The following is a 112,547-nucleotide window of genomic DNA, read 5'->3' on the forward strand; positions in this document are numbered from 1 at the left end:
GTTCTGTGCTGCATAGGCAGGGTCAACACCTGCAAAGCCGTACTGGTCGTACAGCTGGCGCTTCTTCGGGTCCGAAAGCACCTCGTTTGCTTCGTTTACTTCCTTGAACTTTTCCTCGGCGTTCTTATCGCCGGGGTTATAGTCCGGGTGGTATTTCATTGCAAGCTTGCGGTATGCCTTTTTGATCTCGGCATCGGTCGCAGTCTTGGATACCCCCAGCACTTCGTAGTAATCACGCTTTTCCTGTGCCATATCCACTCACCTCTCCGGGAACGTTTGATCCGGGAAACGCCCCGGTTGGTTCCTCGCTCTATAACCAGCAAGAGCCGCTCCGGCAAAACCGGAGCGGCTTTTGCTATTCCACGCGTGCGTCCGCCGGTTTGGCCGGGCACACACTGCTGTGTTTTTTATCAGACTTCCTTGAAGTCGGCATCCACAACGCCGTCATCACCCGGCTTCTGCTGGTTGTTTGCACCTGCGTCGGGGCCGGGCTGTGCACCGGCGGCCTGCTGTGCGGCAGCGGCTGCCTGATACATCTTCTCGAACACCTGGCTCAGGGCTTCCTGCTTTGCCTTGATGTCGTCCACGTTGCCGGACTGAACAGCGGTCTTCAGGTCGGCCAGCTTGCTCTCGGCCTCGCTCTTCACGTCGGCGGGCAGCTTGTCGCCGTTCTCCTTCAGCATCTTCTCGGTCTGGAACACCATCTGGTCGGCACCGTTGCGGATATCGACCTCTTCACGCTTCTTCTTATCGTCGGCAGCAAACTGCTCAGCTTCCTTCACAGCCTTGTCGATGTCCTCCTTGGACATGTTGGTAGAAGCGGTAATGGTGATGTTCTGCTCCTTGCCGGTGCCCAGATCCTTTGCGCTGACCTTCACGATGCCGTTTGCATCGATATCGAAGGTAACTTCGATCTGAGGCACACCACGGGGAGCCGGAGCGATGCCGTCCAGATGGAAGACACCCAGGCTCTTGTTGTCGCGTGCGAACTCACGCTCGCCCTGCAGAACGTTGACCTCAACAGAGGGCTGGTTGTCTGCAGCGGTGGAGAACACCTGACTCTTGTGGGTGGGGATGGTGGTATTGCGGTCGATGATCTTGGTGCACACGCCGCCCAGAGTTTCAATGCCCAGGCTCAGCGGGGTGACATCCAGCAGCAGCAGGCCCTTCACATCGCCCTGCAGCACGCCGCCCTGAATAGCAGCGCCCACAGCCACGCACTCATCGGGGTTGATGCCCTTGAAGGGCTCGCAGTTCAGTTCCTTCTTGACTGCATCGTAGACAGCGGGGATACGGGTGGAACCACCGACCATCAGAACCTTCTTCAGGTCAGAGGGACGCAGGCCTGCATCCTGCAGAGCCTTGCGGACGGGGCCCATGGTGCGATCGACCAGATCAGCGGTCAGCTCATTGAACTTTGCGCGGGTCAGGGTCATATCCAAGTGCTTGGGGCCGGTAGCATCGGCAGTGATGAAGGGCAGGTTGATCTGGCTGCTCATTGCGCTGGACAGCTCGATCTTTGCCTTCTCGGCAGCTTCCTTCAAACGCTGCGCAGCCATCTTGTCCTTGCGCAGGTCGATGCCGTTCTCGGTCTGGAAGGCATCTGCCATCCAGTTGATGATGCGCTCATCGAAGTCATCGCCGCCCAGATGGGTATCACCGTTGGTGGCCAGGACCTCGGTAACGCCGTCGCCCATCTCGATGATGGACACATCGAAGGTACCGCCGCCCAGATCGTAGACCATGATCTTCTGGTCTTCTTCCTTATCGATGCCATATGCCAGAGAAGCGGCAGTAGGCTCGTTGATGATACGCTTGACGTTCAGGCCTGCAATGGTGCCTGCGTCCTTGGTAGCCTGACGCTGGCTGTCGTTGAAGTATGCAGGAACGGTAATGACAGCCTCGGTAACAGGCTCGCCCAGATAAGCCTCGGCATCAGCCTTCAGCTTCTGCAGGATCATAGCGCTGACCTGCTGGGGAGTGTACTCCTTGCCGTTCAGGGTCACCTTGTGGTCGGTGCCCATGAAGCGCTTGATGGAAGCAACGGTGTTCTCAGGGTTGGTGATGGCCTGACGCTTTGCGACCTGACCCACCAGACGATCGCCGGTCTTGGTAAAGCCGACCACAGACGGGGTGGTGCGTGCACCCTCAGAGTTTGCGATAACAACGGGCTCGCCGCCCTCCATGACAGCCACGCAGCTGTTGGTAGTACCAAGGTCGATACCAATGATCTTACTCATAATGAAAACTCCTCTCGAAAGAACAAATCTTATTGTTTATGTGATGCTCAAATGTTTGTAAGCGGATGTTATATTCAAAACCCTTTCGGGTTTCTGCTTTGTTATTCGGCCACTACAACGGTCGCATGGCGGACGATCTTATCGCCCAGCTTGTAGCCCTTCTGGTAGACCGTGATGACGGTGCCGCTCTCCTGTCCGTCCGGGGCGGGGATCTGCTGCACTGCATTCATGAAGTTGGGATCAAAGGGCTTGCCCAGCGCCTCGATCTCCTCCACATGGAGGGCATCCAGCGCCTTGGCGGCCTTGTCCAGCGTCATGGTCACGCCCTTTTTGTAGTTCTCGTCGGTGGTGGGGGCGTTGGCTGCCATCTCCAGCGTATCCAGAATGGGAATGATCTGGTTCACCGCAAAGGAAATGCCATCGTTGAACTTCTGGTCGGCTTCGCGGGTGGAGCGCTTGCGGTAGTTCTCGTACTCCGCTGCCATGCGCAGCAGCTGGTCTTTGGCCTGTGCAGCGTTGGCTTCGGCCGCGTCCAGCTTTGCCTTTACGGCTTCCAGCTCGCGGGCCTTCTTGTTGAACCAGCCGCCATCCTTCTTCTTGTCATCCTTCGGGTCGGCAGCTTCGGCAGCAGGTTCCTGTTCGGGTGCTGCCTGCTGGGCCTTTTCCTCGGGAGCCGTTTCGGGCTGCTCCGCTTCCTGAGCCGGAGCCGTCTTTTTTGCTTCTTCGCTCATTCCAGATCCTCCTTATAGATCGCAGTCCGCCGGGGTACGGCAGCCTGTGGGGTGTCTTTTCGTTTGCCGCTCATGCCCTCGCCCAGCTGGTCTGCAAAGTAATGCAGCAGCGGCATCAGCTTCTGGAAGGGCATCCGGGTGGGGCCGATCAATGCAATGGAGCCCCACAGGCCTCCGCCCACCAGATACCGGTCGCTCACGATGCACAGACCCGGGATCTGCGGTTCCAGATCCTCGCCCAGCAGCACGCTCTCACTGCGTTCTGCCGGAGGTGCGATCAGGCCAGCGGCCTGCTCCTCGTCGTTCAGCAGTGTGAGGATGTCGCCCACCTTGCCGTCCAGCTGGGGCCAGTCCAGCAGATACTGCTCGCCGCCCAGAAATACGTGGGGCTTGACGGAATCCTGCAGGATGGCAGCCGCTGCACTGATAACGGGCACCAGCTCCGGGTCGATCTGGCTGCACAGCTCTGCCAGCAGCCGGGTGGAAAGATCCACCGGCGCTACAAAGGTAAGGTTGCGGTTCAGCAGTGCGGCAAGTGCTGCCGCATTCTCGCGGGAAAGACCGGTGCGCACCCGTGCCACACGGGTACGAACGTAACCGGCCGTGGTAACGGCCAGCACAGCCGCTGCGCTGCGGCCCACCTGAACCACTTCATAGTGGGCGATGCACAGGTCTTCGGCGCACGGGGTGCTGATGGCGGCGGTGCAGCCGCTGATGGCGGCCAGCGCCTTGGCGGCACCTGCGGCCAGCTTTTCCGGCTCATGGTCGAGGCTTGCGAACACCGCATCCACCCGGGCGCGGCTCACACGATCCAGCGGCTGATCGTCGGTCAGCAGATTATCAAGGTAGTAACGGTAGCCCTTGGCACTGGGCACACGGCCCGCGCTGGTGTGGGGCTGCTCCAGCAGGCCCAGCTTTGTCAGCGCCGCCATCTCATTGCGAAGCGTTGCGCTGGAAACTGCCATGTCAAAGTAGTTTGCCAGCACGCTGCTGCCAACGGGCTCGCCTTCGAGACCATACAGCGCCACGATCGCCTGCAAGACTCGCTGCTTGCGTGCATCCATCGTCATAGCGCCTGCCTCCTTTTTGCGTTCGCTTTGTTTGTTTAGCACTCCTTGTTCCTGAGTGCTAAGACCATTATAGCCAATTTTCCGGTGCTGTCAAGCCCCTTGGAAAAATGTTTTAAAAGATTCATAATTCTGTCATAAACGAAGAAAGCGCCCTCCTTATTATAAGGAAAGCGCTCCGGCATGTTCTTTACTCTTCCATCTGCCTTGCCAGAAATGCCGCTGCCACATTCACGGCCTTGAGCTGGGCGGCATCCGGCGTGGCCGTGCGGTCTTCGGTCAGCAGGGCCACCACGCCGGTCACATCGCCCGCCGCAATGATGGGTGCGGCACACAGCACTGCTCGGGGCGAGCCTTCGCAGGGCAGGATGCACTTTTCGGCAATGCCCTCGCTCTGGTACAGCCTGCGGCCATCCATCAGCTTTTCCAGCGGCTGGCTGATGCTGCGGTCGGCCAGCTCCCGCCGGCCGCTGCCGCTCACCGTAAGGATGCGGTCGCGGTCGGCCACCAGTGCGGTCAGCGCAAAGCTTTTGCTGAGCACCTCGGTATACTGGGCCGCTACTGCGTTCATCTCGCCAATGGGCGAATACTTTTTAAAGATCACCTCGCCGTCGCCCGTGGTGAAGATCTCCAGCGGGTCGCCGCGGCGGATGCGCTGGGTGCGGCGGATCTCCTTGGGGATCACCACCCGGCCCAGCTCGTCGATGCGGCGCACGATTCCTGTTGCTTTCATGTTTTTGCTCCTCCGTTTCCTTAAAAATGCCTGCAGCACTAGTATCTGTCAGACCGGGCCATTTATACCTGCTGCCCCCGCGCAAAAAGACCTGCACGGAAAGCTGCCTCTTCGTTGCGTTTCCGGCAGGGTTCTGCTACAATGATACAAAAAGCCATTTTCATAAGCACAGCACCCCGCTTATGAAGACAGATCCTAAAATTCTACTGAGAAAGGCAGGTGTCCGGATGCCGAACATCCTCATTCTGGGCGGCGGTGCCGCCGGTCTTGCAGCCGCGCTGGCGGCGGCACAAAGTGCCCCAGCTGCACAGGTCATTGTGCTGGAGCGCAACCCGAAGCCGGGCAAAAAGCTGCTTGCCACCGGCAATGGCCGCTGCAATCTGGATAACACCGGCATTGCACCGGAGCTGTATTTCACTGCCGACCCGGCAGCACTTCGTCCGCTGCTGGATGCCGTAAATACCGCCGACCCGCTGCGCTGGTTCCGTGCGCTGGGGCTTTACACCCGCACCGACGAGGCGGGCCGGGTGTATCCGTACTCCAATCAGGCGGCGGACGTGCTGGCCCTGCTGGAGCACCACCTTGCGCAGCACCATGTGCAGCTGCGCACCGGCTGCACCGTGCGCACCCTGAACCAGAGCCGCAGCGGCTACGCCGTGCAGTTCGAGACGGCAGAGGGCTCTGCCGAAACGCTGCGCGCCGATGCCGTCATCTGCGCCATGGGCGGCGAGGCAGGGCCGCAGTTCGGCACCGACGGCTTTGGCACCCGGTTCGCCGCCCAGTGCGGCGGCAGGGTGGAGCCGCTGTACCCCTGCCTGACCGCCCTGCAGTGCGCAAAGCCCCGCAAAGCGCTGGCTGGCATCCGTGCCAAGGCAGCAGCATCCCTGCTGGACGGTGCCCGTGTGCTTGCCTACGAGAACGGCGAGGTACAGTTCACCGATTACGGCCTTTCCGGCATCTGCATCATGCAGCTGTCCGGCCTGCTGGCCCCGGGCCGCGGCCCCAAGGCTCCTGCTGTGGAGCTGGACCTCTTCCCGGCAGTGGACGAAACCGCACTTGCCAGCCTGTTTGCGGCCCACGCCGCCCAGACGGCAGGGGGCAGCGCCGCTGACTTCTGGCTGGGCCTGCTGAACCAGAAGCTGGGCCGTACTGTGTGGTCTGCCGCCGGGCTGCAGGACAGCGACGCGCCTGCCGTGCTCACCGCCGCACAGTGGCAGAAGCTGGCCCACACCGCCAAGCACTGGCGCTTTGAGGGGCTGACCCCCTGCAGCTGGAAGCAGGCCCAGACCACCGGCGGCGGGCTGGCCCTGCGGGAGGTGGATCAGCACTTCCAGTTCAAGGGCTGTCCGGGCCTTTACTTTGTGGGCGAAACGCTGGACTGCGCAGGCAGCTGCGGCGGTTTTAACCTGCACTGGGCGTTCGGCTCCGGCCTTGTGGCCGGGCGCAGCGCTGCAGGCCATGCTGCAGCAGGCCGTGCTCTGCCAAAAGCCTCCGCGCCCGCAAAGAGCAGGAAAAAGCCGCACAGGTAAAAATGAGCTTTAAATTTTCAACAAAAGCTTGACATCTTGTGCAGATCGCATTATCATAAAGACAATAAAAGTTTGTTCAGAGGATCGAGCAGAACAAGCAAGGGGAGAGTCGAAAGGCCCTTTTGTTTGTCCTGCTCTTTTTCTTTTATTCGGCAAACGGAGCGATCAGGAGGTTTTTATGCTGGATGTAGCAATTATCGGCTGCGGTGTCATTGGTGCGGCAGCCGCCTATGAGCTGTCCCATTACCCGCTGCAGACCGCCATTTTCGAGGCTGAAAATGACGTGGCAGACTGCACCACCAAGGCCAACAGTGCCATTCTGCACGCTGGCTACGACCCCGAACCGGGCACCCGGATGGCGCGGCTCAACGTGGAGGGGTCCGCACTGGCCAAGGAGATCTGCGCCCGGCTGGATGTGCCGTACCTGCAGTGCGGCAGTCTGGTGCTGGCCCTCAGCCCGGAAGAGCTGCCCCACCTGCAGAAACTGTATGAGAACGGCATCGCCAACGGCGTGCCGGGCATCCGGCTGCTTTCCGCAGAGGAAACGCTTGCCATGGAACCGAATCTGGCCCCCACTGTCGTTGGCGCGCTGTATGCGCCCAGCGCCGCCATCGTCAGCCCGTGGGAGTTTGCACTGGCCATGGCAGAAGTAGCCGTGCGCAACGGCGTGGAGCTGCACCGCAGCTGCCCTGTGACCCGCATCGAAAAGACCGCCGGCGGCTGGGCGCTGACCACCCCCTCCGGAATTGTGGAAACGCGCTATATCATCAATGCGGCAGGCATCTCGGCGCAGGCCGTGCACGATATGGCCGCACCCCACAAATTTACCATCCAGCCCACCCGGGGCGAATACTACCTGCTGGATAAATCCGAGGGCAGCCGTGTGCACCACGTCATCTTCCAGTGCCCCAACGAAAACGGCAAGGGCGTTCTGGTGGCCCCCACCGTCCACGGCAACCTGATCGTCGGCCCGAACGCCGACCCCGTGGAAGGGGACGATACCGCCTGCACCGCCGCCGGGCTGGCCTTCGTCAGCGCCGCAGCGCGCCGCAGCGTGCCGAACATCCGCTTCAGCGAGTCCATCCGCAACTTTGCGGGCGTCCGTGCCAATGTGGACACGGGCGACTTCGTTATCGGCGAAGCAGAAGGCGCACCCGGCTTCATCGATCTGGCGGGTATGAAATCGCCTGGCCTTTCCAGTGCACCGGCCGTTGCCAGAGAAGCCGTCAAAATTCTGGAAGCTCACGGCGATCTGCCCGCCCCCAAGGCGGATTACAAGGATGGCCGCACCCGGGTGCGCTTCAAGGAGCTTCCGCCCGAAGAAAAAGCCCGGCTCATTGCAAAGGAACCCGCCTATGGCCGCGTGATCTGCCGCTGTGAGACGATCACCGAGGGCGAAATTCTGGACGCTCTGCACGAAGAGATCCCCGCCACCACCATTGACGGTGTCAAGCGCCGCTGCGGTGCCGGTATGGGCCGCTGTCAGGGCGGCTTTTGCGGGCCGCGGGTGCTGGAGCTAATCAGCAAAACGCTGGGCATCAGTCCGCTGGACGTGCTGCAGGATAAGGCCGGCACCAACGTCTTACTGTGCGAAACCAAGCAGGAGGGAGAGCACCATGATTGATCTGGTCATCGTCGGCGGCGGCCCTGCAGGCCTTGCCGCAGCTTACAGCGCATGGCAGCATGGTCTGCGCGATATCCTTATCTTAGAGCGCGACAACGAGCTGGGCGGCATCCTGAACCAGTGCATCCACAACGGCTTCGGCCTGCACCGCTTTGGCGAGCAGCTCACCGGCCCGGAATACGCAGGCCGCTGCATTGAACTGCTGCGCTCCACCGGTGTCCGGGTGGAGCTGGGCACGATGGTGCTGGACGTCACCCCGGACAAAAAGATCCACTGCGTCAGCCGGGAAAAGGGCTATCAGATTTTGGAAGCCAGAAGCATCATCCTCTGCATGGGCTGCCGGGAGCGCACCCGCGGTGCCATTGGCATTCCGGGCAGCCGCCCTGCCGGTATCTACACCGCCGGTGCGGCCCAGCGCTATGTCAACATGGAGGGCTATCTGGTAGGCAAGCGGGTGCTCATCCTCGGCAGCGGCGACATCGGCCTGATCATGGCCCGCCGCATGACGCTGGAAGGTGCCAAAGTACTGGCCTGCGTGGAGGTCATGCCGTATTCCGGCGGCCTGACCCGCAACATCGTGCAGTGCCTGCAGGACTTCGACATCCCCCTGTATCTGTCCCATACCATCGTGGATATTCAGGGCAAGGCCCGCGTGGAAAAGGCCACCGTTGCCAAGGTGGACGAAAACCGCCGCCCCATCCCGGGCACCGAGATGGAATTTGATGTGGACACCATCCTGCTCAGCGTTGGCCTGATCCCGGAAAATGAGCTGACCCGGCAGGCGGGCATCCCCATGGACCCCCACACCAAGGGCGCAGTGGTCTACGAGAATATGGAGACCGGCATCCCCGGCGTGTTCGCCTGCGGCAATGTGGTGCATGTGCATGATCTGGTGGACTTCGTTTCGGGCGAAAGCGACCTGGCCGGTGCTTCTGCGGCGGCCTATGTTTTGAAGGGCGAAGCCGCCGATGCCGCCGCACTCGATCTTATCCCGGGCAATGGCTTGGGCTACACCGTGCCGCAGCGGGTGCGCCCCGCTGATGTGGACAGGAGCGTGAACATTTCCTTCCGTGTGCGGCAGAACTACGGCCCCAGCCAGATCACCGTGACCTGCGGCGGCAGGCAGCTGGCCCGGTTCAAGCGCCAGCGCATGGCTCCCGGCGAGATGGAACACATCGCCCTGCCCAAAGTCCTGCTGGAAAAAGCAGACGGCCCGCTGACCGTTGCGGTAGAGGAGGTTATTGCAGAATGAGCAGCATCAAAGAAGTCATTTGCATCTGCTGTCCCTGCGGCTGCCACTTGCAGGTGGACCCGGAAAATGATTATAATGTAACTGGAAACGCCTGCCCCAACGGTGCCGCCTACGGCAGGGAAGAGCTGACCCATCCCACCCGCATCATCACCAGCACGGTGCGGGTGGAGGGCGGGCTGTACCCGCGCTGCCCGGTAAAGACTGCGCAGGCCGTGCCCAAAGAGAAGATGACCGAGGTCATGGCTGCGCTGGATCGCGTCACTCTGCACGCCCCCGTCCGCACCGGGCAGGTGGTGCTGGCAGATGTGTGCGGCACCGGCGTGGACGTTGTGGCGACGCGAAATCTGTGATACACACTCCTGAAACGATACGGAGGTAGCAAAAGCATGAGTACAAAATATGTTCTGGCGTTGGATCAGGGAACCACCAGCAGCCGTGCCATCCTGTTCGACAATGAGCAGAATATCATTGCGGTGCAGCAGCGCGAGTTTGAGCAGATCTATCCGCAGCAGGGCTGGGTGGAGCACAACCCCATGGAGATCTGGTCCACCCAGTATGGAGTCATGAACGAGGTGGTGGCCCAAAGCGGTGTCGATGCCCACGATATCGCCGCCATTGGCATCACCAACCAGCGGGAGACCACCATCCTGTGGGAAAAGGCCACCGGCCGCCCCATCTACAATGCCATCGTCTGGCAGTGCCGCCGCACGGCACCGCTGGTGGATGAACTGCTGCAGCAGCCCGGCATGGCAGACTACATCCGGGAGAATACCGGCCTGATGCCTGATGCCTATTTCTCCGCAACGAAGATCAAGTGGATCCTGGACAATGTGCCCGGTGCGCGGGAGCGGGCCGAGGCAGGGGAGATCCTGTTCGGCACTGTGGACACATGGCTGGTCTGGAAGCTGACCGGCGGCAGAGTGCATGTCACCGACCGCACCAACGCCAGCCGCACCATGCTGTATAACATCCGCACGCTGGACTGGGACGACACCCTGCTCAAAGCGCTGGATATCCCGCGCTGCATCCTGCCCCGCGTGACGGATTCCAGCGAGGTCTACGGCACCACCGACCTGTGCGGTGTGCAGATCCCGGTGGCCGGCATTGCCGGTGACCAGCAGGCTGCGCTGTTCGGACAGAGCTGCTTTGGCAAGGGGGAGGCCAAGAACACCTACGGCACCGGTTGCTTTTTGCTGATGAACACCGGCGACACCATCTGCCGCAGCCGGAACGGCCTGATCTCTACCATCGCCATCAGCCTGAACGGTAAGGTGGAGTACGCGCTGGAGGGCAGCGTCTTTGTGGGCGGTGCCGTCATCCAGTGGGTGCGCGACGGCCTGCGCATGATCCAGGAGAGCCGCGATGCGGAATACTACGCCCAGAAGGTGCCGGATAACGGCGGCATTTACATTGTGCCGGCCTTTACTGGTCTGGGTGCACCGTACTGGGATATGTACGCCCGCGGTGCCATTGTGGGCATCACCCGCGGCACCACCCAGAACCATATCATCCGCGCGGCGGAAGAATCCATCGCCTACCAGAGCGCAGACCTCGTGGCTGCTATGGAAAAGGACACCGGCGTGCCCATCACCTCGCTGAAGGTGGACGGCGGCGCCTCCCGTGACCAGTTCCTGATGCAGTTCCAGGCCGACATCCTGAACAAGACCGTGCTGCGCCCTGCCATCCGGGAGACGACCGCTCTGGGCGCTGCCTATCTGGCGGGCCTTGCCACCGGCGTATGGAAGGACCGGGACGAGATCCGCAGCCTGTGGCACTGCAACATGACCTTTGCCCCGCAGATGGACGAGGCTGAGCGCACCCGTCTGCTCTCCGGCTGGCACAAGGCTGTGGGCCGCAGCTGCGACTGGGCAGAGCATTGATAGTTTTCGCCCAACTTTATGGTTCACGCACAAAATATTTTTTAATTGTTTATTTTCTATTGACATTTTGTTACAAAACGCTATACTAGAAGCATCCCAAGAGAAGTGAGATGGGGATGCACTGTATCGTCCAGATGCAGTGTGTCCCCATTTTTATTACGGAAAAATCAGATTCAAAAAGGAGGTCCCCCATATGAACGAGAAAAAACTTTCAAGGCCGCTGATCAGTCTCATCGTCAGCATCGCGCTCATCATCGTAGGCATTGCCGGTTCTTTCATTTTACAGACGAACTCCGGCAAAACGACCATCCGGAACGTTACCATTGAATCCGAATCCGGTCATACCCTTGCGATGGATGTTTATATTCCGGAAAACGCCACCGCTGAAACGCCTGCGCCCGCTATTTTTGTACAGCATGGCGGAAACAACAACAAAGAAGAAATGCAGCACTACTGCATTGAGCTCGCCCGCCGCGGCTATGTTGCGATCGGCGTGGATATGTACGGCATGGGCGAAAGCGAACCTCTGCCGGACTCCGAATGGCTCACCCAGGGTCGCGGCCTTTATGATGCGGTACGCTACGGCGTGACTCTGCCCTACGTTGATACCGACCGAGTTTCGCTGCTGGGCTACTCCCGCGGTGGCAAGGCAGCTGGCGAAGCACTGCAGTGCGATAATGACAGTCTGAATGTTGTCAAGGCCATTTTCCTGATCCACAGCGATCCCATCGTGCGTAACAGCGAGGGCTACACCGATGTTTACGGTGCCCGAGATGTCGCAGTTCTCGCAGACAAGAACGACGAGTTCTTCTTCTCGGAAAAAGCTAATGATAACGGTACCTATTCCAACGACGCCAACAAGTATGCAGCCAACCTTTCCAGCCCGGCAGAATATGTGATCAACAACAGTGCACAGTCCTTCCTGTATTTCGGTATCGACCCCGCAACCACCAGTGAACAGCGCGTGGCAGAGACCGTTTATGAGCAGGATTACGGCGGAAAGACCGGAAGCCGCCAGATCTTTGTTTCTAACGAGACGCATATGGCTGGTTGGTGGTCCCCGCTGGTCATGAACCGTGTGTTGACCTTCTTTAACCGTGTTATGCCCACTGGCACTGCTCTGAGCGCCAGCAGCTACACCTATACCATCTGGAACATCTTCAAGATCATCGCCCTGTCCGGTCTGCTGCTGTTTGCCGGGTCTCTGATGGTTTGGCTGGTCAACTCCGTCAAGACATTCCAGTGTGCCGACAATGGCGAGCAGGACCTTCGCCCAGTTGGCGATAAGAACGCAGTTGCATGGTTCTGGGGCATCCAGATCATCAGTGCCGTCCTGTCCATCCTCATGATTCGATTCCTGAACAAGCAGGGACTGGCATCTTACCGTGATGCACTTTTCCACTCGGCCAACCCTGCGTACCACGGCCTGATCTCTCTGCTGTGCGGCGCACTGACTCTTGTTCTGTGCACGGTGTGGTACATGGCCTACGGCAAAAAACACGGTTTCTCCTTCCGGAATACCGGCATCGCTATTTCCGGGCATGCACTCCTCAAATCCATCGGCGCGGCCCTGCTTGCAGTCTTTGCCCTGATCCTGATGGTTTTTGCCGTCGACTATTTTGTGGATGTGAACTTCCTGATCGTTTACTGGGGCTTTATGAAGTTTGGAGCCAACCGCATCCCGGGTATGCTCCTTGTTGTACCCATGTATCTCGTGTACTACATTGTCATGTCCATCAGCGTCAACAGTTTTAACTTTAGCACGGCGCTCGGCAAAAACAAGCTGCTTTCTAACCTTCTGATCAGCTTTATCGCATCGGTTCCCACTCTGTTCATCCTCTGCTACGTTTACGGCATCTTCAAGGCTACCGGCTCGAACCCGATGTTCGGCGGTCTGGCTTCTGCCGCAACCGCAGTGTATGCGCTGCCCGGCTTCATCTTTGTTGCGATCCTGATTTGTCGTCTCCTGTACCAGCACACAGGCAATCCCTACCTTGGCGGCATCTTCTGCGGCGTTCTTGCAGCTGTCAGCGAGTGGGGCATCTGCGAGATTCGCGTGCACACCCCCGGAACACAGTACGCTGGCACTGCTCTGGTCTACGCGCTGATCGCGATCGGCTTTGTAGTTACCATAGCATGCGCTGTACTGCTGAAGAAAAATAATGCAGCCGTGCAGGCACATAAATAATGCCTCTTTAATCCTCTTTACAAACCCCTCAATTTTTTATAAACTTGGTTTACGCATGGTGCGGCCCTTTTAGAGTTTTCTGAAAGGGCCGTATCTTCTGATTGCTCCCTATCTCTGTAAATCTGGCTCGAAAGGAGTCTTACCCAATGCATCCTCTTGCCGAAACCCTGCTGGACGAACCGGTGATCGCCGCTGTGAAAACGGACGAAGCCCTGACTGCTGCGCTGGCTTCGCCCTGCAGCGCCGTTTTTCTGCTGGCGAGCACCCTGCTCACCGTAGACGGTCTGGTGCACCGCATACATGATGCCGGAAAACTGGCCGTGGTTCACATCGACCTTGTGGACGGCCTTTCGTCGCGGGAAATCGCGGTGGACTCCCTCAACGCCCTGTGCCACCCGGACGGCATCATCTCCACCCGCCCGACCCTGATCCGCCGGGCGCGCCACCGCGGCCTGCTGACCGTCCAGCGGGCATTCATCCTGGATTCCCTCTCGCTGACCAGCCTGTCCGGTCAGCTGGAGCAGGGCAAGCCGGATTTTGTCGAGATCCTTCCCGGCATCATGCCCCGGGTCATCGCCGAGATCAGCGCCCGCACACAGGTGCCTGTCATTGCAGGCGGCCTGCTGCGGGACAAAGCCGACGTCATGGCCGCCATGCGCGCAGGTGCCGCCGCAGTTTCCACCTCTGCGCCCTCCCTGTGGGATATCTGAGCCAGAACAAGATCCCAGCTGAAGTACGAAAAGCATAATGGTATCCTGGTGTTTTATTGGATATGCCCGCCCACCGATGGAGCCGGATCTCCACGGTGAGCGGGCATTTTTTCGTTTTCATTCGATTTGAGTGAATCTATTCAGCCTGCGGATTAACTCGATAATTTAAAGCAATCCTACAAGTCGCACTCCCCTTAAAGTCTTTCTGCTTCCTGCATCTTAGCATCATACCGGATGGCAGAGATCGGCACGAAGCCTTCGATCATATCCAGTTTGCTGTTGACAAGGTCATCATACACATCTTTGGTGGGCAACGTAATGGAAGGCTCCAGCTGTTCATTTGCAATTACGCTTTCCACCAGTGCTTGTTTGTTTTTCAGTTTCTGCGCCATATCGGGCAGGAAGTGATAATTTTCAATCATGCGCAGAATGATGTTTGCCATAAAATTGCCGCGGATGCTGCTCAACTCGATATAAATCACTCCGGCATCCTCCACGGAAATTTGTGCGATGCTCATCAGGTAATCAGCCAGAGTCGTTTGCGTATCGTTCAAAATTCCCTGACTTGCCATCCTGCGTTGCAGGATATTCATTTTTCGATAGTCCTGAATTATACCGGTTTTTATCAGTACATTCCACTACTTTATGCAGTCACATGGGTGGCATTCTCTTTCACCGAATTGATCGTATCCATCAGTTCACTCCCTGTTTTGCCATCAAACAGGCGGGTAAACAGGATGGGTTGGTCAAAGGGTGGTTTCATCAGCACCGCTTTGCTTTCCACATAACCGTTCTGCTCGATGTAATGAATGACCTTCTGCACGAACGCGATCTGCTTTGCATTCAGCGATTCGTCGTTGATGAACTTGGAAAATGCCTGCATGGCAGCATCGTGGTCCAGCTTTGCCACTTTACGCACCAGCAGACCAAAGGGTGTATCCCGAAACTCCCGTGCATAGTCCTCTTTGCTGCCCAGCTCACAGGTAAAGATATGTTCCAGCTCGGTATAGTCGCCCCGGGAAAGCGGAATGTTCTGGGTCAGCTTGTGGATAGCCAGCGTATCGCTGCGGTGCTCCATGATGTAGCGGTTCACACGTTCCCGGTACTCGCCGAAATCGTAGCCGGAATCCAGCGTTTTTCCCTCGGTCTGTTCCAGTACCGGGTCGGCAAGGGCCGTGTAGACAGGCTTTTGCCCTTCTACACCGTCCACCAGAAACTTGATAAGCTCCCGCAGTTCCTGCCGCATTTCCTCAAAGCGGAGAAGATCATGCGAGGTCAAAAATTCGTCTGTCTGCACCTCCCGGATGAGGGGCAGTTTTGTCTGCACCTGCGGGATGGTAGCCTTCCCTTCCAGCATTGCCGCCGTATTGCGCAGCTGTTTCTGGGCGCGGCTCAGCCCCGGCAGACCTTCCAGTTCGCAGAGCAACAAGCCATACACAAAGTTATCGAACCGCTTGGCGGCTTCATCTTTGTCGTCCAGCGAGATGAGCGGTGCCACCTCTTTCATCAGAGTACCCTTGTCCGTTTCGGTCAGGCTGACAAAGGCTTCCGGCTTCTGATAGTGTTCCACGGCCTGTCGGTGCAGCCGCACGGATACCAGCTCCGGGTTCAGCGCTCCCACTTCGGCACGGCAGGTCTCCGTTAAGATCTTGCGCCAGTTCTGGTAGTTTTCGTCCGCATAGGCTCCATCCTGCAGCGCGGCGGCAATGCGCACCTGCTTGCAGAAAATGCTCTCGGACAGGCTTTTGGTGTCCGCGCTCTCGTAGCCGTTGGGTTTCTGACGGAAAAATTCAAAGTTGCCGCAGTAGTCGAAGATCAGAAACCGCCGTTTGCCCGTATATTCGCCGTCGATGGCATCCACGCAGGCAAGGGACGGGCAGAGCCGCGTACCACGGCCTATCATCTGCCAGAACTTCGTTTTGCTGCGCACTTTTTTGAAGAATACCAGATTCACGCACTCCGGCACATCGATGCCCGTGTCCATCATATCCACCGAGACCGCAATAAACGGCGGCTTGTCCGGCTGTTTGAAGTCGTCAATGATGGACTGTGCATAGGCGTCGTCGCAGACCACCCGCTGGATGAATCCCGGGTACTGGGTCTCCAGCTGCGGGTAGAGCTTGCCAAAACGTTCCCGGATAAACTCCGCGTGGCGCTTGTTCTGGGCAAAGATGATGGTTTTGCCGATGCGGTCGCCGCCTGCCGTCTGGATGCCCCGTTCCATCAGGTCTTGCAGCACCGTGTCCACGGTGTTGGCGTTGAAGATGAACTTGTTCAGCTTTTCGGACGGGATGAAGGTGGGCAGGGTATCGTCCTCGGCAAAATCGTCCTCGTAGCGGGCCTTATCCTCCGGTGAAAGCTGGTCGTAGTGGATGCCCTCTTCTGTGAATTTCGTCTTGACCTCGTAGTTGTAGTAAGGCACCAGCACATGGTCGGTGTAGACCGCCGTGTCGTAATCGTAGGCGTAGGTGGGGATGCCGTGCTCCATCTCGAAAAAGTCGTAGGTGTTGCGGTCCACGTCGGTTTTCGGGGTGGCGGTCAGCCCCACCAGAATCGCATCGAAATAATCAAAAATGGCGCGGTATTTCTTGAAAATGCTGCGGTGGCTCTCGTCCACGATGATAAGGTCAAAGTGGGCGGGCGAAAACAACGGCACGCCGTCCTTGGTCTTGGCGTTGTCGATGGCGTTGAGCATGGTGGGATAGGTGGAAAACACGATGCGCGCGGCCTTATCGTCCTTAGAGGAGCACAGATTGCACAGCGACTGGTCGGGCAGATACTTTTTGAAGTCGTCCTTCGCCTGCTTGACCAGCGCGGTGCGGTCCGCCAGAAAGAGCACGTTGGTCACATGACCGCCCCGGCTCAGCACATCGGTCAGGCTGGATGCGGTGCGGGTCTTGCCCGTGCCAGTAGCCATGACCAGCAGATTGCGCCGGAAGCCCTGCGTAATATGGGCGCAGACTGCCCGGATGGCGTTTTTCTGATAGTAGCGGTCGGTGATTTTATCGTCAATTTCGATGGTGTCCAGCGGCTTTTTCTCGGTGCGGCGGTTCATCAGCTTCTGCAAGTCGTCCTTGCAGAACACCCCGCTCACAGCACGCTGCGGGCCGCTCTGCTCATCCCAGAAATAGGTGGTGTAGCCGTTGGTGGTAAACAGCATCGGACGGCGGCCAAACTTCTGCTCCAGACAGTCTGCATAAAGCTGAGCCTGCTTGCGCCCGATGTTGGGGTCTTTGGTGCTGCGCTTGGCTTCAATGACCGCCAGCGGCAAGCCGTCCTTGCCCATCAGCACATAGTCCGCATAGCCCTTCTGCCCCAGCACGCCGTTCATGTTGTCCACTTCGTACTCGGTGCGCACATCGGCGTCCGGCCCGGTGAATTTCCAGCCCATGGCCTTGAGGTCGATGTCGATGATCTTCCGCCGAGTTTCGGCCTCGGTCAGGTCTGCGGCGGTAAAACTGCGGCTCTGCTGGTTCTGCTGTTTGCTGGCTGTGTATGCCGCCGAAAGGCTCTCCACCTGCTTGCGCAGCGCTTCCAGCTCGGCATCCTTCTGGGTCAGCAGGCTTTCCTGCTCCCGGATCTTCTTTTCGTCCAGCTCCACTTTCTCGCCGGGGATGGCTGTTTCATCAAAGGAGCGCTCCACATAGTCCGTGCCGTAGCAGTAATCCACCCACTGGATGAAATCGAACAGCCCCCGCAGGCTGAACACTGCATCCGCCGCCGACACACTATGCCCCGTATGTACCGCCAGATTGCCCGCCTTCACGATGCTGGGCAGCACGCTCCACACATTGCGGTCCACTGCGAACCGGAAGCTCGGCTCATGCAGCAGGGATTGCAGGTTGTCCTTGTAGGGCATCGTGATGGTTTTGTCTGCCGCATACACCCACTTCACCGCCAGCTCCAACGCCTTCCGGCATCCCACCGCGCACATTGCCGGGGAGGTGGAGAACACTTTCTCGGCCTCGATGGCAGAATTGGCGAAGAGGGAATATTCGGGTCGGGTGGAGAGATAGGAGAAGTTGGACATAAAATCAGCTCCTTTATGTAGGATGATTATTGGCAGTATTTCAGTAATTCTGGAAATTTATCACTGGCATCACGAATCATCCAGCGCTTAAATGCAGCAAAGGGAGCATTCCACTTTAATTTCATCATAATGGACAGCTCTAAATCTTTTTTGTCTTCCCCGTCAGCTGCATTGTAATCCGTTACACATTCTTCGAATGCATTCAGTTCTTTTGACAGCTGCTTTCGGATGATTTTGGCCTCTTCGATTTTCTGTGCAGTCGAGCCATAATATACTTCGTTAAGGAGTGCCACCGTGTTTCGGGTTTCAACGTCGTCTTCTAATGCAGTAATTTCTAATTTATCTGGCATAAACGGTTCACTATGCCGACGAAATGCAATTTTCTTATCAACTGCAACTTTTGTACAATCCAGAATCGGTGTGAACTTATCGTTTTTTATATTGTTGCAATGATTGCAAGATAAAAACAGATTTTCCCAATCGAACATCAAATCTCGGTTTCCACGATGTGGAACGAGATGTTCTATTTGGAGATTGTCCAAATCTTTCTTCTCACAAAGGTAGCATTTATGTGCAAACATCAATCCAAGTGCTTTATTCACTTCGTTGGTATTATACTTTCCGCTACCTTTGCGTTTTTCTCGTTTCAAGGATTCGATTGCTACATGGGCTTCGGAGCTGTCAGGTCGTTCGAATTTGACCATTAAAGCACCTTCTTCCCCTCAATCTTGGAAAGGACATCTTCCGCATCTTTCAATTCCATTCGTAAGTCTGCGCGTTCTGCGCGTTCGTCATCGGAAAGGTCCGTCCGCCCATAAAGCTCCTGATATCGCTTTGCTTTCTTTTGTAACTCATCAGAAAAAGCTGTTGCATCCAGATAGCCTTCTGCAATATCATCAACGGAATAGGAAGAAAAATCTGTAAAACGAACCTGCTTTTCTAAATCATAAATGCAGGCATTGCTGATGGAGTTCAGGATATAGGCGGAATGTGTTGTAATGATAAACTGGATGCGTGGGAAGAACTCTGTCAGGAAGGGCAGGATTTTCCTCTGAAGTTCCACATGAAGATGCGTTTCCAGCTCATCAATCAGCACAATGCCTTCCACATCGTACTGGCTCAGTTCGCCTTTCAGCAACCAGTTGCGGTCCATACGGAGGATTAGGTCTGCGACAATACCGATGATTGCAGAATAGCCATCAGAAAGTTCATCCAAACTATATGGATTTCGACCTTTCTGTTCAATTAGAAAATTATAGTTTTTATAGTCATATATCAATCGGATGCTGTCATCGCTCAACAATACTTTTAGCGCATTTTCGAAGCGGGAAAACCATTCCGCGATTTTCTTCTCGACACTTAAATCATTTTCATTCTTTGCATATGCCTGTTGAGTTTTGAGATGAACCATATATTTCAGCAAAATATTTTCTGGTGTATCATCCAAACTGTATTGATTTTCTAGTTTTACATCTTGAACTCCCTTTGCGCGATGAATCACTGTCTTTCTGTCTGCCGGAAAGTAAGCAGTTACAAATTCTCCCTGACTATATAAACGGTCTAAGCCTACTACATTTGAAACGTCTACTTCTACTCCAGAATTATACTCTGCAAATGTTTCGGCAACAATTTTTTCAAGTTCAGAAAGCTTATCATTCGATTTATAGGATCTCCGAATACACAATTTCTGATAGACCCCATCATCGATTGCCTGCAGATAATCTTTCATCGCCTGCAATACCGAAGTTTTACCGGAGCCATTTTTACCAGTCAGGATAAGATGCTGACGCTTTTCAGGGTTCAGTTTGATTTCAATGTCTTTTAGATGTCGAACCTCATTGATGTGGACACTTGTAATAAAATGTTCCATAATATCACCTCTGACCGTTGCATAATTGCTTAAATGTCTGCCACATTACAGCATACGCTTCTGCTCCAACCAGTTCTTTTAGCAGTTGCTCCCGAAGCTCAGGTTTCAGCTTTTGAATCGAGTTCTTTGCCTTGATTGCATCAAACTTTGCATTATTGTAGTCTCTTTCTTCTTCAAAAGTCATCATCGTATGCTCCTTTCGTGGTAAAATGTTCTGTTTAACGTTATTATACCGCTAAACTCCACCATTGCACACCCTTTTACCCAAAATATTCCTGCATCAGCGCCTTTTTCATCAATTCCAACTTTTCAAGGCTCTGCTGTACAGTCTGCTTCTGCTGGTCTACACGCTCCACAAAAGCGGCGAACTGATTTTGAAACGGAATTGAAGGAACAATAAACTCTTCTTTGCCCAGCGCACTTGCCGTTACGGCCATTTTCACGCCACTTCCATTAGCTTGTGCTTCATGTTGCTTTAGCTTTTCTTGTAGTAAGAAGTCAAAGAAAACTCGGTTGTAAATAGAATCCTTCACACGAATTTTCATAATGGATGGGTGCATAATGCCTAACGGCGCATTTAAGGGGACAATATAGGTTTCGCCTATTGTTCCTCGACAACTAACAATAATATCGCCACCATGAATTGAAAATCGTTTAAGTTCTTCATATTTCGGTTTGTCTATATACCGAGTTTCGACATCCATAGTTTTGCGAATAGCATGCTTTTGTTCATATACCATGCAGTAACCATTTTCTTTGGAAACAAAGTTTTCATTTTTCAAACTACTGCCAAAAGGCCCAATGAACATTTCTTCAACATTTTGGCTCAGCGGTTCTTTATTAAATGCCTGTTCATCCCCAAACATCTCCACAAACCGTGCCTTTGCCAGCTCGTCCAGTTTGGCAAGCTGCTGCTTACGGAGAGAAATCAACTGCTCTAGCTTCTTGAATTTTTCTGCAATTTCTTTTTGCTGGTTTACTTCAGGTAACGGGATTTCAATATTTTCAACGATGGATTTAGAAATTTCTTTAAAAGTTGCGCCACGTCCCAATGAATTGAGATAGTCTGTTTTTGATTTCAAGAAAAAATAGAGGTATTCATTATAAACCGCATCTGAGCAAATAAGGTTCTTAAATCCTTGATTGCAACACATTTCACAACCGGCAATTGCGGTTTTGCCAATCGGCGCGCGAGAAGATAAAATGACTGTTCCTGTCGGCAGATAAGACAATCCTGTTTTTTCTTTTCCCTCTTCAGTAATGTGCCGAACTGAATCCATAATGTAAAAAGTATCTTCGTTCAATTCAGCAGGTGTTATCCATTTGATGTTGCCATCCCAGTAGGACGTAACAGATGTTTTTGGTGTCGAACCAGATACAATAGTACAAACCTCTCCCAACTTCGCCATCACACCATCTCCTCCAACTCTGCCAAACCTTTGGTGATCTCCATTTCCAGCTCATGCAGGTCGGCAAGGATCTCCGTGGTCGAGGGGTACTCCACCGGCACATACTCGGTCTCCTTGTACTTATTGATGGATAAATCGTACCCATTGGCGGCAATTTCTTCTTTGGGCACAAAGAAACTCTGCTCGGTGCGCTTGCGGTCAGTTTCGGCGTTGAGGTTCTGGAACCGGGCGATGATGTCCGGGATGTCGTTTTCCTTCACCTCGGTGCGCTTGTCGTCCAGCGAGAAACCGTCGGCTTTCATATCGTAGAACCACACCTTATCGGTGCCGCCCGCGCCGGTCTTGGTAAACACCAGCACCGCCGTGGACACGCCTGCGTAGGGCTTGAACACGCCGGAGGGCATAGAAATGACCGCCCGCAGCTGGTGGTTTTCAATCAGTTCTTTTCGGATGCTCTGGTGCGCTTTGCTGGAACCGAACAAAACGCCGTCCGGCACGATGCAGGCGCAGCGTCCGCCGGTTTTGAGCATCCGCAGGAAGAGCGCAAGGAACAGAAGTTCCGTCTTTTTGGTGTTGGTGACGGCTTTCAGGTCATCGTTGATGCTCTCGGCATCCACAGTGCCCTTGAACGGCGGGTTCGCAAGGCAGACCGTGTACTTGCTGCAAATGGAGTTTTGCTTGGAAACGCTGTCTTTGTAGTCGATATCCGGGTTGGTGATGGAGTGGAGCATCAGGTTCATGGCCGAAATGCGCAGCATGGTGCGGTCCATGTCAAAGCCTGCAAACATCGGCCCGGCAAAATGCTGCCACTGTTCCGGAGTCATATCGTCCCCATAGTGCTTGCGAACATATTTTGCGCTGGACACCAGAAAGCCCGCTGTGCCGCAGGCGGGGTCGCAGATGAAGTCGTCCGGCGTGGGCTGCACCAGCTCCACCATCATGTCGCGGATGTGTTTGGGCGTGCGGAACTGGCCGTTCTGCCCTGCGGTTGCCAGCTTGCCCAGCATATACTCGTACAGGTCGCCCTGCATATCAAGGTCGGCAATGTCGTGGGTGTAAAGATCCTCCAACCCGGTGATGATCTTTTGCAGCACCTGCGGCGTGGGGATCAGGAACATGGCATCGTCCATATACCGCGCAAAGGCGGTGTTGCCCTCATCCGGGCGGGTGGGGTCGTCTGCGATCTCCACCAGCTCGCCGTTTGCGTCAAAGTCCGGCAGACGGCCATACTTCATCTTTTTGATGGCAGGGAACACCCGCTGCTGCATGGTCAGGAAAATTTCGCGGGAATCTTTATCCTTGAAGCGGCTCCACCGCATAGACTGTCCTGCTTCGCTGGCCGGGAAGATATGCTCCATCTTTTCGCCCGCCATGTTCTCAAAATCTTCGGTGGCAAGCTCTTTCTCGTCCAGTGACCGGATGAACATGAGATAGGTCAGCTGTTCAATGACGGTCAGCGGATTGGTGATGCCGCCTGCCCAGATGTCCGTCCAGATCTTGTCTACCTTATTTTTAATGGCTCCTGTTACCATGCGTTCCTCCTGAATGTTTGCCAATCGCAAACGCTTTGCATCTCGAATTTTTGGTGATAATATCACAATTTTATTATAGCAGTGTACGATTATATTTTCAATGTAGAGCGTTTAGCAGACGTGCTTTCTTGATCGCAAGGCAAGAAATTAGTGGAACGTTAAAACAGCAATTTGCGATATGCAATTCAACGCTGTTGCTGTTACATGAAGAAGTTGAATTGCTATAAAACGGTAAAGTGAATTTTACCTGCTTTGCCGTTTTTTCTTTACATCTGGACTCCAACATGCTTTTGTGCTATTCAGCGATTCCATCGCGCAGCCTGCGCTCTGCTTACCAACTGATGATCTCCGGCGGTGATGTGAAAGCCGTGCAAGGCACAACGGGCCACGCCAGTGCCAATCTGCTGGTCAACACCTATGCGCACATCCAGCAGGATTCCCGCAAGAAGCTGGGTAAAAGGTTCGAGGAAGGCTTCTACAAGTCAGGAACAACACTTGTGCAGGCTGCCCCGATTGAAGCAGAACCGACCATCTCCGTGTCGGCACTGTTGGAGCTTCTGAAGGACACAGACCCTGCCGTAAAAGCGCAGCTTCGCCTGGCTCTGCTGACCTGAATTGCAAAAAATAGCACGAATTGCAGAGTAATTCACAGACTTACTCCATCTGACACGAAAAATGCGGACCGTGCAGAAACCGTGCAGCTTGAGAACAAAAAGAAAATCCCACGAGAAATCTTACGATTTCTCGTGGGATTTTGGTGCGCTCGAGGGAACTCGAATCCCTGGCCCTCTGATTAAAAGTCAGATGCTCTACCGGCTGAGCTACGAGCGCATATTTCCGCAGTGAACATACTGCCGAATAATATTACCACAACTTGCGCAAAAATGCAAGGGTTCCCGGGCAAAAAGGCGCAAAAAGCTCCTGCATCGGTGTGGGCTTCCGCTTTTCATCCGCGCAGCAGATCGAAGATGCTCCGGTGTCGGCAGCGGAAGGGGCTTCATCCCGATAACTTCCTCTTTACAAACCCGGCAAGAATCGTTACAATCAAATCAAATCCGTCTGCAGTGCGCTGCGTTTTACTGCCCGGCAGTGTGCGCCCCGCCGCGCTGCACCCGCAAACTTTTTCCCGGCTTTGGCATTCTGCCGGGCCGCGCCGATACGTTTTTTGCAGGAGGTTTTTCCTATGAAGATCACTCGCCGTACTGTTCTTCGCCTGACCGGTGCCGCTGCCGCTTCGCTGGCGCTTTCCAGCTGCAGTGCTTCCGGCAGTGCCATTCTGGGCAGCAATTTTTCCAGCTGGCTCCAGCAGACACTGGGCATCAGTTCTTCCGGCGCAGCTTCTTCTGCTGCATCCTCGGAGGACATGGTTGCTTCCTCGCTGGCAGCAGGCGAGCAGCCCGCTGCCAGTCTTGCCGCACTGCCCGCTTACGATGCCGACCCGCTGACCGGTGAGGCCAAGCGCAGCAATGGCCGTATCGTGGGCGTGATGGTCAACAACATCTCCAACACCTCCCGTCAGAACGCCCGTCCGCAGCGCGGTCTTTCCTCTGCCGATCTGCTGATCGAGTGCAAGGTGGAGGGCGGCATCACCCGCTTCTGCGCGGTGTTCCACGATGCCGACTCCATCCCGGAGATCGGCCCGCTGCGCTCTGGCCGCGACCAGTTCCTGCAGCTGCTGATGCCCTATCAGGCGCTGTACTACCACGACGGTGAGAGCGCCGCCTGCACCAAATTCATCAACGTATACAACTATTCCGGCCTGAACATCGGCGGCAAGAGCTACTTTAATACTCCCACCCATCCGCATGTGGCTCACCGCGACAGCCGGGGCCGGGATGTGGCCTATGAACACACCGAGTTCACCTCCGGCAAGGAGATCCGGCAGGCCGCTTCCAACGCGGGCATCGGGCTGAAGTACGATTACGACACCACCTTCTTCCGCTTTGCGGACTACCGCACCGGCGAGGAGAACGCCATGCAGGGTGCAGCATCCGGCAGGACGGTCAGCATCACCCACTCGGACCACTACAAGACCAGCTTCCGCTATGATCCGCAGTCCCGCACCTATAAAATGCAGATGTACAGCCGCATCTCCGGCAAGTTTGAAAACACCGTGGACGAGCTGAACGCAAAGCAGCTGAGCTTTGACAGCCTGCTGGTCTGCTTTGCTCCCATCGAGCGCTATTCCGGCGACTCCGGCGATGTGCAGCAGGTAAGCTACATCTCCGGCGGCGATGCCTATTATTTCAGCCGCGGCGCTGTACAGCATGGCCGCTGGGAAAAGGCTTCGCCTGAGCATCCGCTGCTGGTCTACGACAAGACCGGTGCGCAGATGCTTTTCAACCGCGGCAAGACCTATCTTGCCATCGTGGACGACGACGAGTGGTCCAACTTCAGCTATCAGTAACGAGGGAACCGCATGAAACGCATCTGGAATCTGGCCCTTGGCACGGCGGTGCTGTGCACAGCCCTGCTATGCGGGTGTGCGCTATCCGGCCCCACTGCCCCGGACAGTGCAGCGCCCACCGACCCGCTGACCGGGCAGGAGCTGCAGTATCCCGGCGAACGCACCGCCGCCGTGGTGATCGACAACGCCGCTTCCAGCACCACACAGTGGGGCATTGGCAGCGCATCGGTGGTGCTGGAAGCCCTGACCGAGAGCGGCCAGCCCACCAGCCTGTGCTTGGCTTATCCTTCGGTATCGGCCATGCCAACCGTCGGCCCAGTGACCCTTGGGCAGGACCTTTACTGGCGGCTGCTCAGCGGGCAGGAAGTACTGCCCATCCAGCGGGGTGCAGGGCAGTTTGCCCGCAACTATCTGGATTATTATAACCTGCGGGCCGTGGACGCGCTGGAAGTGGGCCGCAATGCCTTTTCCTGCGATGATGTCTGGAGCGGTGCGCCGCTGTGGCATACCAGCGGCGGGGAGGTCGCTTCCGTGCTGGGCAGCCTGAACCTTTCCGGCGCATTGGGCGACCACGGCAGCAGCGCTTCCTCCTCGGCCAGCACTGCCGAGGACAGCTCTGCCATTTCCGCTCTGCCCGCCCTGCTGCCGCAGGCCAAAGAGCCCCGCCTGCCGGAGCCAGGTTCCCGGGATGCCGAACAGGTGCAGATCAACTTTGCGCCCCAAAGCACCACCGGCTTTGCCTACGATGCGGCCAGCGGCACCTACGGGATGCTCCGTGCAGACGGCACCGCCCAGCTGGATGCCAACACCGGCGCGCAGGCGCAATTCGACAATCTGCTGGTCCTTTACTCCGCTTCCAGCCTGCGGGACGACGGCACCACGCTGGACTACGACCTGTCCCTTGGCGGCGGTGTCTGGCTGAACGGCAGCCAGCTGTGGCACATCACATGGACGCAGGGCACAGACTCCACCTTTGCCTTTTACGATGCCGACGGCAGGCCGCTGACCATCCGCACCGGACGCAGCTACATTGCGCTGGTCTCCAGCGTGACCGGGCAGGAGCTGACGGTATTGGATTCCGCCGGGCAGAATGTGCTGAATTGACAAAACAAAAAAAGACCATCTGAGGCATTTTTAACTGCATCTCAGATGGTCTTTTATTACGTTCAGGAACTCCTTCCGTCATCGCTGACGCGATGCCACTGCTCCTCTCTTTGTCACCTGCGGTGACATTTCTCCCCGGCGCGGGGAGAATCTGTCCCGGCCGGGGGAAGTCTTTCTCATGGAGGGAGGCTTTGGCAATACGGCCAAGTTTTCCTTTTCGCCAGATGCTCCCTCTCCGAGGGAGCTGTCGAGCGTATGCGAGACTGAAGGAGTTACAGATCCACCACGCTGCCGACCTCGGCAGGAGAGGTGGGCACCACGCCCAGCACGGCGTGGTCAGTGCTGCGGTTAACCGTAAAGGTCACGCTGCGGCCCGCCGCGAAATCCGGGTGATAGGTCAGCTCCAGCGTCTGCCAGTTGTCTGGCACTGCGCAGAAGCAGTGCAGCAGCGCGCCGCGGCCCGCCGTCAGGTTCAGGGTGAACACCGAAGCATCCGCCGCGTTCTCGCCGTAGAGCGGCGCAGCAAAGCTGCCGCAGCGCACCGGCTTGCCATCGCACACAGCGGTAACGCCGGTGCCCATACTGTACAGGTCGCCAAGCGTGCACACCTCACGGCTCTGCAGATAGCTTGCGCCCACCGGCAGGGTGGATGCGGAGAGGTTCTCCACCGAGAGGTACACCAGCACATTGCCCATTTCCTGCGCAGGGGCATAGCCCAGCAGCTCCACGGCAGCTTTGCCGTCCAGCAGGGCAGGTTCGCCTGCAAGACGCGGCTGCTGTGCCGCTGCAGGTACGCCGGTGAGCAGCGCTGCCGCAAGGCTGACCGCACCGGAGCCGGCACATTTCAGGAATGACCGGCGGGAAATGGACTGGGACATGGAACTTCCTCCTAAAATAATCGTTCCCTTATACAATAAAGGATTGCGCCGCTTCTGTCAAGGGATGGGCCGAAACTGTAACCGAATCCTTATTCAAAGGCCTCGTTTTCCTCGGTCTCAGCCTGACCGCGCAGGGTATCGGCATAGCCAAAGGGCACGATGTCGATGGCTTCCACCAGACGGTCCCGCATCCACAGCTGCACATCGGTCTGCACGGTGTAGCCGCAGCCGGGGTCTGCCATCCACTGCTCCGGGCGGCGGGTGGGCACGGCGCGCTGGCTGAGCATGCTCATGATCACACCGCCATGGGTCACACAGGCTGCTTCGGTCACATCCATGCGGATCATATACTCAAACAGCTTCATCAGGCTTTCGGCGCAGCGGGCGTGGAACTGGTCGGTAGGCTCTGCGCCTTCGGGCACATAGCCGGAGCCGGGGGTGATCCACTTTTTAAAGTCCTCGTCGTGCACCAGCTCCTTGACCGGCTTGTTCTCAAACTTGCCAAAGCCGGCCTCCCGCAGGTCGTGCACGGTAAAGGTGTGCTTTGCATCCGGGAACAGGATGTTGGCTGTTTCCACCGCGCGCAGCAGCGGGGAGGAGAACACGGTATCCACCTGCGGATACTCGAACCGCTCTTTCAGCTCATTGAGCTGAGCGCGGCCCTCGTCGCACAGAGGGATGTCGGTGCCGCTGCCGATGTACAGGCCCTGCAGGTTGCCTGCAGTCATGCCGTGGCGGATGAGATGAAGCTTGAACGTTTTCATGGATAGTGCCTCTCTTTATCGCTGTGCGGCGGCACGGGAACGGGCGGCAAAACCCGCTGCGGAGAAAAAATCTGGCAGAAAAACGTGTCGTCTGCCAGATTTTTGCTCTTTGGCGGCAGCCGCGGCCCCGCGCACGCCACAAAATGTATGCGTTAATACCTATAGTTTAGCATAGATATGGTGTCCAGAGCAAGTCTTTTGACAAAAATGACGAAAATCAACGAAAAATATCGTCACTTTTCTTGCTTTACAAAAGGTTTTCCGTTGTGTATAATCAACCTGCTGTAAACCAAAAACAAGGATGTCCCCCTATATCGAACTTTGAGGAGCCAAAAATCATGGAATTCAACCGTATCATCAAGCTGCTGCGCAAGGAACGCGGCATCACCCAGAAGCAGGCCGCCGAGGATCTTGGCGTCTCGCAGGCGCTGCTGTCCCACTACGAAAAAGGCATCCGCGAATGCGGCCTGGACTTTGTGGTGCGCGTGGCAGACTATTATAATGTTTCCTGCGATTATCTTCTGGGCCGCAGTGCAGAGCGCAACGGCATGATGCTCTCGGCAGAAGACCTTCCGAACCCGGACAAGATGAAGGACAACATCTACCACGGCAGCGTGCTGCCCACCATGAACAAAAAGCTGATCTCCAACGGCCTGAACGTGCTGTACGCCAAGATCGGCCAGTGCCACAGCAAGGCCCTTACCACCGAGGTGAGCGCCTACCTGATGATGGCCGTAGCCAAAATGTTCCGCCTGCTGTACTCGGCCGAGCCCCACAACGCCGCCAGTATGTTCAGCATCGATCCCATCCGCTGGCGCGGCTGCTCCGATGCCGTGATGCGCATGTCCGAAGCCAACGTGGAAGCCCTGCTGGACGGACAGGATGTGAACGGCGGCGAGGGCGTAAAGGACCCGGCCTGCCTGACCATGACCACAGAAAGCCTGACCCGTGAGTTCCCGCTTTATACGCCCAGCCTGTTAAATCTGGTCAAAACCAGCGAAACACATGTGAAGGGCCTTACCCACGAAGGGTGATATTCCTGTGAAAAAGCTGTAAATTCAGCCCCCAAACCCTTGCATCTTTCGGGCAGAAAGGGTATAAACAGAATAGAACATTCTGGAATACGGTTTTTCCTATCAAAAGGAGGATTTATTTTATGTCCAACTCCATTTCCCGCCGTACCTTCCTCAAGTGCACTGGCGCATCCGTTGCTGCTCTGGGCGCAGCAAGCCTGCTGGGCGGCTGCCAGCAGAATGGCAGCGCCACCATCGTGGATGTCAAGGTCGGTGATAAGGTCAGCAACTGGAACGGCCTTGGCGTTCAGCTGACCAGCCTGTTCAACATTGATACCGCACCTGCACAGGCCGGTTACGAATACATTGCTGTTCTGGTCACCGTGGTCAACCGCACCAAGAACCAGACCTTCAACATCGGCGCACAGAATCTGGCCGAGATCAATGCTGCTTATCCCGTGCCCCCGCAGGAGAACGTGGATGCAAACTTCCACGCACTGGCAGCAGCTTCTACCGATTTCTCTGCTTCCTGCGACGGCCAGAGCGTGGAGTGCGGTGCCAACATCTCGCTGTACAACTCCAACTCTCAGACCTTCTCGGATTCCACCAATCTGCCCCCGCAGGGTACCGGCTATCTGCAGCTGATGCTGATGGTCCCCAAGGGCTGGCAGCAGCTGAGCGTTACTTACATGCCCACCTTTGCAGCGGATAAGACCATGACCTTCGTCATGACCGCTGCAGACGTGACCCGCGCCTGATACGCGGCCCGCACAGGACGAAATTTCGTCGCAAAACAACGTCACAGCTCAAAATTTCATCATTTTATTTTGCCAAAAGGCATTGACATCCGGCCCGGTTTCGCCTATCTTATAGGTAATGCCGCAAGGCCGTACTGATCTGCTTTTTAAAGGAGGAACGAACATGTCCTATACATTCTCCCGCCGTGACTTTATGAAATATACCGCTCTTACCGCTGTTGCCATTGCAGGCTCCGGCATGCTGACCGGCTGCTCCAACCCGAACCGTCCTACCGGTACTGTTGGCAGCAAGCTGTCTCCGGGCAGCAACATCTGTGATGCCACGCTGAAGAGCGCCACCTATAATCGTACTACGCTCACTTGCGAGTTTGAGATCTATACCAAGGTGAGCCTGCAGGTCAACCAGCAGCATTTCCAGGTAAATGTTACCGATGCTGACAATAAGCTGCATACTTATTATCAGGGTGTCTCCGGTGTCACGATTGATTTGGTAGGTGGTTCCAACGCCAGTGTCGATGCGAAGACTACTGTGACTCCTACGCTGAAGGTTTCCGGTATTGAGAACCTTACCAGCGCATCCAAGGTTCAGGTGCTGTACATTCCGAAGATGTACGCAAACGGTAGCATCACTGATTCCTACAGTGATGTCTACGGCACTTGGGACATCACCGATGCCATCAAGGTTACGATTGTGGACTGATTTTACTTTTGCATTAAAGACCCGCACCCTGTGGTGCGGGTCTTTTTGCGTATGCGGGCCATTTGTATCCAAGTTTTGGGCGATATCGTGTAAAATGCACAAAGTTTTTTAGTGGATTTATGCCTTGTGCACAGGTTTCTTTTCCGGTACAATAGGGTTATAAAAATGTGCAGGAGCATCGCAGCGATGCGGTGCTTTTTGCATTTGAGGGGCAACCCGGAAAACCTGAAAAGGAGTGCTGTTTCGATGATCAATATGGTAAAGCTTCCCACCAAAAAAAGTAACCTGTTCCTGCGCGTAGCAAAGGGCCACTTTGCTACCAGCCACAGCCATATCAACTATTACATCGATGTCACCACCCAGAAGTCCCGCCTTTCCGAGGCCAAGGCCGTGGCAAAGGAGCTGGTGGCCGCTTACCAGCACAGCACCATTGTGGACACCGTGCTCTGTCTGGACGGCACGCAGGTGATCGGCACCTGCCTTGCCAACGAGCTGACCAAGGACGGCTTTGCCAACATGAACGCCCACCAGACCATTTATGTGATCACCCCGGAGTACACCACCGGCAGCCAGATCATCCTGCGCGACAATCTGGCCCCCATGGTCAAGGGCAAGCATGTGCTCATTCTGTCCGCTTCCATCACCACCGGCTACACCGTGCAGGCCGCTGTGGAGGCCGTGAACTACTACGGCGGCACCGTGGCAGGCCTTTCCGCTATTTTTGCCACCACCCATGAGTGCATGGGCTATGAGGTCACCTCCATCTTTGACCCCGCCAGCCTGCCGGACTACGCCAGCTTTGACAGCCGCGACTGCCCCCTGTGCAAGGCTGGCCAGCACATCGATGCGCTGGTGAACAGCTTTGGCTATTCGGCGCTGTAACCCCTTTCAGTCTGCTCACTTTGTTCGCATCCAGCTCCCCCAAAAGGGGGAGCTTTCTTTGTGCTTCCCGTAAAATGCAAAAAGCTCTCCCTTTCGGGAGAGCTGGCATCGCACAGCGATAACTGAGAGGGTTATTTTTTCGGGAACACAAAGGGCTCGTGCAGGTACACCGCCACCAGATATGCCGTCATGAAGCACCAGATGATGGGCTCGCACAGGATGACCGCATTGTACTGGAATTTCGGGATGAACACCAGCACAAAGATCACCTTGCCCACCAGCTCGATCACGCTGGAGAACAGCGGCAGCACCTTCTGGCCAAGGCTCTGCAGCGCGTAGCGGGTGCACAGCAGCACGCCCAGCACCGCATAGAACGGTGCGTTCCACAGCAGGTACCGCGCACCGTTTTCCAGCACAATGGGTTCCGAAGAGCCGGAGATCAGCTGCACCATCCACTGAGCACCAAAGCTCATCAGCACCACGGCGGCGACCATCACCACCACCGAGTACAGATACATCTGCCGCATTCCCCTGCGCACACGGTCGGGCTGGTTTGCGCCGCGGTTCTGGGAAACGAAGGTGGAACCAGCGTTCGCCATGGAGATGAGCGGCATATCCGTAAAGGCAAACAGCTTGCGGGCAGCGGTGTGCCCCGCAATGGTCAGGGTGCCAAGCCCGTTGATGCCGTACTGCAGCACCACCGAACCCGCAGACACGATGCTGCTCATCAGGCCCATGGAGATGCTCTGGCTGAACAGCTCCCAGTAGAGATGACTGCCCACGGCGAAATGCTTTTTCTCCGGGATGAGGATGCACACCCTTGCCAGCACGTACAGAACGCACAGCACCACCGAGATGCCCTGTGCAATGACCGTTGCCACCGCTGCGCCCCGCACGCCCATGCCAACCCCGGCAATGAACCACAGGTCCAGCCCCACGTTCAGCACCGAGCTGATGAGCAGGAACACCAGCGGCATCACGCTGTTGCCAATGGCGCGCAGCAGGCCTGCGCACAGGTTATACATAAACATGACCACAACGCCAAGGTCGATCACGATGATATAGCTGTAGGCATCTTCCAGAATTTCTGCCGGGGTATCCAGCAGCTGCAGCAGGGCATGCAGGCCGAAAAAGCCTGCCGTTGTAATGACCAGCGAGGCGATCAGGCCAATGACGACCGACCCCACCACCGTGCGCTTGAGCAGGTCTTCGTCCTGCGCGCCGTAGGAGCGCGCTGCAACGATGGCAAGGCCATTGCCGATACCGATGCCAAAGCCGACTAAAAGCTCGTAGATCGAGCCGCAGGAGCCAATGGCGGCAAGGGCTGTATCGCCCAGCACATTGCCCACGATCATGGTATCCACCGTGTTGTAGAGCTGCTGGAACAGGTTGGAAACCAGAATGGGCAGCATGAAGAGCAGCAGGCTTTTTAAAATAGGCCCGTGCATCAGGTCTACGTTCATGTTGAAGACGCTTTTCTTTTGGGGCTGCGCGTGGGTCATAGGGTTCCTCCAAAGTTCTATTTTTACCGCAAAACAACCCTCTCAGTCTCGCTGACGCTCGCCAGCTCCCCCGAAGGGGGGGGGAGCTTTTATGCTGCGTAAAAGAAACAGCAAAACCTCCCCCTTTCGGGGGAGGTGGCAATGCGAAGCATTGACGGAGAGGGTTATCTCCAATTTTTTACAGTTCCTGCGTCTCGAAGCCGTTTCCGGTAAGCACCTGCACACTGGTAAAGCCTGCAGCCTTGATGGCGGCGGCAGCTTCGTCAAAGCCGTAGGTCAGGCTGTTGATATCATGAGAATCAGAAGTGATGATGACCTTGCCGCCCATCTTCTGCCACTCGCCCAGCAGCCACGGGCCGGGGTAGAAGTCCTTGCGGTAGCCGCGGTACACGCCGCCGGTGTTCACTTCCAGCAGGCAGTCGTTTGCCTTTGCGGCCTGCAGGGCCTTGAGGGCAGCGGCCTTGTAGCGGGGCGACTCTTCGTCGAAGAACTCGCCGTTGGCATTCAGCTTCTTGATGAGGTCGATGTGGGCCAGAATATCCGGCTTGAGGGCAGCTACCTTTTCCACCTCGGCAAAGTAGGCTTCCACAGCGGCCAGCGGGTCTGCGTCAAAATCATCGTTGATGCAGTCCCACAGGTCCTGCGGGCGGAAATCGATCTCGTAATACTTGCCGGTGTTCTTGCCGTACAGGTGGTGTGCGCTGCCGATCCAGTAATCGTAGCCGGTGCGCTTATCCTCGCTCAGGATATCCCACTCGATGCCGCACAGGATATCCACCTTGCCCCTGTATTCGGCCTTGAGCTTTGCGATGGTGGCCTTGTACTGGGCGGTGCGGCTGGGGCTCATGCAGTATTCGCGGTCGCGCTGGGTGTAGCTATGGCCGGTGAAGCCCAGCGTGGTCAAGCCCTGCGCACACGCAGCACTTGCCATATCCTGCAAGGTATTTTTGCCATCGCACATGGTGGAGTGGCAATGGACACTGGACTTCTTATAATCTGCCATAGATAATTCACTGCATCCTTTCCTGTTTGACCTTGTGGTCAATGACGTGACGTTTTTCCAGTTCACGGGTCACATCCTCCACCGTGATGCCGGCGCTGACCATCAGCACCAGAACATGGTAGGCAAGATCGCTGATCTCGTAAACGGTCTCTTCCTTATCCTCTTTTTCGCCCGCAATGATGACCTCGGTGCACTCTTCGCCCACCTTTTTCAGGATCTTCTCCTTGCCCTTCTCGAACAGGTAGGTGGTGTAGCTGCCCTCCTTGGGGCTATCCTTGCGGCCCTTGATGAGCTGGTACAGGCCCTGCCAGCTGAACTGCTTCAGCTCCGGCGAGACGTATACTTCGTTGAAGAAGCAGCTCTCGGCGCCGGTGTGGCAGGCGGGGCCGGATTTGACCACTTCCACCACCAGTGCATCTGCATCGCAGTCGGCGGTGATGGACACCACCCGCTGCACATTGCCGCTGGTCTCGCCCTTGCGCCAGATCTCCTGACGGCTGCGGCTCCAGAACACAGTGCGGCCCTCGGCAATGGTGAGCGCCAGCGTCTCGGCATTCATGTAAGCGAGGGTGAGCACCTCTTTGGTGTAGTGGTCCTGCACGATGGCAGGGATCAGGCCCTTTTCATCAAATTTCAGATTCATAACGGTTCTCCCTCCCCGGATGGGGATATTACTAGTTTAGCGTATTCGGTGCGCAAACGCAAGAGTTTGCGGGTTGTTTTTGCGGAAATCCAGTTTCGCGTTACGGCTTCTCCCCGCGCCGGGGAGAAATACCCCGGCGTTACAGCCGCATCTCCACACCGTTTGCGTTGAGGTATTTTTTCAGATCCCGGATGGTCAGCAGCTTCTGGTGGAAGATGCCCGCCGCAAGGCCTGCGTCGATGCCCTTGTGGTGGAACAGCTCCAGAAAGTCTTCCTTTTTGCCTGCGCCGCCGCTGGCAATGATGGGCACGTTCACCCGCGCCGCAACTGCATCCAGCATCTCAAGGTCGAAGCCGCTGCGCACGCCGTCGGTGTCGATGCTGTTCAGGCAGATCTCGCCCGCGCCGTGGTCCACGCACCAGCTGATCCAGTCCAGTGCATCCCGGCCGGTGTCCTCGCGCCCGCCCTTGGCGAACACCCGGAACTGGCCGTTCACCCGCTTCACATCGGCAGAGAGCACCACGCACTGGTTGCCGTAGCGCTGTGCTGCCGCCGGGATAAGGTCAGGGTTTTTGAGTGCGCCCGAGTTGACGCTGACCTTGTCCGCGCCGCACTTGAGCACCCGGTCAAAGTCTTCCAGCGTGTTGATGCCGCCGCCCACCGTGAGCGGGATAAAAATTTCGCTGGCGACGCGGGTCAGGATATCCGTAAACAGTGCCCGGCCCTCGAAGCTGGCGGTGATATCGTAGAACACCAGCTCGTCGGCACCGGCAGCGTTATACATGCGGGCCATTTCCACCGGGTCGGCCACATCCCGGATGCCTTCAAAGTTCGTGCCCTTGACCACGCGGCCATTGCGCACATCAAGGCAGGGAATAATGCGTTTGGTGATCATGTCGTTTCCCCTCCGTTCACTCCTGCACCAGCTGCACGCAGCGCGCAAGGTCCAGTGCGCCGGTGTACAGGCTCTTGCCTAAAATGGCAGCGGCAGTGCCCATTTTTTTCAGTTCCAGAAGCTCTGCTTCGGACGAGATGCCGCCGCTGGCCGTAAAAGCCACGCCGGGCACCTCTTTGGCAAGCGTGCGGTACAGGCCGAGGTTCGTGCCCTGCATGGCACCGTCGCAGGCAATATCCGTGTAGATGATGGCGGTGCATCCGGCATCTGCCAGCCGCTTGCAGAAGTCCACGCCCGGCTCGGCGCTCACTTCCTTCCAGCCATGGATGGCCACATAGCCGTCCTTTGCGTCCACGCCCACGGCAATTTTATCGCCGTATTTTTTCAGCATCCGGGCGGTAAAGGCAAAATCCGTCACCGCCACGCTGCCCAGAATGCAGCGGCCCACGCCGAGGGAGAGGTATGTTTCAATGCGCTCCTCGGTACGGATGCCGCCGCCCACCTCAATGTATAAGCCGCCCTGTTTTGCCAGCGCGGCAATGGTATCGTAGTTGGAAAGGGTGCCGTCCTTTGCGCCGTCCAGATCGACGACGTGCAGATTTTTGGCCCCCGCTGCAAGGAACTCCCGCGCCTGTGCACAGGGATCCTCGCCGTAGACGGTCATGCGGCTGTAGTCGCCCTGCGTCAGGCGCACCACCTTGCCGCCCCGCAGGTCAATGGCTGGAAATAATTGCATCGTTGTTTCTCCTTTAGCGTCCTCGCCCTCTCCGTCCACTCGCACTGCTCGTGTCCACCTCTCCCAAAGGGAGAGGCCTTGGCAGTACGGCAAAGTTTCCGGTTTTGCCAAGGGCTCCCCCTTTGGGGGAGCTGGCGCGTTAGCGCCTGAGAGGGCGAGCCCGCTTACAATTCGCTGAACGCCTTCAAAATTCGTAGTCCAGTATCCCCGCTCTTTTCCGGGTGGAACTGGGTGCCGTACACTCTGCCCGCCCGCACCGCGCCGGTGACGGGAATGGAATAGTCGCTCACAGCCAGTGTACTCTCCGTACAGTTCTTGCCGTAGTAGCTGTGGACGTAATAGACGTATTCTCCCTCACGGATGTACTTGAACAGCGGGTCGTCCTTTACAATGTGCAAGGCGTTCCAGCCGATCTGCGGCACCTTGAGCGTTTTGTCCGCAAGGTCGGGCTCCAGCGGGCAGACTTCGCCCTTCACAAAGCCAAGGCCTTCGTGCTCACCGTACTCGTAGCTCTTTTCAAACAGCAGCTGCATGCCAAGGCAGATGCCCAGCAGCGGCTTCCTTTCGGCTTCTTCTTTCATGACCGGTACAAGGCCCGTCGCCTCCAGCTTGGCCATGGCATCGGCAAAAGCGCCCACGCCCGGCAGGATCAGCCGGTCGGCTTTGCGGATGGTGTCCGCGTCGGCGGTGACGACCGCTTCCAGCCCCAGCTGCTTCAGGCTGGACTTCAGGCTGAACAGGTTGCCCACGCCATAATCGATAATTGCGATCATACCAGCAGTCCTTTCGTGGAAGGAATTTCGTCCTTGTGGGCTTCGTCGATCTTCACGGCCGCGCCCAGTGCATGGCCTGCGCCCTTGAAGCAGGCCTCGAGGATGTGGTGTGTATTTTCTCCCGCAAATTGTACAAAGTGGATCGTGGCGGGCACGCTGCGGGCAAAGCCCAGCCAGAATTCCTTGGCGCACTCCACGTCAAAATCGCCCACTTTTTCGGTGTTGCAACGGACGTCCCAGTTCAGGGTGCAGCGGCCCGAAAGATCGACGGCGCACAGGATCAGCGCTTCATCCATGGGCAGATAAAAGCTGCCGTAGCGCTGGATACCGCGCATATCGCCCAGCGCCCGTGCAAAGGCCTGACCCAGTGCAATGCCCACATCCTCGGTGGTGTGGTGGTAGTCCACCTGCACATCGCCGTGGCAGGTGAGCACCAGATCGAACCGGCCATGGCGGGCGAACAACTCCAGCATGTGGTTCAGAAAGCCGCACCCGGTGTCTACCTCGTAGCGGCCGGTGCCGTCCAGATCAAGGGTAAGGTCGATCTGGGTCTCATTGGTGTTGCGTTCCAGCGAGATCATTCGGTTCGGCATGGTTCATTCCTCCATGATCTTATCCAGCGTTTCCATAAACGTCTGCATCTGTTCCGGCGTGCCAATGGTGATGCGCAGCCAGTTCTGGATGCGGGGCGCGTCGAAATGGCGCACCAGAATGCCGTTTTTCTTCAACTCTTTGTAGAGTGTCTCGCCGTCTTTCCTGTTGGTACTTGCAAACAGGAAGTTGGAGCGGCTGTCCAGCACGGCAAATCCGCGCTGTTCCAACTGTTGTTTTGTCCATGCGCGGGTGTCCACGATGGCGGCGCGGGTCCTGTCGAAATAAGCGGTATCTTCCAGCGCGGCCTGCCCGGCCTTCAGGGTCAGGCGGTTGATGTTGTAGGGGTTCAGGCTGAACTTGACCCGGTTCAGGTCGGCAATGAGCTTTGCATTGCCCATGGCAAGACCCAGACGCGCACCGGCCAGCTGCCGGGACTTGGAAAAGGTCTGCACCACCAGCAGGTTCTCGTACTGGTCGATGAGGGGCACGCAGCTCTCGCCGCCAAAGTCCACATAGGCCTCGTCCACAATGACCACATTGTTCGGGTTCGCTTTCAGGATGCCCTCAATCTCTGCCCGCGGCAGTGCAATGCCGGTGGGGGCGTTGGGGTTTGCAAGGACGATGGTCTGGTTCAGGCCGTAGTAGTCCTTCGGGTCAAGGGTGAAATCCTCTTTCAGCGGGATGATGTGGCTGGGAATATGCATCAGCCCACACCACACGCCGTAGCAGCCGTAGGTGATGTCGGCATAGGCCAGCGGGTGGTCTGCGTCGCAGAAGGCACGCAGGGCAAAGAAGAGGTTCTCATCGCTGCCGTTGCCGGGCATGATCTGCTCCGGCTGCAAACCGAAGTGGGCTGCGGCCGCCTTGAGCAGGTCGGCACAGGCGGGGTCGGAGTAAAGGCGCAGCTTTTCCACCTCGTGCTCACTCACAGCGGCGATCACCGCCGGGGAGGGCAGATAGGGGCTTTCGTTGGTGTTCAGTTTGATGTACTGCTGATCCTGCGGCTGCTCACCCGGGGTGTAGGGGGTGACAGCGGCCAGCGTGGGAGAAAGAAAACGACTCATATAAAAACCCTCTCAGTCAAAGCCTTACGGCTTTGCCAGCTCCCCCGAAGGGGGAGCTTTTTTGCATCTTACGGTTCCCTCTCATGAAGCTCCCCCTTCGGGGGAGCTGGCGCGCAAGCGCCTGAGAGGGTCACTTTTCATACCGGATGGTCACGCTGCGGGCGTGGGCGTGCAGGCCCTCGCGCTCGGCAAAATCGGCGATGCGGGGGGCTACTTCGCCCAGCGCTTCCCGGGTGTAGTAGAGGAAGCTGGACTTCTTTACAAAGTCGTCTACGCCCAAGGGGCTTGAGAAGCGGGCGGTGCCGCTGGTGGGCAGGGTGTGGTTGGGGCCTGCAAAGTAATCGCCCAGCGCTTCCGGCACGTTGCGGCCAAGGAAGATGCTGCCTGCGTTTTTGATCTCGTTCAGCACGCCGAAGGGGTCCTCCACGCACACTTCCAGATGTTCCGGTGCAATGATGTTGCAGGCTTCAATGGCCTTGTGCAGGTCGGTGCAGAGGATGATCTTGCCGTTGTCGTCCACGCTGGCGCGGGCGATGGCGGCACGGGGCAGCTGCGGGATCTGCACCTCCAGCTCCGCCTGCACGGCCTTGGCCAGCTCCGGGCTGTCGGTGACGAGGACCGGGCTTGCCAGTTTGTCGTGCTCGGCCTGACTCAGCAGGTCCGCCGCCACCCATGCAGGGTTGCAGCCGCCGTCGGCCAGCACCAGAATTTCGCTGGGGCCGGCGATCATATCGATGCCCACCTTGCCGAACACCTTGCGCTTGGCGGTGGCAACGTAGATGTTGCCGGGGCCAACGATCTTATCCACCGCGGGGATGCTCTGGGTGCCGTAGGCGAGAGCCGCCACAGCCTGTGCGCCGCCGGTCTTGAAGATCCTGGTCACGCCTGCGGTGGCAGCGGCGGCAAGGATGACCGGGTTCACCCTGCCGTCCTTTCCGGCGGGGGTGGTCATGACGATTTCGGACACGCCTGCCACCTTTGCCGGGATCACGTCCATGAGCACGGTGGAGGGATAGGCCGCCGTGCCGCCGGGCACATAGACACCGGCCTTTTCAATGGGGGTATATTTCTGGCCCAGCACGATGCCGGGCTTGTCGTTCACCACAAAATTCTTGTGCACCTGCTGGCGGTGGAAGCTCTCGATGTTGGCGGCGGCTTCGCGCAGCGTTTCGAGGAAGTAGGGGTCCATGTTCGCAAAGGCTTCGTCGATCTCCTCCTGCGTCACCTGCAGGGCATCGATCTTCGCGCCGTCAAATTTCAGCGCATAATCCTTCAGGGCATCGTCGCCCCGGGCGCGCACATCGGCAATGATGCCGTCCACCACATCCTCCACGTTTTTTTCCGCGCGGATATCGCGGTTCAAAATCTCTTCGGGCTTCAGCTCGTCAAAGTTATACAGCTTGATCATTTTGCTTCCTCCTTGTTCTGCAGTTCCGCCCGCAGCTTTTCCAGCATGGTGTCCATTTCGGCGTGCTTGAACTGGTAGCTGGCCTTGTTGGCAATGAACCGGGCCGAGATGGGCATGAACTCGGTGACCACCTTCAGGCCGTTCTCCCGCAGGGTGGTGCCGGTCTCCACGATATCCACGATGACGTCCGAAAGGCCCAGAATGGGGGCCAGCTCAATGGAGCCGTTCAGCTTGATGATATCGATGTCCCGCCCCATGGATGCGTAGTAGCTCTTTGCAATGTTGACGAATTTGGTGGCCACCCGCACCGGGCGGCTGGGGTCGTCTTGGTAATCGGCCGGAGCGGCAACGCACATGCGGCATTTGCCAAGGCCGGTGTCCAGCAGCTCGTACACATCGGCAGAAGCCTCTGTGAGGATGTCCTTGCCCACGATGCCCACATCGGCGGCGCCGTGCTCTACATAGATGGCAACGTCGCTGGGCTTGACGAGGAAGTAGCGGATGCCGGCCTCCGGGTTTTCCACCACCAGCTTGCGGGTAGCGTTGTAGTCCTCCGGGCAGCCGTAGCCGATGCCCGCCAGCAGGTTATACACCTTATCGCCCAGACGGCCCTTGGGCAGAGCCACGTTCAGCATCACCCTGTCGGTGCTGTTCTTCTGCACCGGCGGCAACGGGGCGCTCAGGCGGTCCAGCTCGTCCAGATAGACCGCAAAGCCGATGGCACCGGCACCGGGGGTGAACTTCTGCATCAGCAGGTCGTAGCGGCCGCCCTTGAGCAGGGGGCGGGGCAGGGCTTTCAGGTAGCCCTGAAACACAAGGCCGTTGTAGTATTCCATCTCACCGGCCAGCGTCATGTCCAGCCGGATCACGCCGCCCGCCTTTTCCAGCGGCACAGCCAGCGCTTCCAGCTCGGCCACCGCTGCGCGCATGGCATCGTTTTTGCACAGGGCTGCAGCCTTTTCCATCGTTTCGGCATAGGCACCGGAAAGATCCAGCACGCTGCACAGGGTATCGGCGGCATCGGCAAGACCGGCGGCTCCGGCTGCAGCCCGCAGCTCGTGGGCGTTTTTCTCCCGCAGCTTTTCCAGCAGCTTTGCGCGGGCGGCATCCGGCACGCCCAGCGCGTCGAACAGGCCGAACAGGTAGCCCATGTGGCTCACTTCCAGCACCCACTCGGCCCCCAGCGCATCCAGCGACCGTGCCGCCAGACACACCGCCTGCTGCACCTGTGCTTCGCCCACCGCACCCAGCATCTCAAGGCCCATCTGGCTGATTTCTTTAAAGGTGTGGCTCTCGGCGGAAGGGCGGTAGACGTTCTCGTGATAGTAGTAGCACAGGGTCTCGCCGGGGGCGGGCTGCGCCGTCTTGGCAATGGAGAGGGTCACGTCCGGCTTGAGGGCCAGCAGACGGCCATCCAGATCGGTAAAGGTGATGACCTGCTCGGACGACAAAAAGCTGCGGTTCTCCTGATACAGGCCGTACTCCTCAAACCGGCCCATATGATACTTGCGGCAGCCCGCCGCTTCGTACAAGGCGCGCAGCGCAAAGGAGGCGCGCTCCTTGGGCTGCAGGTTTGCAATGCTGAATTCCATTGTCGGTTCCCCCATTTCTTACTTGAGTTTATTTTACTTTATCTAGGTAAAGTTGTAAAGTAGGAAAGTGACGGTGTTTTCAACTCAATGATACGATTTTTCTGTGCGTTTGTACAGGGAAAAGAAGAAAAGGAGCCGTTGCATGGCGCAACAGCTCCTTTTCAGCACGCATATTTACCCAAGCAGCTCCAGCACACTGGCCTTCGGGCGGGCACCCACGGCCTGACGCACCAGCTTGCCCTGCTCAAACACCAGCAGGGTGGGGATGCTCATCACGCCGAACTGGCCGGCCAGCTCCGGCTGCTCGTCCACGTTCACCTTGCCCACCTTCACATCGGTGCGCTCCTCGGCCACCTCGTCCACAACGGGACTGAGCATGCGACAGGGGCCGCACCAGCTGGCCCAGAAGTCCAGCAGGACAGGCTTTGCGCTCTGCAGTACCTCCTGCTCAAAATTTTCCTTCGTGATCGTAACAACTGCCATATTTTTACCTCCTGAAGGGTGTTTGTAATTTCACTGACAGCATCAGTATACCCCGTCGGAGTGTGTTTTTCCGTGACCGGGTCACACAGGGGCGCAAAAAAGCCCGAAGCAGGAAGAAAGAATACTGCTCCGGGCAGGGAAACGCTTATTTCAGTGTTCTGTCAGCAGGGTATCAGACACCGGCCACGCAGTTCTTGCCGGCGATGTAGCCGTAGTAGACGCACAGGCTGTGGCTGATGCCGCGCATGCAGATGGGGTATTCCACTGCGTAGCGGCTGCCCTGCACATTGCCGCAGACATACAGGCCCTTGATGATGTCGCGCTTGGGGCTGGCGGGGTCCTCCTCGGTGAAGGTGTGGCAGTTCTCGTCGCTCTCCAGGCCGCCCACGCACACCAGCATGGAAGTGGTGCCCCACTGGCATGCATAGTACGGGGGATTCTCCAGCGCGAACATCCGGCTTGCGGGCTTGCCGAAGTCATCGTCGGAACCGGCCTTGGCCAGCTCGTTGTAGCGCTCGACGGAAGCCAGTGCATTATCCAGTGCATCGCCCTCAAAGCCGCACTGGGTCAGCAGGTCTTCCAGTGTATCGGCCTTGAACTGGTAAGCCTCGGCCTTTGCGCTGATCTTGGTGTACTGACGGTCGGTGTAGTTGGGGTTGGACTCATCCTCATCCTCGGGGATGATGTAGCACAGGCCGCCGTGGTTTGCGGGCATGTAGGGCACCTCTTCGCCCCACTTGGAGTCGTACAGCTGGAAGGAGGTGCACTCGGGCTGCAGCTCGATCTGGTTTTCCAGCTGCTGGCCGGGGATGCACTCGTTCATGAAACGGTCGCCGCGCTTGTTGATCTGCAGGAAGGGGGTCACGCCCATGCCGCTGCCCATGTGGTGGGTCATCGGTGCGTGGAAATCCTGCACCTTTGCGCCGATCCATGCGCCCATGCGCAGGCCGTCGCCGGTCTCCACGGTCTTGCCCTCCACGTCAACGCCCAGCATACCCATGGCACCCATGTTGGCGATCTTCTTCTCCACGATCTCGGGAGCAAAATGCTTCATGATCTTCTCGTCGCCGGAGTTGTCGCCGGTAGCCAGGATCACGCCCTTGGAAGCGTTGAGCTGGATGTACTTGTTGTCATTCTGTGCGTCGCGGATGATCACGCCGGTCACGCGGCCGTCGCTGTCCTTCAGCAGCTTGGTGCCGAAGCAGCCGAAGAAGGTCTGTGCACCGTTCTCAACGGCCTTGTTCAGGTTGGCTTCCACTATAAAGCCCTGCTGATCCTTGCGGGAAGAGCGGAACTCCATGCTGGAAGGGAAGGTGGGGAACTCTTCGTTGCGGTAATCGTAGTGCTCGGGCTGAGGCCATGCCAGCGGCACCAGAATACCCTTGTCGAACTGCTCCTGGGTCACGGCCTCACGGGTGGAGTCGCAGATGGTCAGCTCGGGGTAAGCCTCGATGAACCAGTCCATGACCTCGTGTGCATGGGAAGCCCACTTTTTCAGGATGGAGCGCTTGTTGCGGTAGGTGCACTCGCGCATCAGGCGGTCGACCACAACATCCTCGTCCACGATGTTCTCACGGCCCCAGCGCTTGTTCAGGCTGCCGTTCAGCAGGGCATACTCGCCGCTGCGGCAGTTGAAGGAAGAGCTCTTTTCCACGATGGCAACTTTTGCGCCCTCCTCGGCAGCCGCACGGGCAGCGCAGACGCCGGACAGACCGGCGCCGATGATGACCACATCAAAGTCCTGGGTCTCACTGGCCTGCACGTCCGGCTCTTCGCCCAGCCAGTCATCGCCGGTATCCCCGGCGGTATCTGCAGCAGGCTCTTCGGAAGCAACGCCCATAGCCTGCTCGATGCAGCTGGCGGCAGCCTTCTTGACCGCGTTGGTGGTGACGGTGGCGCCGGAGATGTTGTCGATCTCGGTACCCTGTGCGGCCATGATGGCCTCCTGCAGGGTGGGTGCGGCCACGCCGCCGATGCTTTCGGTCTCGTTGGAGGCATCGATGACCACCTCGGTGATGGCGGTCTCGCTGAAGGTCATGGTCACCTTCACCTCACCGATGCCGGTGGCCGTGCCGGTGTAGGTACCGGCGGTGTAGATGGCATCGCCGGTAGCGGCGGTGCTGGAAGAAGCTGCGGAGTTGCAGGCAGCCAGTGCACCGGCGGTGACACCGCTCATGGCGGCAGCGGCGGCGACCTTCAAAAAGCCTTTGCGGGAGATCTTTTCCATTTGGATTTCCTCTTTCTTCTCATCAATTTCTCTTCGTCTCTGCGGGAGTTTTTCCCGCGCTGCACTTAGTATAAAATATAACGAAGTAAAAGGGAAACAAAAAAATTTTGCCACCCTGATAAAAAGTGTTTATAACTGTCTCCCGCCATGTTATACTGAGAGCAGACGGAGCTTTCCCTGCACAGAAAGGAGCTTTTTTCGGATGAACGACCACCAGCTGCTGTGTTTTCTCACCGTGAGCCGGACCCTGAATTTTACCACAGCCGCCCGGGAGCTGTACTGCACCCAGCCCGCCCTCAGCTACCAGATCCGCAGTCTGGAAAAGGAGCTGGATCTGGCCCTGTTTGAGCGCAGCACCACCCGCGTGGCGCTGACCGAAGCAGGCCGGGCCTTTGTGCCGCAGGCGGAGGGGATCTATCGCAGCATCCTGAACGCCCGCACCGCACTGAAGGGCTTTGCCCGGCGGCGCACACTGACCCTGCGCCTGCCGCCGGTGCTGCTGCAGCGGGATCCCATTTATCCCATCCTGATGGCACGGCTGCACGCCGCACTGCCGAGATATAAGTTTGCGGTGGACACTCGGCCCGTGTCACGCAACCCCCACGAAATGCTCTGCAGCGAGGCAGACGCAGCCCTCTATCTGCCCTTTGGGCCGCTGCAGCCGGAGATCGAGCGCACCCCCATCCTGCACAACACCTTTTACCTGATCGTATCGCCGGAGCACCCGCTCACAGGGCGCAGCACTCTGGCGCTGGCCGATCTTGCCGGGCAGCAGCTGTTTTATGAGCCGCTGTATCAGGAAATGGTGGATCTTGCCGTTGTTCAGCCCGGCCTGCCGTTTTCCGCACCAAGCTGGCACATGGTGGAAAACTACGAGTGTGTTTACAACGATCTGCTTGCCGGGCGCGGCATGTTTTTGTGCCCGATGAAATACCCGGCCTTTCCGGCGGCATGGTACCTGCCGCTGCAGCTGCCGTTGCCGGACACCTGTCTGCTGACCCTGCGGGACGACCCGCGTCCCGAGATCCAACGGTTGCGGGAGGTATTCACCGCTGTATACGCCAGCCGTGCAAAGCTGCTGGGAGAGGCGTAAAAAGCAGCGCCGGAACGGCAAAATCGTTCCGGCGCTGCTTGTTTCAGAAGAGATCAGGCTTCTTCCGGCACATCATCAAAACCGATGAACCAGAGGATCGCAAAGGTGGCCACAAAGGCGATCGCGGCAGAGATCAGTGCGTTGATCACGTTCATGGGATTTTCACCGACATACAGGCCGATGGCTGCCAGACCGGCACCACCGCCGCCAAAACGGCGCACACCGGTCAAACCGGCATACAGGCCGCCCAGACCACCGCCGATGGTGGTGGCGATGAGAGGCTTACGCAGACGGACGTTGACGCCGAACAGAGCAGGCTCCGTCACGCCCAGCAGAGCGGTCACACCGCCGGAAACGGCCAGCTGACGGAAGTTCTTGTTTTTGGTCTTGATGGCAACGCAGAGGGCTGCGGCACCCTGTGCAATGTTGGAAGGCAGATTACCGGGGCCGATGACCGTCTCATAGCCCAGCATAGACAGAGAGTTGACATAAGCGGGCAGCAGGCTGTAGTGCATACCGGTCATGACCAGGAACGGCATAAAGGCACCGATGACGGTGGGCAGTGCCCAGGGGCAGACCTTTTCAATGGCCAGCAGGACGTTGACCAGACCATCGCCGATGATGCTGCCCAGAGGGCCAAGCACGCACAGGGAGATGGGAGCCATGATGAGGATGGTGAGCACCGGCCGCAGGATGAACTTGACCACAGAGGGCACGACCTTATTGACAAATCGTTCCACGTATGGCAGTACCAGCGTGATAAGGAAGATGGGGATGACTGAGGAAGAATAGGTTACCATCTTCACCGGCAGACCCAGCACATGGACCACATCGGCATCGGCTTTCAGGGCGATGAAGTTCGGGTGCAGCAGGATGGCCCCCAGCAGCATGGCCATCTGCGGGTTGCAGCCGAACTTTTTGGCCGCGGAGTTGGCCAGGAAGATCGGCAGGAAGTAATAGGAAGAGTCTGCGATGAAGTTGAGGAAATAGTACAGATTTCCGCTCTTGTCGATCCAGCCGAAGAGGGTCAGCACAGACAGCAGAGCCTTGATCATACCGGCACCGGCGATCAACGGCATCAGCGGGGTGAACACACCGGCCAGCGTGTCCAGAATGATGCTGACCCTGCTCTTCTTTTCCTCGGCCGGGGCGGCAGGCTGTTTGACTTCCTTACCGCCGAAGTCGCCCAGTTTCATCAGTTCATCGTACACGGCAGCTACTTCGTTGCCGATGATGACCTGATACTGGCCGCCTTTGTTCACGACACCCACCACGCCGGGTACGGCTTTGACCTTGGCCTCGTCCACGCCGTCCATTGACTTGAGGTTGAACCGCAGGCGGGTGACACAGTGGGTCAGAAATGTAACATTTTCTGCGCCGCCGACCTGTTCCAGCACCTGCTGGGCAGTTTTCTTTGCATCCATTTGTTTTGCCTCCTTCAATATCCTAAAAAATGCATTGCTTACAGGGCGGTGTCTGCGCCGTTGCTTGCAATGACTTTTTTGTACCATGCAAACGACTTTTTCTTTTTGCGGGCCAACGTGCCGCTGCCGTCATCCTTCTTGTCTACGTAAATGAAGCCGTACCGTTTGCGCATCTCGCCGGTGCCCACCGAAATAATGTCGATGGGACCCCAGCAGGTGTAGCCGATCACCGGAACGTCATCCAGCTCAATGGCCTGCCGCAGCGCATCAATGTGACTGCCCAGAAAACGGATGCGGTAATCGTCCTGAATGCTGCCATCCGGCTCTACGGTGTCGATGGCACCCAGACCATTTTCCACAACGAACAGCGGCAGTTCATACCGGTCATACAGCTCATTCAGTGCGATGCGCAGGCCGTCCGGATCGATGGGCCAATCCCAGTCGGTACGCTGGAGATACGGATTGCTGCGTTCTACACAGCAATCCGTATCTTCCGTTGCACGGGCAACTGAAGAAAAATAATAGCTGAATGCGATGTAATCCACAGTTCCTGCGGCCAGCAGCTCGGCATCGCCCGGCTGCATCTCTACCGAAGTGCCCATGCGCCGCAGCTGTGCCGTGCACAGGCTGGTGTAGTGTCCGCGGCACATCACATCGGTGTAATAATAGTTCGGCATCATCTGGAATCTCTGTGCCAGCACATCCTTGGGTGCGCAGGTGCGCGGGTAGGTGGTGGGATACTGGATCATGCAGCCGATTTTATTTTCCGGGTCGACCGCATGCCCGATCTGCACGGCCTTTGCACTGGCAAGGAACATGTTGTGGCTGACCAGCGCTTTGACAGCGTTGTGCTCCTCGCCTTCGGCAAAGAGCACGCCTGCCTGATGGTATGGCTCGCTCTGGTTCATGGTCTCGTTGATCTCATTGAAGGTCATCCAGTACCGGACCTTTCCCTTGTAACGCCGGAACACCGTTTCACAGTACCGGGCAAAGAAATCGATCAGGGCTCGGTTACGCCAGGAACCATAGTGCTGCACCAGATACAGCGGCGTTTCGTAATGCGAAAGCGTGACCACCGGTTCGATCCCGTAGCGGTGCAGCTCGTCGAACACACGGTCATAGAAAGCAAGCCCGGCCTCGTTCGGCTGCAATTCATCGCCCTGCGGAAAGATGCGCGGCCAGTTGATGGACATTCGGAAGCACTTGAAGCCCATCTCGGCAAACAACGCGATGTCCTCTTTGTAATGGTGGTAAAAATCCACGGCTTCATGGCTAGGGTAGTAGTTGCCCTCCATGACCTGTGTATGAATCTCGCGCGGGACGCCGTGGCGTGCACCTTTTTCCACGTCGGCAATGCTCAGGCCCTTGCCATCCGTCTGGTAGGCACCTTCGTACTGGTTGGCGGCGGTCGCACCGCCCCACAGGAACTTTTTTGGCATCTCCATAAGCTTGAAAACCTCCTTGCAGGTATAGAATACTTGCAGGGAGGTTTTTGTGCAATATTTTTTAAACTTATTGGTACAGTGTTAATTTTTCTGTTTCTTTTTGCACGATCAAAAACGGAACAGTGTTTCATTCCGCATTTTCTTTGTGCAGATTCAACAAAATAGGATTGGTGGAGGTGCGGTGCTGTTCCAGCTCTCGGGCGCGTTCCAGCTTGTAGGTATAATTCTTCTGGTAGTTCTGCCGGAAGTACTCGGAATACAAGATGTCCAGTAGAAGGGTCATGGACAGATGGGAAGCATAGTCCCCAAGATTCTGATAGATGCTTTCTTTGGTGGAAAGGGTCAGCTTGCAATCCGCATAACAGGTCAGGCTGTTTTCGCCAAAGCTGGTCAGCGCAAGGATGGGTGTTCCGGAGCGTTTGCACTGCCGGGCAATCTCCAGCATCTGCGCCGTTTCGCCGGAATAGGAAATGATCATGGCAAGGTCCCTCTCGGACAGACAGCAGGCCTGATACCGCTGGTAGTTCAGATTGTTGAAAATGACCACCCGCTTGCCGATCTTGAGCATCTTTTCTCGGAAGGATTCGGCCTGATTGATGGCCGTCCCGGCGGAAAAAATGTGGATTTCCTCGTGATATTTGAGCAGGAGCACCGCTTTGTGCAGGTCTTCGTACCGGAGAAGCTGCATAGTGTCCTTGACGGCTTCTTCGTACAGCTCGCCGATGTTCTGCGCCACCCGCATGGGGCTGTCGTTTTCAGCAAAGGGAAAATTGAAATCCACCTTGCCCTGTTGCTGGTCGAGATATTCCAGTTCACGCACAAAATTTTGCTTGAAGTCATCAAAGCCGGTAAAACCCAGCTTTTTGCAAAGGCGCAGGACGGTCGGCGGAGAGGTGTAGGTCACTTCTGCCAGACTGCGGGTGGAATATTTGGCAATTTCCATCCCATGCGCCAAAATATAGGCGGCCAGCGTTTTTTCCCCTTCCGAAAGTTTTTCCTGAAACGCAAGTTTGTCCACGATCAGCATTGCGATTCTCCCTTCCGCTTTTTCTGTAAGCATATCATATCCTGCAGTATTTGGCAAAAAAATTTGCGGCATGCAAAAACGCCGCCGCGTCAGCAAATGACGCGGCGGCGCAGATACAGTGGGAGAAGCGCTTATTTGCCCAGCATTTCGTGGGCAGTCTTGCAGATGGTGGCAGCATCCAGACCGTAGAACTTCAGCAGATCCCATGCCGGGCCGGAGCAGCCGAACACGTCCTGCACGCCTACGCGGCGCACCGGAGTGGGCAGCTTTTCGCTCAGCACGGCGCAGACGGCCTCGCCCAGACCGCCGATGACGTTGTGCTCCTCGGCGGTGATGACCTTGCCGCACTCCTTTGCAGCCTTGAGGACGATCTCCTCATCCAGAGGCTTGATGGTGTGGATGTTGATGACCCGGGCATGGATGCCCTCAGCGGCCAGCTGCTCCGCAGCCATGCGGGCTTCGTTGACCATCAGGCCGGTGGCGATGATGGCAATGTCGCTGCCCTCAGTGATCTGCTCGCCCTTGCCGATCTCGAAGTGATAGTTCTCGGCGTCGTGGAACACAGGCACAGCCAAACGGCCAAAGCGCAGATAGACGGGGCCTTCCATTGCGTAGGCAGCACGCACAGCGGCGCGGGCCTCCACATCGTCGGCGGGGCAGATCACGGTCATGCCGGGGATGCTGCGCATGAGGGCAAAGTCCTCGCAGCACTGATGGGAAGCGCCGTCCTCGCCCACCGAGATGCCGCCGTGGGTGGCACCGATTTTCACGTTCAGGTGGGGATAGCCAATGGAGTTGCGCACCTGCTCAAAGGCACGGCCGGCGGCGAACATGGCAAAGCTGGAAACAAAGGGCACGTAGCCCATGGTGGACAGGCCCGCAGCCACGCCCATCATGTTGCCCTCGGCAATGCCGCAGTCAAAATGACGATCCGGGTAAGCCTTGCGGAACATACCGGTCTTGGTGGCAGCAGCAAGGTCTGCGTCCAGCACCACCAGATCCTCGTGGCCTTCGGCGGCCAGCTCCTTCAGGGTGTTGCCGTAGCTTTCACGGGTAGCAATCTTCTTCACATCTGCCATCTTAGTTTTCCTCCTGCTCCAGCGCGGCGTATGCGGCGTTCAGTTCCTCAATTGCGATCTTGTACTCGTCATCGTTGGGGCCCTTGCCGTGCCAGTCCACAGAGTTGGTCATATAGGAAACGCCCTTGCCCTTTGTGGTGTCCATGATGATGCAGGTGGGCTTTGCAGTCTCTGCATGGAATGCCTGCATGGCGGCTTCGATCTGGTCGTAGTCGTGGCCGTCGATGGTGACAACATTGAAGTTGAAGGCCTTCAGCTTCTCTTCCAGCGGGGCGCTGTTCATCACGGTCTCGGTGGTGCCGTCGATCTGCAGATGGTTGCGGTCCAGCACAACGCACAGGTTGGAAAGGCCGTAGTGTGCGGCAAACATGAAGGCTTCCCAGCACTCGCCCTCTTCCACCTCGCCGTCGCCCACGATGGTGTAGACGTTGATGGGCTTGCCGGCGTGCTTGGCACCCAGTGCCATGCCGCAGGCGGCAGAGATGCCCTGACCCAGACTGCCGGTGGACATATCCACGCCCGGGGTCTCGTTCATGTTGGGGTGGCCCTGCAGATAGCTGCCGATCTTACGCAGGGTCTTAAGGTCTTCCACCGGGAAATAGCCGCGCTCTGCCAGCGCTGCATACAGTGCCGGTGCTGCATGGCCCTTGGACAGCACCAGACGGTCGCGGTCGGCCATCTTGGGGTCCTTCGGGTCAATGTTCATTTCCACGAAATAGAGGTAGCTCAGCAGCTCGGCGATATCCAGACTGCCGCCCGGATGGCCGCACTTTGCGCTGTGCGTGCCCTCGATCACGCCCATGCGGATGTGGCAGGCGTGCTTGGCCAGAGTAAGTTTTTCTGCATTTGTCATGATGGTCCTCCCGTATGAACCTCAGATTTGCACATGTTCAAAAAAGCCTTTCGTCAGCGCCGGTGCAGTCCTGCTGCCCGCAGCGCGCTCTTTTTCAAGTTTATATTAGCTATTCTATGCAAAAAGGTCAAGCTTCTTCATGCAAAATGTACACACACGGGGAAATATTCATGGAAATTTGCCGCTTTTTGGTCAAATTGCAGGCTTTTTGCCGTATCTTGACAAAGCCAGAGGCATCTGCTATATTTTTCACAGATTCCGGTACGAAGCCGGGTGTGCGGACAGAAGCCCGTGTTCTCCATCCTGATGGAGCATTTTATCCACCGCTGCGCTTACGCAGCGATGCAGCGCAAAGCCCACGGGGGGCCTTTGCGTTCTGCCATCTTATTTTTGCTGCTATAGACACCACGAAGGGGTCTGCCGTTGGCTTGTAAGCCGGGCAGACCCCTTTTTTTGTCTGGCCAAAGGAGGAAGCTTTTTATGAAAACGAACCCCCATTCCACCACCCGCAGCCTCGTGCTGGCTGCACTGTTCCTTGCACTGGCCTTTGTGCTGCCCATGATCACCGGCCATGTGCCGCAGGTGGGCAACATGCTGTGCCCGATGCACTTTCCCATTCTGCTGTGCGGCTTTGTGCTGGGCGCCCCATGGGGCCTTGCCGTGGGCTTCATTGCTCCGCTGGTGCGGTCGGTGCTGTTCGGCATGCCGCCCATGTTCCCCATCGCCATTGCCATGGCCTTTGAGCTGGCCGCCTACGGCCTTGTGTCCGGCGTGCTCTGGCACAAGGTGAAGCACACCGTGCCCATGATGTACGCTTCTCTTGTCACCGCCATGGTGGCAGGCCGTTTGGCCTGGGGTGCAGTACGCTTTGTGCTGGCCGGCCTGACCGGTTCCAGTTTCCCGTTCAGCGCGTTTTTGTCCGGTGCGCTGCTCACCGCCGTGCCGGGCATCATGGCTCAGCTGGTGCTCATCCCACTGATTCTGATTGCTCTGCAGAAGGCAAAGTTTATGGATTGACTTACTATTTAGGCTGCCCTCCGCTTTGCTCTGGGCATAAACAGCGGAAATTTTATTTTTATTATTACAGAAGAGCAGCGGCTGCGGCCGCTGCTCTTCTGTTTTTTCACGGGAGGGGCCGTAATGAAAACGCCCTGCTGCCCGTTACATCTTTTCCCGTAAAAAGCGAAGGGGCTGTTGCCAAGAACTCCCTCAGTCACGGCTTCGCCGCGCCAGCTCCCTCACGGAGGGAGCCTGACATGACGGTAAGCTGTGAAGCCTCCCTCATTGAGGGAGGTGGCATCGCGTAAGCGATGTCGGAAGGAGTTTGGCAACAGCCCTTTTCTATATTTTTAAATTTTTCAGTTCTTCTTACCAGTTAAAAACTCCGGCAGGGACTTGCCCTGCTTGCGCCACTGATGGTACTCGGCGGTGGCAGCGAACTCCACGTCACCGGCAGAGTTCAGGGCAGTCTCAACAGAGTCCTGCACCACGCCGATGATGAAGCCGACACCCACCATCTGCATGGCGACATCGTTGGAGATGCCGAACAGGGAGCAGGCCATGGGGATCAGCAGCAGGGAACCGCCGGCCACGCCGGAAGCACCGCAGGCACCCAGAGCGCTCATAGCGCTCAGCACGATGGCTGCAGGCAGAGACACCTGAATGCCCAAGGTGTTAGCAGCGGCCAGCGTCATGATGGTGATGGTGATGGCGGCACCGTCCATGTTGATGGTGGCGCCCAGCGGAATGGAGACGGAGTACATATCCTTGTCCAGACCCAGCTTTTCGCACAGGGCCATGTTCACGGGGATGTTGGCGGCGGAGCTGCGGGTGAAGAAGGCGGTCAGGCCGGACTCACGCAGGCAGCGGAACACCAGCGGATAGGGGTTGCAGCCCAGATAGATAAACATGATGAAGGGGGAGACGATGAGGGCCATGAACAGCATGGTGCCCACCAGCAGGGCCAGCAGCTTGCCGTACTGGGTAAAGATGGCAAGGCCGTTGCCGGAAACATTGGTGTAGACCAGGCCCATGATGCCGAAGGGTGCCAGATTGATGATCCAGCGCACGATCTGGGAGACCGCATCGGCGGTGTTTGCCATAAAGGTCTTGGTGGTGTCAGAGCCGATCTTCTTCATGGCCACGCCGAACATGCAGGCCCAGAACAGGATGCCGATGTAGTTGCCGCTCATGATAGCACTGACGGGGTTTGCCACAAAGTTGGTGAGCAGAGTGCCCATCACTTCGCCCAGACCCTGCGGCACCACGTCCGACTGGGCAGCGTCTGCCAGCACGACCGTGACCGGGAACATAAAGCTGGTCGCCACTGCGATGGCCGCAGCCAGAAAGGTGGTGAGCATGTACAGCCAGATGACCGTGCCGAAGCGGCGGTCCAGCTTGGAAGAGCCCTGTGCCAGAGCACTTGCCACGATCACGAACACCAGCACCGGGGCGATGCCCTTCAGTGCGCCAACGAACAGGCTGCCCAGTTCACCCACCCAGCCTGCACCGGGGGCCACCAGAGCCAGCACCGCACCGATGAACAGGCCGATCAGAATGCGAACGATCAGGCTGATGCCGTTGTAGCGGGCAACTGCCTTATTCAACGTTTTCATATAGACACTCCTCTTTCCTATTGTACGCCAATGGCGTACAGCTTCCTGTCTCTTACACAAGGACGGGTGTTATTATAGCACATACGGCAGAGAAATGAAAGCGTTTTCAGACATTTTTCGTTCACAAATTTGCATTCAGGTCGGTGCCCATGGGGTTTTTCCGTCGATCTGTATTTGTAGTGAGGACAGATTTAACCGTTCGCGGCTTCGTTCTCTCCGTCACCGTCGAGCGGCGCAGGGCGGAGCGAGCGGGGGCAAACAAAAAAGCCTGCGTGCGCAGTCCTGCATGGCAGGCTCTGCATCCGCAGACCGGGGCTCTTTGGGGGTGTATTCTGTTTCAACCCAGCGGCTGGGTGGGGGCAAGCTTCTGGTAGGCAAAGCGGGGCGAGCCGTCTGCCACATGGATGACACCGCAGCGGGTAAAGCCGTTCTTTTCCAGCAGATGCTGCATGATCTTGTTGTCGGCGTGGGTGTCGGCACGCAGGCTCTGGCAGTGCTCCATGCTCCAGTCCAGCACGGCCTTGCCCACGCCCTTGTGCTTTCCGGCCGATGCCAGACGGTGCACCGTGCCATAGGGCAGGGTATCGTCCAGCCACTGGCCGTCCTCAATGGCGGCGTAGGTGGGGTCTGCCCCCAGAATAAAGGCAAACACGGCCTCGATCTGGCCGTTGACCACATAGAGGAACAACCGGTTCGAGTCGATATCCTCCTCCAGCAGTTCCTGCGGCGGGAAATTATCCCCCCACTGGGTCGGGTTGCCAGATGCCTTCATGACTGCACGTGCATGGGCGTAGATCTTCAGGATCTGGGGCAGATCCCCTCTCACTGCTCCACGAAACATTCATTCCACCTCGTCTTTTCTGCGCTGCGCTCGGTCCGGCACAGCACTTTGAGAATTGTCCTTATTGTACTACAAATTACCATAAAAATCCAGTTCCCGCACCAAAGTACCTTAAAATGCTCCAAAACGGCAAAAAGCAGGGGCTGCTGCACTTTCGGCTAAAACGATGTGCAGTAGTCCCTGCTTTTAGAGTAAGTACCTTATGCGCTGGCGCGGCCATGGCCGGTGCGCACCAGCCGGTATTCCCGCGGGCTGAGACCATACCGCTCGTGGAACAGGCGGTAGAAATAGCTGGTGTTCTCGTAGCCCACCAGAGAAATGATCTGCTGGATGTTCATGTCGCTGCGGCGCAGCATGCGGGCAGCGGTCTCCATACGGTGCTTTTGCAGCAATTCCTTATAGGTGCGTCCGGTCTGGGCACGCACGCACTCGCTGACATATGCCAGCGAAACGCCGTACTCCCGTGCCACGTTGGAAAGGCTTGCTTCGCGGTAATTTTGGGTGATCTCTTTGAGTGCCGCCTGCACCAGTGCTTCGCGGCTGACCGTCTCGCTGCGTGCTTCCAGCGGAAAATGCTTCATCTGTGTCATTTTGATCTTCCTCCATAAAGGTGCGGCGGGCGGGGACTGGGGGAAGCCGGACACCCGCCGCACAGAGATCGCAGGCCCTTTGCCGGCCCTTACACTTCTGATACGAACCGGCCTGCCGGAATATTGCAGAAAGCTAAAAAACTTTTATTATTTTTCGTTGTAGGAGTCAGACCCCTCTCAGTCACGCCTAACGGCGTGCCAGCTCCCCCGAAGGGGGAGCTTTATCGGCACGAACCGGTAGATGCTTAAAAGCTCCCCCTTCGGGGGAGCTGGCGAACGCAGTGAGCCTGAGAGGGTTTTCGTCTTACAGAAAAAGACCGCTTCCGCACCGGGCAGAAACGGCCTTTTTCAGGAGAAATAAAGAAAACACGAACCCTCAAAAATGAGGAAGGGAAATGCTCAGAACATGCTCTCGTCCTTATAGCGGCCGGTGCGCACGAACTGCACCCACTCGGCCACATTCACGGCGTGGTCGCCGATGCGCTCCAGATACTTAATGACCATCAGCAGGTCCAGCGCTGCATCCACCTTGCCGGGGTCTTCGGCGATCTCCTGCGCCAGCTGATGCTTGATGGCATTGAAGTCGTAATCCACCGCGTCGTCTGCGGCGATCACCCTGCGGGCGGCATTTTCGTCCTCTGCCGTCAGGGCATCGAGGGCATCCAGGATCATCTGGTGGGCCTTTTTGCCCATGGCAATGGCCTGACTTACCGCCGGGTCGCCCTCTTTGCGGACGGTGACAAGGTGGGGGATGATCTCGGCGATGTCGGCGGCATGGTCGCCGATGCGCTCAATATCCGTGACCACCTTCATGGCAGTGGAGATGCGGCGCAGATCGCCTGCCACCGGCTGCTGACGCAGCAGCAACGTCATGCAGCGGTGCTCGATATCCCGCTCCATATTGTTGATGCGGGCATCCTCCTTCACGATGGCCGCAGCCGCATCGGCATCAGCAACGCAGAGCGCTTCCAGAGCGTTCTCCACGGCATCGGCAGAGTTGCGGCCCATTTCGGTCAGCGAATTTTTCAGCGATTCCAGATCGGTGTCGTACTGTTTACGGATACTCATAGCTGTTTCCTCCTTTAACCGAACCGACCGGAAATGTAGTCCTCGGTGCGTTTATCCTGCGGTGCGCTGAAGATCTGCGCCGTGGGGCCCACTTCCACCAGCTCGCCCAGCAGGAAGAAGGCGGTGCGGTCACTGATACGGGCCGCCTGCTGCATGTTGTGGGTAACGATGACCACCGTGTAGTTCTTCTTCAGCTCACTCATCAGCTCCTCCACCTTCATGGTGGAGCCGGGGTCCAATGCGCTGGTGGGCTCGTCCATCAGCAGCACTTCGGGCTTCACCGCCAGTGCGCGTGCGATGCACAGACGCTGCTGCTGTCCGCCGGAAAGGCCCAGCGCGCTCTTTTTCAGGCGGTCCTTCACCTCGTCCCACAGGGCCGCGCCCCGCAGGCTGCTTTCCACCAGCTCGTCCAGCTCAGCCTTATTGCGCACGCCGTGCAGCTTGGGGCCGTAGGTGATGTTGTCGTAAATGCTCATGGGGAAAGGATTGGCCTTCTGGAACACCATGCCCACCCGGCGGCGCAGGTCGGTGAGCTGCATTTCCCGGGCAAAGATGTCCTCGCCCTTGAGCCGCACATCGCCCTCGATGCGCACATTCGGCACAAGGTCGTTCATGCGGTTGAGGGTCTTTAAAAAGGTGGACTTTCCGCAGCCGGAAGGGCCGATGAGCGCGGTGATCTCCCGCTCGCCCACGTCCAGCGAGATGCCTTTCAGCGCCTTGAAGTCGCCGTACCAGAGGTTCAGGTCTTTTGCCGATATCACCGGCATGTTCGTGTTTTCCATAGAGTACCTCATTGTTGAATTTCAACAGGAAGTTTACCGTTTCGACCCTTCCCGTGAAAAGGTAGATTTGAAAAATCCGCAGATTTTTCAAATCTACGAAATTAAAAATAATTTTTCCGCGATTCATGGCCAGAGCGAATGCGGAGGCCATTTTGAACAGTAAAATCAAATTTTACTGTTTCTGTTTCAGCTTAGTCTTTGCCAGCCGCGCCGCAAGGTTGATGGCCAGTACCAGCACCAGCAGCACCGCACCGATGCCCCATGCGGAAGCAAAATCGCCGTCCTCAAAGGCACGCAGGTACAGCAGCACCGACAGGGTGGCACCGTTGGAGGTGTAGGCTTTGGCCACGCCCTTGGCAATGACCTCTGCGGCACCGGCGGTGAAAAGCAGGGCGGCACTTTCGCCCACGATGCGGCCCACAGCCAGAATGCAGCCGGTCACGATGCCGTCGATGCTGCAGGGCAGCACGATGGTGCGGATGATGTGCCACTTGCCTGCACCCAAGCCCATGGCGCCCTCCCGGTAGCCCTGCGGCACCGTCTTGAGGGATTCCTGCGTGGTTCGGATGATGGTGGGCAGGTTCATGACCACCAGCGTGAGTGAACCGGACAGCAGACAGGTCTGGAAGCCCAGCGCCTGACTGAACACCAGCATGCCCACCAGACCGTAGATGATGCTGGGGATGCCCGCCAGCGTTTCGTTGGTGAACTCGATGACCTCGATGAGCCGCCGGTTGGAGGCATACTCGGTCAGGTAGACCGCCGCGCCCACGCCCAGAGGCAGTACGATCAGTAATGTCAGCACAATGACATACAGTGTGTTGAGGATGGCAGGCAGGATGCCGTCGGTCTTTTTCAGCACACTGGCAGTGGTAGAAAGGAACTTCCAGCTGATGTGGGGGATGCCCCGCACCAGCACCATGCCTATGATACCGGCCACCAGAACCATCACCAGAACGGCACTGGCCCAGACTAGTGCGGTCATGACCCGGTTCCACATCTGACGGGAAGGCGAAAGGCCCTTATTCATCGCGGCTTCCTCCCTTCAGCACAACGTTCAGCACAACATTGATGATCATGATAAAGACGAACAGCACCAGCGCGATGCTGAACAGCGCCTGCCGCTGCAGACCGCCGGCATAGCTCATCTCCTTGGCGATGGCGGTGGTCAGGAATGTGACGCTGCGGAAGGGACTATCCGGCATGTTGGGGCTGTTGCCTGCCACCATCATCACCGCCATGGCCTCGCCGATGGCACGGCCGATGCCCAGCACAATGCCTGCGGCAATGCCGCTTTTGGCTGCCGGAATGCTGATCTTGAACCATGTTTCGGTGTCGGTGGCACCCAGTGCCAGACTGCCCTGCTCATACTCCGGCGGCACGGCGTTCAGTGCCGTGACCGACACGGACACGATGCTGGGCAAAATCATGATGGAAAGCACCACGATAGCGCTCAGCAGGCAGGCACCGGAAGCCTTGCCGAAGGTCTTTGCCACGGCAGGCACCAGCACCTGCATGCCCAGCAGGCCGAACACCACGCTGGGGATGCCGGACAGCAGCTCGATGGCAGTAACCACCACGGTGCGCAGCTTGGGGTCGGCGGCCTTGGAGAGGAACACCGCCGTCAGCAGGCCGATGGGCACACCGATGATGGCAGCGCCCAGCGTGCCGTAGATGCTGGAAAGGATGAACGGCAGGATGCCGAACAGCGGCTGGGCTGCCGTGGAGGCCCACTTTGTGCCGAACAGAAATTGGAACAGACCGATCTTGTGGATGGCCGGCACGCCGGAGATCACCATGTACACCGAGATGAGCACCACGCAGCCCACCGCCAGCATACCGCACAGGAAGAAGATGAAGTTCATCACCGCTTCCAGCCATTCGGCGGGGGTGCGGGGCAGCCGCACCCGGCTCAGATAGGATTTTTTGTTCATAGCTGAAATCCTTTATAAAAGCCGCGTCGGCCCGCAGAAACGACAGCCCGACGCGGCAGTACTCTTGTTCAGATGCGGGGCAGGCGGTTCACCGGGGAGCTTTCCCAGACAAACCACCCGGTAATTACTCGTTCACCGGCACAGCACCTGCGGTGCGGATGAGGTCGGCAGCGTCCTTGCTGGTGGCAAAGTCCACAAAGGCCTGTGCCTGCTCCGACAGGGTCACGCTCTTGTTGGTGACGAACACGAAGGGACGCTGGATCTTGTAGCTGCCGTCCTTGACGGTGTCCTCGCTGCACTCCACACCCTCCACGGTGACCATGGCGACGGTGTCGCCCACAGCGGACAGGGAAGCGTAGCCGACGGCCAGAGGATTGGCCTCCACAGCGCTGATGACAGCGCCGGTAGCGGTCAGCTCCTGTGCGTACTTGCAGCTGTCCTTCACGTCCACGATGCTCTCAAAGCCATCGCGGGTGCCGGAACCAGCCTCGCGGCCCACCAGAACGATCTCGCCGTCGTCGCCGCCCACATCCTTCCAGTTGGTGATCTCGCCGGTGAACATCTGCTTCAGCTGGTCCACGGTCAAGTCTGCCACCTTGCTGGCCTTGTTGACAACGATGGCGATGCCGTCCAGAGCCACGGTGGTGCCGTCCACGTCGTTCTTCTCGTCGTCCTTCAGGGCGCGGGAGGACAGGCCGATGTCCAGCGTCTTATCGGCAGCACCGGTGATGCCTGCGCCGGAACCGGTGGGGTCGTAGCTGACGGTGACACCCGGCTCCACCTCGGCAAAGCCCTCGGTCAGGGCTGCGATGACGTTCTTCATAGAGGTAGAACCGCCAGTAGCCACATTGCCGGACAGGGTGCCTGCAGCGGTCTCAGCAGCGGCAGAAGAAGAGGTGGACTCCGCAGCAGAGGATGCCACAGTGGAAGAGGCTGCGCCGTCGCAGGCGGTCAGAGCCATAGCCGCAGCAGCAGCGCCGCAGACAGTGATAAACGAACGACGAGTGATCTTTTTCATAACTCTTTTCCTCCAATAAATGCCGGAATGCATTGCCGGCCGATGTTTTCTTGTTTCTCTGTGTTTTCCTTGGGAACGGCCTTATTGTACCGCACCGCCGTGTGCGCTGCGACCATGTACGCGCAAAATGGAGGTAAAGCTTTTGCACAGGCTCCGGCGGCTGTGTCAAGCCTGCGTAAAGCCGGCATGAAAAGCCTGTACTCAAATTTTACAAGCAGGATAACTATGCCGAAAATACCATTTTCCGGCTGGGCAAAGTGACAAAAAGAGGGCTGCTCATGATATGGTGAGCAGCCCTCTTTAAAAAGGTTTCCTTCAATCAGCCAACAGGCTTTGTATTCGTCACTACGATCCGATTTTCCACTCTTGTCAGGTAAAGCATACCTTTTGCATTGTCGACATTAATGGTCAATTCTACCGGTGCGCCATCCAGGAATGCACCACTCGACTCATTGTTATCAAATTGCAGCTCCAGCTGGGTAACATTTTCTTTCTTATACGGGCCAAAAGCATTGGATGCCTGAAGCTTTCCACTGGTCGGCTTCAGCGTTTTCAGCTGGTTTTCCTTCACCTTCGCGGTAAACATTCCTTCATAAGGATATTCCACAAAGCCCTTACCGCTGCTGCTGTATGTCAGTTTCACCGTCGCAGTGATGCTGCCATTGCTTCCACTTCCGAGAACTGTGCCACCGACATTCCCCTTCGCATCGTACACTGCAACGATAAATGCACCAACGCGCACCTCGTTTTGTGCCGGTCCGCTGCAGCCGCAGCTGCTGCGCTCTTCATAAAGGTACGCCGGGTCATTTTTTCTGCCATAATATTGCCCTCCTCTAAAAGCGTTTTTCTGTGCTTTTAGCGTACCACTTTTTGGGAGTCTGTCAACAAAAATATGACAAAAAGGCGCTCTGTACACATAATTTGCACAGAGCGCCTTCTGCTCAGCAGTATTTTGTTCCGTCCGGGCAGTAGAACTGCACGTACTTCTGCCACTCGGTCTCGCTGATGGTGCGGCGGTAGCAGTCCACCAGAGCATCCACGGCCTGCCGGTCCGCAAAGGTACCGGCACCCGGGCAGTCCAGCACCAGAATGCGGAACCATGCATCAAACAGGTGCTCGGTGAAGCCGGTGTCCCGCGCGCCGCACCGGGAGTAAAAGCCCAGCCGCCGCACAGCCATAGCTTCGTCCTCCGCCTTATCCGGGCATTCGGCCTCAATGAGGATGGCCTGCGCACCGCGCTCGTGCTGCGGCAGGTCGGCCAGCAGCTGCGCGCCCAGCCCTGCAGAACGGTATTCCGGCAGCACGGCAAAGTAATCCAGCTGGCTCACCCTGCTGCCTGCCGGGCGCACCATGAGCAGGTACGCCGCCAGTGTTTCGCCGTCGAACACGCCCCATGTGTGGGCTGTGCCGTCCGCTTCGCTGTTCAGGATCATGCTCAGGGGCTTTAGCTCCGTGGGCGGAAAGTCCCGCCGCATTTCGTCCAGATAGACCCGCGTCAGTTCTTTTTCGTTCAGTTTCCGCCAGCTGTACACTTTGCTCATGGTTTTTCCTCCCGTATCTGCCTTTTGAACCAGTATAGCACACTCCGCGCGGGAACGCAAAAAGCCGCCGGGAGCGGCAGGCTCTGCCCTTCTCCCGGCGGCTTTTATGGGAATGCAGGAGCAACCAGTCTCCCGCACAAACTCCGTTCAGAATGCTGTGTGCGTTACAGCATCTTCTTCAGCTCGTCGTACACGAACTGAACCTTGGTGCCGATGATCACCTGGCAAGCGTTCTTGCTGGGGCGGATGACACCGGCAGCACCAGCGGCCTTGACAGCCTTCTCGTCCACCTTGGCGTTATCCTTGACCTCAAAGCGCAGACGGGTCGCGCAGTAACCAACTTCCTTCACGTTCTCCTTGCCGCCGACAGCAGCCAGAACAGCGGAAGCGACTTCGGTGTAGTTGTTGTTTGCCAGAACGACCTTCTTCTCGGCCTCTTCGTCCTCGTCCTCACGGCCGGGGGTCTTCAGGTCGAACTTGGTGATAGCAAAGTAGAACACTGCGTAGAACACCACGAAGGCTGCGATGCCCAGAGGAATGATCATCCAGGTCTTGGCAGCTGCGGGCAGGGATGCAGAGAACACCAGGTCGGTAGCGCCTGCAGAGAAGCAGAAGCCGGCACGGAAACCGGAGTAGTAGGTGATGATGGTGAAGATGCCGTACAGAGCAGCGTACACAACGTACAGCGGGAAGCACAGGAACATGAAGCCGAACTCGAAGGGCTCGGTAACGCCGCAGACGAATGCGCAGATTGCAGCAGACAGAACCAGGCCGATGGCGGCCTTCTTGTTCTTAGCGGTCTTGACCATAGCCAGAGCAGCGCCCAGGACACCGAACATCATGCAGGGGAAGAAGCCGGACATGTACATACCAAGGCTCCAGCCCACATCAGCAGAGGTCTCGCCAGCCCAGAAGTGGCTCAGGTCGCCCAGACCGATGGTGTCGAACCAGAACACGTTGTTCAGAGCGTGGTGCAGACCGGTGGGGATGAGCAGACGGTTCAGGAAGGCGTAGATGCCGGCGCCGATGCCGTCCATGCCAGCGATGCCGTTGCCGATTGCGACCAGAGCGTCGAAGATGACGGGCCAGACGAACAGCAGAACAACGGACACCAGAATGGAGATCAGACCGGTAGCGATTGCAACGAAGCGCTTGCCGGAGAAGAATGCCAGCCAGTCAGGCAGCTGGATATCCTTGAACTTGTTGTAGCAGGCAGCGCCCACAACAGCGGCCAGAATGCCGATGAAGGAGTTGCCGGCGACCTTCTGGAAGGCGATGTAGGTAGCAGTGCCTTCTTCCAGGTGACGGACCATGCCGACCACACCGGGGTTCAGCAGCTGCTGCATCATCAGGAAGCTGACCAGACCGGCCAGACCTGCGGTGCCGTCGTTGTCTGCAAGGCCGACAGCGGCACCAATGGCAAACAGCCATGCCATGTTATCGATCAGAGCGCCGCCTGCCTTGACCAGCAGGAAGCCAACGGTGTAAGCTGCACCGGAGGTTGCAGCACCGGGAACGCCCATAACGCCCGGAGCAAGGGCATAACCGAGGCCCATCAGGATACCGCAGATCGGCAGGACCGCGACGGGGAGCATCAAAGCTTTGCCCAGTTTCTGGAGATACTTCATCATAAAGCACATTCCTCCTTAAGAAATGTTTGTGTTTACAGACGCCTCTGGTTGCAGGCCGTCCATAATTCCGTAATAGAATAGTAACATATTTCCGCAAAAAAAGAAAGTCCCTTTCGCCTTTTTTCTATCAAAATGCATCAAAAGTCCTCATTTGGCAGTTTTTCAGTCGATAATTTTTAGTTTTTCCGCACAAGGGTCGTCTTTGTGTTGAAAATTCTTTTCTTTTTACGTACATTTTGCCCAAAGGCTTGCATCCCACAGCCGAATCGGGTACTATACTATTATAAAGAACATGCGCCCTCTCAGGCCGCTTCGCGTCCAACTCTCCCAAAGGGAGAGCCCTTGGCAAAACCGCAAACTTTGCATGGACTGCCAAAGCCTCCCACTTTGGGGGAGGTGGCATTGCGCAAGCAATGACGGAGAGGGCGAGGATGCAAAATAAAAGGAGACAGCATTATGGAATGGACTGATATCCGCCTGACCGTGGCCAAGGCCGACGCCGACAACGCCGAAGCCGTTGCCACCATGATCGCCGAGGGCGGCATCTATATCGAAGACTACAGCGACATCGAGCAGCAGGTGGCCGAGATCGCCCATGTGGATCTGATCGAGCAGGAGCTGCTGGACAAGCCCCGCGATACCGTTATCATCCATATGTATCTGGAGCCGGGCGCTTCCCCCGTGGAGACGCTGGCCCTCATTGCCGCCCGCATGGAAGCTGCAAACATCGCCTACACCGTGGAGACCGAGGGCGTGGAGCAGGAGGACTGGCAGAACGGCTGGCGCAAGTATTACCACCCCCTGGAGATCGGCAAACGGCTGGCCGTGGTGCCCTCGTGGCAGCAGTACGACACTGACCGGGTGAAGCTGATCCTTGACCCGGGCCTTGCCTTCGGCACCGGCGGCCACGAGACCACCAGCCTGTGCATGGAAGCGCTGGACGAGCGGGTGACCGGCGGCGAGCGGGTGCTGGACATCGGCACCGGCAGCGGCATCCTTGCCATTGCGGCGCTGAAGCTGGGCGCTGCCGTGGCCGAGGGCGTGGACATCGACCCTGTGGCCGTGCGCACCGCAGGCGAGAACGCCGCGTTGAACGGCGTGCAGGACAAGCTGACCGTGCTGGTGGGCGACCTTTCCGATAAGGCCAGCGGCAAATACGATATCATCACCGCCAACATCGTGGCCAACGCCATTCTCAGTCTGGCACCGGCCGTGCCGGGCCTGATGGCGGAGGGTGCCACCTTTATTGCCAGCGGCATCATCGACAGCCGCAAGGACGAAGTGCTCGCCGGGCTGGAAAAGGCCGGCCTTGCCGTTGTGGAAGTGAAGGAGAAGCGCGGCTGGGAGTGCATCGTCTGCAAGAAAGCGTAAGGAGATTTTATGCCGCACCGTTATTTTACCACCGAGATCTCTGACGGCACCGCCACCCTGCGCGGGGCCGATGCCCACCATCTTGCCCGTGTGATGCGCGCAAGGCTGGGCGATACTGTCATTCTATGCGACGGCAACGCCGTGGAATACACCGCCACCATCACCGGCTTTGGCGATGAGTGTGTGGAGTTCCGGGTGGAGCCGGGCTATCCCAGCGCCGCCGAACCCAGCGTGGAGGTCACTCTGCTGGCTGGTTATCCCAAACAGGACAAGCTGGAGCAGATCATCAAGCACGGCGTGGAGCTGGGCGCAGCCCACATCGTGCCCTTCTTCAGCCGGTACTGCGTGGCTGCCCCCAAAAAAGAGGAGCAGAAGAACGAGCGCTACAACCGTATTGCGGCGGAAGCCGCCAAGCAGTGCGGCCGGGGCGTTCTGCCGGATGTGGCCCTGCCGCTGGCAAACTTCGGGGCCGTGTGCCGCACCTTTGCACAGTACGACCTTGTGCTGTTCTGCTACGAGTGCGGCGGCGCGCCCCTGCGCGACCTGCTGGCCGCAGCAAAGCCCGCCGATGGTGAAAAGCTGAAAATCGCCATCGTGACCGGAGCCGAGGGCGGCTTTGCCGCCGAGGAAGCCGAGATGGCCGCAAAGGCCGGTGCCAGAACGGTGGGCCTTGGCCCCCGCATCCTGCGGTGCGAGACCGCCCCGCTGGCCGTGCTTGCTTCGGTAATGACCCTGACGGGGAATCTGGAATAATGCTTTGTGCTGCCCGGCAGCGCCTGCGGGCCTTCCGGACAGCAACAAGGGGCCGCTCCCGGAAAGGAGCGGCCCCTTGTTTTTTTATTGTTCCGCTGTGCAGACGCAGGGCAGATCAGTCAATGAGACCCTTGTCCTTTGCATCCTGCCAGGTAAGGCAGACGCGCAGCTTGCTGACCGGGAAGCACGGATGGAACTTGTTGTTGTCCTCGTCGAACTTCATCAGCTCCTGCTCCACCATCCAGTGTGCAGCCTTCTGGGCATCGGTATCGTCGGCGTCAATGTCCGCATACAGGTCCTCATCGGTCATGTTCTGCGGCTCCGGCTTGCCTGCACGCTCCCAGACCAGCTCTGCCAGCTCGATGCGGTCAGACGGCAGGGGGAGGCCCTGCATGTTCATCAGACGGTAGATGCCGGTGCCGGTCTCATAGGCACCCAGGATTACAGCGCCGCCGATGATGACACCGGGCAGGACGGGGTCCACAGGGTCTACCGGGTCCACAGGATCCACAGGGTCTACCGGGTCCACAGGGTCTACCGGGTCCACGGGGTCCACGATTTCGTACACGGCTCTGACCGTCACGTTGCCTGCGGGCATATCAAAGGTCGCCTTGGTCTGGTCCTCCTCATTGGGGAATTTCAGCAGGTCATTCTGTACAACGCCGTCCACCATCACGGTCCAGCCTGCGAACTCCAGTCCATCGCCGTCATGCGCGGTCAGGGTGACCGGGGTGCCTTTGGCGATCTCGTCATTGGGGGTAAGCTCGATGACATCGTCCTCGTCCTTGATCGTTGCCGTGGCACCCTCGGCGGTCAGGGTGTAGCCGGGTGCCCGGTTGGTCAGGTAATAATAGTGGTGTACCTTTTTATACGCCACACGGTAGCTCTCGTTCTGGCCCACAAGGTTCAGCTTGTTTGCATTGCCTGCGACCGTGAGCTGACGGCCTTCTTTCGGGTCGGCAACCTTGATGGTGGCGGGGGTGGTAAAGGTATCGCTGATGGTGATCTTCTTGCCGGAAGCGAGGTAAATATCGCTGTCGTTCCCCTCAAACTCGGCGCTCTTCAGCTCTGCGGAGGCGTTTTCGCCCTTACCGAGATAAATGCCGTATTTGCTGTTTTGGATCGTGCAGTTCTCAACGACCAGCTTGCCGCCGTCCCCATATCTATAATGATAATACGACCCTGCCGGTTCGCCCGAAGAAATGGCAGCATTGTCACCCATGCACTCCACAGTGGCACCATTGACGCTCAATGTGCCGCCGTTCCATACCTTCAGTGCAGGGGACATGCATCCAGGATACTGGTTGGTGTTGGTATAAGTACCGCCGAAAAGGTTGGCGGTGGCATTAGTCACAAACACATCGCAGTAGGTTCCGGTGACATCGGCATTTGTGACGTTCAGCGTTGCATTATTGGCGACGCGCAGCGTCGGACGGTCTTTGTATACCTGGGCGTCCGGATTGCGGGAGTAAGAGCCGCCGACGACATTGACCACACTGTTGTCGATGGCGTTCAGGACCCAGCCCGCGCCGGAGGCTTTCACATAATTGAAGGACGAGTTGGTGGAATTCTGGATCCAAAACGTCGCGCTGTCGCTATAGCTGCAGTCGTAGGTGCCGCCGTTGACGGTCACATTGGCTCCATCTGTTTCAATAGCACGCGTGATGGCTTTCATGGTGAGATTGTCAAACGTCCAGCTGCCGCCGCACAGATAGCATGCGGGCCTGCTGCCACACTGCCAGTTATAGGTGCCGCCGTGAAGCACTGCGGTGCCCGTGAAGCTGTTTTCGGCATAGAAGCAGCGGCTGTAGGCGAGGCCCTCTGCCGTCTTGATGGTCTGCCCCTCAGCGTTGACGGTCACGCTCTTGGCTCTGCGGACTGTAATAAAGGCCGCACTACCCTTAGCAAAGGTCGTTTCTCCGGTGACGTTGATGACCACATCGTCGTTCTCAGCGTCGATCACGATCCCGTCCGCATAGGTACCGCTTATGGAATAAACGTTGCCATTCGCTTTAATGAAATCATTGTTGATGATGATGTCGCCGCCGGTCAGGGGGCAGGCCGCTGCCACCTCTCCGGAGGGCTCTGCAGGCGCATCGGAATTTTCCTGTGCGCTCACATTGCCTTCAAATTCTGTACTTCCCTCCAGAGCAAATGCGCTCACGGGAAGGACAGAGGTCATCATGCAGCCTGCAAGTACCGCACTGATGAGCCGTGTGCCAAACTTCTTCATAAAGATAACTCCTCTCTCGTTTTTTTCGTGCATGCAGGCTTTTTTCGCCTGCCCGCACGTTTTAAACATTTAAAGTATAGCATTTCTGCAGCAAGGCGCAATCTTCATTCTGTACGAACCTTTTGGATACCCCCCCCCCGTTTTTTCGTGCGTTCTGTAAAAAAATGGAAGAGAAAATGCTTTCGCAGCCGCAGAAAAAACAGCCCGGAACGATCTGTGGGTCGTTCCGGGCTGCTGTGTCAAAAATGGTTTGGAGCGTCAGAGCTCCAGCAGGGCTTTCTTCACATTCAAAAGGTTCTGCGGGCTCACCGAGAAGCTGCGCAGGCCCAGCTGCAGATACTGCACCGTGTTGGCCGGGTTGCCCACCGCAAGGCCGCAGATGGTCACCGGCACATTGCGCACCTTTGCGGCATCCAGCACCATAGTGATGAGCTTTTTCATGGCCTTGCTGGCCGGGCGGTAGTAGTGCTCCGCGCTGGCAAGCTCCCGGTCGGCGGCGTGGGTATACTGGGTCAGGTCGTTGGTGCCGACCACAAGAAAATCGACCCCATGCTCTACAAATTCCTCAGCGGTCAGGCAGGCAGCGGGTACGCTGAGCATCACGCCGAACTTTGTATCTTCGTTGAACGCCACGCCGCGCTCCCGCAGGTGTTCGCGGCAGCGCTCCACCACACGCATGGCTGCGTCCCAGTCCTCCACATTCGTCACCATGGGGAACATCACCCGCAGCGGGCCGCGGTCGGCGGCGCGCAGCAGCGCACAGAGCTGCGTCTCGAACTGGTGGGGCTGGCGCAGACTGTTGCGGATGCCCCGCAGGCCAAGCTTGGAAGACTGCAGGCCCTGATAGGCGTCGGAAATGGTGCGGTCTGAGCCAAAGTCGAAGGTGCGCACCGTTACCGGGCAGCCCTTGGCGGCAGCAAGACAGGAGCAGTAGAAGAAATACTGTTCCTGCTCGTCCAGAATGCGGCCCGGCAGCATCATGTAGCCGGTGCGCAGCAGGCCCACGCCCTGTGCACCGGACTGCATGGCCGTGTCGATGTCCTCCGGCCCAAAGCAGTTGGCCAGCAGCTCAAAGGGCTGGCCGTCCTTTGTCCTGTTGGGCAGAGCATGCAGCTGCCCCATCTCTTCGTTCTCCCGCTGCAGCTCGCAGATGCGGGTCTCGGCCTGCTGGCGGGCGGCAGCGTCCGGGTCCAGCGTGCACTGGCCCCCGGTGGCGTCCAGAATCACGGTGCGGCCGTCGCAGTCGTCCAGAAAATCCCGGCCCACCTGCACGATGCCCGGGATATTCATTGCCCGGGCAATGATGGCCGCGTGGCTCTGGCCGCTGCCCTCTGCCGTGATGATGCCTAAAATCATGCCGGAGGGCACGCTGAACAGGTCGGTGGGCATCAGCCGCTCTGCCGCAAGGATCACCGGGTGATCCAGCGCCAGCCACATGCGGGGGCGGTTGGTGATGATGTTGATGACCCGGCGGCTTGCGTCGAGAATATCCACGCTGCGCAGCTGCATGTAGGGGTTATCCTTCATGTTGGCCAGCTGGTCGGCGTAGCGCTGGCCCACCTGATTCATGGCCGCTGCCGCACCAATGCCTGCATTGATGCAGAAGCGCACCTCGTTCATCATGCCCTCGTCGTCCAGCATCATGCTCTGGAACTGGAAGATGGCCTGCTCGCTGGGTGCGGCACGGTCTGCCATGGATTCCAGCTCGTCCTGCGCCGTGCGGATGGCATCGGTGAGCAGCTGCAGCTCCCGGGACGGTTTAAAGGGGCCCACGGTCGTGGTCTCCACATGGTGCTCCAGACGGCTCACCTGCCCCAGCACAAGGCCGGGAGAAGCGCAGGAACCTTTATACACTTTCATGTTCGGTCACCTCCGGCAAAAGCTCGGCTTCCGGCGTGGTCAGGGTGCGCCAGACCAGCGCCTGCAAAAAGGTATTGGGCAGCAGCGCGGCCAGTGCGGCCCGCGCCGCATCGGCACTGCCCTCAAACAGCGGTGCAAAGCTCTGCATCCGTGCCTGATCGCACTTTGCAAGGAATGCATCGCACAAAGTATGGGTGGTGTAGTAATGGGCCGGGTCCACACCGGCATCTTCCGCGGCGGCTTCCAGCGGGGCAAGGTCGGCATCCTTCATCTTGGCCAGCAGCAGGGCCGCATCCGCCGTCAGGGTGACGGGGTATTTCTCCCGCACGGCCTTTTGCACCCGCTCAAATTTTGCGTGGAACGCAGCAGCGTCCGCGCAGCTCTGGGCATCACAGGAGACAGCATAGGCACACCCCCGCAGATATCCCATAGCGCGGCGGGTATCATAGTAGCCCAGCTCGATGTTGCGGCGGGCGGTGTCGGGGTCAAAGTGCAGGATATCGCCCAGCTCCCAGTAGCTGCGCACCATCACGGTGGGCAGGCCGGTGAGGTTGGGGCGGGTGATGCCCACGCCTTCCAGATCGACGCACACCAGTTCATCCGCGCCCATGCGTTTGGCAAGACCGGTGGGCATGTTGTCGCTGTAGCCGCCATCCAGAAACTTGACCCCGTCGATCGCCCGCGCACGCAGCGCCGGGAAGCAGGCAGCGGAGGCCATCAGGTAGTCCTTGACCTTTCCTGCCGGGATCTCGTCCAGCGTCAGCTCCCGGGGCTTTAAGCCCCGCTGCTCCACCGTGACAAGGCCGAAGCGGATGGGAGCCGCGCGCAGGGCATCCTCGTCCAGCACCCGCTCCACGATCTCTTCCAGCGGGGTCACATCCATGCCGCCGGCTTTCACCACGCTGCGCAGGAACTGGTGCAGGGCCGAAAGGTCGGCATCCTCCTCCGGCAGCTCCATCACATCCTTGCTGCGGATGGCCAGCCACATATCGCGGGCCGTCTCGTACTGGTCCAGCACGAACATGGCACCGTTCAGGCTGCCAACGCTGGTGCCGGTAATGATCTGCGGGTGCCAGTCCAGCTCCATCAGCGCGCGCCACACACCCACCTGATAGCTGCCCCTGGCTCCGCCGCCCGCCAGCACCAGAGCTTTGCACGGCGCTCTGCGATCATCCATTGCATCCGCCTCCTTTGATCGTTTCCGGTTTTGTTCAGATTATAGCATATTTCCAGAGAAATTTCTTCCGTTTTTTGTAAATTGATGCCTTTCTCCCGGCAAAGAAACATGGTATACTTGTCAGGATCTCAAAAGGAGGCATTCTCATGCACTGCAAGCAATGGATCTTTGATATGGACGGCACCCTGACCGACAGCATGACCGTGGTGTGGGAGGGTGCCCCCGACGCACTGCTGCGCCGCTATGGCCGCACCCCGCGGGGGGATCTGCGCGCCACACTGCTGAACATGGGAATGCAGGAGGGCGCACAGTATCTGATCCGGGAGTACGGCCTGCCGCTGACCGAGGAAAGCTATTTTTCCGTGATGCGCGAGGTGATCGCCGAATTGTACGAGACCGTGGAGCTGAAACCCGGCGTGCGCACGATGCTGGCAAAGCTGCAGGCCGAGGGCGCACGCATGTGCATCTGCTCCAACACCTGGGCCGAACAGTGCCGCACCGTGCTTACCCGGCTTGGCATCGCGCAGTATTTCTCCTTCATCGTGGAAGCGCGGGGTGTGCTGCACAAAAGCCACCCGGAGGTGTTCTTTGAGTGCATGAGCCGTCTGGGCGGTGCAGACCCCGCCGCCTGCGCCGTGTGCGAGGATGCCGTATACGCCGCCGCCACCGCCCACAAGGCCGGGTATTACGTCATTGGCATTGCAGACCGCACCTCTGCCGCCGACGAGCCGGAGATGCGCCGCATCTGCAGCCAGTTCGTGCCCCGGTGGGATGCGCTGGACTGGACACGTGTGTAAGAAAAAAGGGCCGCAGCGTGCGGTTCTTTTCTTTATCTGATCCTTCTTTGCTCTTGCATTTTGTTCGCAAGAAGAGTATGATATTATAAATAGGACTGCCCCAAGGGGGAAGTGTCCTCATTTGTGAGAATACACTCTGTGATTTTTAATATAAAGGTATAATATCCGTAAAGAGGAGACCTTCCGTCATGAACAACCCACTCGTCAGCATTATCGTGCCTGTGTACAACGTGCAGAATAGTGTTGCCCGCTGTCTGGAGAGCATTTGTGCCCAGACATGGAAGAATATCGAGGTCATTCTGGTCAACGACGGGTCCCGGGACGAAAGCTTTTCCATCTGTGAGCAATTCCGTGAAAAGGACCCCCGCATCGTTCTGGTGGACAAATCCAATTCCGGTGTGTCGGAGACCCGCAACTGCGGCATGTCCCTTGCAAGGGGCAAGTATGTGCAGTTTGTGGACAGCGACGATTATCTCGACCCTGATTTTACCGAGCGGCTGGTGACTGCTGCCGAAGCGAACAACGCCGATCTGGTCATTGCACCTTACTGGATGGTGATTCCCGCCAACTCTTCCAAGGCCACGCAGGCACTGGAAAACCTGCAGGAGAACCTTGGCATCGATGCCGAGAAAAAGCCTGATGATATCCGTGAATACGGCTTCCTGCCCGAGGGCATCTACGACCGCGATACCTTTGCCCTGCGCCTGATGGAGAAGCCCGCATCCTTCTTCTACAGCGTGCTGTGGAACAAGCTCTACCGCCGGGATATTCTGGCAGACCATCATCTTCAGTTCACCAGCGAGGTGCGCTGGGCCGAAGATCTGGTTTTCAATCTGGAATACATTTTGTACGCCAATGTTTTCGTATCCATTTCCAAAGCGGGCTACCACTATGTGCAGAACCCCCAGAGCATCTGCCACACCCAGATCAATCTGGCTTCCATCGTGCAGAACAAACTGCAGGTGTTCCGCTATTACAAGGAGCTGTACACAAAGCTGGGCCTGTACGATCAGGTGCAGCCGCAGCTGTATAAATTCCTGACCGCGTTCTCCGAGAACGCCTATCCCTCCGGTTCTCCCCAGAAGATCATCATGGACATGGCCAACCACTGGGGCTTTGGTGTTCTGGATGCTTCCGACAAGGAAAAGAAACACAAAACCGAACCCGATGCCTGATCTCCGGGCACAAAAAAAGAGCCGTGAAAGCGGCTCTTTTTTGTTTGCCATTTTACCGGTCGATCCAGCTGCGGAAGGCTTCGCGCACTGCACCCTCCCGTCCGCGCGGGATGGGAATGCGCGCACCGCTGCACATCTGCAGCTCGCCCGCTGTCAGCAGCTGTGCCGCCGCCAGATTGACCACATAGGAGCGGTGCGGCTGCAAAAAACGCCCGTCTTCCAGCAGCGGCTTTGCTACCTCGGCAAAGGACACCCGCAGCGAAAGGGACACCACATCCTCGCCGCTGAGCAGATGGAAGTGCACCACATGGTGGGTGCACTCCAGATATTCGATCTGCGCATAGGCCAGCGCCCGCAGGCCTTCGGCGGTGGCAACGGTCATTGCCGGGCCGTACTCCGGCTCGGTGGCGCGGGCAAGCAGGGCCGAAAGCTCCTGCTGGTGCACCGGCAGAAGCAGATACTGCATGGCATCCACCCGGAAAGCACTGTAGGCGTGGGCCGGTGTGCGGGCCGCAAAGGCCAGCGGAGCCCTGCGGCCCCGGCGGCGCAGCTCCGCAGCCGCCGAAAGCCCTGCCGGGGCCGCTACAGCGCCCAGCTCGATGAGATACAGGTCAAACCGTTCTCCCTCGGTGTCCCGGCGCAGCAGCGCATCTGCATCCGGCAGCTGCTGCACGATGCACGCATCCTGCCGCCGGGCAAAATATTCCATGCACTGGCGTTCCAGCCCGCTGCGCAAGGCTGCGTCCGGGCTGCATACCGCAATGTGAAATACCATCTCACATTCTCCTTTCCGCCAGCCGCCCGCCTTGATTTTTGCGCAGGGCTGGAGTATGATAAATAAAACTTTGCTGCATCGAAAAAAGAAAAAACGGAGGGACCCGCCATGCCGCAGCCGCTTGTCAGCGTTATTGTGCCCGCCTATAACGCGGCGGGCTTCATCTCCCGCTGTGTGGAGAGCATCACATCCCAGAGCTACCCGGAGCTTGAGATTCTTCTGCTGAACGACGGCTCCACCGACGACACCCTTGCTGTCTGCCGGAAGCTTGCTGCCGCCGACAGCCGCATCCGTGTGGTGGACAAGCCCAACACCGGCGCAGCAGACACCCGCAGCTGCGGCCTTGCCCTTGCCCACGGCGAATACATCCAGTTTGCGGACAGCGACGATCACCTGCTGCCGGGCTGCACCGCAAACCTGGTGGCTGCTATGCAGCGCAGCCATGCCGACCTTGTGCTAGCTCCCTACCGGATGATGGTGCCCCGCAAGGATGGCGGCTATGACACCCGGGAGTACAGCCTGCTGCCCGCCGGGGTGTACAACAAGGTGGATTACCTATGGCAGCTCACCGGCAATGCCGCTGCCTTTTACTACGGCGTGCTCTGGAACAAGCTCTACCGCCGGGATCTCATCCAGATGGCGCACATCCGGTTCGAGCATGTGGTATACGCCGAGGACCAGCTGTTCAACACCCGGTATCTGCAGGTGGCACAGCGGTTTGCCGCCATCGACGAAGCCGCCTACTGCTACATCCAGAACCCGCAGAGCGTATGCCATACGCAGGTGAGCGCGGCGGACATGCTGCGCCACCGCAGCCGGATGTACCACACCTACAAGGAAATGTGCATCCAGCTGGGCGTGTACGATAAATTCCGCCTGCGGCTGCACGGCATCTATCTGAGCCTGTTTGAAAGCCCTCTGCCCAACGGCCCGGTGCAGAAGCTTTCCGACGCATTTGCCCGCACCCACAGCCGCATCTGAGAAAAGGAGAACCTATGGAATTTCCCCTTGTAAGCATCATCGTGCCCATGTACAACACTGCCGGGTGCATTGCCCGCTGTGTCAAAAGCATCTGCGCCCAGACTTACAAAAGCATTGAGATCCTGCTGCTGAACGATGGCTCCACCGACGACACCCTTGCCGTCTGCCGCGCCCTTGCCGCCAGCGATCACCGCATTGCACTGGTGGATAAAACCAACACCGGCGCAGCGGATACCCGCAATCAGGGCATTGCGCTGGCCCACGGCAAATACATCCAGTTTGTGGACAGCGACGACTGGCTGGCCCCCGATTTTACGGAAAAGCTGGTCTCCGCCGCCGAGGCCCACACCGCCGATCTTGTGATCGCGCCCTTCTGGATGGTGTACCCGGAAAACTATGTGGAGCACATCCGCCCCTGGGAAAAGGCGCTGCAGCATGTGCTCCAGCGCAATCCGCCCCGCACCCGGGCCTATGGCTATCTGCCTGCCGGGGTGTACACCGGACAGGAGTACGCAAAGCATCTGATCCAGAAGCCGAACACCTTCTACTATGGCAGTCCCTGCAACAAGTTCTACCGCCGTGACCTCCTGCGGAAGCACAGCCTCCATTTCCGCAAAGAATTGTTTGCGGAGGATCAGCTGTTCAACACCGAATATCTGCGCTATGTGCGCACCGCCGTTTCCATCCCGGACATCGGCTATTACTACCTGCAGAACAGCCAGAGTGTCTCCCACTCCAGAGTGACCACCGCCGACATCCTTTCGCTGCGGCGGCGGGTGATGCTCCTGTACCGGGACATCTACACCGAACTTGGCATCTACCCGGAAACGCGGGCGGCCATCCTGCGTTCGCCCTTTGGCGAAAACGAGTTCACTCTTCCGCCGCTGGACACCCCACAGACGCACTGCTGCAAGCTGTGACCCTATAAAAAGCACCCGGCTGCCGCCGAGAGCCGCTCTGGCTCCTGCACGGCTCCGGGTGTTTTTTGCGCTTTCTCAGCAGCCGATGGCGGCACACTTCTCCGCCAGCCAGCTGCGTTCTTCGTCGTTCAGGTGCGGTGCCAGCTTTGCAAACACCTGACGGTGGTAATCGTTCAGCCATGCGATCTCGTCCTTATCCAGCACACCGGGCAGGATGGGAGAGGTGGCAATGGGCACGAACATCAGCGGTTCAAAGCCAAGGAAGGTACCGTACTGGTTATCGGCCCTGTGCACGCACACCAGCTCGTTCTCGATGCGGATGCCCACGAGGTCGGTCTCGTAAACGCCCGGCTCGTCTGTGACCACCATACCCGGGCGCATCCGGGTGGTGTTGCGGCTGTTCAGGGCATGGGGGCCTTCGTGCACATTGCCCACAAAGCTGACGCTGTGACCGGTGCCGCAGCGGTAGTTGATGAGGTGCCGCCACAGCGGTTCCCGGGCAATGGTGTCGATCATCTTACACTCGCAGTAATCCAGCCAGACAGCCTTGGCAAGGTCGATGTGGCTCTGCAGAGTCCATGTGTAGAAGCGCTTTTCGTCCTCGGTCAGCGGGCCAAGCGGGTAGGTGCGGGTGATGTCGGTGGTGCCGTCCATGTAGGTGGCACCGCTGTCCACCAGCAGAAAGCCCTTCTTTTCCAGCACAGCGTGATCTTCCGGGGTGGCGTGGTAGTGCATCATGGCTGCGTTGCCGCCGTAGGCCGCAATGGTGCCAAAGCTTTCCACAAGGAATTTATCGTCCGCACTGCGGTACTTGTGCAGAATTTCATCCACCGTCAGCTCGGTCAGGGTCTCACCGGCAGCAAGGCGGCTTTCCAGCTCGATCTGGAACCGCACCATGGCCACAGCGTCCCGGATATGGGCCTGCTTTGTGTGGGCAAGCTCCGTTTCGTTCTTCACGCCCTTCATCATCAGCAGCGGGTCGGTGCCGTCCTTCACGGTGAGGGCAGGGTTCTGCTCCAGCACCTGATACACGGCGTAGTTCACCGTGGAGCACTCGGCCAGCACGGTCTGGGGTTCCGTCTCAGCAGCGAGGAACTTCAGCACATCGTCGTACTCCGCCAGCGTGATGCCGTTGGCTTCCAGCTCTGCCTTTGCCTCCGGGGTGACGCGGGCTGTGTTGATGAAGAGTACCGCGCGGCGGGGTGTCACATAGCAGTAGGCCATGGCATAGGGAGTGCACTCAATGTCCATGGCGCGCAGGTTCAAAAGCCATGCCAGATTATCCAGCTTGCCCACAAACTGAGCGGTGCAGCCCAGCTCCTTGAGCTTGCTGCGCAGCTGATCCAGCTTTTCCGCCGGGGAGACGCCCGCATATTCCTTCGGCAGGATCCACGCTGGGGTATCCGGCAGGGCAGGGCGGCCCTCTGTCCACAGCTCGTCCTCAAGGTTCAGGGTCTTGATGGAAGCGCCCTTCTTTTCCAGTGCCTTTTTCAGGTCGTTCACGAGGGCCGTGCTGGCGGTCAGGCCGCACAGGCCCAGTGCTTCGCCCTCATTCAGGGCATTTGCGCAGTATTCCTCCACGGTGGGCACGCCGGGTTCCCCCATGCGCTGCAGCTTGATCTCGGTACCCGCAATTTCCTTCTCGGCCTGCACAAAATAACGGCCGTCGGCCCACAGGGCGCTCTCGGTGCGGGTGACCACGAAGTTGGAGTTCTCGCCGTGGAACCCGGAGAACCAGGTCAGGCTGGTGTAATGGCAGGGCAGGTATTCGCTGGCGTGGGGATCACCCACAGGGATCAGATAAACGGCCACGCCGTTTGCAGCCATGGCGGCACGCAGCGCGGCAAGGCGCTCTGGAACGGTATTCATGCTCATATGATTTGCTTCCTTTTCTCTCACCGGAAAGCCCGGCAGCGGTGCATTTCTGTTTGGCCTTATTGTATCATTCCGGGAAAAAGATTGCAATGCAGGGGCAGGACGGTTTGGAATGACCTCCGCTTGCGCTCTGGCCATGTTCAGCGGAAAATATTTTTATATTTGTGGTTCAGAAACGCCTGCGGGCGTTTCTGAACCACTGTTTCACCAGAGGGGTTTGCAGTTTCCGGCGTAAGCGCCAAGTTTGCGGGCACGCCAGAGGCTCCCTCCCCGAGGGAGCTGGCAAAACCGTCAGGTTTTGACTGAGGGAGTTCGTTCTCCCTCAAAATGCCGCCAATTTGCAAAAAAAGTTACAATTTTTTCTTGAAAAAGGCCGTTTTCCCATTGACAGCCTTGTTATAATAGGAGTGTAAGATTTTTGAGCCAGCACTCTGCAGCTCTGTGTGCTATTCAAAGAAAGAGGCAATTGAATCATGACCAAAATCGATATTTTCTCCGGCTTCCTTGGTGCCGGTAAAACTACCCTGATCAAAAAGCTCATCAAAGAGGCCTTTGCCGGCCAGCAGGTGGTGCTGATCGAGAACGAGTTCGGCGAGATCGGCATTGACGGCGGCTTTCTGAAGGAAAGCGGCATCCAGATCAACGAGCTGAACGCCGGCTGCATCTGCTGCTCTCTGGTGGGCGATTTCCGCACCGCCCTGCAGCAGGTGGTGGAGCAGTACCACCCCGACCGCATCGTCATCGAGCCCTCCGGCGTGGGCAAGCTCTCCGATGTGACCCGCGCTGTGGAAGGCGTGGCTGAGCATCTGGATGTGCAGCTGAACAGCTTTGTCACCGTGGCCGATGTGAACAAGGTGAAGATGTATATGAAGAACTTCGGCGAGTTCTACGACGACCAGATCAGCCACGCAAGCTGCATCCTGCTCAGCCGCACCCAGACCGCCAGCGAAGAGAAGATCGCCGCTGCGGTCGCCATGCTGCGCGAGAAGAACCCCACCGCTACCATCGTGACCACCGCATGGGACGAGCTGACCGGTGAGCAGATCCTGAAGGCCATGTCCACCAAGGACGACTTCAAGGCAGAGCTGATCGCCATGGCTGCAAAGGCCAATGAGGAGCACTCCCACGAGGACGAGGAAGAAGAGCATCACCACCATCATCACCACTATGACGAGAACGGTGTGTGCAGCTGCGGCCATCATCACGACCACGATGATGACGACGAGGATGAGCACGAGCATCACCACGATCATGATGAAGATGATGATCACGATGAGCATGAGCACCATCACCACGATCATGACGACCATGACCATTGCTGCTGCGGCCACCATCACGACCACGATGACGACGATGACGAGGACGAGCACGAGCACGAGCATCATCACGACCATGACGGCCACTGCTGCTGCGGCCATCACCATCATCATGACCACGACGCCGACGAGGTGTTCACCAGCTGGGGCGTTGAGACGGCCCGCAAGTTCACCAAGGCAGAAGTGGAGCGCGCCCTCACCGAGCTGGATACCGGCAATTACGGCATGATCCTGCGCAGCAAGGGCATCGTGAACGGCGGCGCAGACGGCTGGCTGGAGTTCGACTATGTGCCCGGCGAATGGGAAGTGCGTGCCCGCGGTGCAGATGTGGGCGGCAAGCTGGTCGTGATCGGCTCCAAGCTGAACGAAAAGGCCATTGCAGAGCTGTTCGGCTGCTGAACTCCTTCAGTCAAACCCTAACGGGTTTGCCAGCTCCCTCAGAGAGGGAGCCTGATTGGATAATGATTTTTTAAGGAGAAACCATTCCTATGGCAAAAGAAATTCCGGTCTACCTGTTTGTAGGCTTTCTGGAAAGCGGCAAGACCAAATTCATTCAGGAGACCTTTGAAGACCCCAACTTCGACTCCGGCGACAAGACCCTGCTGCTGATCTGCGAGGAGGGCGAAGAGGAGTACAACGAGAAGAAGTTCGCCTTCCCCGGCGTGACCGTCAAGGTGCTGGAGGACAAGGCCGAACTGAACCCGCAGAACCTGACAAAGCTGGAAAAGGAATCCGGTGCAGGCCGTGTGGTCATTGAGTACAACGGCATGTGGCTGCTGCAGGATCTGGCCGAGGCTCTGCCCGAGAGCTGGATCGTGTACCAGTGCATCGCCACCGCTGACGGCACCACCGCCCTGACCTACGCCCGCGACAACTCCATGCGCAGCCTGCTGCTGGACAAAATCGCCCGCAGTGAGCTGATCGTGTTCAACCGCGCCGAAGCCGTGAACAACGACGCCGCCCGTCAGGAGCTGCACAAGCTGGTGCGTCAGGCTTCCCGCAAGTGCGATATCGCCTACGAGTTTGCCGACGGCAGCGTGGCCTACGACGATATCCCTGATCCGCTGCCCTTTGACATCAACGCGGACATCATCGACATTCCGGATGACGATTTTGGCATCTGGTACATGGACTGTCAGGACGAGCCCCAGAAGTATACCGGCAAAACGGTCAAATTCCTTGCACAGGTGTGTCAGACCAACCGTGCCGGCAAGAACAGCTTCGTGCCGGGCCGTTTCGCCATGACCTGCTGCGTGCAGGACATCCAGTTCGTGGGCTTTCCCTGCAGCTACGATGGCTACAAGGCGCTGGAGCAGCGCGCATGGGTGCGGGTGACCGCAAAGGTAGGCTACAAGTTCCATAACATCTACCGCGGCAAAGGCCCGGTGCTCACCGCCATTTCGGTGGAGCCTGCCGAAAAGCCGCTGAACGATGTGGTAACATTCTCTTGATCTAATCTTTCAAGGAGGTCCCGGCATGAAAACACTGTTTCGTATCCTTGGCACGGCCGCTGCTGTGGCCGTTACCGGTGCTGCCATTGTGGCACTGGACAAGATCCTGAACCAGAAAGACCCGCTCCATGTGGAGGAAGTAGAGTTCCCGGAGGACGCCGAGCAGAACGTTGAGGAAGCCGCCAAGACTGCCGAAGCCTACGCCGAAGCGGAAACCAAAGCCTCCGATGCTGCCAACGAAAAGGCTGCAGAAGAAGCTGCGCCGGAAGCTCCTGCCGAAGAAGCGGCAGCTGCTGCCCAGCCCGCCGAAGAAGCCTCTGCCCCGGCGGCACCCGCGGAGGGCGGTGAGAAGCCGGTGTTCGCCCCGGAAGCTCCCAACCAGAACCCTGTGGAAGCAGGCCCCGCTGTTGCTCCCAAAGACGAGAGCGGAAAATTCGACCCCACCAAGATCGCCGAAGCCAGCGACTTTGGCGACTGGGAAGAACAGGGCTGCAAAGGATAACCTATGACCCAAAAAGGGACGATGTGATGTTCACATCGTCCCTTTTTTGTTATTCTCCTCTTGCCAGCTGCTGCAGCTTTTTCCTGTCCAGCACCTGCACGCCGCCCCGGAACAGCCGCACCCAGCCCTCCTGCGCAAAGTATTTCAGCATCCGGCTCACCACCTCGCGGGCAGACCCCATGTATTTTGCCATCTGGTCGTGGGTCATGCGCACCTCGTCGCCGCCGGTCTTGGCCAGCTCATCGGTAAGAAAAATGGCAAGCCTGCGGTCTGCGCTCATGAACAGCACCTGCTGCATGGTCCACATGCTGTCGGAAAAGCGCTCCGCCGTCATCTGATAGGCGTAGCAGCGCACATGCACGTTCTGCTGCATCAGCCTGCGGAAAACGCCCGCGCTGATGCAGTAGGCCTCGGTGTCCTCTTCGGCATCAATATACAGGTCGATGTTCACCGAGTCCATCACGCAGGAGGCCGACAGGATGCACACCTCCCCGCCGAACAGGCGGTAGAGCGTCACGTCCCGCCCGTCCTCCGAGAGCAGGTAGGCCCGCAACTGGCCCGAGCGCAGCAGCAGGATGCCCACGCAGCTTTCCAGCGGGCTGTGCACCCTTGCCCCCTTTGCGTAGTGCACCGGCCGGGTGTAGCGGCAGAGCATGTCCTGTTCGTCGGGTGTCAGGTCGTTCCAGAAGGGAAAACCTTTGGCCAGACAATCGCGGTGTTCCTTTGTTGTTTCCGACATTGCTTTTCATCCTTTCCGCAGGGCCTTGGCGGCTTCAGTGCCCGCCTGCGCGCCCTCATACACGGCCTTTGCCACCTGCAGAAGGCCGCCGGTGCAGTCGCCCGCCGCATACAGGCCGGGCACGGTAGTCTGCATTTTTTCGTCCACCACGATGCGGTTCCCGTCCACCTCTGCGCCGATCTTCCTAGCCAGTGCGGTGCTGCCCGCCACGCCCAGTGCCACAAATACACCGCTGACAGGCAGCTGCACACCGCCGGACAGCTGCACGCCGGTGACAACGGTTTCGCCCAGAACAGCCTCCACGGTCTGCGGATAGACTGTGACTTCCGGCGGGAAGTCCGCCGTCAGCGGTGCGCCGTTGGTCAGCAGGGCAACACTTTTTGCCACCGGCAGCAGAGCCTGCACCTCGTGCAGGGCATACTCGCCGCTGCCCAGCACCGCCACGTCCTTTCCACGGTAGAAAAAGGCATCGCAGGCGGCACAATAGCTCACGCCGTGCCCCTCCAGCCCGGCAAGGCCCGGGATGCGCGGCACCGCCCGGGATGCACCCGTGGCAAGGATCGCAGCGTCCGCCGGGTAATTTTTATCCACTGTTTCTACGGTGAGTTTATCCGTATAGGTCAGGCCCACGGCTTCGGCTGTGACGAATCTCACACCAAGGCGCTTTGCATTCTCGATGCTGCGGCGTTCCAGTTCCGCACCGGAGACCGGCTCGGCAAAGCCGTAATAGTTTTCAATTTTTTCGGCGCGGTCCAGCGCACCGGGGCCTTTGGTGAGCACCGTGGTATCCACCCCGGCGCGGACAGCGTACAGCGCGGCGGATACGCCTGCCGGGCCGGAACCTATAATGATGATGCTGGGCATGGGAAGACCCTCCTTCGGATGCATTTTTCTACAGTATACACCTTTTTTTGAAAAATTTCCGTGACCGGGTCGCAAAGCATCGGTTTTTCGGACGGTCCTGCTCCGGTTCGCTGTCAGCGGATCGTCCCATGCACAAACGCGCTGTCGTACAGGAATCTTCCTGCTCGGCAGCGCGCTTTTTTCTTTCTTCAGAACACCAGCTGCACCAGCAGCACATAGCACAGCGTACCGCCTGCGACACTGAGCAGGGTCTCATGCTTCCACTTGTGCAGGCCCACCGTCACCAGCAGGGCGACGGCCTCCGGAATGCCGCGGCTGCCCGCAAAGGGGGTGACGCTTTTCAGGCAGTAGACGATCAGCATACCAAAGATGGCGGCGGGCAGCACCCGGCCCAGATACCGCACCACCTCCGGCGGCTGCTGATCCTTGGAAGAGAACACCACAAAGGGCAGAAAGCGGGTGATCATGGTAGCGGCGGTGCACACTGCAATGGTCAGGCCCATCTGGACTGCGGTCATGCGCCCACCTCCTCGTCGCTTTTTTCTGCTTCGGTGCCTTCGGCCTTTTCGATCGGTTTACGCAGAGCCAGCAGCAGCACCAGGATGCATCCCATGGAGGGCAGCAAAAAGCTGCTGGAGCCAAAAAACACCAGACACGCCAATGGGGCGGCAAGGCCGATCAGGGCGCTGTAGTGCTGCTCGTCCTTTTCCCACTGGTTAAGAAAGATCACCGTGAACATGGCGGTCATCACAAAGTCCACACCCTCGGTGCTGAAGGGCAGCGCCGAGCCCACCACCGCGCCAAGACCGGCGCTGAACACCCAGTAGCACTGATCCAGCAGGGTGATGAAGAACATGAACCAGCCCCTGTCCACCCCTTCCGGCGGCTCGGCCGAACAGGTGATGGAAAAGGTCTCATCGCTCATGGCAAAGATCATATAAAAGCTGCGCAGGCCGTAGCCCTTGTAGCGCTCCAGCATGGCAAGGCCGTAGAACAAATGCCGCGCCTGGATCATCAGCGCCATCAAAAAGGCCGAAAGGGGCGAGAACGCGCTCAGCAGCAGGCTTGCCAGCACAAATTCCAGCGAACCGCCGTACACCACGGTGCCCATGAGCATGGGCATCCACACCGGCAGGCCCAGCGACTGCACATAAATGCCGTAGCCCATCCCCAGCACAAAATAGCCCGCCAGCACCGGGATGGTCTGCGGTGCGGCAGCGCGCAGTGCCCGCCATACGGTGCTCTGCCGCCTTGTCAGTTGTTGTTCGGTTACGTGTTCCATTGGCCTTTCCCTCAAAATACGATGCCGGTTTCCTCTTTGGCCTCATTGCCGCCGATAAACCTATTCTCTCGATATGAATATGTCTGTATTATAACAGGTCTCACGGCTTTTGCAAAGGTGTATCCCCACTGCTTTTGGCAGAACGACAGTTTTTTTCTTTAAATTTTATGCAATTTTTAACGGATGCAAAGTGGCTCGCGGTCAGTGCTTTATTATTTTAATGCAGTAAAGGTTCTTTGCAGGATCCTGTTCCTGAAATATCCCTAAAATGCCGGTTGCGCTTTCGTCATACTCATTTGACAGATGCCGCCTTTTCCGGTATCCTGTCCGTATCACAAGGACGGCTGGCCGAAAATACCCGCCTTTTTTCGTTCATTCTGTATTTAGCGGGAGGACATTTTATGGCAACCATGAAGGACATCATCCAGAGCCCGCTGCTGGCCCTGTTCGGCTCCATGGCGCTGGGTCTGTTCGCCAGCTCTGCCAGCGGCAGCAAGGTGGTCAAGGGCGGCATCAAGGGCGTGCTGCCGGTGCTCATCATCATGACGGTGCTCTCCCTCGCCGCACGCCTTGCAGGCTACGGCTCCGTGCTGGGCGGCCTTGTGGGCATCTTCATCATCGTGATGCTGCCCATCGGCATCCTTACCTCCTATGTCCTGTGGAAGAAGGGCAAGATCCAGGTAGTAGATAAAGAGCAGAAGTAAGGGGAAACAAAAGAACTCCCGGACGGATGTCCGGGAGTTCTTTGTTGCTTATTCTGCCTTTTCGTCCTTCTTGAGCATATCCAACTCGGGCATCAGCTCGGTGCTCACAATGGTGAGCATCTCCTCCAGCTTTGCACAGTCCTCGGGGGAGAAGCGCTCTCTTGCGCGCTCCACCACAGTGTGCAGGTAGGAATAGCTGATGTTGTAGTAATCGATATACTTCTGGGTGGGGCGCAGGTGATACTCGCGCCGGTCGGTGGTGGACTGGATCTTTTCCACATAGCCCTTCTTCACCAGACTGCCGATCTTATACGCCGCGTTGGGGGTGGAGATCTGCATCATGCGGGAAAACTCCGCAATGGTGGGTTCACCCATGGCCATGATGCCCTCCATGCAGAAGGACTCCACCGTGGTCAGCGTGGCTTCCCGGGTGGCAAAACGCTGAAAAATGTTCTGGTAGAAATGCAGCTTGAATTTGGTGTATACGTCCTGAAATGCCTGTTCCAGCATAGGTCGTGTGCCTCCGATAGTTCATTTTATTTAAAAATACCACGTTTTGGCCGCGGCGCAAAGCGAAACAGCTGAATTTTTGGCAGGAATTTATTCTGCCGCCTTTTTGTTCGTGCGCACACGGATCACGCTGAGCACCACCAGCTCTACGGCAATGGCAACGGCCAGCAGGATCAGCGAGGTGAACAGGCTGCCGTTTGCGCCAAGGAAAGCCTGTGCAATGCCCGTGATCACATAGCACACTGCCGCGCAGGAAGCCGCCGTAATGGCGTAGGGCAGCTGGGTGGACACATGGTTCACATGGCTGCAGTGGGCACCGGCGGATGCCATGATGGTGGTGTCCGAGATGGGGGAGCAGTGGTCACCGCAGACGGCACCGGACAGGCAGGCCGCAATGGAAATGACCAGCATCTCGCCCTCCGGGAAGGCATGGCACACGATGGGGATGAGGATGGAGAAGGTGCCCCAGCTCGTGCCGGTGGCAAAGGCAAGGAACACTGCCACAAGGAAGATGATGACCGGCAGCATGTACTGCAGCGCTGCAGCAGAGCCACTCAGCAGGTTGGCAACGTAATATTTTGCGCCCAGCAGGCCGGTCATGCCGGACAGGGTCCATGCGAGGGAGAGGATCAGCATGGGGCTGACCATGGCCTTGAAGCCCTCGGGAATGCAGGCGGCAAAGTCCTGAAAGGTCATCACATTGCGCACGCGGTAGAACACAAAGGTGAACAGCAGGGCAATGCTGCTGCCCAGCACCAGACCTGCAGAAGCGTTGCAGTCCGCAAAGGCGGTAACGAAGTCCACGCCCTCAAAGAAGCCGCCGGTGTAGATCATGCCGAAGATGCAGGCCACGATCAGCACCAGCACCGGGGCGAGCAGGTCTGCAACATGGCCGCAGGTATCGGTGCCATCGTCCACATCGTTGCCGTAGGGACGGTCGGCGGTGGTAAACAGGTCGCCGTTTTTGGCGTTGTCCTCGTTGAGCTTCATGGAGCCAAAGTCCGTGCCGGTGAAGATGAGGAACAGGCTCATCACGAGGGTGAGCAGGGCATAGTAGTTATAAGGAATGGTGCGCAGGAACATGGTAAAGCCGTTGATGCCGGAGCCTTCCGGCACGCTGGAAGTGACCGCAGCTGCCCAGCTGGACACCGGCGCAATGATGCACACGGGTGCTGCGGTGGCATCGATCAGGTAGGCCAGCTTTGCGCGGGACACCTTCTGCCGGTCGGTGACGGGGCGCATGACGGAGCCCACGGTCAGGCAATTGAAGTAGTCGTCCACAAAGATCATCACGCCCAGCAGCAGGGTGGCAAACTGCGCACCGGCCCGGGAGTGGATGTGGGTGGAGGCCCAGCGGCCAAAGGCGGCAGAGCCGCCGGCCTTGTTCATCAGGGCCACAAGGATGCCCAGCATGACAAGGAACACCAAAATGCCCACGTTGCTGCTATCCGAAAGCTTGGCCACCATGCCGCCGTCCTCATTGAAGAACAGGGTGTTGATGGCCAGCTCCAGATTGCCGTTGGCATATAGCAGTGCACCGGATGCGATGCCCACCAGCAGGGAGGTGTACACCTCCTTGGTGTTCAGCGCCAGCACAATGGCGATCACCGGCGGCAGCAGCGAAAAGATGGTGCTGTACACCGCACAGGTATAGGTGGACGGGTCCGCGATCTTGCCGGGCGTTGCCGCTGTGCACCACAGCAGCAGGGCAAACACCAGCAGAGCTGCGAACCATGAAAGGTTCTTGTTTTTCATAACGGATTCCTCTTTTTTCAAATTTCCAGAGATGCATACCCCTCTTTGCGCAGGAAAAACTATCCCCATCGAATGCAAAGGGAGGTGTGCGCCGCGCCGGATTATAAAGCGATGTATTTTGAGCTGTTCCGGGCCAGCGTGCAGGCCGCACAGCTTTTGCAGGACGCGCAGAAGCGTGCTGAGCAGCACTTGCTGGAAGCTGACCCGCCGCCGATCCGATTGGAGCAAACAGAGCAGACGGATGAAGAATAGTTTTCTTCGGTCAGCGTCCTCGCCCTCTCAGTCACCTTCGGTGCCAGCTCTCCCAAGGAGAGAGCCTTTGGCAAAACCGGGAACTTTACCGTACTGCCAAAGCCTCCCTCATTGAGAAAGACTTCCCCCGGCCGGGGGAAGATGTCGTGTAAGCGACAAAAAGGGGAACGGTGGCATCGCGCAGCGATGACGGAAGGAGTTTTACCCCTTCTTTGCCTCCGCCTTGGCTGCGAACTTGGCGTTGTTGATGACAAAACGTTCGTGGGTGCCGCCGCCTACAGGGCCTTTTTCGTCGTGCAGGGCCACCTTGAAGGTGAGCTTGCGGCCTTCTACCGCCACCAGCTCGCTCTCGCAGGTCACGGTCATGCCCACGGGGGTGGGGGCGGTGTGCTCCAGCTCGAGCTTGGTGCCCACCGAGCCATTGCCTTCGCCCAGCGCGTCGGCCACGCTCATCCAGCAGGTCTTTTCCGCCAGAGCCACAAGGGCCGGGGTTGCAAACACCTCCAGCGTGCCGCTGCCCATGGTCTTTGCTGTATTGGCTGCGGTGACGAGCACGCTCTGTTCCCCGCGGATACCGGTTTCCAATGTCATATACTTTCCTCTCCTTTTGCGCGCCGTATGGCGCATTTTATTTTTGAACACCTTTATAAGATACCACATTTTGCACCAGAACGCACCCTATTTTGCACTTTTTTGTGAATTTCTCTTTTTCTTTTTGCGCAAACGGGCTGCCAAGTCCTCTCTCTTTGGGAGAGGTGGCACCGAAGGTGACGGAGAGGGCGAGGACACTGACCATGCGGCGACCTCTTTTTTGTTTTCGCCTTCCCTCCAATCCGCATCCTTATTGCGATTCAAAAACGCAAATTTTCTGCGTTTTAAGGCAAATTTCATCAATTTAGAGCAGACGCCGAAAATCTTTAAAAAAGCCTTGACAAGGAGCATTCCGCGTGATACTATGAACACATGAACAAGCGTTCATGTGAATCCACAGCGAAGGGAGATGTCAACATGGCGGAAATAAAGGAAGCACTGCCCGCGCCGCAGCCGGAAGCCTTGGATATGCCGGACGACGAGGTGCTGTACGAGCTGGCCGACCTGTTCCGGGTGTTCGGCGACTCCACCCGCATCAAGATCCTGTATGCACTGCACGACAACGAGCTGTGCGTGCAGGACATTGCAAACGCCGTGCAGCTGAGCCAGTCGGCGGTGAGCCATCAGCTGCGGGTGCTCAAGGATTCCAAGCTCGTGCGGTTCCGGCGCGAGGGCAAAACCGTTTACTACGCACTAGACGATGACCATGTGCGCAGCATCCTCTCCATGGGGATGGATCATATCGAAGAATAACGAAAGGCTGGTATTACTTATGAAGAAGAGCTACAAGATCGAAGTGGACTGCGCAAACTGCGCTCAGAAGATGGAAGACGCTGCCAACACCGTTGCAGGCGTGGCAAGTGCTACCGTCAGCTTTATGACCCAGAAGATGAAGGTGGAGTTCTCTGAAGGTGCAGACCCCCACGACACCATGGTGAACGTTCTGGCCGCCTGCAAGAAGGTGGAGGACGACTGCGAGATCTTTGACATCTGATGCGCGGCAGGTTGCTGCACACGATCAACAGCCTCGCCCTCTCCGTCACCTGCGGTGACACCTCTCCCTTTGGGAGAGCTGGCAAATCCAAAGGATTTGACTGAGAGGGCGAGCCCGCTAAAGAAAAAAGCATCTGCAGCAAGAATTCGTAGATTTTCTGAGAGCTCAAACGAATGTGCAGATGCTTTTTACTTTGTGTGCGATTGTGTTGTGCAATAACTTTTTCTGTTGAAAAATCAGACAGTTTTCAACAGTTTCCACTCGGTTTTCAACACCGTTTGCGGAAAAACCGTAAAATAAACGTGGAAAAGCGCTTTTACGCCTGAAAAACTGTGTGGAAAACACGGGTAAAACCGTGGAATATCCATTTTTATGGGGAAAAGTTGTTGAAATCCCCGCCCGCCGCAGCGTGATGCGGCCCATGGATCCCGCAAAAAGGAGAGTTTTGTATGAACAAAAAGCAGAAAAAGAACCTGCAGCGCATCATCATTGCGCTGATTTTGGTGCTCATCCTCAAGCTTTTGCCCCAGTTTCCCACGCCGGTAGAGCTGGTACTGTACTGCATCCCGTATCTGGTGGTCGGCTGGGACGTGCTGCGCAAGGCACTGCTTGGCATCAAGAACCGTCAGCCCTTTGACGAGTGCTTCCTGATGGCCGTTGCCACTGTGGGTGCATTTGCACTGGGCGACTACGTGGAGGGCTGTGCCGTTATCATCTTCTACCAGATCGGCGAGCTGTTCCAGAGCGTGGCCGTGGGCAAAAGCCGGCAGAGCATTTCCAGCTTAATGGACATCCGCCCGGACTACGCCAACATTGAGGGTGAGGACGGCAGGCTGGAGCAGGTGGACCCGGACGACGTGGAGATCGGCACCGTGATCGTGGTCCAGCCCGGTGAGCGCGTGCCCATCGACGGCGTGATCGTGGAGGGCGCTTCTGCCCTGAACACCGCCGCCCTGACCGGCGAGAGCCTGCCCCGCGATGTGCAGACCGGCGATGAGGTCATCAGCGGCTGCGTGAACATGACCGGCCTGCTGAAGGTAAAGACCACCAAGGAATTCGGCGAATCCACCGTTTCCAAAATTCTCGATCTGGTGGAAAATTCCAGCATGAAGAAGGCCCGCGCCGAGAACTTCATCACCCGTTTTGCCCGCGTGTACACCCCCGCCGTGTGCTATGGCGCACTGGCTCTGGCCTTTATCCCGCCCATCGTGCTGCTGCTCATGGGCCAGCCCGCCCGCTTTGGTGACTGGGTCTACCGTGCCCTGACCTTCCTTGTTATCAGCTGCCCCTGCGCACTGGTCATCAGCATTCCCCTGAGCTTCTTCGGCGGCATCGGCGGTGCATCTGCCTGCGGCATTCTGGTCAAGGGTTCCACCTATCTGGAAGAGCTGGCCCGCACCGGCATCGTTGTGTTCGACAAGACCGGCACCCTGACCCAGGGCACCTTTAAAGTGACCGGCATCCACCCCGCAGAGGGCACCAGCGAGGAGCAGCTGGTGGAAGCTGCCGCGCTGGCCGAGAGCTGGTCCAAGCACCCCATCTCCCTCAGCATCAAGGCCGCTTACGGCAGGGAGATCGATCCGAACCGTGTCACCGATGTGCAGGAGCTTGGCGGCCACGGCGTGACCGCCAAGGTGGACGGCAGGACCGTTGCTGCCGGCAACGCCCGCCTGATGGAAAAGCTGGGCCTGAAGGCTCCCGCCGTCAGCGAGACCGGCACCATCGTGCATGTGGCCATCGAGGGCATGTACGCCGGTTATCTTCTGATCGCCGATGTGGTGAAGCCCCACAGCGCACAGGCCATCCGGGGCCTGAAGGATGCCGGTGTGCGCAAGACCGTGATGCTGACCGGCGATGCCGAGCCGGTTGCAAAGGCCGTTTCCGCAGAGCTTGGGCTGGATGAATACCATGCGGGCCTGCTGCCGGGCGACAAGGTAGACCAGATCGAAACGCTGCTCGCCGCAAAGCGGCCCAAAGAGAACCTTGCCTTTGTGGGCGACGGCATCAACGATGCCCCGGTGCTGTCACGTGCCGATGTGGGCATTGCAATGGGCGCTCTTGGCTCTGACGCTGCCATTGAGGCCGCTGACGTGGTGCTGATGGACGACGACCCCGCCAAGATCGCACTGGCCATGCGCATTGCCCGCCGCACGTTACGCATCGTGTACCAGAACATCGTGTTTGCACTGGCCATCAAGTTTGCCTGCCTTGTGCTGGGCGCGATCGGCATGGCCAGCATGTGGACCGCCATCTTTGCCGATGTGGGCGTGATGGTGCTGGCTGTGCTCAACGCCACCCGTGCCCTGTACACCAAGGATCTGGCGAAAAAGAATGAACAGTAAAAAACAGTGCCGGACAGCCTGAAAACTGTCCGGCACTGTTTTTATATATGAGGTGCATACAGGCGTTCTATTTCATGCACAAGCTCCGGTTCTTTTTCGATATCAAATTTTCTGGCAAACATGCAGGGCGATGCTTTCAGCTGTTCCAGATCAGCGTATTTCCAGACCCACGGATTGCCTCTGTCCCAATCGATGGCACGGGCACTGGTATCACCCGGCCCCTGATAGATCTTATCCTGATACGGCGACTGCACGATCAGTGTCTGCACAAAGAACTCGTCCGAGCAAAAGGTCTTGTCCAGCACCTGCAGGACCCACTCTTCTTTTGTCAACAGATACCGTGCAAAGCCATCCGTGCAGCTGAACCATTGACTGCCCTTTGTGAAGTGAACGTCCTGATTGCGCTTTATTCTCAGCAGCTTCTGGCCCGACAGCAGGATTCCATTGATCACGCCGAGCACTGGATGGCGGCGCAGATCGATATTCTGGAAAAAGTGCCGGTAATAAACGCGCTCATCATTGAACGGGCTGAATGGGTGCGGGTCGAAATGAACAAATTCCTTGTCCGGGTTTGCCTCAAAGAATGCGCGGATATCTTCCGGTGGCTGAATCGGCAGATCCGCACCGGAGATCAGGTGGTAATGTTGGTATGGGCCGTGATCTACCGCTGCCTTGAGCAATACAAACTCTGCCTTTACTAAAGTAATACCACCCCAAACAGCGCTCGTTCTCTGTGCGTGGAAAACCTTGGCATATTTTACATATCGTTCAACGGTTTCTGGCTGGTAGTTTTCATTCTTGCTGTCCATATGGATGAAAATATCATTCCACGGTGCATCCAGCATCCGAAGCAAAGTCCAAAACATCTCATTGCACTGATGTGCCATAAGCATGTACGCCTGTTTTTCTCTTGGTTCCATCGCTTTTTCCTCTTACTTCTGCACCGCGTTTTCATTTTATTATAACAGAATCCTCTTTAAAAACAATCCCACCACCCCTTTTTTACAGCACAAAGCCGCTGCTTTCCCTTGCAGAGGGAGAGCGGCGGCTTTGTTTGGGTATGGAGAAAAATGGAGGAGGTCTCAAAGTTTATCCGCGGAAAGCAGCGGTATACACCGCCACCACCTCGCCGCGGGTGGGGGTGATCTGGTTGGTGGACATGCAGGTGTCGTGCAGGGCAAGTTCTGCCAGCGCGGCAAAATCTGCAGGGTCCACCTTGTTCAGCTGCGCAAGATTGGCGGGGATGCCCACGCCTGCACTGAGCTGACGGACAAACTGGATCACTGCCGGTGCGGCAGTGTCCGGGGTAAAAGTGCCCTGCAGGCCCATGGCAGCGGCAATGGTCATGAACCGCTCCCGGCACACCGGGCTGCGGCTGTTGAAGGCCAGCACGTAGGGCAGCAGCACCGCATTGCACACACCGTGGGGCAGGTTGTAGTGTCCGCCCAGCGCGTGTGCCATCGCATGCACCATGCCAAGGCCCGCGTTGGAGAAAGCCATGCCTGCCACATTTTCGGCGTAGGCCATCATGGTGCGGGCGGCTTCATCCTGACCGTTGGCAACGGCCCGGGGCAGGTTCTGCACGATCGCCTGTATGGCCCAGTAGGCATCCTTGTCCGTGAGCGGGTTGGCGTTTTTGGAAAGCGCCGCCTCGATGGCGTGGGTCAGCGCGTCCATACCGGTGGCTGCGGTGAGCTTGGGCGGCATGGAGGACATGAAGTCGGTGTCGTTCACCGCGATGCTGACCATGCAGTTGGGGTCCACCATGGCCATTTTGCTGTGGCGGACAGGGTCGGTGACGATGTAGAAGGAGGTGCACTCGCTGCCGGTACCGGCGGTGGTGTTCACCGCCACGATGGGCAGGCCGGGCTTGGAGGACTTGTTCTCGCCCTCGTACTGTTCCACGGTACCGCCGCAGGCCACCACGATGCTGGCTGCCTTAGCGGTATCGATGGCGCTGCCGCCGCCCAGAGCCACCAGCAGCTGCACCTGCAGGGTACGGGCTGCGGCAATGCAGTCGTTCACCACCTGTACGGTGGGGTTGGGCTGCACATTGTAGTACACGGCGTACTCCACACCGGCATCGGACAGTACCTGACCGACCCGGGCAGCGGCACCGGAATCATAGAGAAAGCGGTCCGTCACCAGCAAAGCACGGCGGATGCCCATCTTCTGAAGCTCCGGTCCCAGAAGACGGATGGCACCCTTGCCAAAAAAGCTGGTCTTGACGGCGTTGATGCGTTCTGCCATGTGTTCACCCTCCGCTTACTGTGCCTGACCGCAGACGATCTGCACCGGGTCCCAAATGGAACAGGACGAGGAGGAATAGACGAAATCCACCTGACCCAGTGCTTCCACGGTCATGCCAGCGCGGATGGCAACGGCAATGGCGTTGATGCGGGCCGAAACATTCTTTTCTCCCCATGCCTGCGCACCCAGCACCTGACGGGTATTGGCCTCATACACCAGCTTGATGGTGATGCGGTGGGGGTTCGGGCAGATGCCCGGACGGTCGGTGCCGGTGGCCATTGCACTCTTGACCCGCAGACCGGCCTTGCGGGCCTCGGTCTCGGTCAGGCCGGTGCGGGCGATCTCCAGATCCGCCACCTTCAGGCTGCTGGTGCGCAGAGAGCCGTCGCGGCAGGCTGCGCAGTCGCCCACGGCATAGATATTGGGCACACTGGTGGCAAGGTCGGCACCAATGAGCACAGCGCCATTGGGTGCCAGCTGCGCCCCGGTACCGGCCAGCAGGCCGGTGTTGGGGGTAACGCCGATGGCTACCACGCAAAGGTCACAGGGGTAGGTGCCGCGGTTGGTCTGCACCTGCTCCACGAAGGTACGGCCCGGGAAGGAGCGCACCTGCTCGCCCAGATTGAACTGCACGCCCTGCGCTTCCAGCTCCTTCTGGATCAGCTTGCTCACCTCAGGGTCAAACTGGGGCAAAAGCTGCTGCTCTTTTTCAATGATACGCACATTGCGGCCCAGCTTGAGGAAGGACTTTGCGATCTCCAAACCGGCCCAGCTGCCGCCCAGGATCACGATGTCCCGCACATAGGGGGTGCGGACGAACTCCTTGAGGAAGATCAGATCTTCCACGGTCTTGAGGGTCTGCACGCCCACGCGGTCACTGCCGGGCACCTGCGGCACACGGTTGGAAGAACCGGTGGCCAGCACCAGCTTGTCGTAGTGGTCTTCAAACACGCGTCCGGTGGCAAAATCACATACCGTCACCTTGCGGGCGGCTGCGTCGATGCCGCGCACCTCATGGCGCAGATGTGCGGTGATGCCCTGCGCGTTCAGCTCAGTCTCCTTGGCCTGAATGGCCTTGTTCAGGCTGTCCAGATCCTCGCACAGGTAATGGGGCAGGCCGCCGGTGCCGCAGGAGTAGAAGCCGCCTTTTTCGTAGACGGTGATCTGCGCTCCGCGCTGGGCGGCGGCAAGTCTGGCGGCGGCCGAAACCCCGGCGGCAATGCTGCCGATGATAATAATTTTCATTGTTTAAGCCTCACGATCCCGCCGGGAGGAAGCCCCTCTCTGCGGCAAAACTTGCAGGGTGTTACTTACTCAGGGTGGGAGGATTGTCCACGATGCCCACGATGAAAGCATCAATGGGCGACGGATGGTCCAGACCATGCTGGGTGGTCTCGTCGGTGGTGACCAGAACCATCTCGCCTACACCCGCGCCGATGTTGTCGCCCGCCACGATGGTATCCTTTTTGGAGCCGAACACCGGCTCCACCAGCAGGAACTTATAGCCTACAAGCTCCGGCATTTTGCGGGTGGCGACAACGGTCCCCTTGACGATCCCTAAAATCATAGCTTACTCCTCTTTGCCCAGCACGGTGACCAGCTGCCCCTGCTTGAGCAGGAAGGCATTGCCATCGTCCGTGTCGATGTGAAAATCCAGTGCACATTTGTCGTTTGCGCGGATCAGCACCCCGCCCATCACGCCCGGCTTGGGGCCGTCGATCTTTACCTGCACGCGGTCGCCGTCGGCAAGGCCGAAGGCCGCTGCCTGTGCGGGAGTCATGTGGATGTGGCGGTCGGCGATCATCACGCCCTCCGGCACGGTCAAAGTACCGCGCGGGCCGCGCAGGGTCACGCCCGGCGTGCCCTTTGTATCCCCGCTGGAACGCACCGGCGCTTTGATGCCGATGTTGCGGCAGTCGGTCTGCGCCAGCTCGATCTGAGTGGCACTGCGCTCCGGGCCAAGGATGCGGACATGCTTCAGTTCGCCCTTGGGGCCGATGATGTCCAGACATTCCTCGCAGGCAAACTGGCCGGGCTGGCTCAGCGCCTTTTTGGGAGTGAGCTGGTAGCCATAGCCGAACAGCTTGTCCACATCATCGCGGGTAAGGTGGATGTGCCGCACCGAGATGCCTACCGGCACCTGACGGCTGCGCTTTTGCAGCTCTGCCTGCACGGCCTGCGTGATCAGGAGCAGCAGCTGTTCCTGACTGATGTCATGGTAAACCAAGGCACAGCGCTCCTTTCTTATGCAGCGTCAGCGCAGTTCTCAGCGCAGCTCAGGCATGCACTCGGACACGCTTGCGTGCGGGCGGGGAATGACCAGTGCGCTGACCACTTCGCCAATGCGGGAAGCAGCGGTCTGGCCTGCCTCAACAGCAGCCTTCACAGCGCCAACGTCGCCCTGCACGAACACGGTAACAAGGCCTGCGCCGATCTTCTCCTGGCCCACCAGAGAGACATCTGCGCTCTTCAGCATGGCATCGGCTGCCTCGATGGAAGCGGTCAGGCCGTTGGTCTCGATCATGCCCAGAGCGGCATCCAGCGGCACCTGCTCGCCTGCGGGCAGGCCGGACTTGCCGGTCGCGGGGCCCTTGGCGGGCATGATGCGGGCCAGATCTGCGTGAGGACGTGCAATGACGTTGACGCAGAACAGCTCACCCACGCGGGAAGCAGCCTCTTCGCCAGCCTCGGTAGCAGCCTTGACAGCGCCCACCTCGCCGGTAACGATCACGGTGGTCAGACCGGCACCGATGGTGTCGGAACCAATGAACTCAACGTCAGCAGCCTTCAGCATTGCATCGGTAGCGTCGATGTTGCCAACCAGACCCTTCGTCTCGATAAAACCCAGAGCTTTCATAAGTTGTTCCTCCTGTCAGAACACTGAAAAAATTGTATGTGATGGTTTCGTCCTTCAAAAACTCAGATGATGCGCAGCCCGCCCTCGGCCAGCATGCAGCGGCGGCGGCGGCAGAAGCTCTTTGCGCAGGTAATGCCCTCGCCGGTGGGGCCGGCAATGGTCATGGTGCAGTGGCCCTCGCCGCCAATGCCAACACCGGCCTTGGTGGCGCTGTTCTTTACGTAGATGGTGGTCTCAATGACCCGGGCAAAGCGGGTCATGTGGTCCACATCCTTGGAGAAGATAGAAGCGGTGTGGCGGTTGCCGTGCTCGGCCACCACGGCATCTTCCACCGCCTGTTCAAAGCTCTGGCAGCGCACGATGGGCAGCACCGGCATCATCTGCTCCACCAGCACGAACGGATGGTCGGCAGGCACCTCGCAGATGGCAAGGCGGCAAGTATCCGGCACATGCACGCCGATAGTCTCCAGAATGCGGGCGGCATCCTTGCCCACCCACTTTTTGTTCACCTCGTGGCCGCCGCCCTTCTTGGGCTGCAGCACGATGTTCACCAGCTGTTCGGTCTGGGCCTTGTTCAGCAGGTAGGCACCCTGCTTCTGCAGCTCGTGCAGCAGGCCGTCGTAGGCGGTGTTCACGGCGAACACTTCCTTCTCCGCAAAGCAGAGGATGTTGTTATCGAACGAAGCGCCCTCGTAGATCTTGCGGCCTGCCAGCTCGATGTCTGCGGTCTCGTCCACGATGACGGGCGGGTTGCCTGCACCGGCACCGATGCACTTTTTGCCGCTGCGCAGCAGGGCGTTCACCATGCCCATGCCACCGGTGCCTGCCATCAGGCGGATCTTGGGGTTTGCGGCCATCTTGTCCACATTCTCCATGGTCGGCTCACGGGTCATGGTAATGAGGTTTGCAGGGCCGCCCGCCTCGATGATGGCGGTATTCAGCGCCTGCAGGCAGTCAGCGGACACCCGCTTTGCGCGGGGGTGCACGTTGAACACCACAGTGTTGCCGCCTGCGATCATGCTGATGGTGTTGTTGATGATGGTCTCGGTAGGGTTGGTGGTGGGGGTGATGGAGCAGATCACACCAAAGGGTGCGTACTCTTCCAGCATCAGGCCCGCGTCACCGCTCTTGGCTTCGGTGGTCAGGCATTCGGGGCCGGGGGTCTTGTTGATGACGGCCAGATGTTTTTCCACCTTGTCCTCATAGCGGCCCATGCCGGTCTCTTCCACGATCTTGTGGCACCACTCCTCCACATGTGCGCGGGCACAGCGGCGGATGGCTTCAATGATGCGCTGGCGGTCCTCGATCTTGTAGTTGGCCACCCAGTCGCGCTGGGCCTTCCATGCAGCTTCCACTGCATCGTCTACATTCTCGAACACGCCGCGGTCGCCTGCTGCACCGCCGGGTGCAGCCGTGTAGGCTGCGGGGGCGGCGCTTGTCTGTGCACCGCCCATACCGGCAAGCACCTGCTTGACGATCGCTTCAATTTCCTGCGAACTGATATCCATGGTTTTCGTTCCTTTCCGTAAAGGTCATATCCGTTGGATCAAACGAAACTTTTTGTTATTGAAAACTCTTCAGCGTCCGGCGGATGACCTCGGCCATTGCGGCATCGCGGGCATTTGCGGACTTCGGTGCGGCCGGGGCCGCTGCCATTGCAGGGACTGCCGCAGGCTGTGCGGCGGGCACCGGGGCAGGGGCAGGAGCCGCCTGCTGTTTGGGTAGGGTGGGCAGCGCCATGCCCGGCTGGATCAGCCCGGTAACGCCCGGCAGGCTCACCGGCTGGGCAGGCTGTGCGGAGGGTACTGCCATTGCCACAGGCTGTGCAGCGGGCTGAGCCATGGGCTGCACGGCAGGTGCGCCGCACTTGCTGCAGCCGGTGCAGTGACCGCCGCAGCTGCCGCATTTGGAGCAGCCTGCGCAGCCCAGCTTTGCGGTGACGGCTGCGTAGTAATCCAGTGCTTCCACCAGATGGGCCGCATCTGCCGGGGTCTTGCCCCAGGTCAGGCAGCCGTCATTTTCCAGCAGGACAGCCTTATCGGTGCGGCACAACAGGCTGACAGCCTGTGCCTGTGCGTCCACGTTCTGGGCGGGCAGCAGCTGCACCCGTCCCAGCGCCCGCACTGCGGGGCTGAATGCTGCAGGCTGCACGGTCTGGCCCTGCATCCCCATCACAGCCGCGCAGGCCGGATAGGTGTGCATCACGCACTGGGCGTTCTCGTTTTCCTGATAGATTTTCAGATGGATGGGCAGGTCTTCGGGCAGGGGCTTGGGCTTTGCGCTGAGCATCGCCTTGCCATTCATATCCACGCGCACCAGCATATCCTGCGTGAGCGCGGCCTTGTCGGCACCGGCAACGGTCACCCACACGGCCTGCGGGCCGACGCGGACGCTCATGCTGCCGTCACCGGCCACCAGCCAGCCCTTGGCTTCCAGCCGACGGGCCATTTCCATGATGGCTTTTTTTGCCTCAAAGTCTGAGAGGTAAGTAACGCCTTGAATCACCATACGTTTCTTTCCTCCTTTTTAACGGCGCAGCGGCGGGATCTTGAGCATGGCGCGCACCTCGTCGGGAGTCATGGGCATCATGCCCTTGGACTTTACGATGTCCGACACCTTTGCGATCAGCGCTGCGTTGTTGTCCACATGGACACCCGGCGCGATCATGTCCGAATCCTCAAAGCCGATGCGCACGGTGGAAGCGCCCATATCCAGCGCAGTCTTGACCATTTCCCAGTCCTCGCGGTGGGCCTGCGTGTAGCCCCACAGGTAGTCGCCGTTGGGAAAGTTCTCTTCCAGCGCCTGGATCATGTGGCGCAGGGCCGGCACCGTGGCAGGCATCTCGCCGCCATGGCCGAACACCAGTGCAAACAGGATGGGTTTTACAAAGTGGAACTTGTCGTTCAGTTCCCGCACGGTGTTGATCATGCCCAGCTCAAAGACCTCGGTCTCCGGGATCTTCTTGTTGTCCATGATGGTCTTGACGCAGTACTCCACATCCTTGATGGGGTTCTGGTACACCGAGGTACCCAGATTCACCGAGCCGACATTCAGGCTGTTGGCTTCCACCCAGGAGGGGTAGCAGGGCTGCACGCGCTCCTCAATGGTCAGGTTGGACACGCCGCCGGTGGAGATCTCCACCACGATGTCGCACATCTCGCGGATGTAGGCCACCGTTTCTTCCAGCAGGCTCAGATCCGGGGTGAGGTTGCCGTTCAGGTCGCGGCAGTGCAGGTGCACCATGGATGCGCCGTTTTTGTAGCACTCATACACATCCCGGGCAATGGCCCGCGGATTGATGAGAATGTCTGTGGCCGCAACGGGGGCCACGGAGATCATGATTTTTTTCATTGGATGAACACTCCTTGCATGTCGCATTGGAGAAGCTTAACAAAGGATGCTAACGTCATTTTAGCACAAACATCCCATCTTGTAAACTCACAGTCCCCAGCCCGCCTTTTACGGCAGGCAGGAGGCCTGTATGCTTACTTCTTCCAGAAGATGTAGTGATCCTGCACTGTAGCGGCGATCTCGTCCACCTGCCTGCGCTCGATCACACTGAGCAGCTGGCGGTGCAGCTCTACGAACCGCTCGATCTCCTCTTCGCCCTTGGCAAGCACCTTGCGGGTGGTCTCCAGACGGCTGGGCATCGTCAGCCGGGTGATATACTCGGTGATGGTGGCCAGCATAGGGTTCTGGGCCGCATTGGCGATCTGGGTGTGGAACCGGCTGTCCAGCTCCAGCACCTTGTCCACCGAAGGCTCCGGCGAGTGCATTTCGGCAGAAAGCTCGCCGAAGGTGCGGTACAGGTCCGGCAGAAAGGATGTGATATCATTGCGCTGAATGATAATATTCAGCGTACCGATATCGATGACGGAGCGCAGTTCCACAAATTCCTGCCAGCTGTTCTTCTGCAGGATGATGCTGTACAGCATCGGGTCCAGCATTTTCTGGTTGTAGTTTTCGCTCACAAAGGTGCCGTCGGCACGCTTGATGTACAGGATGCCGTAGGCCTGCAGCTTTTTCACAGCTTCCCGCACCGAGTTGCGGCCCGCGCCGAACTGCTTGCACAGTTCCATTTCGGTAGGCAGCTTGTCGCCCGGATGCAGGGTGCCGTCGATGATCTGGGAGATGATCCCATCCATGACCTGATCGACTACAGACTTTACCGCATTCTTCTGTTTTTCAGGATGTTCCATTGACATAGTTCCGCCTCCAAATCCGGTTCGGTGGATATTCGGGGTCGTTCAACGTGGAACGTTCTGGGGCAGAAAGCCTCTAAACATCACATGTTGAACTTCCACCACTATTTTACCATATCTGAAAAGCGGACGCAACGGTTACGCCATCAAATAGGTGGGCAGCAGGATCAGCTGAGGGAAGGCGACCATCAGGGCAATGCAGACGAAGGTGGCCGCAATAAACGGCACCAATGTGGGGAACACTTCACCAACAGTCGTATCCATCAGGTCGCAGGCAACGTAGATACACATGCCCACCGGGGGAGTGACCAGACCAATGCCGATGACCACGGTGATCAGAACGCTGAGCACGATGGGGTTGATGCCCACGCCCAGAGCAATGGGATACAGGATGGGCATAAACAGGGTCAGCGTTGCGATGGACTCCATGAACATGGTGACGATGAAGAAGATCAGCAGGATCATGATGAGGATGACGGTGGGGTTGGTGGAGAAGCCCAGCATGGTCTTGGCCACCCACTTGTCAAAGCCTGCGGTAGTCAGCATAACAGTGTACAGCTTTGCTGCGCCGATGACGATGAAGATACGGCCGCTGGTGCGGACGGTCTCTGCAAAGGCAAACTTGATGTCTTCCCACTTGAGTTCGCGGTAGATGATGCCGCCGGCAAACAGACCGTAAACAACAGCGATCACGCCTGCCTCGGTGGGGCTGACGATACCCATGGTAATGGTGCCCACGATGATGATAGGCATGAGCAGGGCGGGCCAGCTCTCCCACAGGCCGTGCAGCACAGGGCCGATGGTGAAGTGACCGGGCTCCTTGGGCACGCCTTCTTTCTTAGCGAGGAAGTAGCTGACGATCATCTGTGCCAGACCGCACAGGATGCCGGGGATGATGCCGCCGAGGAACAGCTTACCGGTGGAGATGCCGCAGATACCGGCAATGACCACCATGGGGATGGACGGAGGAATGATGATGCCGATGGTGGAGGAAATGGCGGTAACGGCAACGGTAAAGTTCTTGGAGTAGCCCTTGCGGATCATTTCCGGCATGAACATGCCGGAAACACCAGCGGTATCGGCAACAGCGGAACCGGAGATGCCCGCAAAGATCATGCTGGAAAGCACGTTCACGTGAGCCAGACCGCCGTAGATGTGGCCGACGATGGAGTAGCAGAAGTCCATCAGGCGCTTGGAAATACCGCCCTTGGACATGGTGAAGCCGGCAAAGGTGTACAGAGGGATGGCCAGCAGTGCAAAGCTGTTCATGCCCTCAAACATGCGCTGGGCAATGGTGACGGTGCTGCCGCCGCCCAGGAACAGGATGCCGCCCATGGCGGACAGGCCCAGACTCATGGCGATGGGCACACCCAGAAACAGCAGAACGAAGAATGAGATCAGCAGCCATGCGATCATTTGGATTCGCCTCCTTCAGGTTTCGTGGTAAGCTCAACCACCAGATTGAGAACGGCGGACAGGATGCACAGCACACCGGCAATGGGGAAGATGGTGTACACCTGACCCATGGTGAACTGCGGCATGGTGGAAACGGCCTGCTTTGCGCGGGTGCACAGCTGGTAGCCGCCGTAGGTGACCATGACGTAGAACAGGATGATGAACACATCACGGATGATGACAACGATCTTTTTGCCCAGCGGAGTCTTACCGAGGATGGAATCCACCACCTCCACGCGGAGGTTGGTGCCCATGGCGTTGATGCCAATGCAGGCAATGAGCATGGACCAGACGTTCAGATACTGGCTGCTCTCCATATACCACTTGAAGCCGCCGATGCCGGGGATCAGGCGCAGCACAACGTTTGCGAACAGAATTACCATCATAGCCGCGCACAGAATGGCGGAAATGAGGGTGGTGATCTTGTCCAGAGTGGTTTGCAGTTTTTTCACAGTACAAACTCCTTTCCAAGTGCGATTCAGATAAAATGCAAAGGGACGAAGGGCACGCCCCCTCGTCCCTTTGCTTCGGTTTTATTTCAAGGTTTTCTGGTCAGTGATCTCAGCGGGCTTCTTTCCATGCCTTCAGCTGATCCAGCAGGTCGCCGTAGGTATCAGCGTTGTCGGTCAGGACCTTTTCGGTCGCAGCTGCAAACGGAGCCAGTTCCGGGCTGTTGATCTTCATGCCCTTCTCTTCCAGAGCGGAGACCAGGTCGTTGGTCTGCTGCTCGTTCAGCTCACGGTCGTAATCGGCAGATGCCTTTGCAGCGTCGGAAACGATCTGCTGCTGGTCAGCGCTCAGCTTGTTCCAGCTGCTCTCGGCAATGGTAAAGCACATGCCGGAGTAGATGTGGTTGGTGATGCTCAGGTACTCCTGAACCTCGAACAGGTTGTTGTTGTAGATAACGGGGATGGGGTTCTCCTGTGCATCGTAGGTCTTCTGCTGCAGGGCCTGATACAGCTCAGAGAAGCTCAGCGGCTGGGGGTTGGCACCCAGAGCGGTCATGGTAGCCATGATGACGGGGTTCTCGGGGGTGCGGATCAGCAGACCGTTCATGTCGGCAGGGCTGTTGATGGGGCCCTTGGAGTTGGTCACGCAGCGGAAGCCGTTGCAGTAGTGGGCCAGCACACGCATATTCTGGCTCAGCAGGCCTTCCTCAGCGGCAGCCTCGATGTCGCTGTCCATGAATGCCCATGCATCGTCGAAGGTCTCGAACTGGAACGGCAGTGCGGAAATGCCCATCTTTGCATCGTAGGTGGAAAAGTTGGAAGCGTCGGTGATGATGATATCCACCGTGCCGGAATCCAGAGCGATAGAGTTGATCAGGTCAGCATCGCCGCCCAGCTGGCCGGAGGGGTACAGCTGAACTTCCACAGCGCCGCCGGTCTTTTCGGCAACTTCTTCTGCAAACTGCTTTGCGCCCTTTGCACGGGGGTCTTCTTCGTTGGTGGAGAAGCCCAGCTTCAGGGTGACAGCCGAGCCGGAAGCGGCAGCGGAAGAACCGGTGGAAGCTGCAGTAGAGGCAGTGGAAGCAGCAGTGCTGGTGCCGGAGCCGCCGCAGGCAGCCAGACCCAGAGCAGCAGCGGAAATGCCAGCCACCTTCAGGAAGTCACGACGGGAAATCATCTTTTTCATAAGAATTCTCCTTCAAAAAAATATCTTCTCCTGAGCCGTTCTCGTGCTCCGGCTCTTGTTCCTTTTTTAAATGGTACCTTTCTTTTCCAGCGCCTTTTTCAGCTCGGCTGCACCAAAGCGGGGGCTGCTGAGAACCACCTTGCCAAACTTATCGGCGATATACTGTTCGCAGTAGGCCATGCTGCCCTGTGCAAACACGATCACATCCACCTTGTCGGCAATGGTACCGGCCATCTCGGTCATGCGGGCCTTGAACTGGTCCTGATCCAGACCGAATGCACCGTCCACCAGACAGTCCACCAGTTCCACGTGTCTGTTGCACTCGCGGGCCATGCGCAGGATGGTGCCCTTGGTGGGTTCCAGCGTGGTGGGCAGGGTAGCCATCACGCCGATGCGCTGGCCCTTGCGGACAGCCTCGCGGCACATCTCCTCGTCCACGCGGACGATAGGCACACCAATGTACTTTGCCACGTCCTGTGCGCTGTCGGCAACTTCGCCCACGCTGCTGCACAGGTTCAGCATGGCATCCACGCCTTCCTCAGCGGCTTTCATGTACATGCCGATCAGGCGTGCTGCCGGTGCAGTGGTCACATAGCCTGCCGCGCGGACATCTGCCAGAATGCTGGGGTCCTGCAGGCTGTACAGCTCCACATCATCGCCCAGCTGCTTTTTGACCTCCTGCTCCACCAGTTCGATCAGTTCCGGGGTGGTGCTGGTATAGATCAGACCTACCTTCATAACGGAAAAGCCTCCTTTTGTTTTTCGCGTTCTCGTGCCGGACAAGCCCGCAGCAAAGGTTCTTTGCTACATCCTACCTTTAGTTCAATCTCAACAGCTTGTCCGTCTTTACATCCTACCATTAGATTACTCTTCGGTCCGCAAAAAGTAAATTGGCGAATAGCCGATATTTCGGGCCGGTTTTGGTCGTTCTGCACAAATGTGGGATGCAAGTGGTGAAAAATCCACTTCTTTCTGGACATCATCCCATCTTGCGGCGTATAATACCCTTAAAGAAAAAGACAGGGAAGGAGCCACCGGAACATGAATCCGTTTCAAAGTGATAACATCTGGAAAAAGAAGGCCCGGCAGGGCAAGGCGCAGCAGCATCCGCTCACGCCGCAGCAGGAGTGGCAAAAGCAGGTGAACAGCAGCAGCCTGTGGCTGGGCGGCGGCGTGGTGCTGCTGGCACTGTATCTGGCCGCTGTCCGCGCCGGCACCGTGGCGCTGGACGCAAGCGCCGTCGTGCTGATCGTGGTGGTGGGCTGCTTCTGCGTATACACTGCCGCATCCCTCGGCAGGCTGATGAAGAACAAGCCGGAGGAAAAGGCAGCAAAGAAGAAAAAGAAAGCCAAAAAAGAGTGATCGTTCATTTAAAATGGCTCCGCGTGCGCTGCGCCATAAACAGCGGAATTATTATTTTTGTATATTGCAAAGCCGGAATGACTGCGGTCATTCCGGCTTTGCTTTTTCACGGGAAGGGGTCGTAACAGGTAGTGGCATTTGCTTCGCAACCCGGTCTGCGGCTCAAAAGTCCCACTGTGGCTTTCATGCCCTGCGGGCACTGCCGTCCTTTCTGGTTCTCTTTTGGCGCGCAAAAGAGAACGTATCCGGCGGCAATGCATTTTATAAAAGCCATACAAACCTGCCCCACACGAATACCCACTGCACAAGAAGCAGCTTATCTTCGTGAAAAAGCAAAACAGCCAGACCCGCGGAACTTGTCGGGGCAAGGCCCCTCCATCTTGCTCCCGCAAGAACGTTCTGCCGCTTGAAAGCCCCACTGGGGCTTTCATTGCTGCGCAACCGCGGTCTGGCTGTTTTGCAATCATTAAAAATAATTTTTCCGCTGAATATGCCCAGAGCGAAGCGGCGGGCATTCTAAATCATCAGAGTGTCAGCCCAGCAAAATTTCCACCGCTTCCCGCAGGGTGGACACTTCGCCCACATTGCCCGGGAAGATAATGTACGGCGTGCCGGGGAACAGGCTTTCGGCACCGGTCTGCCATACCGGGATGCCCGGCCGGATCTGGCCCAGCACCTTGGCGCATTTCACGCGCAGGGCCTTCACGCCCACGTCGCTGCTGGTGATGCCGCCCTTTGCCACCACAAAAGCCGGGGAAGCGGTCAGCCTGCCCACGCAGCTTTGCAGTGCATCGCTGATGGCAACGCTGCGCACGAGGGCTGCTTCCGGAGTGTCGTCCGGCAGGGTGAGCACCACGCGCTTTGTGGACACGCAGCAGGTGATGCCCTTTGCGATCTGCTGTGAGCAGTGGGCCACGATGGCGGCTGCTTCCTTTTCCAGCTCGCCCGGCACCAGCACCTTGTCGCTGTCCATCTCAATAAACTCGATGCCCTGTACTTTTTTCAGTTCTTCCAGCTGGGCCGTGGTCTTTTTGGTGTGGCTGCCCACCACGATGATGCCGCCTGCCTTGCTTTCCTGCGTGACCATCTTTTCCCGGGTGAGCAGCGGCTGGTCGGAAATATTGCCGATGGCCTTGACCAGTGCGGCCGCACTGCGGATGGTGAAGTGACGGCCCTTTGCCATGGCGCGGTACAGTGCCACTGCAAACACCTTCACATCGCAGTCCGCCACTGCGTTCACGATCACATGGCCGTAATCGTGCACCGCCAGCAGCTGGGCCTCGATGCCGTCAAAGTCCATGGCGCGCAGGCTTTCCAGCGAGATGCAGGTCACGTCTCCTGCACGGACTTTGCCGCCGGTTTTTTCCTCAATGTATTCGCACAGGTTGCTGGCGTGGTAGCCAAAGGTCTCGTCCTTGGCAAATTCGGTCTGGCCGCAGGGCACAAGCTCTGCGCCGTAGCGCACATAATGCACGTTGTCCAGTGTAAAGCGTCCGCCCTCGCGGAAGTAGGGGCACAGGATGTCGCCATCCATTTTGTAACCGTTCTCAGCCTCCGTCACCTCGCGCAGCAGGTCGGTCTCCAGCGGGTAGTGGCCGCGCAGGGTGGAGTCGCCGCGGCTGATGATAAGGTAGTCCATGCCGAACTCGCGGGCCACCTTGGCGGTGTTCTCCGCGATCTCGCGGTGGGCCTTGGTGGTCTCGGCCACGGTAAAGCCGCGGCTGTTGGTCAGAATAAAGAAGAGCTTTTCCGGCGCAGCAAAGCCCTTGCGCAGGCTTTCTACCGTCCAATTTGTATAAACATAGATATCATGTACCGTCTGTACGCCGGTAGGATCGTCGTCCAGCACAATGATCTTGCGGTTGCTGGCGGCAGCTTCGGCGGCAAGGGCGGCGTTCAGTTTTTCCTCATCCACCTGCGGAAAATTGGCCAGAACATCGGCACTGCGGATCTGTTCCATCTGAAGCTCCTCCTTTATTCGTACAGCACCTGTGCGATCAGCACCAGCGGCTCGTCGCCCAGGCAGGCGATCTGGTGGGTGTCGCCGGGCATGGCGGCAATGATGTCGCCCTTCTCCAAGATCTGCTCCTCGCCGTTGATAATGTGGACAGCGCGGCCGGAGACGATGACCATGCTTTCCATCTCGTGCTCATGCGTGTGCCTGCCAATGGTCACGCCCGGTGCCAGCGTGTGGCGCACATAGGCGCGGCCCTTGCCCAGCATTTCGGCAGGCGCATCCAGCAAGCGTTCCATCATCACGGTGCCCTCGCCGCCCATGCAATGGGGGATCGGAGTGGGTTTCATCTCAGAAGCTTTCTTATACAACATCCCATGTTCCACCTTTCAAGTCATCTGCAGCAGCATACGGCAGAGCGTTTTTAAACATCCTACCTTTCAAGCCAAGTCCATTATACATGAGCGCAAGCGGAATAGCAAGATTTTTTCTTGAAAAGCTGTTCAATTTTGTGCAATGCGTTTTGTGCAATCTGGCTGATATCCCGCCGTTCCTGCCCCGCAGGCATACAAAAAAGCTTCCCCGCCGCAGGCACGCAGCCCACGGAAAGGGAAGCTTTTGTCTGATTCAATTTCGGGTGCATCTGACGGAAGTAGTACACCGCAGCATAACACTCCGCTTTCCTTTTTTCGGATCCCGAAATAAATTGGAACTCTGCACATGTTCAAGCTGCAGTTTTTATGTTTTTTTCAGAGAATCCGTTTTTTGTTGCCGGAGCAGCGTTTCTTTTGTATAATGGCAGTGATGGAAGGCCGATGCCTTTTGCAGATTTTTAATACGCCCGGCATCCTGAAACTGGAGTTGTCCGGACAGGTCATTCTCGATTTTCTGCTGGATCATTTTGTTCCCGCCGTGCTGTACTATGACTCTGCATACTGCACCGACGGGCAGGCACCTTCCAAGGCCGACAAAAAGCTTCTCGCCATCTTCTCCGGCAATTACAAGCAGGATTACCAAAACGCCCGAACCGGCACGGAACCTTTTGACTTGTACCTCCGGCTGCTGATGGTCACCGACTATATCAGCGGCATGACAGATTCCTATGCCCGCACGCTGTACCGCGAGCTTAGCGGTATTGAATAACGCTGCCCTGTTCAAATCCCACGTGCCCGGTTCGTCTGCCGCTTATGGGCTACGGCATGATCGTTCAAAAACTGCTGATACATCACTCTGGAAGCCTCGCACAACTTCAAATCAGGTGCCAGCTTTTTTACGAAGACACTGCTTGCGAATGCGAACGCCTTTTGAATTGCAAAATGATTTTTCAGTTGCTATACTGGGCTTATCGAAAATTTTCGGGAGGATGCTGCAATGACCGCACAGACAATGCTAATCGGGAACAGACCTTGCCGCATTTACGGCGAAGCCCATGCAGAATACCTACTGCTCCAAATGACAGGCGAACATGAGTTGCAGAGCATAGACAACGAAGTGGTTGCTATCGCACAAAGCGGCCAGAACTTTCTGTTTGCGGCCATCCCTGTGGAAAGCTGGAACGATGCACTTTCTCCGTGGGAAGCCCCTGCCGTGTGGGGAAAGCAAGGATTTGGTGGCAAGGCTACGGAAACCCTGTGCTTTCTGACAGAGCAGGTCATTCCCACACTGAAGCAGCAGTATCCTCTCCCGGAAAACGTCAAAATCATTCTGGGCGGCTACTCGCTGGCCGGACTGTTTGCATTGTGGGCATCCACCCAGACTGATCTGTTCTATGGTATCGCCGCCGCATCTCCCTCGGTGTGGTTTCCGGAATGGATGAAGTTTGAACAGCAGCACCCGATACAGGCACAGCGCGTTTATCTGAGCCTTGGCAACAAGGAAGAGCATACGAAAAACGCTGTCATGGCTGCGGTAGGTGATAACATCCGCACCCTGCACAGCCGGCTTATAGAGCGTGGCGCAGACTGCACCCTTGAGTGGAACAGCGGCGGGCACTTTAAGGACGCTGACCTGCGCACGGCAAAGGCATTTCGGTGGGCGATGGAGGAAAGCCGATGAATATTTTGATTGATGCCGACGGCTGCCCGGTGGTGGATTTGACTTTGCAGATTGCAAAGCGTTTTTGCGTTCCGGTCATCATCCTGTGCGACACCGCCCACCAAATCGAGCGGGAAGGTGCGCAGACATTGGTGTTCGATAAAGGGGCAGACAGCGTAGACTTTGCCCTCGTTAACCGGGTAAAGCCGGGGGATATTGTCGTAACACAGGACTATGGGCTGGCGAGTATGTGCCTTGCCAAGCGCGCACGGGTGCTGAATCAGAACGGTTTGGAATACACCGCCGACAACATGGAAGCTCTCATGCTGCGGCGTTATGAAAACAAAAAGCTCCTCCGTGCCGGAAAGCACCCCAAGGGGAGCCCAAAGCGGACGAAGGAGCAGGATGAAGCATTTGTCACCACACTGACAAATATTTTAGCGAGCATCTGATTTTCTGAACGGAACACCGGCGAATTTTTTCGCGTCACATTCTCTGTAAGTGAAACCCGTCAGAACAAAGCACCTCTCCACTGCATGAAATCATTGAGATACCGCCGCTTTATCCTCTGGCCACGATCTTCTGAGCGCCGCATAGGAAATAAGGAAGTTTGCAAGCCAACCTGCCGGGACTGCAAGCCAAACAAAAGCAATGCCAAAACGCGGTGCACAAATCAAAGCAACAGACAAGCGGATTGCAAGGTTTACCATATTTGCAATAAGAAACGGCCGCATGATTCCAAGTCCGCGAAGAACGCCATCCGTTGCCATCTTGATGCCCATGAAGATGAAAAAGTAACCAAGCCATCTCATATAATCACCGGACACCTGATAGGCCAACGCAGTTCCGTCTTTTCCCAAGAACAACGAGGAAATCTGTGTGTGCAGTATTTCAATGACCACGAAAGCAAGAACTGCAAAGCATAGATCCAACACCAGTGCAGCATGATACCCTTTTTTGATACGCTCAATTTTCTTTGCGCCAAGATTCTGGGATACAAACGGCGAAACTGCATTGCCGATGGATACGAAGATCAGCGAAAAAACATTTTCTACCCGCATCGTTGCCGCATACCCGGCAAGTGCCTGTGTGCCGAAGGGATTTACCACTGCCTGCACGATCATCATACCGATAGACACTGTGGACTGCTGCAAAACCGATGGTACCGCAATGCGAAGCGTGGAATACAGCTCCTGCCGGTCGAACCTGCTAAAGGAGCTCTTGTATTGCCGCATCCGAGACAGAAAGATCAAAAACGAAAACACGGCAGAAATTCCTTGTGCGATCAAGGTCGCAAGGGCTGCACCAAACACCCCCAGACCAAGACCGGCCACCATCCAGAGATCCATAAAAATATTCAGGATAGATGAGAATATCAGCAGTCCCAACGGAATTTTGGATTCACCGATGGAAGTGAACATGGTGGAAAGAATGTTGTACATGAATAGAAATGGGAAACCCACAAAGTAGACACGCAGATACAATACTGCTTCTTCCAATATATCGGCAGGGGTCTGTAATCCGCTCATCATGAAATGGGAAAAGCAAAAGCCAAAGACACCAAGGACAACGCTTAAGATCAAAAAGCTGATCAGGGACGTTGACACAATGGTTTTCATTTTACCATAATTTTTTGCACCAAAATAGCGGCTTACAAGCACACCTGCGCCCACGCCAGCACCAAGCGCCACACAAATAAAAACATTGGTCAGTGCAGCACAAGCACCAACAGCCGCAAGTGCCGAGGAGCCAACAAATTGACCAACTATTATGGAATCGGCCATATTATATACTTGTTGAAAAAAGCTTCCAAGGATCATCGGCATCGCAAAAACAGTCAGCGCTTTAAGGGGTGGATCTGTGATCAAATATTCATCTTTCGACATGATTATATTCCTTCCAAAAATCGTTTATCGCAAATTTTATCGCAAGTTAAGAAATTCGTGCAACATTCAAACGGCATCTTTGCGATATGCAATTCACCGCTGTTGCATTAAAAAGTTGGATAGTATTGGAATCTATCCAATATAAGTATATTCCCCCCTGTCTCAAAATGCAATCTGCGACTTCTGGCGGAGATGGTGGATATTCTCCCGCGGGCTAAGCAACAGCCCGCAGGGCTGATTGCTTGCGGCCTGCGGGCCGCCGCCCTGTTCTCATCCTCACCATCTAGCCGCAAAAAAGGCACCAGCCTGAGCTGATGCCTTTTGTTGGCGGAGATGGTGGATATTCTCCCGCGGGCTAAGCAACAGCCCGCAGGGCTGATTGCTGGCGGCCTGCGGGCCGCTGCCCTGTTCTCATCCTCACCATCTAGCCGCAAAAAAAGCACCAGCCTGAGCTGATGCCTTTTGTTGGCGGAGATGGTGGATATTCGCCCGCGGGCTAAGCAACAGCCCGCAGGGCTGATTGCTGGCGGCCTGCGGGCCGCTGCCCTGTTCTCATCCTCACCATCTAGCCGCAAAAAAGGCACCAGCCTGAGCTGATGCCTTTTGTTGGCGGAGATGGTGGGATTCGAACCCACGTGCCCGATTAAGGACAAAACGATTTCGAGTCGTTCTCGTTACGACCGCTTCGATACATCTCCATATATTAGCCTTTACAGTATAGCAAAAAAGCGGTTTTCCGTCAACACTTTTCTCCCGTTACGGCACGGCTGCAAGCCATACGCAGCCGTGCCGTTTTGCGTTTTTGGGGCAGAAAGCGCGGTTTCTTTGCAAAAAAGGCTGTTCTTTTGGGCGGGAGCCGAGTATAATAGGAACGATATTTTTCAAATTTGAAGTATAGAGGAGAGCATTCCAATGGCACAGGCAAAACAAGATATGGGCACCGGCAGCATCAAAAAGCTGATGCTGCAGCTCATGATCCCCGCCGTGGTGGCGCAGGTGGTGAACCTGCTGTATAACATCGTGGACCGCATTTACATCGGCCACATTGCGGGCATTGGCGCGGCAGCGCTGACCGGCGTGGGGCTGTTCACACCCATTCTGATGCTGCTGAACGCTTTTGCCATGCTGGTGGGCGCGGGCGGCGCGCCGCGCACCGCCATTGCTCTGGGGCAGGGGGACAGACAGCAGGCCGAAAAGATCGTCTCCAACAGCTTTACCATGCTGATGTTCTTTGCCGTGGTGCTGACCATTGGCTTCTATGCCGGGGCACCGGTGCTGCTGCGGCTGTTCGGTGCCAGCGATGCCACCCTGCCGTACGCCCTGAGCTACAGCCGCATCTACATTGCAGGCTCGGTGTTCGTGCTGGCGGTGCTGGGCATGAACCCCTTTATCACCACGCAGGGCTTTGCCAAGACCAGTATGCTTACCACCGTGATCGGCGCGGTGATCAACATTATCCTCGACCCCATCCTGATCTTCGGGTTCGGGCTGGGCGTGCGGGGCGCGGCCATTGCCACGGTGCTCAGTCAGGCTGTGGGCGCGGCATGGATCATCCGCTTTCTCACCAGCAAAAAGACCATCCTGCGCCTGCGCAGAGACTACCTGCGCCCGGAAAAGCAGATCATTCTGCCGGTGCTGGCGCTGGGCATCTCCTCGTTTGTGATGCTCTCCACCGAAAGCCTGCTTTCCGTCAGCTTCAGCTCCAGTCTGGCGCGGTACGGCGGCGATGTGGCTGTGGGTGCCATGACCGTCATCACCAGCGCATCCCAGCTGTGCACGCTGCCCATTCAGGGCATCTGTCAGGGCGGACAGCCGGTGATGAGCTTCAACTTCGGCGCAGGCAAGAAGGCCCGCGTCAAGGAAGCCTTCCGTTTTCAGCTGACGCTGTGCGGGTCCTACACCTGCTTGTTCTGGCTGTTGATGATGCTGTTTCCCGGCGCGGTGGCGGGCATTTTCACCTCGGACACCGCACTGATCCAGTACACCACGTGGGCCATGCGCATTTACATGGCGGGCATTTTTGCCATGGGCTTCCAGATCGCCTGCCAGCAGAGCTTTATGGCGCTGGGGCAGGCTAAGGTCAGCCTGCTGCTGGCCTGCCTGCGCAAGATCATTCTGTTGATCCCCCTCATCTTCATTCTGCCGCACCTGCTGCCGAACCCGGTGTTCGGCGTGTTTCTGGCCGAGCCGGTCAGCGACATTCTGGCCGCCACCATCACCACCATCACCTTCTTTGCCCGGTTCGATAAGATCCTCGACCGCGGCGCGGCAAAGGTTTGATTTTTTTGTATGCAGAAAGGGCATCTGCCGTTGGCAGATGCCCTCGCTGTTTATTCGGGAAACCCTGACCGGCACTGAAAAATCAGTCCATGTTCAGAGCGCTCTTGAGGTCGTTTTTGTAGATATCGGCCTTGGCACCGTAGATGATCTGCACACCATCTGCGACCTGAACGACGCCGTTTGCACCCGTCTTCTGCTTCCAGTCAGTATCCGGCATAACGAGAGCCTTGTCTTTGACCTTGACGCGCAGT

Annotated in this window: 110 protein-coding genes, 2 tRNA genes and 1 pseudogene (2 of these 113 running past the window's edge); 36 read left to right on the plus strand and 77 right to left on the minus strand. The window is 57.7% G+C overall.

The features are described 5' to 3' along the window. The 5 genes from dnaJ to DWY76_RS05865 all read right to left on the minus strand — a co-directional run. On the minus strand, positions 1-252 hold the 5' end (the start) of the coding sequence (gene dnaJ / locus DWY76_RS05845) for a molecular chaperone DnaJ (protein ID WP_120080346.1). Its footprint begins 927 nt before the window's first position; only the first 252 of its 1,179 coding nucleotides appear in the window; it begins with the start codon at positions 250-252; its stop codon lies off the left edge, out of view. Positions 253-410: 158 nt separating this feature from the next. After that, complete coding sequence (gene dnaK, locus DWY76_RS05850; protein ID WP_005943578.1) at positions 411-2,240, minus strand: molecular chaperone DnaK; 1,830 nt, start codon at positions 2,238-2,240, stop codon at positions 411-413. A gap of 101 nt (positions 2,241-2,341) precedes the next feature. After that, a complete protein-coding gene (locus tag DWY76_RS05855) occupies positions 2,342-2,971 on the minus strand; it encodes a nucleotide exchange factor GrpE (RefSeq protein ID WP_005943579.1) in 630 nt (209 codons plus the stop codon). Then, complete coding sequence (gene hrcA, locus DWY76_RS05860; RefSeq protein ID WP_120080348.1) at positions 2,968-4,041, minus strand: heat-inducible transcriptional repressor HrcA; 1,074 nt, start codon at positions 4,039-4,041, stop codon at positions 2,968-2,970. Before hrcA ends, DWY76_RS05855 begins: the two co-directional genes overlap by 4 nt. Before the next feature lie 187 nt (positions 4,042-4,228). Next, entirely contained in the window at positions 4,229-4,771 is a 543-nt protein-coding gene (locus DWY76_RS05865; RefSeq protein WP_097776925.1) for a stage V sporulation T C-terminal domain-containing protein, read from the minus strand. Positions 4,772-4,998: 227 nt separating this feature from the next. Between DWY76_RS05865 and DWY76_RS05870 the strand changes: the two genes are divergently transcribed. The 7 genes from DWY76_RS05870 to DWY76_RS05900 all read left to right on the plus strand — a co-directional run bounded on the left by DWY76_RS05870 (position 4,999) and on the right by DWY76_RS05900 (position 13,954). Beyond that, positions 4,999-6,300 (plus strand): aminoacetone oxidase family FAD-binding enzyme, encoded by a 1,302-nt coding sequence (locus tag DWY76_RS05870; protein WP_120080350.1) that lies wholly within the window; start codon positions 4,999-5,001, stop codon positions 6,298-6,300. A 178-nt stretch (positions 6,301-6,478) separates the two neighbouring features. Next, positions 6,479-7,924: an NAD(P)/FAD-dependent oxidoreductase gene (locus tag DWY76_RS05875; protein WP_120080352.1), complete on the plus strand. Its 1,446-nt coding sequence runs from the start codon at positions 6,479-6,481 to the stop codon at positions 7,922-7,924. Further along, positions 7,917-9,176, plus strand: a complete 1,260-nt coding sequence (locus tag DWY76_RS05880; RefSeq protein WP_120080354.1) for an FAD-dependent oxidoreductase — start codon at positions 7,917-7,919, stop codon at positions 9,174-9,176. The genes DWY76_RS05875 and DWY76_RS05880 overlap by 8 nt, the downstream gene beginning before the upstream one ends. Beyond that, entirely contained in the window at positions 9,173-9,526 is a 354-nt protein-coding gene (locus DWY76_RS05885) for a DUF1667 domain-containing protein (protein ID WP_179859617.1), read from the plus strand. Before DWY76_RS05880 ends, DWY76_RS05885 begins: the two co-directional genes overlap by 4 nt. A 36-nt stretch (positions 9,527-9,562) precedes the next feature. Further along, positions 9,563-11,056 (plus strand): glycerol kinase GlpK, encoded by a 1,494-nt coding sequence (gene glpK, locus DWY76_RS05890; RefSeq protein WP_120080356.1) that lies wholly within the window; start codon positions 9,563-9,565, stop codon positions 11,054-11,056. A 193-nt stretch (positions 11,057-11,249) separates the two neighbouring features. Next, complete coding sequence (locus tag DWY76_RS05895) at positions 11,250-13,244, plus strand: CocE/NonD family hydrolase (RefSeq protein WP_120080358.1); 1,995 nt, start codon at positions 11,250-11,252, stop codon at positions 13,242-13,244. A gap of 146 nt (positions 13,245-13,390) precedes the next feature. Beyond that, positions 13,391-13,954 (plus strand): glycerol-3-phosphate responsive antiterminator, encoded by a 564-nt coding sequence (locus tag DWY76_RS05900; RefSeq protein WP_005943598.1) that lies wholly within the window; start codon positions 13,391-13,393, stop codon positions 13,952-13,954. Positions 13,955-14,148: 194 nt separating this feature from the next. On the opposite strand, the gene DWY76_RS05905 is transcribed toward DWY76_RS05900, so the two are convergent. From DWY76_RS05905 to DWY76_RS05935, 7 genes are all read right to left on the minus strand, one after another. After that, positions 14,149-14,508 carry a hypothetical protein gene (locus DWY76_RS05905; protein ID WP_120080360.1) on the minus strand — a complete coding sequence of 120 codons (360 nt, stop codon included), beginning with the start codon at positions 14,506-14,508 and terminating at the stop codon, positions 14,149-14,151. Between the two features lie 89 nt (positions 14,509-14,597). Further along, positions 14,598-17,984, minus strand: a complete 3,387-nt coding sequence (locus tag DWY76_RS05910; RefSeq protein WP_120080362.1) for a DEAD/DEAH box helicase family protein — start codon at positions 17,982-17,984, stop codon at positions 14,598-14,600. 26 nt (positions 17,985-18,010) lie between these two features. Next, entirely contained in the window at positions 18,011-18,688 is a 678-nt protein-coding gene (locus tag DWY76_RS05915; RefSeq protein WP_049935323.1) for an HNH endonuclease, read from the minus strand. Beyond that, a complete protein-coding gene (locus DWY76_RS05920) occupies positions 18,688-19,854 on the minus strand; it encodes an ATP-binding protein (protein ID WP_120080364.1) in 1,167 nt (388 codons plus the stop codon). The genes DWY76_RS05915 and DWY76_RS05920 overlap by 1 nt, the downstream gene beginning before the upstream one ends. Positions 19,855-19,858: 4 nt before the next feature. Further along, complete coding sequence (locus tag DWY76_RS05925) at positions 19,859-20,041, minus strand: hypothetical protein (RefSeq protein WP_133300794.1); 183 nt, start codon at positions 20,039-20,041, stop codon at positions 19,859-19,861. A 73-nt stretch (positions 20,042-20,114) separates the two neighbouring features. Then, the gene (locus DWY76_RS05930; protein WP_120080368.1) at positions 20,115-21,263 is read right to left on the minus strand and encodes a restriction endonuclease subunit S; all 1,149 of its coding nucleotides are present in this window, start codon (positions 21,261-21,263) and stop codon (positions 20,115-20,117) included. Further along, entirely contained in the window at positions 21,263-22,795 is a 1,533-nt protein-coding gene (locus DWY76_RS05935; protein WP_097774604.1) for a class I SAM-dependent DNA methyltransferase, read from the minus strand. The genes DWY76_RS05930 and DWY76_RS05935 overlap by 1 nt, the downstream gene beginning before the upstream one ends. Before the next feature lie 236 nt (positions 22,796-23,031). Here DWY76_RS05935 and DWY76_RS05940 point away from each other — a divergent pair, with 236 nt between their 5' ends. Then, on the plus strand, positions 23,032-23,409 hold the full coding sequence (locus DWY76_RS05940) for a hypothetical protein (RefSeq protein WP_243111953.1): 378 nt from the start codon (positions 23,032-23,034) through the stop codon (positions 23,407-23,409). 141 nt (positions 23,410-23,550) lie between these two features. On the opposite strand, the gene DWY76_RS05945 is transcribed toward DWY76_RS05940, so the two are convergent. Next, a tRNA-Lys gene (locus tag DWY76_RS05945) sits at positions 23,551-23,626 on the minus strand. A 352-nt stretch (positions 23,627-23,978) separates the two neighbouring features. On the opposite strand from DWY76_RS05945, the gene DWY76_RS05950 reads away from it, so the two are divergent. Continuing rightward, positions 23,979-25,202, plus strand: coding sequence for a DUF3048 domain-containing protein (locus DWY76_RS05950; RefSeq protein WP_120080370.1), 1,224 nt, complete (start codon positions 23,979-23,981; stop codon positions 25,200-25,202). 12 nt (positions 25,203-25,214) lie between these two features. Continuing rightward, positions 25,215-26,306, plus strand: coding sequence for a DUF3048 C-terminal domain-containing protein (locus DWY76_RS05955; RefSeq protein ID WP_097781165.1), 1,092 nt, complete (start codon positions 25,215-25,217; stop codon positions 26,304-26,306). Between the two features lie 272 nt (positions 26,307-26,578). Here the strand turns inward: DWY76_RS05955 and DWY76_RS05960 are convergent, their stop codons facing one another. Both DWY76_RS05960 and DWY76_RS05965 read right to left on the minus strand, forming a co-directional pair. Further along, positions 26,579-27,184, minus strand: coding sequence for a Tat pathway signal sequence (locus DWY76_RS05960; protein ID WP_097774587.1), 606 nt, complete (start codon positions 27,182-27,184; stop codon positions 26,579-26,581). Between the two features lie 89 nt (positions 27,185-27,273). Then, on the minus strand, positions 27,274-27,948 hold the full coding sequence (locus tag DWY76_RS05965; protein ID WP_005943629.1) for a histidine phosphatase family protein: 675 nt from the start codon (positions 27,946-27,948) through the stop codon (positions 27,274-27,276). Between the two features lie 338 nt (positions 27,949-28,286). Between DWY76_RS05965 and DWY76_RS05970 the strand changes: the two genes are divergently transcribed. From DWY76_RS05970 to DWY76_RS05985, 4 genes are all read left to right on the plus strand, one after another. Beyond that, the gene (locus DWY76_RS05970; protein WP_005943631.1) at positions 28,287-28,982 is read left to right on the plus strand and encodes a helix-turn-helix transcriptional regulator; all 696 of its coding nucleotides are present in this window, start codon (positions 28,287-28,289) and stop codon (positions 28,980-28,982) included. A 122-nt stretch (positions 28,983-29,104) separates the two neighbouring features. Continuing rightward, positions 29,105-29,719, plus strand: a complete 615-nt coding sequence (locus DWY76_RS05975) for a twin-arginine translocation signal domain-containing protein (protein WP_005943633.1) — start codon at positions 29,105-29,107, stop codon at positions 29,717-29,719. Between the two features lie 163 nt (positions 29,720-29,882). Further along, complete coding sequence (locus tag DWY76_RS05980; protein WP_120080372.1) at positions 29,883-30,419, plus strand: twin-arginine translocation signal domain-containing protein; 537 nt, start codon at positions 29,883-29,885, stop codon at positions 30,417-30,419. Positions 30,420-30,665: 246 nt separating this feature from the next. Then, positions 30,666-31,301 (plus strand): phosphoribosyltransferase, encoded by a 636-nt coding sequence (locus DWY76_RS05985; protein ID WP_044953901.1) that lies wholly within the window; start codon positions 30,666-30,668, stop codon positions 31,299-31,301. Between the two features lie 131 nt (positions 31,302-31,432). Here the strand turns inward: DWY76_RS05985 and DWY76_RS05990 are convergent, their stop codons facing one another. The 12 genes from DWY76_RS05990 to DWY76_RS06045 all read right to left on the minus strand — a co-directional run bounded on the left by DWY76_RS05990 (position 31,433) and on the right by DWY76_RS06045 (position 44,221). Then, positions 31,433-32,803 (minus strand): MATE family efflux transporter, encoded by a 1,371-nt coding sequence (locus DWY76_RS05990; RefSeq protein WP_120080374.1) that lies wholly within the window; start codon positions 32,801-32,803, stop codon positions 31,433-31,435. 178 nt (positions 32,804-32,981) lie between these two features. Continuing rightward, a complete protein-coding gene (locus tag DWY76_RS05995; RefSeq protein ID WP_097774583.1) occupies positions 32,982-33,806 on the minus strand; it encodes a histidinol-phosphatase HisJ family protein in 825 nt (274 codons plus the stop codon). 7 nt (positions 33,807-33,813) lie between these two features. After that, complete coding sequence (gene hisIE, locus DWY76_RS06000) at positions 33,814-34,449, minus strand: bifunctional phosphoribosyl-AMP cyclohydrolase/phosphoribosyl-ATP diphosphatase HisIE (protein WP_005943640.1); 636 nt, start codon at positions 34,447-34,449, stop codon at positions 33,814-33,816. Between the two features lie 139 nt (positions 34,450-34,588). Continuing rightward, positions 34,589-35,344, minus strand: a complete 756-nt coding sequence (hisF, locus tag DWY76_RS06005; RefSeq protein ID WP_120080376.1) for an imidazole glycerol phosphate synthase subunit HisF — start codon at positions 35,342-35,344, stop codon at positions 34,589-34,591. 16 nt (positions 35,345-35,360) lie between these two features. Then, positions 35,361-36,080 (minus strand): 1-(5-phosphoribosyl)-5-[(5-phosphoribosylamino)methylideneamino]imidazole-4-carboxamide isomerase, encoded by a 720-nt coding sequence (gene hisA / locus DWY76_RS06010; protein ID WP_120080378.1) that lies wholly within the window; start codon positions 36,078-36,080, stop codon positions 35,361-35,363. 164 nt (positions 36,081-36,244) lie between these two features. Further along, positions 36,245-36,853 (minus strand): imidazole glycerol phosphate synthase subunit HisH, encoded by a 609-nt coding sequence (gene hisH, locus DWY76_RS06015; protein ID WP_097776909.1) that lies wholly within the window; start codon positions 36,851-36,853, stop codon positions 36,245-36,247. Continuing rightward, the gene (hisB, locus tag DWY76_RS06020) at positions 36,850-37,446 is read right to left on the minus strand and encodes an imidazoleglycerol-phosphate dehydratase HisB (protein WP_120080380.1); all 597 of its coding nucleotides are present in this window, start codon (positions 37,444-37,446) and stop codon (positions 36,850-36,852) included. Before hisB ends, hisH begins: the two co-directional genes overlap by 4 nt. Before the next feature lie 3 nt (positions 37,447-37,449). Then, on the minus strand, positions 37,450-38,511 hold the full coding sequence (gene hisC, locus DWY76_RS06025; RefSeq protein WP_120080382.1) for a histidinol-phosphate transaminase: 1,062 nt from the start codon (positions 38,509-38,511) through the stop codon (positions 37,450-37,452). Positions 38,512-38,641: 130 nt separating this feature from the next. Further along, on the minus strand, positions 38,642-39,919 hold the full coding sequence (gene hisD, locus DWY76_RS06030) for a histidinol dehydrogenase (RefSeq protein ID WP_120080384.1): 1,278 nt from the start codon (positions 39,917-39,919) through the stop codon (positions 38,642-38,644). After that, positions 39,916-41,511 carry an ATP phosphoribosyltransferase gene (gene hisG / locus DWY76_RS06035; RefSeq protein ID WP_120080386.1) on the minus strand — a complete coding sequence of 532 codons (1,596 nt, stop codon included), beginning with the start codon at positions 41,509-41,511 and terminating at the stop codon, positions 39,916-39,918. Before hisG ends, hisD begins: the two co-directional genes overlap by 4 nt. A gap of 174 nt (positions 41,512-41,685) precedes the next feature. After that, a complete protein-coding gene (trxA, locus tag DWY76_RS06040; RefSeq protein ID WP_120080388.1) occupies positions 41,686-41,994 on the minus strand; it encodes a thioredoxin in 309 nt (102 codons plus the stop codon). Positions 41,995-42,166: 172 nt separating this feature from the next. Next, complete coding sequence (locus tag DWY76_RS06045; protein ID WP_223388350.1) at positions 42,167-44,221, minus strand: FAD-dependent oxidoreductase; 2,055 nt, start codon at positions 44,219-44,221, stop codon at positions 42,167-42,169. Positions 44,222-44,423: 202 nt separating this feature from the next. On the opposite strand from DWY76_RS06045, the gene DWY76_RS06050 reads away from it, so the two are divergent. Beyond that, a complete protein-coding gene (locus tag DWY76_RS06050; RefSeq protein WP_120080392.1) occupies positions 44,424-45,314 on the plus strand; it encodes a LysR family transcriptional regulator in 891 nt (296 codons plus the stop codon). Between the two features lie 53 nt (positions 45,315-45,367). Here the strand turns inward: DWY76_RS06050 and DWY76_RS06055 are convergent, their stop codons facing one another. The 5 genes from DWY76_RS06055 to DWY76_RS06075 all read right to left on the minus strand — a co-directional run bounded on the left by DWY76_RS06055 (position 45,368) and on the right by DWY76_RS06075 (position 51,142). Further along, a complete protein-coding gene (locus tag DWY76_RS06055) occupies positions 45,368-46,738 on the minus strand; it encodes a PTS transporter subunit EIIC (protein WP_097781149.1) in 1,371 nt (456 codons plus the stop codon). Positions 46,739-46,776: 38 nt separating this feature from the next. Further along, positions 46,777-48,183, minus strand: coding sequence for a 6-phospho-beta-glucosidase (locus DWY76_RS06060; RefSeq protein WP_005943672.1), 1,407 nt, complete (start codon positions 48,181-48,183; stop codon positions 46,777-46,779). A gap of 127 nt (positions 48,184-48,310) precedes the next feature. Continuing rightward, positions 48,311-49,210 (minus strand): MurR/RpiR family transcriptional regulator, encoded by a 900-nt coding sequence (locus DWY76_RS06065; RefSeq protein WP_044953908.1) that lies wholly within the window; start codon positions 49,208-49,210, stop codon positions 48,311-48,313. Between the two features lie 131 nt (positions 49,211-49,341). Then, entirely contained in the window at positions 49,342-50,289 is a 948-nt protein-coding gene (locus tag DWY76_RS06070) for a transketolase family protein (protein WP_005943680.1), read from the minus strand. 1 nt (position 50,290) lies between these two features. Continuing rightward, positions 50,291-51,142 (minus strand): transketolase, encoded by an 852-nt coding sequence (locus DWY76_RS06075; protein WP_120080394.1) that lies wholly within the window; start codon positions 51,140-51,142, stop codon positions 50,291-50,293. Positions 51,143-51,156: 14 nt separating this feature from the next. On the opposite strand from DWY76_RS06075, the gene DWY76_RS13805 reads away from it, so the two are divergent. Together DWY76_RS13805 and DWY76_RS06080 are read left to right on the plus strand one after the other, a co-directional pair. Continuing rightward, a complete protein-coding gene (locus DWY76_RS13805) occupies positions 51,157-51,576 on the plus strand; it encodes a hypothetical protein (protein ID WP_133300795.1) in 420 nt (139 codons plus the stop codon). A 46-nt stretch (positions 51,577-51,622) separates the two neighbouring features. Continuing rightward, positions 51,623-52,159 (plus strand): ECF transporter S component, encoded by a 537-nt coding sequence (locus DWY76_RS06080; protein ID WP_120080396.1) that lies wholly within the window; start codon positions 51,623-51,625, stop codon positions 52,157-52,159. Between the two features lie 341 nt (positions 52,160-52,500). Here DWY76_RS06080 and sstT read toward each other — a convergent pair whose 3' ends face one another. From sstT to DWY76_RS06140, 11 genes are all read right to left on the minus strand, one after another. Further along, positions 52,501-53,748: a serine/threonine transporter SstT gene (gene sstT / locus DWY76_RS06085; protein ID WP_347562235.1), complete on the minus strand. Its 1,248-nt coding sequence runs from the start codon at positions 53,746-53,748 to the stop codon at positions 52,501-52,503. 346 nt (positions 53,749-54,094) lie between these two features. Next, positions 54,095-54,598, minus strand: coding sequence for a GNAT family protein (locus DWY76_RS06090; protein ID WP_120080400.1), 504 nt, complete (start codon positions 54,596-54,598; stop codon positions 54,095-54,097). Between the two features lie 200 nt (positions 54,599-54,798). Next, positions 54,799-55,188 carry a helix-turn-helix transcriptional regulator gene (locus DWY76_RS06095; protein WP_120080402.1) on the minus strand — a complete coding sequence of 130 codons (390 nt, stop codon included), beginning with the start codon at positions 55,186-55,188 and terminating at the stop codon, positions 54,799-54,801. Positions 55,189-55,587: 399 nt separating this feature from the next. Further along, complete coding sequence (gene phoU / locus DWY76_RS06100; RefSeq protein WP_120080404.1) at positions 55,588-56,256, minus strand: phosphate signaling complex protein PhoU; 669 nt, start codon at positions 56,254-56,256, stop codon at positions 55,588-55,590. A 14-nt stretch (positions 56,257-56,270) separates the two neighbouring features. After that, on the minus strand, positions 56,271-57,038 hold the full coding sequence (gene pstB, locus DWY76_RS06105; RefSeq protein ID WP_097774560.1) for a phosphate ABC transporter ATP-binding protein PstB: 768 nt from the start codon (positions 57,036-57,038) through the stop codon (positions 56,271-56,273). A gap of 172 nt (positions 57,039-57,210) precedes the next feature. Then, positions 57,211-58,068, minus strand: a complete 858-nt coding sequence (gene pstA / locus DWY76_RS06110; protein ID WP_097781142.1) for a phosphate ABC transporter permease PstA — start codon at positions 58,066-58,068, stop codon at positions 57,211-57,213. Beyond that, complete coding sequence (gene pstC / locus DWY76_RS06115; protein WP_097774558.1) at positions 58,061-58,972, minus strand: phosphate ABC transporter permease subunit PstC; 912 nt, start codon at positions 58,970-58,972, stop codon at positions 58,061-58,063. Before pstC ends, pstA begins: the two co-directional genes overlap by 8 nt. 124 nt (positions 58,973-59,096) lie before the next feature. Then, positions 59,097-59,990, minus strand: coding sequence for a phosphate ABC transporter substrate-binding protein (locus tag DWY76_RS06120; RefSeq protein WP_120080406.1), 894 nt, complete (start codon positions 59,988-59,990; stop codon positions 59,097-59,099). A gap of 319 nt (positions 59,991-60,309) precedes the next feature. Further along, a complete protein-coding gene (locus DWY76_RS13810; RefSeq protein ID WP_133300796.1) occupies positions 60,310-60,906 on the minus strand; it encodes a hypothetical protein in 597 nt (198 codons plus the stop codon). 25 nt (positions 60,907-60,931) lie between these two features. Beyond that, positions 60,932-61,531 carry a GNAT family N-acetyltransferase gene (locus DWY76_RS06135; RefSeq protein WP_120080412.1) on the minus strand — a complete coding sequence of 200 codons (600 nt, stop codon included), beginning with the start codon at positions 61,529-61,531 and terminating at the stop codon, positions 60,932-60,934. 164 nt (positions 61,532-61,695) lie between these two features. Beyond that, a complete protein-coding gene (locus DWY76_RS06140) occupies positions 61,696-63,162 on the minus strand; it encodes a PTS transporter subunit EIIC (protein WP_120080414.1) in 1,467 nt (488 codons plus the stop codon). Positions 63,163-63,618: 456 nt separating this feature from the next. On the opposite strand from DWY76_RS06140, the gene prmA reads away from it, so the two are divergent. Both prmA and DWY76_RS06155 read left to right on the plus strand, forming a co-directional pair. Continuing rightward, a complete protein-coding gene (gene prmA / locus DWY76_RS06150; protein ID WP_120080416.1) occupies positions 63,619-64,533 on the plus strand; it encodes a 50S ribosomal protein L11 methyltransferase in 915 nt (304 codons plus the stop codon). Between the two features lie 9 nt (positions 64,534-64,542). Beyond that, positions 64,543-65,286: an RsmE family RNA methyltransferase gene (locus tag DWY76_RS06155; RefSeq protein WP_120080418.1), complete on the plus strand. Its 744-nt coding sequence runs from the start codon at positions 64,543-64,545 to the stop codon at positions 65,284-65,286. A 115-nt stretch (positions 65,287-65,401) separates the two neighbouring features. Here DWY76_RS06155 and DWY76_RS06160 read toward each other — a convergent pair whose 3' ends face one another. From DWY76_RS06160 to DWY76_RS06170, 3 genes are all read right to left on the minus strand, one after another. Further along, the gene (locus DWY76_RS06160) at positions 65,402-67,519 is read right to left on the minus strand and encodes a hypothetical protein (protein WP_120080420.1); all 2,118 of its coding nucleotides are present in this window, start codon (positions 67,517-67,519) and stop codon (positions 65,402-65,404) included. A gap of 258 nt (positions 67,520-67,777) precedes the next feature. Further along, a complete protein-coding gene (locus DWY76_RS06165; protein WP_120080422.1) occupies positions 67,778-69,379 on the minus strand; it encodes a putative PEP-binding protein in 1,602 nt (533 codons plus the stop codon). After that, positions 69,366-70,556 carry a patatin-like phospholipase family protein gene (locus DWY76_RS06170; protein WP_120080424.1) on the minus strand — a complete coding sequence of 397 codons (1,191 nt, stop codon included), beginning with the start codon at positions 70,554-70,556 and terminating at the stop codon, positions 69,366-69,368. Before DWY76_RS06170 ends, DWY76_RS06165 begins: the two co-directional genes overlap by 14 nt. A 146-nt stretch (positions 70,557-70,702) precedes the next feature. On the opposite strand from DWY76_RS06170, the gene DWY76_RS06175 reads away from it, so the two are divergent. Next, complete coding sequence (locus tag DWY76_RS06175; protein ID WP_120080426.1) at positions 70,703-71,353, plus strand: HAD family phosphatase; 651 nt, start codon at positions 70,703-70,705, stop codon at positions 71,351-71,353. A gap of 188 nt (positions 71,354-71,541) precedes the next feature. Then, positions 71,542-72,528: a glycosyltransferase gene (locus DWY76_RS06180; protein WP_120080428.1), complete on the plus strand. Its 987-nt coding sequence runs from the start codon at positions 71,542-71,544 to the stop codon at positions 72,526-72,528. Between the two features lie 52 nt (positions 72,529-72,580). On the opposite strand, the gene DWY76_RS06185 is transcribed toward DWY76_RS06180, so the two are convergent. Beyond that, the gene (locus DWY76_RS06185) at positions 72,581-73,303 is read right to left on the minus strand and encodes a LytTR family transcriptional regulator DNA-binding domain-containing protein (protein ID WP_097774549.1); all 723 of its coding nucleotides are present in this window, start codon (positions 73,301-73,303) and stop codon (positions 72,581-72,583) included. A gap of 108 nt (positions 73,304-73,411) precedes the next feature. On the opposite strand from DWY76_RS06185, the gene DWY76_RS06190 reads away from it, so the two are divergent. Next, positions 73,412-74,284 (plus strand): glycosyltransferase, encoded by an 873-nt coding sequence (locus tag DWY76_RS06190; RefSeq protein ID WP_120080430.1) that lies wholly within the window; start codon positions 73,412-73,414, stop codon positions 74,282-74,284. Between the two features lie 14 nt (positions 74,285-74,298). Continuing rightward, entirely contained in the window at positions 74,299-75,204 is a 906-nt protein-coding gene (locus DWY76_RS06195; protein ID WP_120080432.1) for a glycosyltransferase family 2 protein, read from the plus strand. 75 nt (positions 75,205-75,279) lie between these two features. Here the strand turns inward: DWY76_RS06195 and DWY76_RS06200 are convergent, their stop codons facing one another. Then, entirely contained in the window at positions 75,280-77,079 is a 1,800-nt protein-coding gene (locus DWY76_RS06200; RefSeq protein WP_120080434.1) for an aminopeptidase P family protein, read from the minus strand. A gap of 473 nt (positions 77,080-77,552) precedes the next feature. Here DWY76_RS06200 and DWY76_RS06205 point away from each other — a divergent pair, with 473 nt between their 5' ends. The 3 genes from DWY76_RS06205 (at position 77,553) to DWY76_RS06215 (ending at position 80,348) form a co-directional block, all read left to right on the plus strand. Further along, the gene (locus DWY76_RS06205; RefSeq protein ID WP_120080436.1) at positions 77,553-78,794 is read left to right on the plus strand and encodes a CobW family GTP-binding protein; all 1,242 of its coding nucleotides are present in this window, start codon (positions 77,553-77,555) and stop codon (positions 78,792-78,794) included. Positions 78,795-78,883: 89 nt separating this feature from the next. Beyond that, positions 78,884-79,846, plus strand: a complete 963-nt coding sequence (locus tag DWY76_RS06210) for a GTP-binding protein (protein ID WP_120080438.1) — start codon at positions 78,884-78,886, stop codon at positions 79,844-79,846. Positions 79,847-79,871: 25 nt separating this feature from the next. Further along, positions 79,872-80,348 (plus strand): hypothetical protein, encoded by a 477-nt coding sequence (locus DWY76_RS06215; RefSeq protein ID WP_120080440.1) that lies wholly within the window; start codon positions 79,872-79,874, stop codon positions 80,346-80,348. 49 nt (positions 80,349-80,397) lie between these two features. Here DWY76_RS06215 and DWY76_RS06220 read toward each other — a convergent pair whose 3' ends face one another. The 4 genes from DWY76_RS06220 to DWY76_RS06235 form a co-directional block, all read right to left on the minus strand. Continuing rightward, a complete protein-coding gene (locus tag DWY76_RS06220; RefSeq protein ID WP_005943776.1) occupies positions 80,398-81,087 on the minus strand; it encodes a Crp/Fnr family transcriptional regulator in 690 nt (229 codons plus the stop codon). Positions 81,088-81,093: 6 nt separating this feature from the next. Further along, positions 81,094-81,951, minus strand: a complete 858-nt coding sequence (locus DWY76_RS06225; protein WP_120080442.1) for an NAD(P)/FAD-dependent oxidoreductase — start codon at positions 81,949-81,951, stop codon at positions 81,094-81,096. A 188-nt stretch (positions 81,952-82,139) separates the two neighbouring features. Then, the gene (locus tag DWY76_RS06230; protein WP_120080444.1) at positions 82,140-82,469 is read right to left on the minus strand and encodes a branched-chain amino acid transporter permease; all 330 of its coding nucleotides are present in this window, start codon (positions 82,467-82,469) and stop codon (positions 82,140-82,142) included. Beyond that, a complete protein-coding gene (locus DWY76_RS06235) occupies positions 82,466-83,233 on the minus strand; it encodes an AzlC family ABC transporter permease (protein WP_120080446.1) in 768 nt (255 codons plus the stop codon). The genes DWY76_RS06230 and DWY76_RS06235 overlap by 4 nt, the downstream gene beginning before the upstream one ends. 401 nt (positions 83,234-83,634) lie before the next feature. Between DWY76_RS06235 and DWY76_RS06240 the strand changes: the two genes are divergently transcribed. Next, positions 83,635-83,937, plus strand: coding sequence for a hypothetical protein (locus DWY76_RS06240; RefSeq protein ID WP_243111955.1), 303 nt, complete (start codon positions 83,635-83,637; stop codon positions 83,935-83,937). Between the two features lie 48 nt (positions 83,938-83,985). Here the strand turns inward: DWY76_RS06240 and DWY76_RS06245 are convergent, their stop codons facing one another. Both DWY76_RS06245 and DWY76_RS06250 read right to left on the minus strand, forming a co-directional pair. Further along, complete coding sequence (locus tag DWY76_RS06245) at positions 83,986-84,447, minus strand: MarR family transcriptional regulator (RefSeq protein ID WP_005943797.1); 462 nt, start codon at positions 84,445-84,447, stop codon at positions 83,986-83,988. Between the two features lie 90 nt (positions 84,448-84,537). Continuing rightward, positions 84,538-86,202: a Na+/H+ antiporter NhaC family protein gene (locus DWY76_RS06250; RefSeq protein WP_120080448.1), complete on the minus strand. Its 1,665-nt coding sequence runs from the start codon at positions 86,200-86,202 to the stop codon at positions 84,538-84,540. A gap of 72 nt (positions 86,203-86,274) precedes the next feature. On the opposite strand from DWY76_RS06250, the gene DWY76_RS13955 reads away from it, so the two are divergent. Then, complete coding sequence (locus DWY76_RS13955) at positions 86,275-86,454, plus strand: hypothetical protein (RefSeq protein ID WP_097774539.1); 180 nt, start codon at positions 86,275-86,277, stop codon at positions 86,452-86,454. A 201-nt stretch (positions 86,455-86,655) separates the two neighbouring features. Here DWY76_RS13955 and DWY76_RS06255 read toward each other — a convergent pair whose 3' ends face one another. Together DWY76_RS06255 and DWY76_RS13960 are read right to left on the minus strand one after the other, a co-directional pair. Continuing rightward, positions 86,656-87,045 (minus strand): hotdog domain-containing protein, encoded by a 390-nt coding sequence (locus tag DWY76_RS06255; RefSeq protein ID WP_120080450.1) that lies wholly within the window; start codon positions 87,043-87,045, stop codon positions 86,656-86,658. A 37-nt stretch (positions 87,046-87,082) separates the two neighbouring features. Then, on the minus strand, positions 87,083-87,250 hold the full coding sequence (locus DWY76_RS13960) for a hypothetical protein (RefSeq protein WP_154255759.1): 168 nt from the start codon (positions 87,248-87,250) through the stop codon (positions 87,083-87,085). A gap of 212 nt (positions 87,251-87,462) precedes the next feature. Here DWY76_RS13960 and DWY76_RS06260 point away from each other — a divergent pair, with 212 nt between their 5' ends. Both DWY76_RS06260 and DWY76_RS06265 read left to right on the plus strand, forming a co-directional pair. Continuing rightward, positions 87,463-87,798, plus strand: a complete 336-nt coding sequence (locus tag DWY76_RS06260) for a metalloregulator ArsR/SmtB family transcription factor (protein WP_120080452.1) — start codon at positions 87,463-87,465, stop codon at positions 87,796-87,798. A 19-nt stretch (positions 87,799-87,817) separates the two neighbouring features. Further along, positions 87,818-88,039, plus strand: coding sequence for a cation transporter (locus DWY76_RS06265; RefSeq protein WP_097774536.1), 222 nt, complete (start codon positions 87,818-87,820; stop codon positions 88,037-88,039). A 165-nt stretch (positions 88,040-88,204) separates the two neighbouring features. Here DWY76_RS06265 and DWY76_RS13965 read toward each other — a convergent pair whose 3' ends face one another. After that, complete coding sequence (locus DWY76_RS13965) at positions 88,205-88,462, minus strand: hypothetical protein (RefSeq protein ID WP_165852578.1); 258 nt, start codon at positions 88,460-88,462, stop codon at positions 88,205-88,207. A gap of 26 nt (positions 88,463-88,488) precedes the next feature. Here DWY76_RS13965 and DWY76_RS06270 point away from each other — a divergent pair, with 26 nt between their 5' ends. Beyond that, positions 88,489-90,381, plus strand: a complete 1,893-nt coding sequence (locus DWY76_RS06270; RefSeq protein ID WP_097776879.1) for a heavy metal translocating P-type ATPase — start codon at positions 88,489-88,491, stop codon at positions 90,379-90,381. A gap of 41 nt (positions 90,382-90,422) precedes the next feature. Here DWY76_RS06270 and DWY76_RS06275 read toward each other — a convergent pair whose 3' ends face one another. From DWY76_RS06275 to DWY76_RS06340, 15 genes and pseudogenes are all read right to left on the minus strand, one after another. Next, complete coding sequence (locus DWY76_RS06275; protein ID WP_120080454.1) at positions 90,423-91,301, minus strand: beta-1,6-N-acetylglucosaminyltransferase; 879 nt, start codon at positions 91,299-91,301, stop codon at positions 90,423-90,425. 169 nt (positions 91,302-91,470) lie between these two features. Next, a complete protein-coding gene (locus tag DWY76_RS06280) occupies positions 91,471-92,631 on the minus strand; it encodes an iron-containing alcohol dehydrogenase (RefSeq protein WP_120080456.1) in 1,161 nt (386 codons plus the stop codon). A gap of 15 nt (positions 92,632-92,646) precedes the next feature. After that, on the minus strand, positions 92,647-93,876 hold the full coding sequence (locus tag DWY76_RS06285) for an FAD-dependent oxidoreductase (RefSeq protein WP_120080458.1): 1,230 nt from the start codon (positions 93,874-93,876) through the stop codon (positions 92,647-92,649). 61 nt (positions 93,877-93,937) lie between these two features. Continuing rightward, a complete protein-coding gene (locus DWY76_RS06290; protein ID WP_005939597.1) occupies positions 93,938-94,198 on the minus strand; it encodes a EutN/CcmL family microcompartment protein in 261 nt (86 codons plus the stop codon). 3 nt (positions 94,199-94,201) lie between these two features. After that, positions 94,202-94,858: a phosphate propanoyltransferase gene (locus DWY76_RS06295; protein ID WP_207665833.1), complete on the minus strand. Its 657-nt coding sequence runs from the start codon at positions 94,856-94,858 to the stop codon at positions 94,202-94,204. A gap of 39 nt (positions 94,859-94,897) precedes the next feature. After that, complete coding sequence (locus tag DWY76_RS14190) at positions 94,898-95,233, minus strand: BMC domain-containing protein (protein ID WP_199663710.1); 336 nt, start codon at positions 95,231-95,233, stop codon at positions 94,898-94,900. After that, positions 95,225-95,488: pseudogene (locus DWY76_RS14195) on the minus strand (BMC domain-containing protein); the annotation flags it as partial. The pseudogene DWY76_RS14195 and the gene DWY76_RS14190, both read right to left, overlap by 9 nt. A gap of 62 nt (positions 95,489-95,550) precedes the next feature. Then, complete coding sequence (locus tag DWY76_RS06305) at positions 95,551-96,996, minus strand: aldehyde dehydrogenase family protein (RefSeq protein ID WP_120080460.1); 1,446 nt, start codon at positions 96,994-96,996, stop codon at positions 95,551-95,553. Between the two features lie 55 nt (positions 96,997-97,051). Beyond that, entirely contained in the window at positions 97,052-97,996 is a 945-nt protein-coding gene (locus DWY76_RS06310; protein WP_120080462.1) for a class II aldolase/adducin family protein, read from the minus strand. 18 nt (positions 97,997-98,014) lie between these two features. Then, the gene (locus DWY76_RS06315) at positions 98,015-98,839 is read right to left on the minus strand and encodes a 3-keto-5-aminohexanoate cleavage protein (RefSeq protein ID WP_097774529.1); all 825 of its coding nucleotides are present in this window, start codon (positions 98,837-98,839) and stop codon (positions 98,015-98,017) included. A 134-nt stretch (positions 98,840-98,973) separates the two neighbouring features. Next, positions 98,974-99,693 carry a GntR family transcriptional regulator gene (locus tag DWY76_RS06320; RefSeq protein WP_120080464.1) on the minus strand — a complete coding sequence of 240 codons (720 nt, stop codon included), beginning with the start codon at positions 99,691-99,693 and terminating at the stop codon, positions 98,974-98,976. A 135-nt stretch (positions 99,694-99,828) separates the two neighbouring features. Continuing rightward, complete coding sequence (locus DWY76_RS06325) at positions 99,829-101,106, minus strand: TRAP transporter large permease (RefSeq protein ID WP_120080466.1); 1,278 nt, start codon at positions 101,104-101,106, stop codon at positions 99,829-99,831. Beyond that, positions 101,103-101,597 carry a TRAP transporter small permease subunit gene (locus tag DWY76_RS06330; protein ID WP_120080468.1) on the minus strand — a complete coding sequence of 165 codons (495 nt, stop codon included), beginning with the start codon at positions 101,595-101,597 and terminating at the stop codon, positions 101,103-101,105. Before DWY76_RS06330 ends, DWY76_RS06325 begins: the two co-directional genes overlap by 4 nt. 109 nt (positions 101,598-101,706) lie before the next feature. After that, positions 101,707-102,780 (minus strand): TRAP transporter substrate-binding protein, encoded by a 1,074-nt coding sequence (locus tag DWY76_RS06335; RefSeq protein WP_120080470.1) that lies wholly within the window; start codon positions 102,778-102,780, stop codon positions 101,707-101,709. A 66-nt stretch (positions 102,781-102,846) separates the two neighbouring features. Beyond that, the gene (locus DWY76_RS06340) at positions 102,847-103,518 is read right to left on the minus strand and encodes an aspartate/glutamate racemase family protein (protein ID WP_097774524.1); all 672 of its coding nucleotides are present in this window, start codon (positions 103,516-103,518) and stop codon (positions 102,847-102,849) included. 303 nt (positions 103,519-103,821) lie between these two features. Between DWY76_RS06340 and DWY76_RS06345 the strand changes: the two genes are divergently transcribed. Beyond that, positions 103,822-104,142: a hypothetical protein gene (locus DWY76_RS06345; RefSeq protein WP_097774523.1), complete on the plus strand. Its 321-nt coding sequence runs from the start codon at positions 103,822-103,824 to the stop codon at positions 104,140-104,142. Between the two features lie 532 nt (positions 104,143-104,674). Here DWY76_RS06345 and DWY76_RS06355 read toward each other — a convergent pair. Both DWY76_RS06355 and DWY76_RS06360 read right to left on the minus strand, forming a co-directional pair. Beyond that, a complete protein-coding gene (locus DWY76_RS06355; protein WP_120080474.1) occupies positions 104,675-106,102 on the minus strand; it encodes a four-carbon acid sugar kinase family protein in 1,428 nt (475 codons plus the stop codon). A 14-nt stretch (positions 106,103-106,116) separates the two neighbouring features. Beyond that, complete coding sequence (locus DWY76_RS06360; protein ID WP_097774654.1) at positions 106,117-106,470, minus strand: cupin domain-containing protein; 354 nt, start codon at positions 106,468-106,470, stop codon at positions 106,117-106,119. 421 nt (positions 106,471-106,891) lie between these two features. On the opposite strand from DWY76_RS06360, the gene DWY76_RS06365 reads away from it, so the two are divergent. From DWY76_RS06365 to DWY76_RS06380, 3 genes are all read left to right on the plus strand, one after another. Then, the gene (locus DWY76_RS06365) at positions 106,892-107,239 is read left to right on the plus strand and encodes a hypothetical protein (protein ID WP_165852581.1); all 348 of its coding nucleotides are present in this window, start codon (positions 106,892-106,894) and stop codon (positions 107,237-107,239) included. 243 nt (positions 107,240-107,482) lie between these two features. Beyond that, positions 107,483-108,151: an alpha/beta hydrolase-fold protein gene (locus tag DWY76_RS06375; protein ID WP_120080501.1), complete on the plus strand. Its 669-nt coding sequence runs from the start codon at positions 107,483-107,485 to the stop codon at positions 108,149-108,151. Further along, positions 108,148-108,582, plus strand: a complete 435-nt coding sequence (locus DWY76_RS06380; protein WP_120080478.1) for a DUF188 domain-containing protein — start codon at positions 108,148-108,150, stop codon at positions 108,580-108,582. The genes DWY76_RS06375 and DWY76_RS06380 overlap by 4 nt, the downstream gene beginning before the upstream one ends. Positions 108,583-108,672: 90 nt before the next feature. On the opposite strand, the gene DWY76_RS06385 is transcribed toward DWY76_RS06380, so the two are convergent. Beyond that, positions 108,673-110,016 carry an MATE family efflux transporter gene (locus DWY76_RS06385; protein ID WP_120080480.1) on the minus strand — a complete coding sequence of 448 codons (1,344 nt, stop codon included), beginning with the start codon at positions 110,014-110,016 and terminating at the stop codon, positions 108,673-108,675. A gap of 607 nt (positions 110,017-110,623) precedes the next feature. Further along, positions 110,624-110,714, minus strand: a tRNA-Ser gene (locus DWY76_RS06390). A 214-nt stretch (positions 110,715-110,928) separates the two neighbouring features. On the opposite strand from DWY76_RS06390, the gene DWY76_RS06395 reads away from it, so the two are divergent. Then, positions 110,929-112,296, plus strand: a complete 1,368-nt coding sequence (locus DWY76_RS06395; protein WP_120080482.1) for an MATE family efflux transporter — start codon at positions 110,929-110,931, stop codon at positions 112,294-112,296. Between the two features lie 82 nt (positions 112,297-112,378). Here the strand turns inward: DWY76_RS06395 and DWY76_RS06400 are convergent, their stop codons facing one another. After that, on the minus strand, positions 112,379-112,547 hold the end of the coding sequence (locus DWY76_RS06400; RefSeq protein ID WP_120080484.1) for a PTS transporter subunit EIIC. The gene runs 1,400 nt beyond the window's last position; the window shows 169 of its 1,569 coding nt (coding positions 1,401-1,569); its start codon lies off the right edge, out of view; the stop codon is at positions 112,379-112,381.

It is taken from the genome of Faecalibacterium sp. AF27-11BH, assembly GCF_003603005.1.
GTDB lineage: Bacteria > Bacillota > Clostridia > Oscillospirales > Ruminococcaceae > Faecalibacterium > Faecalibacterium taiwanense.

What these genes read in the sequence shown, in the direction of transcription:
- DWY76_RS06180 (WP_120080428.1), top strand. Translation starts at nt 71,542, where the DNA reads ATGAACAACCCACTCGTCAGCATTATCGTGCCTGTGTACAACGTGCAG.
- DWY76_RS06345 (WP_097774523.1), top strand. Translation starts at nt 103,822, where the DNA reads ATGAATCCGTTTCAAAGTGATAACATCTGGAAAAAGAAGGCCCGGCAG.
- DWY76_RS06305 (WP_120080460.1), bottom strand. Translation starts at nt 96,996, where the DNA reads ATGGATATCAGTTCGCAGGAAATTGAAGCGATCGTCAAGCAGGTGCTT.
- DWY76_RS06250 (WP_120080448.1), bottom strand. Translation starts at nt 86,202, where the DNA reads ATGAAAAACAAGAACCTTTCATGGTTCGCAGCTCTGCTGGTGTTTGCC.
- DWY76_RS06395 (WP_120080482.1), top strand. Translation starts at nt 110,929, where the DNA reads ATGGCACAGGCAAAACAAGATATGGGCACCGGCAGCATCAAAAAGCTG.
- DWY76_RS05950 (WP_120080370.1), top strand. Translation starts at nt 23,979, where the DNA reads ATGAAGATCACTCGCCGTACTGTTCTTCGCCTGACCGGTGCCGCTGCC.
- phoU (WP_120080404.1), bottom strand. Translation starts at nt 56,256, where the DNA reads ATGAGTATCCGTAAACAGTACGACACCGATCTGGAATCGCTGAAAAAT.
- DWY76_RS05855 (WP_005943579.1), bottom strand. Translation starts at nt 2,971, where the DNA reads ATGAGCGAAGAAGCAAAAAAGACGGCTCCGGCTCAGGAAGCGGAGCAG.
- DWY76_RS05920 (WP_120080364.1), bottom strand. Translation starts at nt 19,854, where the DNA reads ATGGAACATTTTATTACAAGTGTCCACATCAATGAGGTTCGACATCTA.
- DWY76_RS05935 (WP_097774604.1), bottom strand. Translation starts at nt 22,795, where the DNA reads ATGGTAACAGGAGCCATTAAAAATAAGGTAGACAAGATCTGGACGGAC.
- hrcA (WP_120080348.1), bottom strand. Translation starts at nt 4,041, where the DNA reads ATGACGATGGATGCACGCAAGCAGCGAGTCTTGCAGGCGATCGTGGCG.
- DWY76_RS06240 (WP_243111955.1), top strand. Translation starts at nt 83,635, where the DNA reads ATGGCAACCATGAAGGACATCATCCAGAGCCCGCTGCTGGCCCTGTTC.
- DWY76_RS06360 (WP_097774654.1), bottom strand. Translation starts at nt 106,470, where the DNA reads ATGTTGTATAAGAAAGCTTCTGAGATGAAACCCACTCCGATCCCCCAT.
- DWY76_RS06365 (WP_165852581.1), top strand. Translation starts at nt 106,892, where the DNA reads ATGGCAGTGATGGAAGGCCGATGCCTTTTGCAGATTTTTAATACGCCC.
- DWY76_RS05930 (WP_120080368.1), bottom strand. Translation starts at nt 21,263, where the DNA reads ATGGCGAAGTTGGGAGAGGTTTGTACTATTGTATCTGGTTCGACACCA.
- DWY76_RS06325 (WP_120080466.1), bottom strand. Translation starts at nt 101,106, where the DNA reads ATGATCGCATGGCTGCTGATCTCATTCTTCGTTCTGCTGTTTCTGGGT.
- hisC (WP_120080382.1), bottom strand. Translation starts at nt 38,511, where the DNA reads ATGAGTCGTTTTCTTTCTCCCACGCTGGCCGCTGTCACCCCCTACACC.
- DWY76_RS06235 (WP_120080446.1), bottom strand. Translation starts at nt 83,233, where the DNA reads ATGGAACACGTAACCGAACAACAACTGACAAGGCGGCAGAGCACCGTA.
- pstC (WP_097774558.1), bottom strand. Translation starts at nt 58,972, where the DNA reads ATGAACAAAAAATCCTATCTGAGCCGGGTGCGGCTGCCCCGCACCCCC.
- DWY76_RS06175 (WP_120080426.1), top strand. Translation starts at nt 70,703, where the DNA reads ATGCACTGCAAGCAATGGATCTTTGATATGGACGGCACCCTGACCGAC.
- pstB (WP_097774560.1), bottom strand. Translation starts at nt 57,038, where the DNA reads ATGGAAAACACGAACATGCCGGTGATATCGGCAAAAGACCTGAACCTC.
- hisA (WP_120080378.1), bottom strand. Translation starts at nt 36,080, where the DNA reads ATGCAATTATTTCCAGCCATTGACCTGCGGGGCGGCAAGGTGGTGCGC.
- DWY76_RS13955 (WP_097774539.1), top strand. Translation starts at nt 86,275, where the DNA reads ATGCAAAGGGAGGTGTGCGCCGCGCCGGATTATAAAGCGATGTATTTT.
- DWY76_RS05865 (WP_097776925.1), bottom strand. Translation starts at nt 4,771, where the DNA reads ATGAAAGCAACAGGAATCGTGCGCCGCATCGACGAGCTGGGCCGGGTG.
- DWY76_RS06060 (WP_005943672.1), bottom strand. Translation starts at nt 48,183, where the DNA reads ATGGAGATGCCAAAAAAGTTCCTGTGGGGCGGTGCGACCGCCGCCAAC.
- DWY76_RS06120 (WP_120080406.1), bottom strand. Translation starts at nt 59,990, where the DNA reads ATGAAAAAGATCACTCGTCGTTCGTTTATCACTGTCTGCGGCGCTGCT.
- DWY76_RS06075 (WP_120080394.1), bottom strand. Translation starts at nt 51,142, where the DNA reads ATGACAAATGCAGAAAAACTTACTCTGGCCAAGCACGCCTGCCACATC.
- DWY76_RS06155 (WP_120080418.1), top strand. Translation starts at nt 64,543, where the DNA reads ATGCCGCACCGTTATTTTACCACCGAGATCTCTGACGGCACCGCCACC.
- DWY76_RS06160 (WP_120080420.1), bottom strand. Translation starts at nt 67,519, where the DNA reads ATGAAGAAGTTTGGCACACGGCTCATCAGTGCGGTACTTGCAGGCTGC.
- DWY76_RS14190 (WP_199663710.1), bottom strand. Translation starts at nt 95,233, where the DNA reads ATGCCCGCCAAGGGCCCCGCGACCGGCAAGTCCGGCCTGCCCGCAGGC.
- DWY76_RS06255 (WP_120080450.1), bottom strand. Translation starts at nt 87,045, where the DNA reads ATGACATTGGAAACCGGTATCCGCGGGGAACAGAGCGTGCTCGTCACC.
- DWY76_RS06050 (WP_120080392.1), top strand. Translation starts at nt 44,424, where the DNA reads ATGAACGACCACCAGCTGCTGTGTTTTCTCACCGTGAGCCGGACCCTG.
- DWY76_RS06200 (WP_120080434.1), bottom strand. Translation starts at nt 77,079, where the DNA reads ATGAGCATGAATACCGTTCCAGAGCGCCTTGCCGCGCTGCGTGCCGCC.
- hisD (WP_120080384.1), bottom strand. Translation starts at nt 39,919, where the DNA reads ATGATCAAGCTGTATAACTTTGACGAGCTGAAGCCCGAAGAGATTTTG.
- DWY76_RS06095 (WP_120080402.1), bottom strand. Translation starts at nt 55,188, where the DNA reads ATGACACAGATGAAGCATTTTCCGCTGGAAGCACGCAGCGAGACGGTC.
- DWY76_RS06165 (WP_120080422.1), bottom strand. Translation starts at nt 69,379, where the DNA reads ATGAAAGTGTATAAAGGTTCCTGCGCTTCTCCCGGCCTTGTGCTGGGG.
- DWY76_RS06195 (WP_120080432.1), top strand. Translation starts at nt 74,299, where the DNA reads ATGGAATTTCCCCTTGTAAGCATCATCGTGCCCATGTACAACACTGCC.
- DWY76_RS06055 (WP_097781149.1), bottom strand. Translation starts at nt 46,738, where the DNA reads ATGGATGCAAAGAAAACTGCCCAGCAGGTGCTGGAACAGGTCGGCGGC.
- hisB (WP_120080380.1), bottom strand. Translation starts at nt 37,446, where the DNA reads ATGCCGAACCGAATGATCTCGCTGGAACGCAACACCAATGAGACCCAG.
- DWY76_RS06340 (WP_097774524.1), bottom strand. Translation starts at nt 103,518, where the DNA reads ATGAAGGTAGGTCTGATCTATACCAGCACCACCCCGGAACTGATCGAA.
- prmA (WP_120080416.1), top strand. Translation starts at nt 63,619, where the DNA reads ATGGAATGGACTGATATCCGCCTGACCGTGGCCAAGGCCGACGCCGAC.
- DWY76_RS06375 (WP_120080501.1), top strand. Translation starts at nt 107,483, where the DNA reads ATGCTAATCGGGAACAGACCTTGCCGCATTTACGGCGAAGCCCATGCA.
- DWY76_RS06185 (WP_097774549.1), bottom strand. Translation starts at nt 73,303, where the DNA reads ATGGTATTTCACATTGCGGTATGCAGCCCGGACGCAGCCTTGCGCAGC.
- DWY76_RS05870 (WP_120080350.1), top strand. Translation starts at nt 4,999, where the DNA reads ATGCCGAACATCCTCATTCTGGGCGGCGGTGCCGCCGGTCTTGCAGCC.
- trxA (WP_120080388.1), bottom strand. Translation starts at nt 41,994, where the DNA reads ATGGCAGTTGTTACGATCACGAAGGAAAATTTTGAGCAGGAGGTACTG.
- DWY76_RS05880 (WP_120080354.1), top strand. Translation starts at nt 7,917, where the DNA reads ATGATTGATCTGGTCATCGTCGGCGGCGGCCCTGCAGGCCTTGCCGCA.
- glpK (WP_120080356.1), top strand. Translation starts at nt 9,563, where the DNA reads ATGAGTACAAAATATGTTCTGGCGTTGGATCAGGGAACCACCAGCAGC.
- DWY76_RS06070 (WP_005943680.1), bottom strand. Translation starts at nt 50,289, where the DNA reads ATGGCAGATGTGAAGAAGATTGCTACCCGTGAAAGCTACGGCAACACC.
- DWY76_RS13965 (WP_165852578.1), bottom strand. Translation starts at nt 88,462, where the DNA reads ATGGGCCGCATCACGCTGCGGCGGGCGGGGATTTCAACAACTTTTCCC.
- DWY76_RS06220 (WP_005943776.1), bottom strand. Translation starts at nt 81,087, where the DNA reads ATGTCGGAAACAACAAAGGAACACCGCGATTGTCTGGCCAAAGGTTTT.
- hisG (WP_120080386.1), bottom strand. Translation starts at nt 41,511, where the DNA reads ATGGAATTCAGCATTGCAAACCTGCAGCCCAAGGAGCGCGCCTCCTTT.
- DWY76_RS05915 (WP_049935323.1), bottom strand. Translation starts at nt 18,688, where the DNA reads ATGGTCAAATTCGAACGACCTGACAGCTCCGAAGCCCATGTAGCAATC.
- DWY76_RS06230 (WP_120080444.1), bottom strand. Translation starts at nt 82,469, where the DNA reads ATGACCGCAGTCCAGATGGGCCTGACCATTGCAGTGTGCACCGCCGCT.
- DWY76_RS05975 (WP_005943633.1), top strand. Translation starts at nt 29,105, where the DNA reads ATGTCCAACTCCATTTCCCGCCGTACCTTCCTCAAGTGCACTGGCGCA.
- DWY76_RS05960 (WP_097774587.1), bottom strand. Translation starts at nt 27,184, where the DNA reads ATGTCCCAGTCCATTTCCCGCCGGTCATTCCTGAAATGTGCCGGCTCC.
- pstA (WP_097781142.1), bottom strand. Translation starts at nt 58,068, where the DNA reads ATGAATAAGGGCCTTTCGCCTTCCCGTCAGATGTGGAACCGGGTCATG.
- DWY76_RS06310 (WP_120080462.1), bottom strand. Translation starts at nt 97,996, where the DNA reads ATGGTGATTCAAGGCGTTACTTACCTCTCAGACTTTGAGGCAAAAAAA.
- DWY76_RS06045 (WP_223388350.1), bottom strand. Translation starts at nt 44,221, where the DNA reads ATGGAAAAGATCTCCCGCAAAGGCTTTTTGAAGGTCGCCGCCGCTGCC.
- DWY76_RS05995 (WP_097774583.1), bottom strand. Translation starts at nt 33,806, where the DNA reads ATGGCAGATTATAAGAAGTCCAGTGTCCATTGCCACTCCACCATGTGC.
- DWY76_RS06080 (WP_120080396.1), top strand. Translation starts at nt 51,623, where the DNA reads ATGAAAACGAACCCCCATTCCACCACCCGCAGCCTCGTGCTGGCTGCA.
- DWY76_RS13960 (WP_154255759.1), bottom strand. Translation starts at nt 87,250, where the DNA reads ATGGTCAGTGTCCTCGCCCTCTCCGTCACCTTCGGTGCCACCTCTCCC.
- DWY76_RS06335 (WP_120080470.1), bottom strand. Translation starts at nt 102,780, where the DNA reads ATGAAAAAGATGATTTCCCGTCGTGACTTCCTGAAGGTGGCTGGCATT.
- DWY76_RS06065 (WP_044953908.1), bottom strand. Translation starts at nt 49,210, where the DNA reads ATGCTGATCGTGGACAAACTTGCGTTTCAGGAAAAACTTTCGGAAGGG.
- DWY76_RS05990 (WP_120080374.1), bottom strand. Translation starts at nt 32,803, where the DNA reads ATGACCCACGCGCAGCCCCAAAAGAAAAGCGTCTTCAACATGAACGTA.
- DWY76_RS06320 (WP_120080464.1), bottom strand. Translation starts at nt 99,693, where the DNA reads ATGTCAATGGAACATCCTGAAAAACAGAAGAATGCGGTAAAGTCTGTA.
- DWY76_RS06385 (WP_120080480.1), bottom strand. Translation starts at nt 110,016, where the DNA reads ATGTCGAAAGATGAATATTTGATCACAGATCCACCCCTTAAAGCGCTG.
- DWY76_RS06245 (WP_005943797.1), bottom strand. Translation starts at nt 84,447, where the DNA reads ATGCTGGAACAGGCATTTCAGGACGTATACACCAAATTCAAGCTGCAT.
- DWY76_RS06280 (WP_120080456.1), bottom strand. Translation starts at nt 92,631, where the DNA reads ATGGCAGAACGCATCAACGCCGTCAAGACCAGCTTTTTTGGCAAGGGT.
- DWY76_RS05895 (WP_120080358.1), top strand. Translation starts at nt 11,250, where the DNA reads ATGAACGAGAAAAAACTTTCAAGGCCGCTGATCAGTCTCATCGTCAGC.
- DWY76_RS06205 (WP_120080436.1), top strand. Translation starts at nt 77,553, where the DNA reads ATGACCAAAATCGATATTTTCTCCGGCTTCCTTGGTGCCGGTAAAACT.
- DWY76_RS05970 (WP_005943631.1), top strand. Translation starts at nt 28,287, where the DNA reads ATGGAATTCAACCGTATCATCAAGCTGCTGCGCAAGGAACGCGGCATC.
- DWY76_RS06190 (WP_120080430.1), top strand. Translation starts at nt 73,412, where the DNA reads ATGCCGCAGCCGCTTGTCAGCGTTATTGTGCCCGCCTATAACGCGGCG.
- DWY76_RS05910 (WP_120080362.1), bottom strand. Translation starts at nt 17,984, where the DNA reads ATGTCCAACTTCTCCTATCTCTCCACCCGACCCGAATATTCCCTCTTC.
- DWY76_RS05875 (WP_120080352.1), top strand. Translation starts at nt 6,479, where the DNA reads ATGCTGGATGTAGCAATTATCGGCTGCGGTGTCATTGGTGCGGCAGCC.
- DWY76_RS06380 (WP_120080478.1), top strand. Translation starts at nt 108,148, where the DNA reads ATGAATATTTTGATTGATGCCGACGGCTGCCCGGTGGTGGATTTGACT.
- DWY76_RS06265 (WP_097774536.1), top strand. Translation starts at nt 87,818, where the DNA reads ATGAAGAAGAGCTACAAGATCGAAGTGGACTGCGCAAACTGCGCTCAG.
- DWY76_RS06285 (WP_120080458.1), bottom strand. Translation starts at nt 93,876, where the DNA reads ATGAAAATTATTATCATCGGCAGCATTGCCGCCGGGGTTTCGGCCGCC.
- DWY76_RS13805 (WP_133300795.1), top strand. Translation starts at nt 51,157, where the DNA reads ATGAACCTCAGATTTGCACATGTTCAAAAAAGCCTTTCGTCAGCGCCG.
- DWY76_RS05980 (WP_120080372.1), top strand. Translation starts at nt 29,883, where the DNA reads ATGTCCTATACATTCTCCCGCCGTGACTTTATGAAATATACCGCTCTT.
- DWY76_RS06215 (WP_120080440.1), top strand. Translation starts at nt 79,872, where the DNA reads ATGAAAACACTGTTTCGTATCCTTGGCACGGCCGCTGCTGTGGCCGTT.
- DWY76_RS06225 (WP_120080442.1), bottom strand. Translation starts at nt 81,951, where the DNA reads ATGCCCAGCATCATCATTATAGGTTCCGGCCCGGCAGGCGTATCCGCC.
- DWY76_RS05900 (WP_005943598.1), top strand. Translation starts at nt 13,391, where the DNA reads ATGCATCCTCTTGCCGAAACCCTGCTGGACGAACCGGTGATCGCCGCT.
- hisF (WP_120080376.1), bottom strand. Translation starts at nt 35,344, where the DNA reads ATGATCACCAAACGCATTATTCCCTGCCTTGATGTGCGCAATGGCCGC.
- DWY76_RS05925 (WP_133300794.1), bottom strand. Translation starts at nt 20,041, where the DNA reads ATGATGACTTTTGAAGAAGAAAGAGACTACAATAATGCAAAGTTTGAT.
- DWY76_RS05955 (WP_097781165.1), top strand. Translation starts at nt 25,215, where the DNA reads ATGAAACGCATCTGGAATCTGGCCCTTGGCACGGCGGTGCTGTGCACA.
- DWY76_RS06170 (WP_120080424.1), bottom strand. Translation starts at nt 70,556, where the DNA reads ATGGATGATCGCAGAGCGCCGTGCAAAGCTCTGGTGCTGGCGGGCGGC.
- DWY76_RS06290 (WP_005939597.1), bottom strand. Translation starts at nt 94,198, where the DNA reads ATGATTTTAGGGATCGTCAAGGGGACCGTTGTCGCCACCCGCAAAATG.
- DWY76_RS06270 (WP_097776879.1), top strand. Translation starts at nt 88,489, where the DNA reads ATGAACAAAAAGCAGAAAAAGAACCTGCAGCGCATCATCATTGCGCTG.
- dnaK (WP_005943578.1), bottom strand. Translation starts at nt 2,240, where the DNA reads ATGAGTAAGATCATTGGTATCGACCTTGGTACTACCAACAGCTGCGTG.
- DWY76_RS06315 (WP_097774529.1), bottom strand. Translation starts at nt 98,839, where the DNA reads ATGAAAAAAATCATGATCTCCGTGGCCCCCGTTGCGGCCACAGACATT.
- hisH (WP_097776909.1), bottom strand. Translation starts at nt 36,853, where the DNA reads ATGATCGCAATTATCGATTATGGCGTGGGCAACCTGTTCAGCCTGAAG.
- hisIE (WP_005943640.1), bottom strand. Translation starts at nt 34,449, where the DNA reads ATGAATCTGAAATTTGATGAAAAGGGCCTGATCCCTGCCATCGTGCAG.
- DWY76_RS05885 (WP_179859617.1), top strand. Translation starts at nt 9,173, where the DNA reads ATGAGCAGCATCAAAGAAGTCATTTGCATCTGCTGTCCCTGCGGCTGC.
- DWY76_RS06090 (WP_120080400.1), bottom strand. Translation starts at nt 54,598, where the DNA reads ATGTTTCGTGGAGCAGTGAGAGGGGATCTGCCCCAGATCCTGAAGATC.
- DWY76_RS05985 (WP_044953901.1), top strand. Translation starts at nt 30,666, where the DNA reads ATGATCAATATGGTAAAGCTTCCCACCAAAAAAAGTAACCTGTTCCTG.
- DWY76_RS06135 (WP_120080412.1), bottom strand. Translation starts at nt 61,531, where the DNA reads ATGAGCAAAGTGTACAGCTGGCGGAAACTGAACGAAAAAGAACTGACG.
- DWY76_RS06210 (WP_120080438.1), top strand. Translation starts at nt 78,884, where the DNA reads ATGGCAAAAGAAATTCCGGTCTACCTGTTTGTAGGCTTTCTGGAAAGC.
- DWY76_RS06355 (WP_120080474.1), bottom strand. Translation starts at nt 106,102, where the DNA reads ATGGAACAGATCCGCAGTGCCGATGTTCTGGCCAATTTTCCGCAGGTG.
- DWY76_RS06140 (WP_120080414.1), bottom strand. Translation starts at nt 63,162, where the DNA reads ATGATGAAGTATCTCCAGAAACTGGGCAAAGCTTTGATGCTCCCCGTC.
- DWY76_RS05965 (WP_005943629.1), bottom strand. Translation starts at nt 27,948, where the DNA reads ATGAAAACGTTCAAGCTTCATCTCATCCGCCACGGCATGACTGCAGGC.
- DWY76_RS06275 (WP_120080454.1), bottom strand. Translation starts at nt 91,301, where the DNA reads ATGGAACCAAGAGAAAAACAGGCGTACATGCTTATGGCACATCAGTGC.
- DWY76_RS06260 (WP_120080452.1), top strand. Translation starts at nt 87,463, where the DNA reads ATGGCGGAAATAAAGGAAGCACTGCCCGCGCCGCAGCCGGAAGCCTTG.